A 111,446-nucleotide genomic window follows, 5' to 3' on the forward strand; every position below is an offset into this window, starting at 1 on the left:
TGGGCGTGGGCTTGTCGAGGTCTCGCCGGAGCGCGTCCTTCGAGGCCGACAGCGGCGGGCGCTCCTTGACCGCCAGGGGGGACGCCTGGACGTGCTGCGATCCGTCGTCGGCGGCGCGCACCCCGGCGGACGGGGGCTCCGGGGCGGCACTCGCGGGCGAGGCCGCCAGCGGCTGGAGGACGAGTCCCAGGCCCAGCACGGGTGCGAGCAGTGCGGGCAGGTGTTTTCCGAACGCGCGTAGGGATGGCGTGAATCTCAACTAAACCTCCGGGGGGTATCCCTGATGGAATGCGAGGTTGGTTTGGCGATGAGAGGTCGGTCAGGGGAGGAACGGCGGCATCGCCTGGCCCGACGGGCGGAGCACGAGACTCCGGGGTCCCAGACCCGGAGGGTCGGAGGGGTGCGTTGCCCGAAGTCTCATGGCCGGATGCGGCCAGCCGTCATAACGCGCCACATAATTCTTGGCTATGGACCTCGATATCAGGCATCTCCGTATGATCTGTGCGATAGCGGATACGGGTAGCGTCACGCGGGCCGCGGCCCGGCTGGGCCTGTCACAGCCGGCCATGACCAACCAGCTTCATCGAGTCGAGGACCTCATCGGCGAGGCGATCTTCGTACGGAGCCGTTCCGGGGTGGAGCCGACCCCCCTGGGACGCCAGGTCATCGCCCGCGCCCGCATCGTCCTGGCGGAGGTCGACACGCTCTTCGGCGACCTGCGCGGTCCTTCCGGCCCGGACGGGGTCCTCCGGCTGGGCTGCGTCCACCTGGCCTGCGTCGCGAGCGTCGTCGACCGGGTCGGCGACATGCTGCCCAGCCACGAGATCTCGCTGCGCATCGAGCCCTCCACCGCGCTGCTGGCCGAGGCGCTCACCCACGGCCATCTCGACGCGGCGCTGCTGGGCATCATCGAGGGGTTCGACGTCCCCCTGACCGCGCCGGTCGTCAGCCGTACCCTGATCCCCCGGTATCCGATATTCATCGCCCTGTCGGCGGCTCACCGGCTGTCCGGACAGGAGGAGATCCACCTCGCCGACCTGAAGGACGAGTCCTGGATCAGCCCGCCGGGCGCCGACGACGGCTCACTCGCCGCGCTGCGGGCCTCCTGCCGGGCCGTCGGGTTCGAGCCCAACGTGCGCTACGACGCCCCGAGCGGCGCGGGGCGGCCGCTGGTCGCGGCCGGGCACGGGGTACGCCTGGTCGATCCCTCCTGGCCCGCGCCGCCCGGCACGGTCGTCCGCCCCCTCGCCGGGCAGCCCCAGGTCGCCCGGCTGGTCGTGGCCTGGCGGCGCGACCGGCTGAGCAACGGGCAGGCGGCGGCGGTCTACCGCGGTCTCGCGGCAGCCTACTCCGCCCACGTGGACGACAACCCGATCTTCAGGCGCTGGTGGGACGCGCACCCCGAGGTGCATCCGCTCGCCTGACGGTCCCCCGGCGGGTCTCCGGGCGTCCCCGGCCGGCGGCGTCCTCTCGCTCGCCCGAGGATGTCTCCTCCCGGCGGCGCGGACGCCGGGACGTGGGCTCCGATCAGTCCTGACCGAGCCAGAGGTCGGGGCCGAACACCTCGTAGTGGATGTCCGAGGCGGGCACTCCGCGCCGGAGCAGCTCGGAGCGGACACCGCGCATGAACGGCAGCGGCCCGCAGAGGTAGGCGGACAGCCCGTCGGGCAGCTCGACCTGGGCCAGGTCGACCTGGCCGATGTTGGGCTCCGGTGGGCAGGAGCAGCCGCACGCCTGCTCGTACCACAGGTGCAGGGTGGCGCCGGGCAGGTCCGCGGCCAGCCGCTTGAGTTCCTCCCGGTGGGCGTGGTCGGCGGGGGCGCGGTCGGCGTGGACGACGGTGATCCGGCGGGCGGAGCCGGTGGCCGCGAGATGCTCGACCATCGACAGGATCGGGGTGCCGCCGATCCCGGCCGAGGCCAGGAGCAGTGGGGTGTCGCCCTCGGGCAGGGTCAGGTCGCCGAACGGCGCGGAGATCGTCAGTATGTCCCCGGCCTGGACGTTGGCGTGCAGCCAGTTGGACACCTCGCCGTCCGGTGCGCCGCCGCCGCGCACCCGCTTGACGGTGATCCGCCAGTCGCCGCGCGAGGGGGCGCACGACAGGCTGTACTGCCGGATCTGCCGCGCGCCGTCGGGCAGGGTGACCGCGACGCTGACGTACTGGCCGGGCTTGAAGGACAGGGGGATCGGCGGTCGTAGGGTGAGGGAGATCGCGTCGGCGGTCTCGCGCCGCCGCTCGACCACTGTCGCCCGCAGCCAGCTCTCGCCCGGGGCGCGCCGGAGATCCGCCTCCAGGGCGATCAGCGCGTTGGCCATCAGCCAGTAGACCTCGTCCCACGCCCGCGCCACCTCCGGGGTGGCGGCGTCGCCGAGCACCTCGGCGATGGCGGCGAAGAGGTATTTGTGGACCACGTCGTACTGCTCGGCGCTGACCCCGAGCGAGGCGTGCTTGTTGGCGATCCTGGCGAGCATCGCGTCCGGCCGGTCGTCAGGGCGCTCCACCAGGAGGGCGGCGAAGGCGGCGATCGATCCGGCGAGCGCGCCACGCTGCTCGCCGTTGGCCTGGTTGCCCCGGTTGAACAGGTCGCGCAGCAGCTCGGGGTGGTCGGTGAACATCGACCCGTAGAACCGCCCGGTGATGTCTTCCAGGGCGCCGCCGATCACGGGCAGGGTGGCGCGGACGGTCGCGGCCGACTCGAGGGAGAGCACAACATCCTCCAAATTAGTATTTGATCTTCATATTTAAAGGCGTGCGGCAGGGATCGGCCGCACTCCGCCGATCATCCGAGGGTGAGCAGGACCGGCCCGGTCGGCGAGGCGATCAGGTCGTCCACAGTGAGTGGATCAAGCGACGCGTAGAAGGCCTGCTGGGCGCCGCGCAGCGCGCCGCGCAGGCGACAGGCGGCCCGCAGCGGGCAAGGGGTCTCCCCCTCGCACGTGACGACCTCCTCCTCGCCCTCCAGCTCACGGATCAGCCAGCCCAGCGAAGCCTTACGGCCGGCGCCGGTCAGCTCCAGGCCGCCGCCGCGCCCTCGGCGGGCCTCCACCACCCCGAGGTGCTGGAGACGGGCGATGGCCTTGGCGGTGTGGGTGTAGGGGATCGCCATCGCCTCCGCCACCTGCCTGGTGGTGAGACTCACCCCCTGCTCGGCGACCGCCAGGCGCATGGTGACGCGCAGGGCCAGGTCCGTGAACTTCGTCAGTCGCACGGCACGACTCTACCAAATTGGAGTTTTAGCTACCAATTTAGGGTCAAGACCCTATCCAGGCAGGGCCGGATCGCAGGGGGCGGCGACGGCGGTCACGCAGGGAACCACCCGTGCCCCCCGGAGAGGGCCGGAGCGAAGGGCCGGCGGCGGTCGCACAGGGGGCCACCCGCACTCCCAGACAGGGGCGGACCGACGGCGCGACCCTACGACCCCTTGCGGACCATGAATGCACTTTTGTCGCTTTATGCCCGTTTCATTCACTTTAGGGGACTACTGCCATTAGACAGGCTCCATATACCCCTTTTCCGGCCGACCCGCCCGCTTCATCGAATGCGGCGGTGAATTGCCAGACCAGAAGCCTTTTCTCCGCACCGCCGACTGGATCCGCCCGGCGAGAACGGCCACGGGTTGATAACGCCCTATTGTCAATAATATTTCACATTACTATGTTACGTGTCACTCACCCCCTTCTCTCTCGGTTACCCGGAGTGGCATATGTCGTTAAAGACCACAGTGGGCACCTGCCTGCTCGCGGCAGCTCTTCTGTCCGTTTCCACGGCCTGCGGGGGCGGCAAGGCGCCCGCCTCCCAGGGATCCGGGGAGGCCTCGCAGCCCTCCACCGGTGCGGCCGGCAAGGGCGGGACGCTCACGATCCTGTCCAACCAGGACTTCGCCCACCTCGACCCGACCCGCAACTGGACGATGCCGGAGATGGACTTCGGCCTGCGCTACCTCTACCGCTCCCTGGTCACCTACAAGGCCGAACCGGGCGCGGCGAGCCTGGCGGTCGTCCCGGACCTGGCGACCACCACCGGAGAGATGTCCGACGAGGGCAAGACCTGGACCTTCACCCTCAAGGACGGCCTGAAGTACGAGGACGGCTCGCCCATCGTGGCCGCCGACGTCAAGTACAACGTCGAGCGGTCCTTCGCCCCCGAACTGCCCGGCGGCCCCAACTACGCCCGCCTGGTCCTGAAGGACGCCGAGAAGTACAAGGGCCCCTACAAGGACGGCTCGCTGAAGTCGATCGAGACGCCCGACGACAGGACCATCGTCTTCAGGCTCAAGCGTCCCGTCGCCGAGTTCCCGTACTACACCACCCTGCCGACCTTCGCGCCGGTGCCGCGGGCCAAGGACACCAAGGCCCAGTACGACAGCCGCGTCTTCTCCTCGGGACCGTACAAGATCGACACCTATGACCGGGGCAAGGAGCTCGTGCTCAGCCGGAACGAGCACTGGGACCCGGCCACCGACCAGGTCCGCAAGGCGCTGCCGGACAAGGTCGTCGTCAAGCAGGGCCTGCGGCAGAGCGTGATCGTGGACCGGCTCATCGCCGACCAGGGCGACGACCGGACCGCGGTCACCTACGCCGACGTCAACGGCGAGAGCTTCTCCAAGATCCTCACCAACCCCAAGGTCAAGGCGCGCTTCCACAACGAGATCCGGGGCTGCACCGACACCCTGGCCATGAACAACACCATGGCGCCCTTCGACAACCCGAAGTTCCGCCTGGCCCTGCAGTACGCCATCGACAAGGAGAGCTACCAGACCACCCAGGGCGGGCCGGCCGCAGGTGAGATCGCCACCGCCTTCCTCCCGCCCTCGCTGTCCGGCGGCGTCGCCCAGGACACCCTGAAGATCCCGGCGACCGGCGACGTGGAGAGGGCGAAGGCGCTGATCGCCGAGTCCGGCGTGGCGACCCCGGTGAAGATCAAGATGTACGCCTCCACCGGCGACAAGGTGGCCGCCACCGCGATCCAGGAGTCGCTCAAGCGCGTCGGCGTCGAGACCGAGATCAACACCTTCGACCCGTCGGTCTTCTACGACACGATCGGCGACACCGCCAAGTTCGACGGCATGGCCCTGTACGGCTGGTGCCAGGACTACCCGTCCGGGTCCTCCTTCATCCCGATGATGTTCGACGGCCGGACCATCACCGACAAGGGCAACAGCGGCAACATGTCGCTGTTCAAGGACCAGGAGACCATGGACCGGATCGACGCGATCTACGCCATGACCGACCTGAAGGCGGCCGACCGCGCCTGGGTCGACCTGGACGCCGCGATCATGCAGAAGGCCCCGATGATCCCCCTGGTCTGGGCCCGCAAGCCGCTGCTCGCCGGCTCCAAGGTCGGCGGCGCGTTCGGCCACCTGATCTGGTCCGGCCAGTTCGACTACGCCACGCTCGGGATCAGGAAGTGAGCACCACCGTTCAGGAGGGGGCCGCGGCGGGTGCCGCGGCCCCGCCCGTCCGCGGCCGCTCCCCCGGGCGGATCGCCTGCGAACGGCTCCGCCGCGACCCGGCCGCGCTCTTCGGTCTCGCCATCGTGGTGCTGTTCGTCCTCATGGCGCTGGCCGCCCCGCTGCTGACCAGGCTCAACGGCTGGGAGCCCGAAACCTTCGACAAGACCGCGATCGACCAGGCGCTCGGCGGAGTCCCCAAGGGCGACTTCGGCGGCATCGGCGCCGAGCACTGGCTCGGCGTCGAGCCGGGCAACGGCCGCGACGTCTTCAGCCGCATCGTGTACGGCGCGCGGGTGTCGCTGCTGATCGCGGTGGCCTCCACGGCCGTCACCGTGCTCGCCGGGACCGCGGTCGGCCTGGTCGCCGGGTATTTCGGCGGCAAGGTCGACACCGTGCTCAGCCGGATCATGGACCTGGTGATGTCCTTCCCCAGCCTGATCTTCATGCTGGCGCTGCTGTCCATCGCGCCGGACGCCAACCGCGTCCTGCTGCTCGTGCTGATCATGAGCATGTTCAGCTGGCCGTACGTCGGGCGCATCGTCCGCGGGCAGACGCTGAGCGTCAAGCACCGCGAGTTCGTGGACGCCGCCCGGGTCAACGGGGCGATGGGGCCGCACATCCTGCTGAAGGAGATCCTGCCCAACCTGGCCGCGCCGATCCTCGTCTACACGACGCTGGCGATCCCGGCCAACATCGGCACCGAGGCCGCGCTGTCCTTCCTCGGCGTCGGCGTGCGGCCCCCCACCCCGTCGTGGGGCCAGATGATCGACAACGGGCTGCTCTGGTACCAGGTCGTGCCGACCTACTTCATGATCCCCGGCGTGTGCCTGTTCCTCACCGTGCTGGCCTTCACCCTGCTCGGTGACGCGCTGCGCGACGCCCTCGACCCGAAGGGGCCAGGCCGATGACCCTCTACGCGCTGCGGCGGCTCGCCGCGGTGGCGGGTGTGCTGCTGGTCATCTGCGCGGTGACCTTCGCCATCTTCTACCTGCTCCCCTCGGACCCGGCCGCCCATGCCTGCGGCAAGACCTGCACCCCGGAGCAGGTGACGCTGGTCCGCGAGCAGATGGGCCTGGACCGGCCGGTGCACGAGCAGTTCGGCGGCTACGTGGCCGGCATCTTCGCCGGCCGTACGCTGGGCACCGGCCCGGCGGCGCTGGAGTGCTCCGTCCCCTGCTTCGGCTACTCCTACCAGAACGCCCTGCCCGTCTGGGACCTGCTGACCGACCGGCTGCCGGTGAGCGTCTCCCTGGCCGTCGGCTCGGCCGTGCTCTGGCTCGCCGGCGGCCTGGCCGTCGGGCTGGTCGCCGCCCTGCGCCGGGGCACCGTGCTCGACCGCTCACTCATGGCGGCCACGCTCGCCTCCGCCTCGGTGCCGGTCTACTTCACCGCCATGATGCTGCTGCTGGTCCTGGTCCAGCAGCTCGAATGGCTGCCCTATCCCGACTACCGGCCGATCACCGAGGACCCCGCCGCGTGGGCGGGCAACCTGCTGCTGCCCTGGATGACGCTCGCCAGCCTCTACGCCGCCATGTACGCCAGGCTCACCCGGGCCTCGATGATCGAGACGATGGCGGAGCCGTACATCAGGACGGCCCGGGCCAAGGGCCTGCACGAGCGGACCGTCGTCACCAAGCACGGCCTGCGCTCGGCGCTCACCCCGATCGTCACGATCTTCGGCATGGACCTGGGCGGGCTGCTCGCCGGGGCCGTCATCACCGAGCACGTCTTCGGCCTGCCGGGCGTCGGCCAGCTCACCTATGACGCGATCTTCAAGGCCGACCAGCCGGTCGTCCTCGGGGTCACCCTGCTGGCCGCCTTCTTCATCACCCTGGCGAACCTCGGCGTGGACCTCGTCTACGCGCTGATCGACCCCCGAGTGAGGTACGCGTGATCCTCCAAGTCAGAGACCTGCGGGTGAGCTTCCCCGCCGGGACCGCGGTGGACGGGATCAGCTTCGGCCTGGAGCGGGGCCGCACGCTCGGCGTCGTCGGCGAGTCCGGCTCCGGCAAGTCGGTGTCGTCGCTGGCGATCATGGGCCTGCACCGCGAGGCCGCCGTCTCCGGCTCGATCGTCTTCGACGGCGAGGAGCTGGTGGGGGCGCCCGCCTCCCGGGTCCGCGAGCTGCGCGGCCGCCGGATGGCGATGATCTTCCAGGATCCGCTGTCGTCGCTGCATCCCTTCTACACCGTCGGCGAGCAGATCGCCGAGGCCTACCGGCTCCACCTGCGCACCTCCCGCCGGGTGGCGCGCGAGCGCGCGGTGGAGATGCTCGCCGAGGTGGGCATCCCCGAGCCGAGGCGGCGCGCGGATGAGTACCCCCACCACTTCTCCGGCGGCATGCGGCAGCGCGTGATGATCGCGATGGCTCTGTCCTGCGAACCGGACCTGCTCATCGCCGACGAGCCGACCACCGCCCTGGACGTGACCGTGCAGGCGCAGATCCTGGAGCTGATCCGGAAGATCCAGGAGGACCGCGCCGTCGCGGTCATGATGATCACCCATGATCTGGGCGTCGTGGCGCGGGTCGCCGACGAGGTCCTGGTGATGTACGGCGGCCGCACCGCCGAGCACGCCCCGGCCCGGGAGATCTTCAGGTCCCCTCGCCACCCCTACACACGGGGGTTGCTCGCCTCGGTCCTCCGGCTGACGGCCGGAGAGGAGGAGGACGGGGGCCGGCTGCCGGCGATCCCCGGCAACCCGCCGTCACTGCTCGCGCCGCCGTCCGGCTGCCGGTTCCACCCCCGCTGCGCCCGCTACGCCGCCGCCCCCGACGACGCCTGCGTCACCGAGGCCCCCGAGCCGCGTCCCGCCGGTCCCGGCGGCGCGACTCACCGGACGGCCTGCCATCTCATCGACATCTCCGGAGGCCGGCGATGACCGAACAGCTCCTCACCGGGCCGGACACCGCGAACCGGACCACGCCGCTGCTGGCCGTACGGGATCTGCGGATGACCTTCGGCGGGCGGACCGGGGTGAAGGCCGTGGACGGCGTCACCTTCGACGTGCGGCCGGGCGAGACCCTCGGCCTGGTCGGGGAGTCCGGCTGCGGCAAGACCACCACCGGCCGGATGATCGTCCGCCTGCTGGAACCCACCGGCGGCACCGTCACCTTCGACGGCCGCGACATCACCCACCTCGGCCCGCGCGCCCTGCGCCCGCTCCGCCGCGACATCCAGATGATCTTCCAGGACCCGTCCGCGTCGCTCAACCCCCGCCAGACCGTCGAGCGGATCGTCTCCGGCCCGCTGAGGCTGCTGGACCGGCGCGGCGTGATCGAGCTCCTGGAGAGGGTCGGGCTGGGCGCCGAGCACGCCGACCGCTACCCGCACGAGTTCTCCGGCGGGCAGGCCCAGCGCATCGGCATCGCCCGGGCACTGGCGTCCCGGCCGAAGCTGATCGTCTGCGACGAGCCGGTGTCGGCGCTGGACGTGTCGATCCAGGCCCAGATCGTCAACCTGCTCGTCGACCTCCAGCGTGAGCTGGGGCTGGCGTACCTGTTCATCGCCCACGACCTGTCGGTGGTGCGGCACATGTGCGCCCGGGTCGCGGTGATGTATCTCGGCCGCGTCGTGGAGATCGGCTCGCGCGAGTCGGTCTACACCGCCCCGGCCCACCCCTACACCCGCGCCCTGCTGTCGGCCGTGCCGGTCCCCGACCCGGAGGTGGAGCTCACCCGCGAGCGCATCGTCCTGCTGGGCGATCCGCCGAGCCCGGCCGCCCCTCCCCCGGGCTGCTCCTTCCATCCCCGCTGCGCCCTGGCCCGGGACATCTGCCGGACCGAGGCCCCTCCGCTGGAGATCCACGGCCCCGGGGAGAGGAAGGTGGCCTGCCACTTCCCCGGCTGACGGCCCCCTGCTCGCGGGCCTCTACTCGCGGGCCTCTGCTCGCGGCGCCCCGGCCGACGGCACCTCGGCCGGCGGCGTCACGCCTTTGACCACGGTGCCACCGAACAGCACCCGGAAAGGGCAGGGCAGGCCGTCGATCCTTGACGTGACGGCCGTCCGTTTCACGCCAAGAAATGCCATATATGTCCGTGTTCAGATGATGAAGACATTGGAGGGGTGATGCGCACCAAGCGAATCTTCCACGCGGTCGACTCCCACACCGAGGGCATGCCGACCCGCGTGATCACCGGTGGCGTCGGGGTCATCCCGGGCGCCACCATGGCCGAGCGCCGCGTGCATTTCCGGGAGCACCTCGACCACCTGCGCACCCTGCTGATGTACGAACCGCGCGGGCACGCCTCGATGAGCGGTGCGATCCTGCAGCCGCCGACCCGTCCCGACGCGGACTGGGGGGTGCTGTTCATCGAGGTGTCGGGCTATCTGCCGATGTGCGGGCACGGCACGATCGGCGTCTCGACCGTGCTGGTGGAGACGGGGATGGTGCCGGTCTCCGAGCCCGTCACGACGGTGCGCCTGGACACCCCCGCCGGGCTGGTGGTCGTGGACGTCGCGGTGGAGGACGGGGTGGCCAGGGGGGTGACCCTGCGCAACGTCCCGGCCTACAGCGACCGGCTCGACGCGGTGGCGGAGGTGCCGGGGTTCGGGAGCATCCGCTACGACCTGGCCTACGGCGGCAACTTCTACGCCATCGTCGACCTCGACGACTACGGACTGCCGTTCGACCGCAAGGCCAAGAACGAGATCGTGGCGGCCGGCCTGGCGACGATGGACGCGATCAACACGGCGGACGAGCCCGTACACCCCGAAGACCCCCGGATCCGCGGCGTCGGGCACGTCCACTTCACCGCTCCGGGCTCGGACGCGCGGCATTCGCGGCACGCCATGGCGATCTACCCCGGCTGGTTCGACCGCTCCCCCTGCGGCACGGGGACCAGCGCCCGCATGGCCCAGTTGCACGCGCGCGGCGAGCTGGAGATCGGCGCGGACTTCCTCAACGAGTCCTTCATCGGCTCGATGTTCACCGGGCGGCTGGTCGAGCCGGCGACGGTGGCCGGCCGGCCGGCGGTCGTCCCGGCGGTCACCGGACGGGCCTGGATCACCGGCACGGCCCAGTACTTCCTGTCGCCCGACGACCCCTTCCCCGCCGGGTTCACGCTGTAGCCGGACCACCGGGAATCCGTGTTCGCGAACCTGCGCGCCCCCGCTGAACCCGAACGGCGAGACCGGCGGGAAACGCCTGGCCGGTCTTCTCGCCCAGGCCCCGGCGTCCGGTGACGGCCACCCGCCGCCGCGGCCGGGTGAGCGCGGGGGCGCGCGACCGTGGCCGCGCGCAACCTCGGTCGCGCGCCCCCGCTCATTCAACTGTCCCGTTCAGCTGTCCCGGTCCGGATCAGTAGACGACCGGCACGTCGACGGAGACGGAGTTCGGGCCGGGCAGGGGCGTGCCGCCGCCGCCGGGGCCCGCCGGGCCGGGGGTGATGACCACCTTGGCGCGGACCGTGGTCCCGGAGGCCACGGTCGTGGTGACGCCCTCGACGGTGAAGGAGTTGTTCCAGATGCTCAGCGCCTGGCTCCCCGAGCCGAGCAGGGCGCCGCCGACGATCGTGCCGGAGACCTCCGCGCCGACGCTGCGGGGGTTGACCGGAGGCTCGGAGATGCCGACGGCGCCGACCATCCCGTAGACCCGCACCTGAGCGCCGGTGACGTCCACACACGCCTTGACGGTCAGCCCCTGGATCGGGCCGCCGGTGCTGCAGGTGGTCGTCGTCGTGAGAGTCGCGGCCGAGGCGGGAGCGCTCATGGCGAGCCCGCCCGCGATGGCGGCCCCGGCCATCAGGAGCGCGAGACCGCGGTTGACGATCTGGTTCATCGATTCCTCCGTTGGGGTCGGGTGCCCGGCCCCATTGCCGGACGCCCGTGATTTATAAGCTGTCACATGTCACATTGCACTCCAACGATCTCTGAGCGAATTGCAGGGAAATTGCTTGGAACGCAGTGGAACGCTGCAATCCTGCGGCGCCGTGCAATGAAACGCCTACCCATACCTGTCCCCTGACAGGCGCCGGCCCGCCCCGCCACGGGGGCGGGACGGGCCGGCGGCGGTTCGGACCGCTACGGAGCGGTCTTGTCGGGACGCTCGGAGATGCGGATGGCGTTGACGATGGGATTGCCGACCCGCTCGGCGAAGCGCACGTTGAGCTGGCCGTCGGTGACCTTCACCGTGTACTGCCGGTTGACGGCGGTGTAGGTGCCGGTCTCCAGAGCCAGGTCCAGCGCGGGGATCGCGAGCTGGCCCTCGACGAGGACGTCGAAGACGCGCTTGCCCGCACGCGTGTCCCGGGTGTCGGCGAAGCCCAGCTCGACGGTGTAGGTGCCGTTGGGCACCTGGTCGAACCGGTACTCCAGCATCGACTCCCGAGCGCTCTTGAACAGCGCCTGCTCGGTGGTGCCCTTGATCGTCTTGCTGGTCGTGTTCGTCTTGTTGCTGCCCACGTAACCGTGGCCGCCCACGCTGTACTTGCGGTCGGCGGTCCAGCGGTCGCCGGCGGCGTCGACGACGTCCTTGGTGCCGCCCGCGTCGACGGCGACCTGGTGCCTGGGCACCACGACCGTAACGGTGATCTCGATCTGCGGGTTGCGGCCGCTCGCCGAGCGCACCAGCAGCTTGCCGGTGCGGACGGCGCCCGGCTGGACGCCCGCGCTGGAGGCGGTGACCTTCAACGTCACCGACTTGCCCGAGCCGAGCTCGCCGGCGGCGGGCGTCACGCTCAGCCAGCCCTGGGCGGGGTCGGTCACGACGGTGTAGGTCGTGGCGCCTCCCAGGTTGGCCAGATCGACCGTGCCGGTCCTGGTGGACTCGGCCGGCATCACCAGGGTCAGCTCACCGGCCGAGGCCGTCACCCGGCCGGTGGCCAGGGCGGTGTCGACCCGGGTCAGGGTTCCGGCGGTGACGGTGACCTCCTGGGTGAAGGTCCCGTAGTTGTCCTTGGAGACCTCGACCTGGTAGTCGCCCACCAGGACCTGCCCGAGGAACGTGCCGCTCTCCCCGGTGGTGAAGGTCGCCACGTCGCCCACCTTGACCGTCGCGCCCGCCAGCGGCTTGCCGTCGTTGGCGTCGGTTACGGTGCCGGTCAGCAGCCCGTGCCGGCTCGCGGCGAAGGTCAGGCTCTGGCCGTCGGCGAGCGCGGCGCTGTTGTGGGAGTACTGCAGCGCGTCTGTGCCGCCCGGGCTCTCGATGCCCACCGTGGCACTGGTCCCGGAGGCGCGTTCGCTGGTGATGCCGCGGTAGCGGAACCCGATCGAACCGTCCTCGCCGAGCAGCGTCGAGAAGGAGATGCGCGGGGCGGCGTCGGAGTAGAACCGGGCGTTGCGCCATTCGATGACGAAGGTGCGCTTGGGCGCGGTTCCGATGGTGGCGGTGTAGACCCCCGACTGGTCGTCCAGCACCAGGTCGTCCCAGTAGGGGTAGATCGCCGCGTTGGGCGCGGCGGCGGAGGGCAGGGCGCTGTTGCCGGCCGTGGTGCTGCTGGCGGCGAAGTTCAGGAAGCCGTTGCTGCTGATCCAGCCGCTGGTGTAGCCGCCACCGTAGAACGGGAAGGTGAACGGCAGCGTGACCGGCTGGGCCGCGTCGTCGCCGGTGAGCGCGTGCTTGTCGGTGCCCGCGACGTACGCCTCGGCGGCGGCGGCGCAGGTGTAGCCGAAGGAGTCGGCGCGGCGCGGCAGGTCGACGTCCTTGGTCAGGTCGCCGTTCACCGTGATCGGCACGGTGAGAGCGCCCGCGCACCGGGAGACCGGGGTGATCCTCAGCTCGTGGCCGCCGTTCGGCAGCGTGAGCCGGTACCGTCCCGCGGCGTCGGTGACCCCGCTGACCGGCGTGCCCACCGCGGCCACCGTGGCGCCCGCCTCGGGTGCGCCCGCGGCGGTGACCGTCCCCGACACCGTGCCCGCGGGCTGCTGCGTCAGCGACACGTCCTTGGTGACGCTCTGGTCGGCCACGACGGTGACGGTCGCCGTCGCGTCGTCGTAGCCGAACTTCTTGACGGTGATCTGGTAGTCGCCCGCCAGCAGGCGCGGCAGCGCGTACGTCCCGTCCTGCGCGGTGGTGACCGTACGGCCCAGCGGCCCGGTGACGGCGAGGGTCGCCCCGGCCACCGGCGAGCCGCCGGAGGTGACGGTGCCCTGCAGCGCGCCGAGCGCCCCGACCGGGACGGCCTGGACCGCGGCGAACGTGTCGAGCCTGCCCTCGCCCCAGACGTTGTTGTCGGCGGCGGTGCCGCCGCAGCGGGTGTCGTCGACGTCGATCGCGGTCCGGTCGAGCAGCGCCCGCGTGGCGGCGATGTCGCCCTGCAGGGCCGGCGAGGCGGACCACATGAGCGCCACGGTGGCCGCCACGTGCGGGCTGGCCATCGACGTGCCGGAGAAGGAGTCGTAACCGCCGGGCACCGACGAGCGCACGTTCACGCCGGGCGCCGCGAGGTTGGGCTTGATCTCGCCGTTCTCGCCGGAACCGCGGGTGGAGAAGCTCGCGATGGCGTTGTTGACGTCGAACGCGCCGGCGCTGTAGCTGGAGCCGTACTGGCCGGGCGAGCCGCTGGAGTTGCAGCCCGCGCCGGTGACGTTGCCGTTGGAGAAGGCCGGGAAGATACCCGCCGCCACCCACGCCTCGACGATCTCCTTGTACCAGGCGTCGAAGCCGGCGCCGCCCCAGGAGTTGTTGACGATGTCCGGCGCCAGGTCGGGGCGCGGGTTGTCGCCGTTCAGGTCGGTGGGCGCGAGCACCCACTGTCCGGCGGCGAGCAGCGAGGCGTCGGAGCAGCTGTTGGTCTCGCAGCCCTTCGCCGCGATCCACTTGGCGCCGGGGGCGACGCCGATGGTGTTGGCGCCCTCGCCGCCCACCATGGTGCCCATCGTGTGGGTGCCGTGGTCGTTGTTGTCGCACGGCGCGGCGCTCGGGCACACCCCCGCCGGGTCGAACCAGTTGTAGTCGTGCTCGACGCTGCCGTCGGCCTTCTTGCCGCGATACTGCGCGGCCAGCGCCGGGTGGTCGAACTGGACGCCGGAGTCGATGTTGGCCACGACGACGCCCTCACCGCGGGTGCCGAGCTCGCTCCAGACCCTCGGGGCGTTGACGCGGTCGATGTTCCACTCGACCGCGTCGACCTTCGCCGTCTCCTTGCCCGGCAGCGGCTCGGGCAGCTTGGTGACGCGGCCGGGCTCGATCCGCTCCACCTCGGGCAGCTTCGCGATCTCCTCGGCCAGCTTGGCGTCGCCGGTCACCTGGACGGCGTTGGCGATCCAGAACGGGGTGAAGTCGGCGTGCTCGGCGGTGAGGAGTTTGCGCAGGCCCGCCTGCGATGACGTGGCGACCTCGGTCTTGGCCCGGAAGACCTGCCTGGCCTTCTCGGTCTTGGTCTTCGCACTGCGGGCCGCGCTGAGGTCGGCGTCGTTCTTCAGCCGCACCCAGAAGGTGGCCTTGTCGTCCGCGGCCAACTCCGCCTGGACAGTCTTGTGGATCTTTCCGGGGTCGGGCGCGGCCTGGGCCACGCTCTGGGGGAGCATGAGCGCGAGGGCGGCGACGGACCCGATCAGGACCGCTCGCCAGTGCCGGGGGGTATGGGACACACGATCTCCTTCACGCCGGGCGGGAGTGTCCCGCCGGGGAAAGCGACGTGGGATGCGCATGATCTTTACATCCCACGTGGAGAATCGTGAATCGATCTTGTCGATTTTTCAAGCTTTTGGATGGTTAAAATACGATGTACCCGAGATCACCGGCGGAGGCCGCGGCCCGGCCGCCGCTCCCTGCCGGTCGGCACGGGCGGGCGGGAACGGGGCGATCAGCTTTTGACGGCCCGCAGGATGACGAACTTCGGGTCGCTCGTGACGACCTCGCAGTTACCGAAGATCCTGCGCAGCTTCACGTGGTAGCCGAGGTGCCGGTTGCCGATCACCCACAGTTCGCCGCCACGGCGTAGCGCGGCGCGCGCCCCGGTGAACATGCGCCAGGCCGTCGCGTCGGTCGTCGCCCGATGGGTGTGGAACGGCGGGTTGTTCAGCACCAGGTCCACCGTCCCGGCCGGCACGCCCGACAGGCCGTCGCCCACCACGAACCTCGCCCTGGCGTCCGCGCCGACGTTCGCCCGGAACGTGGCCTCCGCCGAGGCCACCGCCTGGTAGGACTCGTCGATGAACATCACCTCGGCTCCGGGGTTGGCCAGCGCCGCGGCCACTCCGACCACCCCGTTGCCGCAGCCCAGGTCCACGACGCGCTCGGGGCCCCGGCGGCTGGGGAGGTTCCGCAGGAGGAAGCGGGTGCCGATGTCGAGGCGGTCGGCGCAGAAGATGCCCGCGTGGTTGGTGACGGTCAGGCCCGAGGCCGCTCCGATGCCGGTGGGCAGTGCGTAGCTCCGCGGCCACGGGCCGGCGTCCCGGACGGGCTGAGGGGCCGGCGAGCAGAAGATGAGCCGTGCCTTCCTGACCGCCAGTGACGTCCTGGTCGGCCCGAGGATCCGCTCGAACAGCTTCAGGGTCGAGGTATGGATCTCGGTGACCATCCCCGTGCCGACGACGACGGTGCCCGCGTGGACGTGGGGTGCGAGCCGGTGCAGCTGGTCCTCCAGGAGCGCGAGGCTCTTGGGCACACGGATCAGCAGCACGTCGATCCGCTCCGGCGGCGTGTCCCTGGTCGACAGCAGTCGCACCATGTCCGCGTCGATCCCGTTGCGCTTCAGGTTGCCCCGGGTCGCCTCCTGGGTGAGGAAGGAGTCGGTGATCTGCACGGGGCGGTGACCGGCCAGCGCGGTGACCAGGGCACCCCACCGGTCGCCCACCACGACCACGGTGCCCGACAGGTCCGTCGGATCGTCGTCGATTCCGTCCAGGTGCCGCAGCAGGTATTCGTCGGCGGCGTCCCAGGCGCGGAGCATGTCACGGGGATCATCGGGAAAGCGGGTGAGGTCGAACTCACCCCTTGACATCGTCAAACGGTTCATCGTGCCCTCAGGCTAGCCGAATCCCCCGTCACCTCGGAGAACGCCGCGATGCCGACGGCACCGGGTTCTCCGCCCCCTCCTCGGAGGACCCGGCTCCCAGCGTCCGCGATACGGTTCCCTCGTGCCCCGATCGACCGAAACCGGACCGTCCCCCTCCCCTGTGACCGCCGACGACCTCGACCAGGCCGTCCGGCTCGCCGTCGGCACCCTCCGGGAGGCGCCTGCGGAAGCCTGGGAGGAAAGGGCCGGCTCGCTGGAGTGGGGCTGCTGGGAGACCGTCGAGCACCTCAGCGACGACCTCTTCGCGTATGCCGCCCAGCTGGGCCTCAGGACACCGCCCCTGGACCGCGAGGTGCCCTTCGTGTGGGAGAGCCGGAGGCCCGGAGGCCCCCGGAACGCCATCCACGCGGACCGCGCGGCGGGGCCGGCCGGGCTGTTGCAGGTCCTGGAGGCCAGTGGCGCGCTACTGGTCGCCATGGTGCGCACGACGCCGTCGCGGGTCCGCGCTCACCACGACTTCGGGGCGTCGGATCCGGAGGGCTTCGCCGCGATGGGGGTGGTGGAGACCCTGGTGCACACCCACGATCTGGCCGGAGGGCTCGGGCTCGCCTGGACCCCGCCCGCCGATCTGTGCTCGCGGGTGCTCACCCGGCTGTTCCCGGACGCCCCGACGACCACCGACCCCTGGACCACCCTGTTGTGGGCCACCGGACGCGCCGAGCTCGCCGGGCACCCGCGTCTCACCTCATGGCGCTGGTACGGCGCGCCCCGGCCGTAGTTCTCCCGGCGCCATGGCCGGGAGACCCCGCCGGTCCCGTGGCCGGGCCGCGCCGGACCAGGGCCCGTGGCGTCACCCCGTGCGCGCCGCGCGGCTCCGTTCGACGATGAACGGGACGCCGCGCTCGACGAAGTCCTCGAAGTCCTCCGCCGTGTTGTACACGTGCGTGGAGAGCCGCAGGAATCCGTGACCTCTCCATGAGGTGACGGCGGTCTCGATGCCGAGCCGCACGGCGATGTCGTGCCGCAGTCCGTGGGCGGCCTCCTGATCCGCCGCCACTCCACGCGGCAGGCGGACGAGCCGCAGGCCGCCGACGGGCGAGCCGACCGGCGCCGACGCGTCCGTGCCGGTCAGCCCGGACAACGCCTCGGTGACGATGGCCTGCGCGTAGTCCCCGAGCTCTGCGATGTAGCGCCGTGCCGCGTCCCAGCCGTAGTGCTCCTCGACGGTGGCGAACGCGACCGGCGCGGCGAGATACGAGGTCACGTCGATGGTCCCCTGCTGGTCGAAGCGCGCCGGAAACGGTTCCGGAGCGGCCCACGAGTCGACGAGCGGGTGCAGGGACTGCGCGTGCGGCCCCGAAGCGACGAGGGCCGCCGTTCCACGCGGCGCGCACGCGAACTTGTGCAGGTTGCCGACCCAGAAATCGGCGTCGATGCCGGCCAGCGGGTGCGCGACGAGACCGGGCGCGTGCGCGGCGTCGACGAGCACCGGGATGCCGAGACCGCGGCCGTGGGCGGCGACGCGCCCGGCCGGCAACCGGCGGGCGGTCGCGGATGTGACATGGTCGATGACGACGAGGGCGACGTCGTCCGTCATCTCGGCGGCGACCGCCGCGAACGCCTCGTCGTCGGTGGCGTCGAGGGGGATGTGCACGGTGGTCACGGAACCGTCCCACCGGCGAGCAAGCCGCCCGGCCCCCATCAGGACCGCGCCATAGCCGTGGTCGGTCGTCACGATCCGCATCCCCCGCCACGCCGGCACGCTGTCGTACACCACGCTCACGCCGCCGCTGGCGTTGGGGACGAGAGCCGTCGCGTCGGGGCTCGCGCCGAGGTAGGCGGCGATCTCCGCGCGCGCGGCGCCGACGCGGCCCACCACGTCCGTGAACCATGCGCAGGGGTTCGCGTCCATGACCGTCTGGTACTCGCGCTGCGCGCGCTGGGCGGCGAGCGGAACGGCCCCGAACGATCCGTGATTGAGGTGCCGGACGGCCGGATCGAGCGACCAGTCGGAGAGGGCGGGCTCGCCGGACGGCGCGAGCAGCGGATCCGGGCGGGGGACGCTGCCGGAACGCGGCGGACCGTCCGGCTCCGCGAGGGGCGATGCCGGCGACTTCATGCCGTCGATCATGCCAGTTCCCGCAGGAGCGAGCACACCCACGGTGGACGACCGCCTTGCCCTGCATTCCGCATATAACCCCCGTGAACCTGGGACGACTACGTACAGCGTTGGATCTTACATAGCATCTGACCTGCGACGATGTCACACCCATGGAAAACGGGCCCCAGGGGGCCGGCAGGCGCGTTTCCAGTCCGGTGCGCGGCGCCGCGTTTCGGCCTGTGCTGGGCCCGGTGCTGTCGATCCGTTACAGTGTCGCCAAACCCCGGTGAGGCCATATCGTGCCGACGTTCGGTCTGGACCGCGGGGCGAATGACCACTGTCGAGGAATGCCATCGGGTTCGGCTGCTGGTAGGCAGATTGTCATTACCGGGTCGGCCGGAGCTGCCACCCGATGTCTGGATCTCGGTTGCCATCCCAAGCAGAGCACGGTAGGCCGTGACCTTGCATAGCAACACCAAGGTAGGGCGGATCGGTCGATAGTAAACCTGCGGCGACCGGTGCCGCGAGGCCCTCCGCGCCCTCACGGCTGGCACGCCTCCCGAGCCCATGCCAGATAGGCGGACGTCTCATTCGTGATGACGCGGTCCACCCCGTAGCCCGCCAGGCGCCGCCACGCGCTCTCGTCATCGGGCGTCCAGGCGTAGACGGCCATGCCGTGGTCCCGGTATTCGCGGGTCAGCGCCTCGCTCAGGTTGTCGTACCTGACGCCGACGAAGGAGAGCTTCCCGGCGAGCGAGAGCGGCGGTGCGGCCGTGGACAGCAGACCCTTGCGGGCGGGGATGGACCTGACCGCCTCCAGGGCCGAGGGAGAGAACGACATCAGGCTCGCCCACCGGTGGGCGCCGGACCGGTCGTAGTCGTCCTCCAGGGAGCGCAGGTCCTCGGCGTCCGGGACCTCCTTGAGCTCGACCAGCGCCTCCTCGGCTCCGCCCCGGAGGAGCTCCAGGACTTCGGCCAGAGTCGGCGGGCGCTGGCCGTCCGCGGTGCGCAGCTCGCGGAACCGCGCCAGCGTCATGCCGGAGACCCGGCCCGTGCCCGAAGTGGTCCGGTCGACCGTGGCGTCGTGCATCAGCACCGGCTGGTGGTCTTCAGTGAAACGCACGTCGAGCTCGACCCGCCCGGAGCCCGCCGCGAGCGCCTGCTCGAACGCCCGGACGGTGTTCTCCGTGCCCCCGGCCCAGTAGCCCCGATGGGACACCACACCGGGTGTCCAGCATGTCGGCGAAGCCGTCCGGGCGAGACCGGGGGCCTGTCCCACTCCGCCCACGACCAGGGCCGACAGCAGCAAGACCCGTGCCGCCCCCCGCCCGATCCGCGCCCATCGGGGCAGGTCTCCCCCGGCCCTTCCGGACCGGCGCGCCGGAGTCCGGCCGGGACGGCCGGGCCCCGGAGTCCGCGCGTAGCCCACCCGGGGCTGCCCGCCCCCGGCCGGCGGAATCGGCCCCGGGCCGGGGGCGGGCCGCCTCACGGCTACTTCCCGGCCGCTTTCCGCGGGCACGTGACGGAGGCCCCGCCGGGTCCGCCACGGGAGGAGCCGACCGCCACCCGGCCCCTGGCGGACCGGCACGCCCCGGCGGGGCGCCCGCCGGCCGGCGGGACCGCGACTCGCTTTCGGATCATGATCTCTCCCCACGGTCCGCACCCTGTCGGCCGGGCCCGAGGCCGCCGGACGGTCGAGTCCCGGCGCCCGGCCCACATCACATACGCAGAGTAGATAGTTGATTACTCCACGTGCAAACACCTGAACGGCCGCTCAGGCGTCCGACGTCGTGCGAAGGGGCCGGGCCACGAAGTGTGTTGCGCGGCCCGGCCCCTTCGCACGCGGCTACGGCTCGATGAGGCTCTTCGGCCGCATGTCGGTCCAGTTGGCCTCGATGTGCTCCAGGCACTCCTGACGGGCGCCTGGGCCGTGGACGACGACCCAACCCGCCGGGACCTCGGCGAAGTCGGGCCACAGACTGTGCTGTCCCTCATCGTTGACCAAAACGGTGTAGACGCCTTCGGGATCGTCGAACGGGTTGCTCATGCCGGATTCTCCTCTGCTGTGCGTAGGGGGTGGCGGCCGGCGCCCGGGTGCGGACCACCGGGGCTTCCACCACCCGGAACCAGGTCTCGGCGGGGTCCCGGACCGCCTCCTCGGTCAGCGGCCCCGCCGCGCAGGACCGGGAGGCGACGGGTTCCGGTCCGGCGGCGGACGCCTTCCGGCGGGCGCGGGCGCCGCGTCCACGGCCGCGAGGTGAGATAGCCGCCCATGGTCCGGGTTCACGGCTGCGAGGTGAGATAGCCGCCCATGGTCCGGAAGTAGTCAGCGGCCGCGTGCTCCGTGCCGTCCTCGGTGCGCAGCCGCCTGAGGACCAGTCCGGGCCGCCGCCCGCTCCGCGCGTCCGCGCCGGCGACGATGACCACCCCGTCCCCCTCGCGGATGAAGACGCGTCCGGGAGTGCCTCCGTAGCGGGCCCGCGACACCGCCGCCGACACGATGCGGATCCGCTCCCCGCGGTGGTAGGTGAACGCGCTGGGATACGGGTCCGACTGGGCGCGTACCAGCCGCTCCAGATCCTCCGCCGGCCAGTTCCAGTCGATCCGGCTGTCCTCGACCGACCGCTTGTGGAAGAAGCTGGCCTTGCTGCGATCCTGCGCGACCCACCGCGCCCTGCCCGAGGCGATGAGGTCGAGCGCCTCGCGCACGATCGGCTCGATCAGGTCGACCGTCCGGTGGAACAGGTCGGTCGCGGTGTCGTCCGGCCCCACCGGCACGGCCCGCTGCAGCACGATGTCGCCCGCGTCCAGCTCCGCGTTCATGCGGTGCGCGGTGACGCCGACCTCCTTCTCCCCGTTGATCAGGGCCCAGATCAGCGGGGAGAAGCCGGCGTAGGCGGGGAGCAGCGAGTCGTGGACGTTGAGCGTTCCGTGCGGGGGCAGGTCGAAGATCTCCGACGGCAGCCAGGTCCGCCAGTTGTTGGCGACGATGATGTCCGGTGCCGCGTCGCGGAGGGCGGCGAGCAGTTCCTCGTCGTCGGGCCGGTAGCGCAGCAGCACCGGGACACCGTGCTTCTCGGCGAGCTCGGCGACCGAGTCGTCCCAGATCTTCTCGTAGGCGTGGTCACTCTTGGAATGGGTAACGACGAGGACCACCTCGTGGTCGGAGTCCAGCAGAGCCCGCAGCGTGCGGTGGCCCCACGTCTGGTAGCCGAACATGACGACCCGCATGGTGGATCCTCTCCTCGAAACACATCATTGCAAGGCAAGGCTAACCTTATTTAAAATATGACGCGCAGAGGGAGGCGATGCCGCGGTGAACACACTGCGTAGTGGGCCGGACAGCATCTACGACATCCTGGGGATCGGTTTCGGACCGTCGAATCTGGCGCTGGCCATAGCCGTCGAGGAGCACAATGCGACGGCCCCGCCCGGCGAGCGGTTACACTCCGGATTCCTGGAGAGACAGCCGCACTTCGGCTGGCATCGGGGGATGCTCATCGACGACGCGACGATGCAGGTCTCCTTTCTGAAAGACCTCGTCACAATGCGTAATCCAACAAGTGAGTTCAGTTTCCTTTGCTACCTGAAAGAGCGCGGCAGGCTGGCGGACTTCCTCAATCAGAAAACCCTGTTTCCGCTGCGTATCGAGTTCCACGACTATTTCGAGTGGGCCGCCGCCCGGGTGCACCACCTGGTCGGCTACTCCGCCGAGGTCCTGGCCGTCGAACCGGTGGTGACGGAGGACGGGGAGATCCGCTGGCTCGACGTGATCAGCCGTCACCCCGACGACCCGGGCCGCACCGTGGTGCGCCGGGCCCGCAACGTCTGCGTGGCCACCGGTCTGGAACCCCGTCTGCCACCGGACACCGTCCTTTCCGACCGGATCTGGCACAACAGCGAGCTGATCCCACGCGTCGCCGAGCTGGCCGGCACCGGCGCCCCGGTCCGGCGCGCCCTGGTGCTCGGCGCCGGGCAGAGCGCCGCCGAGGCCGTCGACTACCTGCACCGCTCCTTCACCGGGGCGGAGGTCTACGCGGTCTTCGCCAAATACGGCTACACCCCGGCCGACGACAGCCCCTTCGCCAACCGGATCTTCGATCCCGAAGCGGTCGACGTCTACTTCAACGCCCCGCCCGGGGTGAAGCAGTCGCTCTTCGACTACCACCGCAGCACCAACTACTCGGTGGTCGACACGGATCTCATCCAGTCCCTGTACGCGACCGCCTACCGCGAGAAGGTCCAGGACCGGGAGCGCCTGCGCATCCTCAACGTCTCCCGCATCCGGGAAGTACGCGCCCTGAACGACCGCCTGGACGTCACCGTGGAGTTCCTGCCCACCGGCGAGCGGACGGTCCTCACCGCCGACGTCCTCGTCCACGCCACCGGCTACCGCTCCCAGGACATCGGCGCCCTGCTGGGCGAGACGGCCAAGCTGTGCCTGCGCGACGACGAGGACGCCGTCCGCGTCGGCCGCGACCACCGCGTCGAGACCGCTCCTCAGGTCACCGCCGGCATCTACCTCCAGGGCGGCACCGAACACACCCACGGCATCTCCTCCACCCTGCTGTCCACCACCGCGGTCCGCGCCGGCGAGATCCGCGACTCCCTCCTCTCCCACCGCGCGCCCGCCGCGACCGCCCTCGCCTGAACGGCTCCGCGGGCCGGGACGGCACCACCGTCCCGGCGCGCCGGGTCCGGCGGCCCGGTGGCGCGGGTAGCGCCGCTCAGGTCCCATCCCCTCCGATGGTCTTCTAGCATGACCATCCATGACCGAGCCGGACTTTCTCACCGCCACCCGCGCCGCCTACGACACCTCCGCCGCCCTCTACGCCGAGACCATCCCCGAGCGTTTCCACGCCGACCCGCTCAACCACGCGATGATCTCCGCCTTCGCCGAGCTGGTCCGGGCCGCCGGTGACGGCCCGGTGGCGGACGTGGGGTGCGGCCCCGGCCACGTCACCGCGCATCTGCGATCCCTCGGCGTGACCGCCTTCGGCGTCGACCTGTCGCCGGAGATGGTCGCCCTCGCCCGCGGCGCCCATCCGGGGCTCCGCTTCGAGGTGGGGCTGATGGACGCGCTCGAGGTGGAGGACGCCTCTCTGGCCGGGGTCCTCGCCAACTACTCGATCATCCACACCCCGCCCGAGCGGCTGCCCGCGACGCTCGCCGAGTTCCACCGCGTGCTCGTGCCCGGCGGCCACCTGCTGCTCGCCTTCCAGGGATACGACGACCCCACCGAGCTGGCGGAGGCGTTCGACCACAAGGTGTCCCTCGCCTACCGGTACTCCCCCGACCGCGTGGCCGAGCTGCTGCTCACGGCCGGGCTCACCGAGGTGGCCCGGCTGGTCATCGCTCCGGGCGAGGACCCCCTGCGGGGCTTCCCGCAGGCCCACCTCCTCGCCCGCCGTACGGCCTGACCCACCCCGGACGCGCCGGCGTGGCCGGCCGTCTCTCGCGGCATGGGCGGTGGAGGCATCACAACTGCGATCCAATCGATTTCCAAGTGGAGCGGATCAGGCTGAGGGCATGACAAACTCATGGCGCAGAACCGCCGCCGTCGCAGGACTCCTTCTGGTGCTGCCGCTGACGCAGGCGGCACCCGCCGACGCCCACCGCGGCTCCGGCGAACTGCTCGTCCGCATCGCCAGCCTGTACGCCGCCGACATCTCCGAGTCCGGCCACGACGAGCTCTACATGCTCCGCAGCGGCAACGGCCTGGTCTGGCCCAGCCAGTATCCGGGGATCAGCGTCGCGCAGAACGACTGCATCGTCTTCGACTCCACCAGGGCCGCCTGCCCGCCCGGTAGCAACGAGCGGGCGGCGGGAGACCACAACATCAACTGGGCCACCCTCACGGCCGCCCCGAACGAGCAACTCACCCTGGAGCTGCAGGAGGAGGACCTGATCGGCGACGACAAGCTGGGCTCGGTCCGCATCACCGCCGTCGAGGGCAGGAGCTCGACGGTGACCTGGGCCAAGTCCGGTGACTTCGAGTACCGCTTCGCCTACGGGGTCACCACGAACCCCTGGCCGTGACCGGTGTGCGCGCCGATCGCGGGGATGACGATGTCCCAGACCTCGTACGGCGGCATCTGGTGGCCCATCCCGGGTAGCGGGATCAGCGTGGCGCCGGGGATCTCGCGGGCCAGAGTTTCGGCATGGCCGTACGGGAAGAGCGGGTCGGCCGTGCCGTGCAGCACCAGGGCCGGCGCGGTGATCTCGCCGAGGCGGGACCGGACCGGCTCTCCGCCCTCGATCATCCAGTGGTTGGACGCGGCGGCCGGGACCGGACTGCGGTCGAAGGCTCGGCCCGCGGTGCGGCGGACCCGCTCCTCGTCGACAGGGATCGTGCCGGCGAAGACGCGTTCGGCGGCGAGGAAGTAGCCGATCACCGCGTCGCGGTCCGCCCAGTCCGGGCCGGGCGCGGGCTCGGCGAACGTCTTCGCCAGATCCTCGCTCATCGGGGGAAGATCGGGGTTCTCCGGGCCGCCGGGACCACCGGGGCTGGTAGAGATCAGGGTCAGCGTCAGCACCCGCCCGGGATGCCGTACGGCGAGGCGCTGCGCGAGCCCGCCGCCCATGGAGACGCCGACGATGTGTGCCGAGGCGAGGCCGTACCCGTCGAGCACGCCGAGCGCGTCGGCGAGCAGGTCGTCCTGCGTATACGCGGGTGCGCCGACCGGGAACGTGGTGGAGCGGCCGGTGTCGCGGGTGTCGTAACGGATGACGTGCCGGCCGGCTGCGGCGAGCCGGGCGGCGAAGTCGTCGTCCCACCAGTCCATGGTGGCTTCCGCCCCAGATACGAGCAGGATCGGGGGCGCGGCCGGGTCACCGAAGGCCTGTGTGGCCAGGTCGACGCCGTTGGCCCGGACGATCTTCTCGGGGACGGCCCGGAACGGGCTCGACGCCGGCGGGACGGTGCTCACAAGATGCCTCCTGGCTGAGGGGACGTGGCCTGCGCCGACTATACTTCGGAATTCGAAGTTCTTGCTACGATTTTCGAAGTAGCGGTACGACGACAGGCGAGGTGGCGATGGGATCCGAGAAGAACTCCCTCGGCAGGGCCGGGAAGCGGACGTACGGCCAGGCATGCCCCATCGCCCATGCCCTCGACATGATCGGCGAGCGGTGGGCGCTGCTGGTCGTACGCGAACTGCGCCTCGGCCCGCGCCGCTACGCCGATCTGCAGGCCGCCCTGCCCAGCCTCGGCCCCAGCGTGCTCGCGCAGCGGCTGCGCGACCTGGAGGCGGTCGGCGTGCTGCGCCGCCGCGCGCAGCCGCCGCCCGCGGCCACCAGGCTGTACGAACTGACCGAGTGGGGCACCGAGCTGGAGCCGGTCTTCGCGGCCCTGCGAACGTGGGGCATGCGCTCACCCGTCGTGCCGCTGGAGGGCGACATCAGCGCCGACACCGTGTTCCTGGGGCTGCGGGCCTTCTTCGTCCCGCGGCCGGACGATCCGTGGTCGGCGATCTACCTGATCCGGTTGGAGCGGGACGTCTACCGTGTCGAGGTCGCCGAGGGCGAACTGACGGCGGTCGCGCGCGGCGAGACCCCGGACCCGGCGGACGTGCACGTCGCGAGCGACTACCACACGCTGCAGTCCGTCCTGAGCCACGAACGCCCGCTGGAGTCGGCGATCGAGGACGGCACGCTCACCGTGACCGGGGACGTGGACGCGGTCCGGCGGCTGGTCGGTGCGATGCCGCCCCGATGATCCGGCGACCGCCGTCTCAGCGGACGGGCAGTCCCGTGACCGCGCGGCCGATGATCAACCGCTGGATCTCCGACGTCCCCTCGAAGATGGTGAAGATCTTGGCGTCCCGGTGGAAGCGTTCGACCGGGTGTTCGCGGGTGTAGCCGGCTCCGCCGAGGATCTGGATGGCCTGTTCGGTGACCCAGACCGCGGCCTCGCCCGCCACCAGTTTGCACATCGAGCCCTCGGCCTGGCCGAAGGCGCGGTTGTTGCGGGCCATCCAGGCCGCGCGCCAGGTCATCAGGCGGGCGATGTCGACGCGGGTGGCCATGTCGGCCAGCAGGAAGGCGATCGCCTGGTTCTCACCGATCTTGCGGCCGAACTGCTCGCGCTCCCCGGCGTAGTCACGGGCGTACTCGTATCCCGCACGGGCGATGCCCACCGCCATCGCCGCCACCGACGGACGGGTGGTCTCGAAGGTCCGCATCGCGGCCTGCTCGCCGGCGCGCTCGCCGGCGCGGACGCGCGCCAGCCTGGCGTCGAGCTTCTCACTGCCGCCGAGCAGGCACGAGCCGGGCACGCGCACGTTGTCGAGGATCACCTCGGCGGTGTGGGACGCGCGGATGCCGTGCTTGCCGAACTTGCGCCCCATCGCGAGCCCGGGCGTACCGGGAGGGATGACGAAGGAGGCCTGGCCCCGGGTGCCCAGCGAGGGGTCCACCGAGGCGACGACGACGTGGACGTCGGCGATGCCGCCGTTGGTGGCCCAGGTCTTCACGCCGTTGATGATCCAGTCGTCGCCGGAGGGGACGGCGCGGGTGCGGATGGCCCCCACGTCGGAGCCGGCGTCGGGTTCGGAGGCGCAGAACGCGCCGAGCCTGACGTCGTCGGAGGTGCCGAACATCTGCGGCAGCCACTCCCCCATCTGCTCGGGAGTGCCGCCCGCGGACAGGGCCGCGGCGGCGAGGCCGGTGCCGACGATGGACAGGCCGATCCCCGCGTCTCCCCAGAAGAGCTCCTCGAAGGCCACCGTCAGGCCGAGGCCGCTCGGTTCGAACCACTGCTGGGCGAAGAAGTCGAGCGAGTAGAGCCCGATCTTGGCGGCCTCCTGGATGACCGGCCAGGGCGTCTCCTCGCGCTCGTCCCATTCGGCGCCGGCCGGGCGGACGACGGAGCGGGCGAAATCGTGCACCCAGTCGCGCACCTCTCGCACGTCGTCGCTCAACTCCGGGCAGAAGCCGGTCTCGCTCATCGTGCACCCCTCCCAGGAAGCGTTACCACCGGTAACACCCCCTACTTTACCGACGGGCGGGCCCCTCCGCGCAACCCGTGACGGACGCGCGCCCACGGGGTACGGCTCGCCGTACGGCGCGGCCGGCTCGCGCACACCCTCAGCCGCCCGCCGCACGCCGTGAACGGCTCGCCGTACGGCGGCTGCGATCACCGTCCCAGCGCGGCGGGATATCCGGGGATGGTGATCATCGGGGGACGTTCGGCCACGGCCACGTCGCGGACGGTCGCGTGATGGCCGGTCGCGCCCCGGCGGAACTGGGCCAGCCGGAGCGACGGCGTGTGCAGCGAGACCATCATGTTCTGACGTTCGAGACGGGACCAGGAGGTCTGCAGGATCTGGGAGGCCATGCCGCCCAGCGCCTCGGTCGACTGGTGGGAGTGGACGCGGCGGCCCAGGTCGACCTGGGCGAGGGCGTCGAGGCCGGCCAGGTCGAGCAGATCGATCAGCAGGCCCAGCTCCACGCCGTAGCCGGTGACGAACGGAACCCGCTCCAGCACGGACCGGCGTCCGGCGTACTCCCCCGCGAGGGGTTGCACGAACCCGGCCAGCAACGGCCAGTGCAGGTTGAGCAGGGGCCGTGCGACGAGCTCGGTGACCCGGCCGCCGCCGCTCTGCACGTTCTGCAGCGGCCGGTCGTAGCAGCCCTTGACGTAGGCCACGACCGGGTCGGCGAACAGCGGGCCGAGCAGCCCGGTCACGAACGACGTTCGGAACTCGCGCAGGTCGGCGTCGATGAAGACCAGCAGGTCACCGGAGGTCGCGGCGAGGGACTTCCACAACGCCTCCCCCTTGCCGTCCATCGGCTTCAGGTCGGGCAGGATGTCGTCCTGCGCGATCACCCTGGCCCCCGCCCGCGCGGCGCGCACGGCGGTGTCGTCGACGGATCGGGAGTCGATGACCACCAGCTCGTCGACGAGGGGCACCGCCTCCATCAGGTCGCGCCGGATCGCGGTGACGATCTCCCCCACCGTCTCCGCCTCGTCGCGGGCGGGCAGCACGACGCTGACCGTCGTGTCGCCCTTGGCCTCCAGCAGCCACGGCATCGACCAGTCGTCCGATGATGAAGTGTGCCCACGCAGCCATGCCTCCACCTCAGGCAGCACAGCCCACCCTTCCCATCACCTCGGCACTCACGGCTATCACCCTATGTGGCGCCGATTGTCACCGGGTACCCGATCCCGACCTGTCCCCACAGGTGGGAAGATCGGTGCAGGGCGATGCGAGGGGGGCGGCATGGAACCGGTGGCGGTGATGAGGGCGGCCCGTACCGTCCGCGACGAGCTTGACGATTTGCTGGGCGCGGCCTCCGTCGAGCTGCGGGAGCGGCTCGACCCGCTGCTGGCCGAGGAGGGCAGGCAGGATCCGGGGCCGCTGGCCGACGTCATCGTGATGCTCCTCGCCCAGTACGGCCCCGCCTGGGAGCGGTTCGCCCTGCTGCGCCGCCTGAACGAGCAGGCCCTGACCGAGATGCCGGACCTGTCGTCACCGGGCCTCACCGGCCCGCCCCCCGAGCCTGGCCCCACCGGCCCGGCCCTACCCACCGGCCCGCCCCTGCCGACCGGCTTCACCGGCCCGGACCTGCCGCCGGGTTCCCTTGGCCCGGATGGCCCGGACACGCAGCCAGGTTCCGCGCTCCCGCCCGACCGTGGCCACTCCGTGCTCGGCCGGCTGACCGGGGCCTTCCGCAGGCGGCGCAGGCAACCGGCTCCGACCGGGCCGCAGTGGGAGGCGTTCCCGCTGATCGAGGCGCCCGGCGAGGTGGTGGCGGGCTGGGGGATCGAGATCGAGGTCGGCCTCTCCCCCAGCGGCGACTCATCCGGGACCGGCCCGTTCCCCGGCGCCGGGGCCCCCGGCGGCGCCGACGCCCCGCCCGGAGCCGCTCCCGCCTCCGGAGCGGTGCCCGACGGCCGGCAGGCGCCCTTCACCCACGAGCCGGCCGACCTGGACATCCAGATCATCGCCGAGGGGTTCGAGGCGCCCGGCGGGTGGCGGGTGCGGCTCCGCGTCGACGGGGCCTCGCCGTACCCGAGGGCGACGGTCCGCCTGGTCGCCCTCCCGCAGGACCAGCCGGCGCTCGCCCGGCAGATCCAGGTGGTCCACTCGATCGGCGGTCAGGTGACCGGGTTCGGCGTGCGCGCGCTCGCGGTCCTCGACTCCCCCGGCCAGCTCGGCCGGGAGAGCGTCCCGCAGCCGGTCGCGGGCACCCGGGTGCGGGTGGCCGGCGGCGGGGAGCCCGCGGACGTCACGGTGGTCATCGTCCACGGCGACCGGCCGGGGCTGCTGTGGTGGACCTACCAGTCCCCGCACTTCACCACCCCCGACCAGGCGGAGCCGTGCGACCTGGGGATGCGGACCTCCGAGTTCGGGCGGCATGTGGCGGAGCGGGCGCGGACGGTCGAGGAGATGGGCCGGCAGGTCGCCTCGGAGATCCCGCGGGGGTTCTGGGAGCTGCTGAACGCGGTGGCCGGGCGCGTGGCTCCGCGCCGCCCAAGCGTGCTGGTCCTCTCCCAGGAGCCGCACATCCCCTGGGAGCTGGCCACGCTGGAGCATCCGTTCGACCGTTCCGTCCCCGCCTTCCTGAACTGCCAGACGGCGATCGGCCGCTGGCCCCTCGGCGGGCGGCGCCCCGAGCTGCCTCCGCCGGTGCGCGCGCGAGGCGACAGCATGGCGGTCGTGCACGGCGGGGCGGAGGTCCACCCGCTGGTCACCGCCTACGGCGCCGCCCGGGTCACGCCGGTGCTCGGCGACGTGCTGGCGATGCTGGGCGACCCACCGGACATGATCCACTTCACATCCGGCGGCTCGGCGTTCGACTCCCTGAGCCGGGGCATGGGCGAGGGCCCGTTCGTCTTCCTTGAGGAGCCCGGCGACTGCCAGGCGTTCCTGCTCGCGGGCGCGAGCGGGGTCGTCGCCCCGCTCTGGCCCGTCGGCGACGGCCTGGCGCCGGAGTTCTACCGCCGCTGCCTCGGCGGCGAGCCCCCGGCCGAGGTGCTGCGCTCCCTGCGCTGCCAGGTCCCCGCCACGGGGCCCGCCTACCAGTTCTTCGGCCACCCGTCGCTCGTCCTGTCGCGGGGTCACTCGAGCGCGTGACGCTCCAGGAAGGTGTAGACGTCGGCCTCGTCCACGCCGGGGAAGGACCCGGGCGGCAGGGCGGCCAGGACGTGGGAGTTGCCGCGGGCCGAGGGCCAGGCGTAACCCTCCCAGCGCTGGGTGAGCTCGGCGGGCGGACGGCGGCAGCAGTCGCCGGTGGGGCAGCCGGACTTGGTGCGGTGGGTGGTCTCCCTGCCGCGGAACCAGCGTGATTCGCGGTACGGCACGCCGAGGGTGATGGCGAAGTCCCGCTCCCGGGAGGGATCGACGTGGGCGACGCAGAAGTAGGTGCCGGTGGGCGAGTCGGAGTACTGGTAGAAGACGGAGAACCTGTCCGGGGAGCGGAAGACCTGCCGGCCCGACCACTGCAGGCACATCCGCTGGCCCTCGATCGCGCCCTGCTCGTCGGCGGGGAAGACGATGCCGTCGTTCTCGTAGGCCTTGTAGATGATCCCGCCGGCGTCGTTGCGGACGAAGTGGCAGACCAGGTCCAGGAAGTGGGTGGCCAGGTTGGTGAAACGGTGCGCGGCCATCTCGTAGGAGACGGCGAAGACGTCCCGCAGGTCCTCCACGCTCAGCGCGCGGTCCTGTTTGGCCTCCCTCAGGTACGGCACGGCGGTGGCCTCGGGCACCAGCACGGCGGCGGCGAAGTAGTTGGCCTCGGTCCGCTGGCGGAGGAAGTCGGCGAAGTCACGGGGCTTGTGGTGGCCGAGGGCGAGGTGGCCGAGGGTCTGCAGCAGGATCGTGCGCGGGGTGTGCATGCCGAGCTGCTCATGCTTGACGTAGATGCGCCGGTTTCGCAGGTCGGTGATGGAGCGGACCGTGCGCGGCAGGTCCTGGACGGTCCGCACGGTGTAGCCGAAGTGGGTGACCAGGGCCTGGACGGTGCTCTGCGACAGCGCGCCGGTGCGGTAGCCGACCGCGGAGAGCGCCTCGGCCGCGGCCTTCTCGATCTCCTCGAAGTAGTTGCCCCGCTCGCGCTGCATCCGGCGGAGCTCGGCGTTGGCCACCCGCGCCTCCTCGGGGGTGGCGGTGCCCTTGGCCTGGCGGGAACGCAGCTCGCCGTACAGGCCGAGGATGTGTTCGAGCACGTCGTTGGGGACGCGCGCGGAGACCTTCAGCCTGGCCAGGCCGAGTCCGGCGTACAGCGGGTCGCGCTGCGCCTCCTCCAGGGCCATCTCCAGTTGCGCCCGCCTGCTGGGCGCCTGGCGGCGGAGCAGCTCCTCGACCGGCACGTTGAGCGCGGCGGCGAGGGACTTCAGCAGGGACAGCTTCGGCTCGCGCTTGCCGTTCTCCAGCAGGGAGAGCTGGCTCGGCGCGCGGCTGACGCGTTCGCCCAGGTCGGAGAGGGTGAGACCGCGCTGTTTGCGCAGGTGTCTCAGGCGCTGGCCGAACGCGATGAGATCGAGCTCCTGCGTCAAGGACAGCGGTTCTTCACCGACCAACGATGCCATAGCACGATGTTAAACGAAATTTCCGTAGTTATTTCAACGCTCCCCCGGACTCGATGATCCACATCACAGGATTGGTCTAGTCCATAGCGCAAACTCTTAAATTCTTCTCTTCTGAATACCGACAAGTATTCGCCTTACGAGAAAAACAGAGGTTTTTTCATCAAGATCGGCCTTGTTTGCCCGTTTCGCCCGAGCACACACTCAGAGCAAGGCACCCAGGGGACGACAAGGAGTGAAAAAATGAACGATCGCCTCAAGGGAGCCGCAGACGAGCTGCGGCGCGACTGGGAGACCAACCCCCGTTGGAAGGGCACCGAGCGGACCTACACGGCCGAGGACGTGGTCCGGCTCCGGGGGTCCGTCCAGGAGGAGCACACCCTCGCCCGGCTCGGCGCCGAACGGCTGTGGGACCTGCTCACCACCGAGGACTACGTGCACGCGCTCGGCGCGCTGACCGGCAACCAGGCCGTGCAGCAGGTGAAGGCGGGCCTGAAGGCGATCTACCTGTCCGGCTGGCAGGTCGCCGCCGACGCCAACCTCGGCGCGCAGACCTACCCGGACCAGAGCCTCTACCCGGCGAACTCGGTCCCGGCCGTCGTGCGCCGCATCAACAACGCGCTGCTCCGCGCCGACCAGATCACCTGGTCGGAGGGGAACGAGGACGCGCCGCACTGGCTGGCCCCGATCGTGGCCGACGCCGAGGCGGGCTTCGGCGGCGTGCTCAACGCCTTCGAACTGATGAAGGGCATGATCGCCGCGGGTGCGGCGGGCGTGCACTGGGAGGACCAGCTCGCCTCCGAGAAGAAGTGCGGCCACCTGGGCGGCAAGGTCCTGATCCCGACCGGCCAGCACGTCAAGACCCTCAACGCGGCCCGCCTCGCGGCCGACGTTCTCGGTGTCCCGTCTCTGATCATCGCGCGGACCGACGCCCAGGCCGCGACGCTTCTGACCACCGACGTCGACGCCCGCGACCAGGCTTTCACCACCGGCGAGCGCACCGCCGAGGGCTTCTACCGCGTCCGCAACGGCGTCGACTCCTGCATCGCCCGGGGGCTGGCCTACGCGCCCCACTCCGACCTGCTCTGGATGGAGACCTCCCTGCCGGACCTGGACGTGGCCCGCGAGTTCGCCGAGGCGGTCAAGGCCCGCTACCCCGACCAGATGCTGGCCTACAACTGCTCGCCCTCGTTCAACTGGAAGAAGCACCTGGACGACGCGACCATCGCCAAGTTCCAGCGCGAGCTCGGCCACATGGGCTACAAGTTCCAGTTCATCACGCTGGCGGGCTTCCACTCGCTCAACTACTCGATGTTCAACCTGGCCCAGGGCTACGCCGAGGAGGGCATGACCGCCTACGTCGAGCTCCAGGAGGCCGAGTTCGCCGCCGAGTCGCGCGGCTACACCGCCACCCGCCACCAGCGCGAGGTCGGCACCGGATACTTCGACCTGGTCAGCACGGCCATCGCGCCGGAATCCTCCACCACGGCCCTGCGGGGCTCCACGGAGGAGGAGCAGTTCGAGAAGGCTCACTGACCCTTCGGACCCCGAGCTCGCCCGGGCGTTTCCAGGGCATGGGACTCCTTCCCGGGCGAGCTCGGTGACCAGGTCGTAGGACGAGGCCCCGCCGTACGGATATCCCCCGAGTCCGTCCGGCGGGGCCTCTCACTGCCGGGCGTCCGGCCCTGAAGCCGCCGCCCGCTCCCGGACGGTCACCCGGTCCCGGAGCGGTTCAAGCGGTACGGCCCGCTGCGTGGCCGGGCCCCGCCGTACCGGCGGATCAGCCGGCGACGGCCTCGATCAGCTTGCGGCGCTGCTGGGCACCGAGCCCACCGAGACGACGGGCCTCGTCCACGTCGGCCTCCGTCATGAGCTGGGCGGCCTTCACATTGCCGATGCCGGGCAGCGCGCGCAGCGCCTGCGACACCTTGATGCGCTTGGCGATGTCGTCGTCGCGGCCCAGCAGCTGCTCAAGGCTCACAGAACCGGCTTTGACCTCGGCCAGAAGCTTGGCACGGGCCGTGCGGGTCTCGGCGGCCTTGGCAAGGGCGGCCTGACGCTGTTCGGGGGTTAGCTTAGGCAGAGCCATGTTGACTTCTCCTCGATTACTCGGATTATGACGTTCTGTTACCCACAGCAACTCGGCTAATCATCGCCTAACTGTGGGAAAGGTAGTGCGTCCGGTACAGACCATCACGATATGCCCAGACAGTTACCCTGGCCTTACCTGACTCTTCGTAGCCTCGTCCTCATGGGTATCTGGCAAGGACCGGACGGCATCGAAGTCGAGGCGATCATGCTCAACGATCTCCCGTGCCTGCGCGTGACCCAGCGGATCGGTGGACAGCGAATGGTGCTCGCCTACTGCATGGACGTGCGGGAGGTCGGCCGGCTCGTGAACCTGGCCGAGCTCGTCGAGACGTAGGATCCGGCGTCCCGACGATCAAGTATTGGTCACAGCCGAGTCCGATTCGGTATCGGCGTGAACTTCTGGGATTCCTGAGACGTCGGTCTAGACAGGGAGGCCCGTATGGAAGTTCTGGACGGCCTCGTTGACGAAGACCTCCGACTGGAGTTCCTCCTCGTTGAGGCCCTGTACGAGGAGGCGGAACGGCTGGCCGCCCAGTCCGACCGCTGAACCGCGCAGTGCCCGCCGCCTCGCCTGGGGCGGCGGGCACTCCGCACCGCCGGGCCGCCGCAGACCACCGGACCCGGGGCCTGGCAGGGCACGCCCACACCCCCGGAACCTGGCCGTCCTCCAGCGCGGAGGAACGCGAGGGGAGGATGGGGCTCGATGGATCCGGCCCCGATGGCGTTAACTATGCATATGAACAAGCGCGAGCTGATCGAGAAGGCCGCGGCCGAGGCGGGGCTCAGCCGGCGGCAGACCGCCGCCGCTCTGGAGGCGATCCTGGGGACCATCCAGACGGCCGTGGCGGCCGAGGACAAGGTCGCGATCCCCGGCTTCGGGTCCTTCGAGATCGTGCACAAGCCGGCGCGGACCGGACGCAACCCGCAGACCGGCGAGCCTCTGGAGATCGCCGAGACCTGGACGGCCAAGTTCAAGCCGAGCCCTGGATTCATGGGTCTCATCCGGCAGCGTAAGAAGGACTGACCGCTCCCCCGCTCCGGGCCTGGGCACCGGAGGCGGGCCGGGACAGGCGACGGCCCCGGGGAGGTTGTCCATTCCCCAGGAGCCTGGGGAGATCACCCCGTTCTCACCTGCTTTTAGCGACGTACGCCCTCTTTCGACGGCGTACGGCTCAGCGGCGTACGGCGCGGGCGTACCAGCGCCCGTCGAGGTTGTCGATCCGCAGCGGACGGCCGAAGCACTCCGACAGGTTCTCGCCGGTCAGGATCTCCGCCACCGGGCCGGCCGCATGGATGCGGGTGTCACGCATCAGCAGGGCGTGGGTCGTGGTGGCCGGGACCTCCTCCAGATGATGGGTGACCGTGACCGTGGTCAGCGCCGGGCGGGTGGCGGCGAGGTCCTCCACGGCGGTGATCAGATCCTCGCGGGCGGGCAGGTCGAGACCGGCGAACGGCTCGTCCAGCAGCAGCACCACCGGGTCGGCCATCAGCGCCCTGGCCACCCGGACCCGGGCCCGCTCCCCCTGGGAGCAGACGCGGAAGAGCCGGTCGGCGAGGTCCTTGCAGCCCATGTCCGCCAGCAGGCTGTGAGCCCGTTCGTGCTGGGCGGGGCCGTACCGGTCCCACAGGGGGGCGCTGGTCCCGGTGTGACCGGTCAGCACGACGGTGTGCGCGGTGGCGCCCTCCTCCTCCAGCAGGTCCTCGTCGACGAGCCGCTGGCTGGCCGCCACCAGGCCGATGTGACGGCGGAGCTCCCTCAGGTCGACCCGGCCCAGCCGCTGGCCGAGCACCGTGGCGGTGCCCTCGGTGGGATGCCGCACGGCGGCGGCCAGCGACAGCAGCGTGGTCTTGCCCGCCCCGTTGGGCCCGAGCACCACCCAGTGCTGGCCGTACTCCACCCGCCAGTCGATGCCGGCCAGCAGGGCCCGGCCGACCGCCCGCACGCCGACACCGCTCAGCTCAACCACACCGGGCACGGACTGGTCCACTGATCTCCCCCTATGACTCGATACGCGCCGATCACCTTAACCGATGTGCCGCTCCGCCCCGGGCCCGTCTGGGCGACGGCAGCCAGGGAAAGGCGGACGGCGGGATCGGGGGCCGCCTCAGCCGCCGATCTGGACCGAGGGGCTCATGCTGGGCGGCGGCGAGGACGCGGTCGCCGTGACGGACGGGGCCGGCGAGGGCCCCGGGCTCTCCCCGTCACCGGTCTGCGGGATCTGGGTGAAGGAGGGCTTGGGGCTGGCGCCCGGCGTCGCCGGACAGTCCCGGTCCTTGTCGCCCCTGCCCTGGCCCTTGCCCTTTGCCGTCACGTCCGCGCAGGTCTGCGACCCGCCCTCGCCGGAGGGACCGTCGTCATCCTGGGACCGGCCGGGCCGGGGCTCCTCGCGGCCGTCGCTCACGGGAGGCGCCGAGACGGTGTGGGTCGTGGTGACCAGGACCGTGGAGGGCGTCATCACCCGCGTGGGCTGCTGCCTGCCGCCGGGCGGCCGGGCGCCCCGGGAGATGGAGCCCACGGTGCTCTCCTGAGCGGGGATCACCATCGGCGCCAGGTCGGGAGGGTCCGCGCCGTCGCCGGCGCCTGCTCCGCCGCTCCCGGCGGCGACCACCGTGACGGCCGCCATGGAGAGCGTGGCCAGCGCCGCGAAACTCGCCTGCGACAGGTGCGCGGCCCTGTGCGACGCCGCCCTGCGGGAGGTCCCGGCCGGGACCTCGGACCCCTCCCACGACTGCGCGGAGGCGGGCCGTACCGGGCCGGTCCCGGACGGGTGGGGCACCGGTGTCCAGATCTCCGCCAGCACCTCGGCGACCGCCGTGCGAAGGTCCCACGGGGCTCCCACGCCACCCGCCGCGAGCAGCGCGCCGAGCAGGTCGGCGGCCCGGGGCCGGCGCGCGGGCTCCTTGGCCAGACAGGCCTCGACGGCCGGGCGGAGCAGCGCGGGCACCGAGGCGACGCGCGGCGGCTCGACCATGATGCGCCGGGCCAGCGCGTCGGGCTCGCCGCCCCCGAAGGGATGGTGGCCGGTGGCCGCATAGGCGATCAGGCAGCCCCAGGCGAAGACGTCGGAGGCCGGCAGCGCGGGACCGCCGGTGAGGCGCTCGGGGGCCACCCAGCCGGGGCTGCCCATGACCTGCCCGGCCTGGGTATGCGCGGCCAGGGCGTCCACGTCCCTGGCGATGCCGAAGTCGATCACCCGGGGGCCGGTGCGCGACAGCAGCACGTTGCCGGGCTTGAGATCGCGGTGGACCAGCCCCACCTCGTGCACCGCCACCAGCGCGGCGGCCACCCCGAGGGCGACGCCGTAGGCGAGGTCCGGGGTGAGCGGGCCGCGTTCGGACACCACCTGGGACAGCGCCGGCCCGGGGATGTATTCGGAGACCAGGTAGGGCCGGTCCCGGTCGGTGCCGTCCTCGACCACGGCGGCGGTGCAGAAAGGCACCACCCGCCGGGAGAATTCCACTTCCTCCGCGAAACGGGCGCGGAGCGTTGGATCGTTGAGATGCACCGAATGTGGTGTCTTGAGCGCCACCACTCCGCCCTGCGGATGCTCGGCCAGGTAGACCACGCCCATGCCGCCGACGCCGAGACGGCCGAGCAGGAGATAACGGCCGATGATGACCGGGTCCCCGACCGTCAGCGGCCGCACCCCGGGCGGCATGCCGTTCAAGGGACCAGTTCCGCCACGCGCCATCCTGGTTGAGCCTCTCGTGTACGCACTCCGGCAAGCACACTGTGGCGGGATTCGAGCGGCCTTCGCCGCCGACCTGCCATAAGGGGTATGAACAGGTAAGGCGAATGATCCCTCGGGGTAAGCCACCGGTGATGTCCCGGATGCCTGCCGGTACCGGATGTGCCGGCGTGACCAGGGAGAAGATCGCCTCTCAGGCCGCGGCGGAGCCGGGCCGCACGGGGAGTCCGGGACCGGGGAGTCCGGGGCCAGGGCCGGGGAGGTCCCGCGCCGGGAGATTCCGCACGGCCGTGAGGAAGCGGGCGATGTGCCGGAAGACCTGGCGGGCCTCGGGGACGACGTCGGCGAGGATCGCGAAGACGTGGGGCATGCGGCGCCACTCCTCGTAGGTCACCGGCACCCCGCCGGCGCGGGCCCGCTCGGCGACGCGGCGCCCCTCGTCGCGGAGGACCTCGGTGGAGCCGGTGACGATCATCAGCGGCGGCAGGCCGGTGTAGTCGCCGAAGACCGGGGAGACCAGGGGGTCGCGAGGGTCGAGGCCGGCGGTCCAGCGGCGGGCGAGCCAGCCGACCCGGCCCGCCGGGATCATCGGGTCGAGCATGCGGTTGGCCCGGCGGGGCGTGTCGGTCAGGTCGGTCCACGGCGACAGGCACACCGCCGCCGAGGGCAGCGGCAGGCCCCTGTCGCGCAGCGCCAGCAGCGTGGCCAGGGTGAGGTGGCCGCCGGCGGAGTCACCGGCGAACAGGATGCCGGCCGGGTCGTGGCCGCGCTCCAGCAGGCACATGTAGGCCGCTATCGCGTCCTCCAGGGATTCGGCCAGCGTGTGGACCGGCCCCTGACGGTAGTCGACGGCCAGCACCGGGCACCCGGCGGCGGCCGACAGGCGCCAGGTGATCGGCCGGTGCGTCGCCGGAGAGCAGAGGAAGTAGCCGCCGCCGTGGAAGTACAGCACGACCCTGCTCTCGTCACCCGCGTCGAGCGGCCGCCCGGCGCGGACCCACTCGCCGGAACACGTCCCGACCGGTTCCCGCACGACGCTCACGTGGGCGGGCACGGGGAGCGGCATCCTGTCCGCCAGCGCGACGACGCGGGAGACCGCGACGACGCCGATGTCGGCTCTGAGCAGCAGGCCGGAGATCGGTTTGAGGGTGCCGCGCATCACCGTGTTGAGGGCTGCGGCCTGCCAGCTCACGGGGTAGCCGGGGCAAACGTCCACGTCGATCTCATCGTGCATGCGGACCTCCGGTAAGGAGGATTCCCGCAGAATATCCTTCCACTCCGGCGGTGACCCTATCGTGACGGACAGGCCTCGCGTACCTGGCGACACGCTCCTCAACGACAGGCCTGTCCGCCGCGTTCCACTCCGCGCACAAGGCAGCCGACGGCTCGAAAGCGCACAGAGGGTAATCAAACGGGACCTGGTCTTCCCGGTCAGCCGATGAACAGCCGCGACACAGTATGGACGCATAAGCGAAATGTCGGAAAAATGAGGTTTGGCCGGTTCGTGCTTCGCGCGGCTCCAGCACCAGGGCTGTGCGTCCCACCGGGAGGAGACGTCCTTGAACGGCAAACGGTCGTCAGCGCTCGGCGCGGCAATCCTCGCCGCAGTCACTCTCTGGCCGACCGGCGTTTCGGCGGTGGCGGCGATCTCGGGCTCCACCGAGGCGGTGACGGCGGCCTCCGCTCAGCGGGACATCTCCAACCTCGGGCCCTGCCGGCGCAAGGGCCCTCTCATCTGCTGCAGATCCGGGAAGGGCGTCAGATGCCACAGAAGCTTGCGGGAGCGCCACAGAGAGTTGGACGACCTGCACGACGAATGGCGGGACCGTCACAGAAGACAGGACCACAGCCAGGGGTGGGATGACCGCTCCGGAGGCTGGGGGCATCTCCACGACGCCCTGACGGAGTCGCAGAGAAGCGCGGGCCTCGGAAGCGGCCATACGGTCGTCCACTACGAACCGCACCGACTCCCCACCCCGGAGACGACAGCGGCGCAGCCCACACATACGTGACCCCGGCCCTCCGGGAGCGGCTCGACTCCGTTCACCTCCCTGAACGGTACCGCCCGCCTCATGCGGGGGTGGCGCCCCGTCTGCGACTGAGCACCGCGGCGATCGGCAGGGCCACGGCCATACCGCTGACCAGCACCCCGGCAAACGCCGCCAAGATGGCCGGATCGTCGTCGAAGGCGATGCCGATGGCGGCCAGCGCGGGCCCGGCGTTGCGCACCGCCGCGACGCCTCCCATGCCGGCGCGGCGCGCCGGCGGCCCGGTCGCCAGCGCCATACCGGTGGCGAACGCCGCAGCGGCGAGAACGGCCCCCGCCAGCAGGGTGCGTGAGCCGAGCAGCGCGACGACGGCCTGCCAGTTGCCCAGCAGCATGCCCGCCAACACGGCCACGAACGTCACGGTCGACACCTTCGCGGCGGCACCGTGCCACGACTGGGCCGTGAGCGGTGTGCAGTGGCGCAGGGACAGCCCCACCGCGAACGGCACGAGCTGCAAGATCGCCACCGTCCGCACCAGCGCGGCGACGTCGATGGAGATCCCCCCGCCGACCTCGGCCAGCGCGAGGACGCCGTTGGCCGTGAGGCCGAAGGTGAGACTGCCGACGGCGGCGAGCAGCACCTGAATCGCCGTGCCCGCGACCACATCCCCGTCCCTCAGCGCGCTCAGTTTCGCTCCCAGAGGCCCGCCCGGCGAGGACGCGGCCAGCACCAGCGCGATGAACGCCGCCGCGGACAGGCCGAACAGCGCGGCGACGCCCCAGCCCAGCAGCGGGATGACCACCAGGTTGGCCAGCAGCGCCAGCAGCGGCAGCAACGGGGTGGCGAAGACCGCGCGCAGCGCCGGCAGCGTGGTACCCAGACCGGCGGCGAACATGGTGGCCGCGATGAAGACCACAGTGACCGCGTTGACCAGCAGCTGCATCGTGTCCATGAAGCCTCCGCCCCGATGCGCCCCGTGTCCGGGCGGCGCCCGGCTCATGCTTTTTCAGTCTTTGAGATCACCGAGCCAGCGCAGGGCGTTCAGCCCGGGCATGAAGCAGTACTCACCGCCGCGTGTGACGACGAACCGCGGCAGCGCCCGCAGGCGCCGCCGCAGCGGCCGCTGGGGAATGGTGAAGTCACCGGAACCGTCGTTGGAACCGATCACGGGGTCCCTGGCGTCGCCCGCACCGAAGAAGACGCCGTCGTTCATCCACTCGGACTGCACGAACTCGAACTGCCGCCCCGGATGCGCCCCGACGAAGGCGAACATCAGCCCACGCTCGGCCCCGTCGTCCCGCAGCACCCCCTCGGGCAGCGGCGGGCCGTAGGCGGTGCCGCGCCGGATCATCCGGTGCAGCCTCGGCACCCCCGCCACCGCCGCGTCGCGGGGGTTGCCCCGGCGGATGTGGCAGCCGCCGGGAGTGGTGAATCCCATCGGGTCGTCCTGCTCGTACAGGAAGGCGTTGTTGCGGCCGCGGTCGGCGCCGAGGCCGGGGTCGTCGCGCGACGGGCTGAGCGCCAGCGGCGCGCCGCTGCGCCAGCGTCCCATGATCTTCGCGGCCAGCAGTTCCTCGTCCTCGCCGCCGGTGGAGTTGTCCCTGAGATACCGGCGGAAGGCGGCGACGCGCTGGTGGAGTTTACGGAAGACCACATAGGTGCCGTTGCGCCCCAGCACCTCGGGTCGCGGGGCCTGGACACCGCCGAGTTCGTCGCGGTAGCCGAGCACGAACTCCCCGGCCTTGAGCGGCGTCTCCAGGGGGTTGGATCCGGCGAAGCCGCTGCCCTCGACGGCCGGGTGGCTGATGCCGTCGCGGTAGCCGAAGGGTTCGGTCTCGGTGGGCAGCGCGTGGCAGTCCTGCCGCCAGATCGCTGTGATGCCCGGCAGGGCGTGATACGCCGGGCGGGCACGGTCGACGGCGGCTTCCAGCCGGGCGCTGTCCGGTGCGAGCGCCACCAGCACCACGTGGACCTCGGGCGTGCCCAGCGGCGTCTCCCAGTTCTCCGGACCGCTCTCGCCGACATCGCCCAGCGCCGCGGCTCGGGCCGCCATCCCCTGCCGGAACTCCCAGGCGAACGTCTCCAGCGCCTCCCGCGGCACCCCCAGCGCCTTCAGGCCGTGGAAGGTGAGCGCGACGCTCACCCAGGTCTCGCCCAGGGGACTCGTCGTGTCGGCGGCCGAGGTCACCACCGCGCTCACCCGCCGCATCAGCTCCCGGCCGTGCGCGCGATCGTCGATGCGGAACAGGATGTAGGTCGCCGCATACGGGGTCGGCCGAGGGCTGAGAACCCCGCGCTGGATGTCGTCGAGCTCAAGCGCGGCAGGCGTCTGTCCGGTCACGGATACCTCCCTCCCCGGGGCGCTACTTCGCCGAGGCGATGTTTCTCCAGAAGGCGCGCAGACTCTCGTCCCCGCCGAACAGCGAGCTGAAGACCGTGGAGTCCGCCAGCAGCACATCGCCGGCCCGCTGCCCGCCGGGGGGCATCCACAGGAACATGTTGAACTCGGTGTTGCCGGCCTCGGTGAAGGGATGCGGCGGCCGGGACGGGTCGATCGGCTGCCTGCCCAGCACATGGACCACGTCCGGATCGTCGGTCGTCACGGCGTAGTGCGGCAGGTGCATGTGGAAGTTGAAGTTGGTCACCCCCTCCAGCCACCCCCTGGTGTCCAGGTCCCTGGCGACGGACAGCGGCGCGATCTTCTTCGCCTCCCGCACCGCGGGCCGCAGCCCGTAGCGGTTTTCGACGGGCACCCCGAGCTCTCGCATCAAGCCTCGGACATACCGGGCGAAGCGTTGCTGGCGGGGAACCAGGGGGTCGCCGTGGTGGTGGTACTCCATGTCGCGCACGGCCAGATCGTCCGATGCCCCGACATCGTGATGCGGCCCCAGAACCAGGCAGGTGCCTTCCCGGGTGAGGAACTGCCGTACCGCCTCGACTTCCTCGGGCGCGGGATCCTGGCCGGTGATCATGTGGTCCAGCCCGAACAGGAGCAGGGTGTCGGTGTCGGCCAGCACCCGCTCGTCCAGCGGGGTCGGGAAACCGGCCTGATCGATGCGCTGGTACACCGGCACGGGGTGGCCGGTGGTCTCCTCGGCGAACTGCTGGAACGGCGCCCAGCCCCAGAAGAACAACTCCAGCGATCCGGCGACGCCCTGCTGGAACCGGAGCGGATCGGACCACCTCGGTTCCTCGTAGGCGGGCCAGTTCACCCGCCGGACCTCGGTCATCGTGGAGAACCGGTTGTCGAGTTCGGCCGGATTCCTGCCCGCCTCCGCCGGATAGCTCCACGAGACGTAGATGCTCAACCGTCGTCGGCCCGGAGTGTAGGGGCGGGGCACATGGTTCTGGTTGTAGGTGCGCGCGGTCCTGGATCCGCTCATCTCGTCTCCGATCGACAACGGGGCATACGGGCAGAGGTCTGACTCACTGCAACTGGTCGAGCATCTCCGACAGCGCGCTCTTGACCCGCAGCGCCTTTTTGATCTCATCGGCGGTGACGTACGGATACTCTCCGTACTCGATGAAGCTCGGGCAGTGGTGTTCCCGGACGAACCTGACGAAGGCCTCGGGGTTGGTCTTCCAGTCCTCGGGGAACCCCTCGAGGTTCTCGAACGCCGTGTTCACTCCCGCCGCGGTGAACAGCGCGATGGCGTCTTCGGTGTACTTGTCGAAGTCGGTGTCGAAGATCGCCTGGTACATGAACCGGGTGTCGTCGTCGAAGAGCACCCAGCGCAGGTAGTGCAGCTTCAGCGGGGCGAGCAGCCGCGGGTCGGCCTCCAGCGCCTTGGCCAGCGTATGGCCGTAGTTGCGGATCGCCTCGGCCCGGCCGGGCTTGACGTCGGCGATGATGGTGAACCCGTAGCACGCCGGGGTCTTCGGGAAGACGGGACCGTACTTCCCCTGTTCGAGGAGGTCGGTCTCCTTCGGAAGGACGACTGCCTGCGGCGTGATGTCCATGCCTGTCCTCTCTCCCTATCGAGCCAGGGGGGGAGCAGGTCAAAGGCTGTCTGACTAGCGGAAATTATCCCATACCGCGATCCGGATCGACGGAGCGGCCGGACCACTGGACAACCTCACCATCCGACCTTCCCAAACTCGACGGACCTGAATCGGGCCCGAAACACCTGGGCGACCCGCATCCGGACCGGCGGCCGATGCAGGCACTGGTGCTGCCGCTGAACCTGTTCCCCGGCTGGCTCGGCTCCCTGGCCGGCGCGCTGCCCTGGTCGGCGATGGTGATCGGCTCGTTCGCCGTCAACGCGCTGGACGTCCTGGCGATCTGGGTGATCTTCGAGCACACCGGGTCGCTGGCCGGCTTCGGCCTGGCCGAGGTGATGTTCCTCTACGGCAGTGCGGGCCTGTCGTTCGCGGCGCCCGCTAGTAGTAGCCCTCGTCGTTGGAGCGCTCGTAGCCGTCGTCGTCCTCGCGGACCCGGCCGGACCAGCGGGAGGGCATGAGGACGGGGACGAAGAGCGCCACGCCGAGGAGGGCGTAGACGCCGCCGGCGAGCAGCGGGGCCGCGCCCCGGCCGACCGGGGCGAGCGCCGGGTGGAGGGAGACGGCGTCGGCGATCAGTCCGGCGGCGCGCTTGGCGTCGAGGGCGTAGACGACGTTCCAGGAGAGCAGGACCATCGACGGGACGAAGGTCGCCAGCGGCGAGACCCGGCCGGCGACCACCAGGCCGAACAGCAGGCCGATCCCGGCCATGACGCCCAGCACGATCCAGATCCGCGGACCGCTCTCGCCGGAGAGCGCGACGGCGTCCGCACCGGCCTCCTGCACCGCCCAGCCCCCGCCGAACAGCAGGGCAGCCGTCATGACCAACCCCACGAGCAGCCCGGAGAAGTGCCGCATCACCACCGCCTCGGCTGGTTACGCTTGTCACGGTCGCGGCAACCATAGCGACAAATGCCATTAAACGGCAGGCGTTGCGGGGTGCGTGAGAGCATATGTATCACCATGCATGCTCGACTCCCGTTACGCCTCACGCGGGCGGCCGCCTTCTCGGCCGTCTGCGTGATGCTCGCCGCTCTCGGCCACCTGGCCGCGGGCGGTTCGGGACCCGCGCCGTGGGCGATGGCCACCGGGACCGCGACGGTTACGGCCCTGGCGGTCCTGCTCGCCGGACGCGAGCGGTCCACCGCCACGATCAGCGTGGGGCTGTCGGCCATGCAGCTCTTCCTGCACGAGCTGTTCGCCTACGGCGACCCCTCGGGGATCTCACTGACCGCGCACCCCCACGGGCAGGGGCTGGGCGAGGACCTGGGCATGCTGGTCGCGCACCTCACCGCCACGCTGATCACCGGCTGGTGGCTGGCACGCGGCGAGGGCGCCCTGTGGGCGCTGCTCCGCGCGGCGCGAGGACGTCTGGGCGCGACGCTCCGGCTGCTGCCCTGTCCCGTGGCGCCCGCCGCTCCCGCGCGCGCGGCCGTCCCCGCCGTCGTGCCCACTCCCGCGCGGGCCGTCCTCCGTCACACCGTCAGCAGGCGTGGTCCTCCACTTCCCGCCCGCTGACCCTCCTCCCACCCCCTTTCCCGCTTCGCACGCCCCGGCGTGCTCGAAGCCATCCCCCTTTCCCGCTTCGCGCGCCCCGGCGTGCTCGAAGCCCATGCATCGAAGTGGAGAACCCCCGTGTCGCTTTCCTCCGCCTGCCGCCGTGCCGTCGCCGTGACCGCCGGCGTCACCGCCCTCACCCTCGGGCTGGCCCTGCCCGCCCTCGCCCACGTGACCGTCAACCCCGGCAGCGCCGAGCAGGGCGGCTTCAGCAAGGTCGCCTTCCGGGTCCCGAACGAGCGTGACGACGCCTCGACCAACAAGGTCGAGATCGCCTTCCCCACCGACCACCCGCTGCCGTTCGTCTCGGTCAAGCCGCTGCCCGGCTGGGAGGTCAAGGTAACCGAGAGCAAGCTGCCCAAACCCGTCACCACCGAGTACGGCGAGATCACCGAGGCCGTCACGAAGATCACCTGGTCGGGCGGGAAGATCGGGCCCGGCCAGTTCCAGGAGTTCGAGGTGTCCATGGGCGCGCTGCCCAAGGACACCGACCACCTCGTCTTCCCCGCGACCCAGACCTACAGCGGCGGCGAGGTCGTGAAGTGGGACGACGAGCCCAAGGCCGACGGCTCCGAGCCCGAGCGCCCGGCCCCGGTCCTGAAGCTCACGCCCGCCTCCGCCGGAGGCGACGGCCACGGCGCGGCCTCCCCGGCCCCGGCCCCGGTCGCGGCCCCGTCGGCCGCGGCCACCTTCTCCGTGCCGACGATGGTCCCGGTCGCGGCCGCCGGAGCGGACTCCTCCGACGGCACCGCCCGCCTGCTGGGCGGCGCCGGCCTGCTGGCCGGGCTCGCCGGGCTCGTGGTCGGCGTGCTCGGCCTGCGCCGCGGCAACCGCGTCTCCTGAGGCGCCAGGACCAGAGGCGACGGCCCCGCGGAGTCCTCTCCGCGGGGCCGTCGCGGTGAAGTCAGGTCGCCTGCGCCGTCCTCGCCCGGAGCACGTCGAGGCGGGCGGCGGTGTCGGCCTCGCCGGGGGCGTCGCGGATCTCGGCGAAGAGGACGCGCGCACGGTTCAGGGTGTCCAGGCACTCCTGCCGCCGCCCCAGGTGGTGGTCCAGCTCACCCAGGCCGCGCAGCATGACCGCCTCGCCGCGCCTGTTGCCGGTGGCGCGGCAGGCCAGGAGCGCCGAACGGTGGGTGGCCCCGATCTCGGCCCACGGCGTCCGGATGATCGCGGCGTTCAGCGTGGCGGCGGCCAGCTCCCAGGCCAGCTCGTCGTGGCCCAGGCCGGACGCCTGCAGCACCGCGGCGACCAGGCAGGGCCGCTCGCTGTCGAACCAGGCCAGCGGGTCGGCGAGCAGCGGCTCACGGACGTCCGCCGGCGGCGGCCAGCGCGGCGACCGCCCGTAGAGCGGCGCCCGGACGGTGTACGGCAGGCGGCCGTCGGCGTCCTGGGCCAGCGCCAGCAGGATGGCCAGGGCACGGATGACGACCGTCCTGACGGTGGCCTCGCTCTCCTCCCTGAGCGCCAGCTCCCGGGCGTAGCGGCGCACCAGCTCGTGGAAGCGGTAACGGGGCTGGCCGACGGCGTCGACCCCGGCGGTGTCCAGGAAGTAGGCGTCGGCGAGCGCGTCGATGAGGTCCTCGGCCGATTCCGTGGACGCCTCCAGCACCCCCGCGACCAGCCACGGGGCGAAGGTCGGAAGGTCCAGCAGCCCGAGCAGGCGCAGGGCCCGCTGGGCGGGCTCGTCGAGCCTGCGGTAGCCGAGCGCGAGGGTGGCCCGCACGTCCGAGAGCTCGTCGAGGCCATGCCGTTCGTCGGCCATGCGGCCGGCCATCCTGGCGAGCGTCCAGTGGGGGCGGGCGGCGAGCCGGGTGGCGGCGGCCCGGATGGCCAGCGGCAGCCGTCCGCAGAGCCGGACGAGCTCGGTGGCGGCCTCGGGCTCGGGCGCGACCCGCTCCGCGCCGACGATCACCGCGAGCAGGTCGCCGGCGTGGTGAGGCTCCAGCAGGTCGAGGTCGACGGCGTGCGCGCCGGGCCAGCCGGCCATCCGGGACCGGCTCGTCACGATGACGGAGCAGGAGGGCGAGCCGGGCAGCAGCGGCCGTACCTGGGCCTGGTCGGCGGCGTCGTCCAGCACGACGAGGACCCGGCGGCCGGCGAGCTGCGTGCGGTACAGCTCGGCGCGCTCGTCCGCGTCCTCGGGGATCGCCTGGCCGCCGATGCCCAGCGAGCGCAGGAACCGGGTGAGCACCCGGGAGGGGTCGGCGGGCTGCTCCGCGGAGCCCCGGAGGTCGGCGTAGAGCTGGCCGCCGGGGAAGTCGCCGCTCATTCGGTGCGCCAGGTGCACCGCCAGCGTCGTCTTGCCGACGCCCGCCCTGCCGGTGATGGTCGACACCGGGATCGGTCCAGGCCTGCGGTCGGCGATGAGAGCGCCCAGCTGCTCGACCAGCTTCTCCCTGCCGGTGAAGTCGGCGATGTCGGCGGGCAGCAGGGACGGGCAGGGCGGCTCGGCGACGCCGGCGCCCTCGTAGCGCGTCTCCTGGCGCAGCACCTGGAAGTAGGCGTCGCGGAGCTGGGATCCGGGGTCGACGCCCAGCTCCTCGGCCAGCCTGAGGCGGATGAGCCCGTACTCGGCCAGTGCCTCGGCCTGCATCCCGGACGCGGCCAAGGCGAGCACGAGCGAGGTGTGGACGGCCTCGTTGAGTGGCTCGGCGGCGGCGACCGCGCGCAGTTGCGGGATGACGTCGGCCGACCGGCCGAGCCGCTGCGCGGTCTTGGCGGCCTCCAGCAGCGTGTCGATCCGCTCGTGCTCGATGGCGCGGACCCAGGGGTGGCCGCGCAGCACGTGGTCGAGGTCGGCCAGACATGGCCCGTTCCACATCCGCAGCGCGGAGAGCAGCAGTGCCAGGGACTCCTCCGGGGACGCGGCCGAGCGGGCCCCCGCCACCCCCGCGCGGAAGCGGACCAGGTCGACGTCGCACCGGTCGAGCCGGACCACGTAGGCGGTGCCCATCCCCGCCAGCCAGGTCGAGGCCGAATAGGCGCCCTTGCCCGGATCGATCTGGCGCCGCAGCCTCCCCACGTAGGTCTGTACCAGGTTGACCACCGACTCGGGGGTGTCGTCGCCCCAGAGCGTGTCGATGATCTCCTGACGTCTGACCGGCGATCCGGCCCGGAGCAGGAGCAGGGCCAGCACGGCCCGTTGCTTGTCCGAGCCGATCTTGACTTCGGTCTCTCCCCTCCACATCCGGAGTGGACCAAGCAGGCGGAACCGTATGTCCGTCATATCCCCATCCAGGTCAGACCCGCAGCGGATGGCGCAAACCAGAGAATCATACGATTTGACCTAGTCATGTGCGAGGGCCCGACCTGTCAAAGTCCGGCCACTGGAGCCGCGCTGGCACCCCGCTGGATCCCCCCACCTCCGCAGGGGATCTCCCGTCCAGTACGGCGTCGGCGGCGCTCCAGCACCACCGGTCATGGTGATGCGGAACCTTCGACGCAGGGAGGGGGTGCACAGATGAAGAAGATCAAGATTCGTAAGGTCGGCCCGATCCGCCTGACCGCCGCGGCCTGCTCGATCTACAAGGTGCCCAACTAGGCGGGACCCCCGTGCGGGTGCCTGCCGGCACCCGCACGATTCCTTCCGCCCCCATGCACGGAAAGGCCCCGTGGTGACCGCGAGTGCCGGCTACGACCCCGACCGACCGCTCCCGCTGCACCAGCTCGTCTACCTCGCCGACGGCGAGGAGGTGACGGTCGGCAGGCCGGACATCGACTCCTACGGCATCTTCCCCGCCGACGGCGCCGAGATCGTGCGCAGGCTGGAGGCGGGCGCCACCCCGCGCGACACGGCCGCCTGGTACCTGGACGAGTACGGCGAGGGCGTCGACATGGACGACGTGATCGCGGCCCTCGGAGAGCTGGAGTTCGTCAGGCCCGCGGACACGGCGGAGACGGTCGCGGCGGCGGAGACGGCCCCGGCCCCGGTGCGCTGGCAACGGCTGGGCGCGGCGCTCTTCTCGCCCCCGGCCTGGATCGCCTACGCCGCGCTCACCGCGTGGGCGCTGGTCACCATGGTCCGGCGGCCCGACCTGGCGCCGACCTACAACCACGTCTTCTTCACCGACTACTACACCGTCGTCCAGGCCGCGCTGTTCGTCTTCGCCATCCCCCAGCTCCTGCTGCACGAGGCCTTCCACGCCCTGGCCGGACGGCGCCTGGGGCTGCGCTCCACCCTGACGATCGGGCGCAGGCTCTACTTCATCGTGCTGGAGACGTCGCTGCCCGGCCTGGTCGCCGTGCCGCGCCGCAGGAGATACCTGCCGATCCTGGCCGGGATGCTGGCCGACGTGCTCGTCATGGCCGTGCTCACCCTCGTCGCCGACCTCACCCGGGAGCCCTCGGGCGCCTTCTCCCTCGGGGGGAAGGTCTGCCTGGCGATCGCGTTCGCGGTGCTGATCCGGGTGGTCTGGCAGTTCTCCTTCTATCTCCGCACCGACCTGTACGTGCTCATATCCACCGCCCTCGGCTGCGTCGACCTGCACGACACCGCCAAGCAGTACCTGCGCAACCGGGTCAACCGGCTGCTGGGCCGTACCGGGCGCCTGGTCGACGAGTCGGGCTGGCACGAGACCGACCGGCGTACGGCGCGCTGGTACTCCTGGCTGATCGTCGTCGGCTACGCGGTGAGCATCGGCTCCTTCGCCCTGGCGGCCGTCCCGATCGGCTACCGGATGCTCGTGGGGGTGCTCGGGCGCTTCACCGGCGGCGGCGAGGTCGGCTGGGAGGAACTGCTGGACTCGGCCGTCTTCTCCGGCCTGGTCGTCCTGCAGTTCGTGATCATCGCCTGGCTGATGATCCGTGACCGCCGGCATCGGCGCGCGCAGCGGCGGCTCGCCCACGTCATCGCCTGAAGGGACTCATCACATGGGCAACCACTACTGGCTCAGAGGCGCCCGGCGCCGCGACCGCGACCGGTCCAGGGACGGGCTCGACCTGCCGCCGACGCTGGCGGTGATCGACGCGCACCGGCGGCTGCGGGGCCCCTACACCGCCGCCGGCACGCTGATCCGGTCGATCGCCGCGGAGGCCCTGGCCCTCCGTCCCGAGCTGGGCCCCGCCCACAACATCGAGCTGCTGACCAGCACGCCGGAGCTCGCCGGCGTCGTGCCCTCGGCCTGGTCGACCCTGGAGTGGAGCGTCGGGGAGAAGGAGCGCACGCGTTTCTACTCCCGGCTGCACACCCTGAACGTCTCCAACGGCCTGGCCGAGTTCCTCCGCGACTATCTCGCCGCGGCCGGCGGCGGGCCGCGCACCCTGGTCCTGGAGAACATCCACCAGGCCGACCCGACCGACCAGGAGTTCGCCGCGGTGCTGCTGCGCCGCAGCGACCTCGGGCAGCTGACCGTCGTGGTCGGCACCGGCCCCGACCCGGTCGCCGACCCGCCGGGCGAGATCGCCGTCTCGCTGGCGAGCGTCCTGGCGGCCCACGCCGAGCCCGTCGACTGCCCCGCCTCTCCCGCCTCCGCGGTCGGGGAAGCTTGGGACTACGTGGCCGGCGACGGCACCGGTGACGACCCGGAACTCCTCGCCGCCTACGAACGGCTCCCCCGGGAGGAGCGCGCCCGCCTGCACGACGAGCGCGCGGCGCTGCTGGCCGGCCGGGGAGAGTTCTCCCTGCTGCTCGGCGCCGTCCCCTACCACGCCGAGCACGGCAGCGACCCCCGCGGGGCGGGGCTGGACGCCATCCGGAAGGCGCTCCAGCACTGCAAGGACATCGGTCTCTACCAGGCGGCCGTCGAGCTGGGACTGCGCGCCCGCGCGATCGTGGACCGGCCCGCGCAGGAGGAGCTCTGGTGGTACTTCACCAACTCCACCAGCACCTGCATGGCCTCGCTCGGCCGCGCCGACGAGGCGAACGCGATCTACGACGAGGCCCGCGGGGTGACCCAGGACCCGGTCGTGCACATGGACCTCGCCTACGGCACCGCGATGCTCTACGCCCGCCACTATCCCGAGGAGCGCCGGGACTACCAGCAGGCCAGGGCCTGGATGAACCTGTCCGTCGCGATCGCGTCGCTGCTGGGCGACCGGAAGGAGCGCGCCTTCCACTCGGTCTTCGCCAACAACGGGCTGGCCCTGGTCGAGGTGCGGCAGAAGAGCTCCGACGTGGCCCTGCGGCTGCTGGAGGACGGGATGGCCCGGCTGGACCGGGAGCTCGAAGCGGACGAGCACGCCCTGCACCGCGCCGTGCTGCGCTACAACCGCGCCCAGGTGTTCGGCATGACGGGCCGTCTGGAGGAGGCGCTGGCCGACTACGCCATGGTCGTCGAGCTCGACCCGGAGTTCCCCGAGCACCACTTCAACATCGGCAACATCCTGCGCCGCCTGGGCCGTAACGAGGAGGCCGTCGCCGCCTACGAGCGCGCTCTGCGGCTGTCCCCGCCGTTCCCCGAGGCCTACTACAACCTCGCCGACGCCCGGCTCGAACTCGGCGACGTGCCGGGGGCGGTGGCCGACTTCGTCTACACCATCGAACTGGATCCCGGCCATGTGGACGCCCACGTGAACCTGGCCGGGCTGCTGCACGAGCTGGACGACGCCGAGGCCGCCTGGCGTGTCACGACCGCCGGGCTCGCCCTCGCCCCGGACAACGCCCACCTGCTCTGCCTGAAGGGGAAGCTGCTCGCCGAGCGGGGCGACGCCGACGCCGCCCGCGACGCCCTGGCGGCGGCGCTCCGGCGTGACGACGCCCTGGCGGAGGCGTGGGCCGCCCGGGGCGAACTGGCCTTCGAGGCCGGCGACCTGGCCGGCGCCGCCGGAGACCTGGACCGGGCGGTCGAACTGGCCGGCACGCCCGCGATCCGGTTCAACCGGGCCGTGGTCTACCAGGAGGCGGCGCGCTACGCCGAGGCGGCCGAGGACTACGGGGCCGTGCTGGCGGCGATCGACGACGCGGAGGCCCGGGAGCGGCTGGACGTCTGCCTGAAGGCCGTCGCGACCTGACGCCGCCGCCCGGCACGGAGCCGCGCCCGTGAGCGGACCCGTGCCGGGTGAGTGGACCTGCGCCGGGCGAGTGGATCTCACCGCCCGGCCGGCCACGCCGGGCGGGCGGGTCTACGCCGGGCGGGCCAGGACGGGCCGGACTCCGGCCCGGTCCGCCCCGGCGAACTCGCCGTAGCCGCCCGCGTGGAAGACCAGCGGCTCGCCCTCCGAGCGCTGGAAGTAGCCGACCTCGCCGACGAAGATGACGTGGTCGCCCCCGTCGTGGGTGGTCAGCGTACGGCAGGCGAAGTGGGCCAGGGCCCCGACGAGGAGCGGCGGCCCGCCGGGGCCGGGACGGGTCTCCACCCCGGCGAACTTGTCGGGCATCGGCCTGGCGAACCGCTGTGACAGGTGGTCCTGCCCCGCGGCCAGGACGTTGACCGCGAACCGCCCGGCCCGCAGGAAGACCGGCGCGCTGGGAGCGTTCCTGGACAGGCACCACAGGACCAGGGGCGGGTCGAGGGAGACCGAGGTGAAGGAGTTGACGGTGACTCCGGCCCGGTCCCCGTCCGGGGTGACGGTGGTGACCACGGCCACCCCGGTCGCGAACTGGCCGAACGCGTCGCGCAGAGATCTCATGACATCTCCTCAGGCGCCGATCCGCGCCAGGTACTCGCCCGCCCCGGCGGGGTCCATGAACCAGCCGGCGTAGTCCGACGGGTCGTCGAAGCCGTTGACGAAGCGGGAGGCCACCTCGGGCAGCCGGCCGGCCGCGCCCAGGATCTCCAGCACGTGCGGGGGCGGGGGCGCCAGGAGCGCGTTCGTCCAGGCGGTGGTGTGCCGGGCGTCCTCCCAGTGGCGCTCGAAGGCCCCCTCCATCCAGGCCCTGTCGAACGGCCGCTCGCCGCGCTCCAGAATGCTGGCGAGGTAGGAGGCGGCGCACTTGGCGGCGTTGTTGGCGCCCTGCCCGGTGATCGGGTCGTTGAGCACGACGACGTCGGCGACCCCGAGGACCGCGGCGCCCGAGGGGAGCGTCGCCACGGGCCTGCGGACGGCCGGAGCGAAGCGGCCGGACAGGACGCCCCGCTCGTCGGTGAGCTCGACGCCGCCGCAGCGGTCGGCCTCCCACGGCAGGAAGGTCTCCAGGACCCACCGGCTCCTGGCCAGATGCTCGGCGGGGGTGCGCACGTCCGCCCAGCAGTCCATCGGCCCGCCGGGAACGCCCTCGAACACCATGATCTCGCAGGGGCCGGTCATGGTGAGCGCGGGGAAGACGAAGTACTCCCCGACCCCGGGGATCAGGTTGAAGCAGACCGCGGAGTGCTCGGGTCGCGGCGTGAGGCCGGTGACATAGGTGACGGCCAGGGCCCGCTGCGGGGCGTCGTAGGGCGAGCGCGAGGCGTCCCGTTCGAACAGCGAGGCGATCGGCCCCTTGCCCGCGGCGACCAGGACGAGGTCGTACCCGGCGGCGTAGGTCTCCAGGTCGTCCACCGTCGCGTCGTGGATGACGATCTTCCCGCCGAGCCGTTCCACCTCGGCCATCCAGGCGGGCATCTTCAGCCGCTGGTCGACCGAGCGGGCGGGCGTGTCCAGCCGGGCCGCCCAGTCGATCGCCCTGCCGCCGTCGGGGCCCGGGACGGTGAACTGGATCCCGTCGATCGGGGGGCAGTCGTCCGCCCACAGGTCCAGGCCGAGGTCGCGCTCATGGCCGAGGCCCGTGCCGAATATGACCTGGCCCGACATGACGTGGCCGTCGCGGATGTCATCCGGGGTGCGGTTGGAGACCACGGTGACGTCGTAACCGTTCCGCAGCAGGCCGGCGGCGAGGTGGAGGCCCGCCTGACCGGCTCCGACGACGAGGATTCTACGCATGGTGACATGTCCTTTCCGAAGGTCTGAAGGAGGTCCGAGAGGCTCCCGGTGAGGGAGGTGGCCGGCCGCGGCGCCTGGTGAAAAGGTACGGCGGGCGGCGCCGTACGGGCTATCCGCTCAGCGCGGACTCCGTCCGCCTGGCGCGGAGTTCCCGGGCCCGCCGCGGGCCGCGGGCCGTCAGCGGCCGCGCAGCGTGTGCGAGGGCGTCTGCCCGTACCGCGCGCGGTAGGCCGCGGCGAACCGCCCCTGGTGCAGGAAGCCCCATCGCGCGGCCACCCCGGTCACGGTGCACCGGGCCGGGTCGCCGGTCACCAGTTCCTCGTGGACCCGGCCCAGGCGCACGTCCCTGAGGTAGGTCATCGGGGTCAGGCCGAGATGGCGGCGGAACCCCTCCTGCAACGATCGGCCGCTGACCGCCACCGCGCGCGCCACGTCGTCGGTCGTCAGCGGCTGGTGGGCGTGGCCGTCGATGAACTCCATCGCCCGGCGCACCACCTTGGGCACGGCGGGAGGACGGGGGGTGTTCAGCCGCGCCCGGTAGTTGGACGGCTGCATGGTGAGCAGGGAGGTGAGCATCGCGTTCTCCAGATGGGCGATCGCCAGCGGCTGCACGGCGAGCCCGTCGCCGTGCTCGGCCTCCCCGATGATCAGGTCGGCCATCGACCGCCAGGCCCGCGCCCAGCCCGCCGTCATGTCCATGCCCAGGTCGAAGACGATCGGCCGGTCGAGCCGCTCCCCCAGCATCAGCTCCAGCGCGCCCTCGACGGCCGTCCGGTCGAACTTGACGATCAGCTGGGGGCAGCCCGCCTCCCAGCGCATGTCGAGGTGCTCCGACGGCGACGGCAGGGAGGCCAGCCGGGACGTCGAGACGATCTCCTGCCCGCCGCACCGGATCAGGCTCCGCCCGGCCAGCGGGATCTGCACCAGGAAGAAGGACTCCAGCTCCCCCGGTTCGATGCGGACGTCCGTCCCGTAGTCCAGGTAGTTCATCCGCACGGCGCCGAGCTGGGCGGAGTGGAACCGCGCGGCCAGCCGCGACACCTCACCGGTCAGCTCCAGCCGGTGCGGGCAGAACACGCGCGCCACCCGCTCGCGGGCCTCGTCGAGATCCCCGGTGCCGAAGAGCCGCCGGTTGCCGAGCGGGATCCGCTCGCGCGCCTCGTCCATCGACGCTCCCGCCCTCGGGTGCCCATCGCCTGTGTACGGCGGCGCGGAACCCGCACGGCCGGTCCATGGACGATCACATGTCCGGGCGCGCCCGACCACGTAGAAATACGCAGAGAGCGCAGGCGTCCCCGTCCGGGGGACGATCCCGACCGGCGGACCCGGGCACGGCCCGCCGGTCGGGGGTCGGCAGGTTCAGCAGGTGATGTCCTTGCCGGTGAAGCGGGCCCAGGCGATCGAGCCGAAGACCGCGATGTAGGCGGCGAAGACCAGCAGGCCCTGGCCCATCTCGCCGGTGGCCATCGGATCGCGCAGCACCCCGTCGAAGCCGTTCCACCAGTGCGTCAGCAGGTAGGGCTGGAACACGGAGAGCTGCGGGATGACGCCGAGCACCTGGACGACGACGACGAGCCCCACCGTCGAGGCGATGGCGCCGACGGCCACCTCGGTCATCGTCGAGAACGCCAGCGCCACGGCGGCCAGGGCGGCCATGCCCGCCGTGACGTACAGCACGACGACGCCGATCCTGAGCACGCCGTCGAGCAGCGGGATCGTCCCCCCGGACAGCAGCGTGATCGGCCCGGCCGGGAACAGCAGCACCCCGACCAGCAGCGACGACAGTGCCACCGCGGCGACGGCCGCCAGGCAGAAGACGACGGCGTTGGCGTATTTGACGCCCAGCAGCCGGGTCCGGCCGGCCGGGGCGGCCAGCAGGTAGCGCAGCGTGCCGAGGCCCGCCTCCCCGGCGACCGAGTCTCCGGCGACCACCGCGACCGCGACCGGCAGCAGCAGCTGCACCAGAATCGAGAGCGCGGCGAAAGTGAGGAACAGGCCGTTGCCGGTGACCTGCCCGAAGACCGAGGGGCCCCCTTCGGTCTCGCCCGGCCCGCCGAACGTCCGCAGCGCGACGCCGATCAGCACCGGAACCAGGGCGAGCACGGCCAGCATGGCGATGTTCCTCGGCCGCCGGAAGGTCAGCCCCACCTCCGAGCCGAGCAGCCGCAGCCACGCCCGGGGGGCGCCCACCGCCCGCGCCCCGGGGAGCGGCGCGGCGCCCGTCCCGACGGACACGGCCTCTTGCCCGCTAACCGTTGACATCGAAACCCTCTCCGGTCAGGCCCACGAACACGTCCTCAAGGCTCGGCCGCTGCACGGCCAGGCCGCGTACGGCGACACCGCCGGCCACCAGCGCCGCGCAGATCCGCTCCGGAGCGTCCGAGCCCAGCTCGGCGCTGACCTCGCCGTCGCCGGTGCGGACCTGTGCCAGCCCGGAGGCGGCCAGTACGGCCGCCGCCTCGGCGAGGTCCGGCGTCTCCACCCGGATCCGCACCGCCTCCCCGGCCCGGAGCCCGGCGATGGGCCCCTGGGCGACCAGGCGCCCGGTCCGCATGACGGCGACGTGGGAGCACATCTGCTCCACCTCGGCCAGCAGGTGGGAGGAGACGAACACGGTCGTCCCCCCGGCGGCGATCTCCTTGATCAGCCCCCGCACCTCGCGGGTGCCCTGCGGGTCGAGACCGTTGGTCGGCTCGTCGAGGATCAGCAGTTCCCTCGGCCCGAGCAGCGCCGCGGCGATCGCCAGCCGCTGGCGCATGCCCAGCGAGTAGGCCCGGTAGCGTTTGCGGGCCGCGGCGGCCAGCCCGACCCGGTCCAGGGCCAGCCCGATCCTGGCCGAGGCCGTGCGCGGGTCGGCCGCCGGGTCGGCGGCGTCGTAGCGGCGCAGGTTCGCCTCACCCGACAGGTAGGGGTAGAACGCCGGCCCCTCGACCAGCGCCCCCACGCGTGACAGCACGGCGGCCATGCCACCCGGCATCGGCGTACCGAGCAGCTCCCAGGTGCCCCCGGTCGGCGCGGCCAGGCCGAGCAGCATGCGGATGGTCGTGGTCTTCCCCGAGCCGTTCGGGCCGAGGAAGCCGAAGACCGACCCCCTGGGCACGGCCAGGTCGAGGGCGTCCACGGCCACCTGACCGCTCCGGAAACGCTTGGTCAGCCCGCGCGTGACGATCGAGCAGTCCTCGGCGGGGAGCGTGGCGGACGGCGTCCGCTCGCGGACGGTCAGCACCGCTCCCCCGCAGGTCTCCGCGTCCCGCTCATCTCCGCCCGGCCGCCTCGGTCAGCTTCTCGGGAGTGACCGCGCCGACCAGCAGGCGGCCGTCGTCGGTCAGCAGCGCGGAGACCAGCTTGGTCTGGATGACCTTGCCGCTGCCCCACGCCCCGCTGACCTGCCTGGCCGACTTCAGCAGGGCGTCGGCGACCATGGTCGCGTCCTGCCCGCCGGGCCGGCCGTCCTGCCCCTGAGCCGGATCCGTGAGGTCCCGCGTGGAGAACGGGAGCACCGCGACCGTGGTCCAGCCCTCGCCCACGGTCGTGATCTCGCTCTTCAGCGCTTCGGCCCGCTCCTGACCGGCCTCCGGTCTGCGGCCCAGGTCGGCGAGCGACTTCTCCTCCACCTTCGCGCCCGCGGGCGGGGTGAAGGTGAAGTTGTCCGGAGCGGGCGGGGTGAACGTCACCGAGGTGAAGCCGATCTCGAAGGCCGGTTCGGCCGCGCTCTTGGCGTAGACCTGGACCCGCAGCGGGACGAAGGTCTCGCCGTCGAGCGCCAGCTTGACCTCCTTGACCAGGGAGGAGCCGTCCTTGGGGGTCAGGACGAGCTGGTAGGCCGGCCTGCCGGCGACCTTCTCGGTGTTGCTCACGCTGACCGCGGTGCCGGCCTCGGCCCGCTTCAGCGCCTCGTCGGCGACCTGCTGCGGGGTGGTGGCCATGGGCAGGGCCCTGTCATGGTCCGGCCCCGCCTGGCCGGCGCCCTTGATCCGGGTGGCCTTGTTGGTCCCGCTCTCCCACAGCCAGGCCTGGTCGCCGTTGACGATCAGGTCGGTCTCGCTCATCCGCCCGGGGAGGGCGAACCGGAACCGGTCCTCGCCGCCGTACCAGACCTTGAGCTCGTGCGAGCCCGCCAGCAGGGCCGCGGGCGACGTGCCGCCCATCCCCGCCACCTCCGGCAGTCCCGGCAGGCCGAGGGAGGCGGTCTGCATCACGGTGCCCGACATGGGCTTCACACCGGACTCGGTGGCCCGGACGGCGTCGGCCAGCAACTGCGCGGCGGTGCGCTCGGGCAGCACCGGATCCCCCTGGACCGCCGCGATCACCGGACCCGCGCCGATGGCCCCGGCGACCAGCGCGACCGTGGCGATCGGCACTCCCCACCTCACCGCGCGGCCCCGTCTCGTCTGCTCTGACATGTCACTCCTTCACCGTATGCCGTCAATCCCTGACATCTGTAGCTTGCGTGACCGCTCCTGTGCCGGAGCTGAGACAGACTGAGAGGGCTCACAGGGTTCTCAGCCGCCTCTCAGGCGTGCTGGCCGAAGATGGGGCGGACACCGGAGGGGGTGGAGGATGCGGGTTCTCGTCGTGGAGGACGAGCGCCGGATGGCCGCGGCGCTCCAGCGCGGACTGCAGGCCGAGGGGTTCGCGGTCGATCTCGCGCACGACGGCGAGGACGGTCTGCACCTGGCCAGGCAGGGCGACTACGACGTGGTCGTGCTGGACATCATGCTGCCCAGGCTCTCCGGCTACAACGTCTGCAAGCGGTTGCGGGCCGAGGAGAACTGGGTGCCGATCCTGATGCTGTCGGCCAAGGACGGCGAGTACGACATGGCCGACGGGCTCGATCTGGGCGCCGACGACTACCTGACCAAGCCGTTCTCCTACGTCGTGCTGGTGGCCAGGCTGAGGGCGCTGCTGCGGCGCGGCGCCAACCGGCGCCCGTCGGTGCTGCGGGCCGGGGACCTGTCGCTGGACCCCGCGCGCAGGCGGGTCTCCCGGGGCGAGACGCCGGTGGAGCTGACTCCCAGGGAGTTCGCGCTCCTGGAGTATCTGATGCGCCGCCACGACGAGGTGGTCTCCAAGACGGAGATCCTGGAGCACGTCTGGGACACCTTCGACACCGACCCCAACGTGGTCGAGGTCTACGTCGGCTACCTGCGCCGCAAGATCGACGTGCCGTTCTCCAGGACCGCCCTGCAGACGGTGCGGGGGGCCGGATACCGGCTGGCCGGCGATGGCGGCTGATCCGCGTCCCCGCGAGCGCGTCCGCCGGGGACCGCGCACGGCCGGCTGGTGGCGGCGTAAAAGCCTGCGCTTCCGGCTGACCGCGGTGGCCTCGGTCGCGCTCGGCGCGGCGCTGATGCTCTCGGCCTACGTGATGATCAGCGTGCTCGGCAGGTCGCTGATCGCCACCATCGACGACTCGATCTACCAGCGGGCCCGCGACACGGTCTCGCTGGCCGACGCCGACCGGCTGCCGGACGAGATGACCTCGCCGGACGGCACCCTCCTGCAGGTCGTCGACGCCGCCGGGCGGATCACCCATGCCACCACCGGAACCGACCGGCTGGTCCCGCTGCTGAACGCCGGGGGGCGGGCGGCGGCGATCGGGGAGGGGCAGGCGCGGTTCCTGGACGGCGGGCCGTACGGGATCCCGCACCTGTTGCGCGTGCGGGTGCTCAGCGCCGACCGGGGCCTGACGGTGATCGCCGCCCGTCCCTTCAGCGAGGTGCAGACCAGCATCACCACGGCCGGGCACGTCCTGGTCGTCGGCACCCCGCTGCTGCTGGTGCTGCTCGGCGGGGCGAGCTGGATGATCATCGGCAGGACCCTGCGGCCCATCGCCGCGCTGCGCCGGGGCGCGGAGGAGATCACCGACACCGCCCGCTCCCGGCGCCTGCCGGTGCCCGAGGCCCATGACGAGGTGCACAGCCTGGCCGTCACGCTCAACGACATGCTCGCCAGGCTGGAGAAGGCCGACGCCCGGCAGCGGGCCCTGGTCTCCGACGCGGCGCACGAACTGCGCAGCCCGCTGGCCAGCATCCGGCTCCAGCTGGAGGTGGCCCTCGGCCATCCGCACGGGCAGGACTGGCAGGAGACGGCCGAGGGCGTGCTGGAGGACACCATGCGCCTGGCCCGGCTGGCCGAGGACCTGCTCGCACTGGCCCGCCTGGACGAGCGCGGCGGCGCGCCGTCCCGCAGGGAGCCGGTGGAGCTGGACCAGCTCGTCCCCCAGACCGTCGAGCGGTACGGCGAGGCCGTCACCGTGAAGGTCGGTGACGGGGCGATCGTGGTGGCCGGGGCCGCACTGGACCTGGGGCGGGTCCTGATCAACCTGGTGGACAACGCGCTGCGGCACACCGACGCCCCGGTGGCGGTGGAGCTCCGCGCCGAAGGCGCCGACGCGGTGCTCACCGTCACCGACGACGGCCCCGGCATCCCCGAGCCCGATCGGGAACGGGTCTTCGACCGGTTCACCCGGCTGGACAGCGCGCGCAGCCGCGACGAGGGCGGGGCGGGGCTGGGCCTGGCCATCGTCCGCGAGACCGTCCACGCCCACGGCGGCGCGGTCCATCTGGAGGACGCCCGCCCCGGTCTGCGGGCCGTCGTGCGACTTCCGCTATCTTGACCGAGGTTTGCCCGTCCGGTGATTGGCCCGGCCTCGTTTCCGGATCTAGCGTCGTTTTCATGACTTCCGCTGATGGCGGTCAGCGGGAGCTGATCCTGCGGGTCGCGACCCGACTGTTCGCCGCCCTGGGCTACGACGCGACCTCCATCAGCCAGATCGCCGAGGCCGCCGGGATGGACGTCGCCACACTCACCCAGCGGGCCGGAGGCAAGCGCGAGCTGTATCTCGCGGTCATGGAGCGCGCCCACCACGCCGAGCTGGCCGGCCTGGAGAGGTCGGTCGGGGAGATCGCCGCCGCCGCGCCCGGGGAGGCCTCGGCCGCCGTGCACCACCTCATCGACGACTACATCGACTTCTGCGCCCAGAACTCCGAGTTCCCCGCGCTCTGGATGCACCGCTGGCTGTTCGACGCCAGCGACGTCACCGAGCTGGACCGCCAGTACGTCCAGCCGCTGGTCCAGTACGTCACCGAGGCCCTCGAACCGCTGACCCGCGGCTCTCCCGACATGAAGTACGTGATCTGGTCGGTGATCTGGTGCACCCACGCCTTCTCCCGCGGCGGGGTGCTCGACGACGAGGGCAACCGCGTGGGTCCCGAGGACCCGGAGACCCTGCGGCGCTTCCGCGCCTACCTGCACGAGATGGTGCACTGCGTGCTCACCCTGCCCGGGGACCTCCCCGAAGACGCGATCTGACACCGGGAGACCACCCCGTGGACGTGGTCCGGCGCCGGGAGACCACCCCGGAACACGGGCCCCCGTACGACTTCCGCTATCTTGACGGAGGCTTGTCCATCCAGTGATTGGCCGGGGCGTGTTTTCGGATCTAACGTCATTTTCATGACTTCCGCTGATGGCGGCCAGCGGGAGCTGATCCTGCGGGTCGCGACCCGACTGTTCGCCGCCCTGGGCTACGACGCGACCTCCATCAGCCAGATCGCCGAGGCCGCCGGGATGGACGTCGCCACACTCACCCAGCGGGCCGGAGGAAAGCGCGAGCTGTATCTCGCGGTCATGGACTGGGTGCACGAGATCGAGCTGGCCTCCCTGCGGCAGGCGATCGAGGGCGCTCCCGTGACGAGCCCCGAACAGGCGTCCGCCCTGGTGCACCGGATCATCGACCAGTACCTCGACCTGTGCGTGGCCCACCCCGAGATCCCGGCCCTGTGGATGCACCGGTGGCTCTCCGACGCCAGCGACGTCACCGAGCTGGAGCTGCGCTACACCCGGCCGATGGGCGAACTCGCCAAATCCGCGCTCGCCCCCGCGATGGCCGGCGGACACATCGACCCCGACGTCGACATGGAATACCTCCTGTGGTCGATGCTCTGGTGCGTGAACGGCTTCTCCCAGAGCGGGGTGCTCGACGAGCACGGCAATCGCCGGTACATGGACGACCCCGAGGTCCTGCGCAGGTTCCGCGCCCTCCTGCACCGGATGATCCACCGCACCGTCGCCTTCCCCGGAGACCCTCCTTGACCTTGGAGCACTCCCCCTCGCGGCCCCCGCCGCACAGCCCGGCTCGGCCCTGACCGGCCTGCTGCTCGGCTTCACCGCCCTCCCCGCGGCGCTCATGCTGCTCAGCCTCCCTCTCGTCATCGCCTATCACCGGCTCACACGGGCCGTATCCCCCAAGGAGATTCATGAGCCTGCCTGAGAAGGGCCGGGACATCGAGGAACTGCTCGCTGAGATCTCCCGGCTCAAGCAGGACGACCTGCCGGTGCGCGGGGGCAAGGTGACCGCGTACGTCTACGACACCGGGCGACCGGAGGTGCACGAGGCCGCGGCCCGCGCCTACTTCGAGATGCTGGAGGTCAACACCCTCGACCCGACCGCCTTCCCCAGCGTGGTGGAGATGGAGAAGCAGGTCGTCGGCGCGGTCGCCGAGCTGCTGGGCGGCGGGTCCGGCATCTTCACCAGCGGCGGCACCGAGTCGATCATGCTGGCTGTGAAGGCGGCGCGGGACGCGCGGCCGGTCGGGGGCCGTCCCCGGATGGCCGTCCCGGTCACCGCGCATCCGGCCTTCCACAAGGCCGCGCACTACCTGGGGGTGGCGGTGGACGCCGTACCGGTCGATCCGGTGACGTTCCGGGCCTCCGTCGCGGCCGTCGAGGAGGCGATCACCGAGGACACGGTGCTGGTGGTCGCCTCGGCGCCGTCCTACCCGCAGGGCGTGGTGGACCCGGTCGCCGAGATCGCCGCGGCCGCCTCCGCGCGCGGCGTGCTGTGCCATGTGGACGCCTGCGTGGGCGGATGGCTGCTGCCGTGGCTGCGCGAGGCCGGGGCGCGGGTCCCGCCGTTCGACCTGTCGGTGCCCGGCGTCACCTCGCTCTCCTGTGACCTGCACAAGTTCGGCTACTCCCCCAAGGGCGCCTCGGTGGTGCTGTTCGCCGATCCGGCGCTGCGTCGCAAGGCCTACTTCGCCTCGGCGTCGTGGCCCGGCTACACGGTCATCAACGCCACCGTGCAGAGCTCGAAGTCCGCCGGCCCGCTGGGCGGCGCCTGGGCCACCTTCCAGGCCCTCGGCCGGGAAGGCTACCTCGAACTCGGCCGCGCCACCCTCGCGGCGGCCCGGCGGCTCCGCGAGGGCGTCGCCGGGATCCCGGGCCTGAGGGTGCTCGGCGACCCGGAGTCGGCCCTGGTCGCCTTCGGCTCGGACGAGGTGGACGTGTTCGTGCTGTCCGACGAGGCCAGGAAGCGCGGCTGGTTCCTGCAGCCGCAGCTCTCCTACGCGGGGATCCCCGCCAACATCCACATCACCGTGACCGGGGTGACCCTCCGGGGGGTGGAGGCGATGCTGGAGGTGATCGCGGAGTCCGCCGAGGCGGCGCGGGAGCGTGGTCCGGCGGCGCTGCCCGAGGGGCTGGTGGACCTCGTCGCGGGCCTGGACCTGGACGCCCTGGACGACGCCGCCTTCGGCGAGCTCGCGGCGGCCGTCGGGGTGGACCTCGGCGGCTCGGGGCAGCCGGAGATGGCCGTGGTGAACGCCGTCCTGGACGCGCTGCCGGCCGACCGGCGCGAGGCGGTCCTGATCCGGTTCCTGTCGGTCATCTACGCCTGACCGTGACCGCGCGCGGCAGGTGACGGAACGATCCGCCGCGACCAGGGCGACGGTCCCGCCCGCGGCGGGACCGTCGCCGCGGCTCGGCGACGACCGCCGGCGCGGTACGGGCTACCGGCGCGGCTCGACGACGGCCGGCGCGGTACGGGCTACCGGCGCAGCTCGGCGACGACGGCCAGCGCGGTACGGGCGGAGGCCGCGTCGTGGACCCGGAAGACCCTGGCGCCCTGCCAGGCGGAGACCGCCAGGGTCGCCATGGTGCCGGCGTGGCGCTCGTCGACCGGGAGGCCGCCGAGGGTCTCGCCGACGAAGTCCTTGTTGGAGACGGCGACGAGCACCGGCCAGCCGGTGGCCACCATCTCGTGCAGCCGGCGGCTGACCTCCAGGGAGTGCCAGGTGTTCTTGCCGAAGTCGTGCGCCGGGTCGATCAGGATCGACTCCCTGCGGACCCCGGCGGCGACCGCCCGCTCGGCCAGGTCGACGGTGTAGGCGACGACGTCGGCGACCACGTCGTCGTAGGCGATGCGGTGCGGGCGGGTGCGGGGGACGACGCGGCCGGCGTGCGCGCAGACCAGCCCGATGCCGTGCTTGGCGGCGACCTCCGCCAGGGCGGGGTCGACCCCGCCCCAGGTGTCGTTGAGCAGGTCGGCGCCCGCCTCCGCGACGACCTCGCCGACCTCGGCACGCCAGGTGTCGACGCTGATGATCAGTTGGGGATGGCGCTCCCGGACCGCCGCGACCAGGTCGGCCACCCGGCGGATCTCCTCGGCGGGGTCCACCTCGTCTCCGGGGCCCGCCTTGACGCCGCCGATGTCCACGATGTCCGCGCCGCCGTCGACGGCGGCGTCCACCGCCTCCAGGGCCGCCGCGAAGCCGTACGTCCTCCCCCTGTCGAAGAAGGAGTCCGGGGTACGGTTGACCACCGCCATGATCGCGAACTCGCCGGGCCGGAACTCACGGCCACGCAGGCGCAAGATAGTCATCGAGACCGAGCCTACCGCCCGGTGTCGGAGAGGCAGGCGCTCCCACCTGCGCCGCCTCTGGGGGGTTCGGGAAGAACAGACGCTAGGTCCTAGGCGGCCGACCCACCTTCGGCCACCGACAGGAACTCCTGGGCGATGGCGGGCAGCCGCCGTCGCGCGTGGACGATGGCGATCACCCGGCGGACCGAGGGATCGAGGGGGCGGACCACCAGCCCGGCCCGGGTGGCCTGCTCGGCCATCCCCCGGTACCAGAGCAGGGAGGCCGCGCCCGAGCGGACCGTGTTCAGCCAGTTGCCGCGCTCGTCCAGTTGCACGGTCGGCACCGGGGTGACGCTGTACTTGGCGAACAGCGCGTCGAACTCCCTGCGCCGGGCGCTGCCGGGGATCGGCAGGACCAGCCGCATGCCGTTGAGCCTGCTCATCGGCACCGGGTTGGGCAGGTCCATGCCGGGCGGGGAGATCAGCACGATCTCCTGACGCTCCAGCGGGTGGCTGACCAGGTCGGCGGGGACGGGCAGGTCCGTCAGGCCGAGATCGGCCCGCTGATCCCTGATGGCGTTCACCACGCCGTCCCGCCCGTCACAGCGGACGATGTGCACGCGCACTCCGGGGTGCTCGGCGCTGTAGGCGGGAAGGAGGCGTCCGGCCAGCCCCGGCTCAAGGCTGGGGGTGGAGGCGATACGCAGTTCCGCCTCGGAATGGCCATGGCTGGACAGTGCCTCGATCTCGCGGACCGCGTCGAGCGCCTCCTTGGCGAGCTTGACCACCCGGCGCCCCTGCGCCGTGACGACCACGCCCCGCCCGGAACGGGCGAACAACGTCATCCCCAGCTCTCGTTCGAGGTCTCTGATCGCACGGGAAAGCGCAGGTTGTGCGATGTACAGCGACCTGGCCGCATCGGTCATGGTGCGGTGCTCCGCTGTCGCGACCACATAGCGGAGCTGCTGCAGATTCATGGCTTTGAAGCTAAATCACCGGGCTGGGATCGGTCCTGCACATCGCGGAGATCACCTCGGATGATTTCGGAATGTAATCGAACGCAGCGACATCCGTGACGGGTGAGAAATCAGTATGCTTACGCCCCAAATTCGGCAAAGGTCCGGGCTTTCGCGCCATATCGGACGCTCGGGTTAACGGGAGACAGCGTGACAGGCAACGGGCACTACCCTCCTCTCCCACCTCCACCTCCGCCTCAGGGCAACCCGTACCCTGTCCAGCCGCCGCCCGCCTGGGCTCCCGCGCCGCCCCAGGCGCCGCCGCAGGGCTATCCTCCCCAGGGCCCGCCGCAGGGCTATCCGCAGGCTCCGCCTCCGGGCCAGGGCTATCCCCCGCCGCCGGTCCAGGGGCCGCCGCCCGGCTACGGCTATCCGCCGCCCGCTCCGGCGCAGCCGCCGAACCAGGGGCCGCCCCCCGGTTACGGCTATCCGCCGCACCCGCCCGCACCCCAGGGACCGCCGCAGGGGCCGCCTCGGGGCCACCCCGCGCCCGGCTATCCGCCCCCGCCCGGCCAGGGGTATCCGCCGCGGGGGCCCATGCCGTACGACCGGCAGCCGCCCCCGCCGCCGGACCCCCGGCACCGGCCGCCGGCGTATCCGCCGCCCCAGTGGCAGCCGCAGCGCCCCCGCTCCGGCGGTGGCGCCGGCGCGATCATCGGCGGGATCTTCGGCGTGGTCGCGCTGGTGTTCGTCGGGCTCGTGGTGGTCGGGGCGCTGATCAAGGGCAGCCGCACCGCGGACCCGGTCTCGCCGGTCGCGATCCCCACCTTCACCCCGTTCGAGCGGCCCACGAGCAGCACCGCCTCCCCGCGGGCCACCGACTCGCGCCCCACCGAGTCCACGGTCACTCCCCCGGCCAGGCGGCAGATCCTGAACACCACCCTGAAGAACAACACGCTCTACCGGGCCGGGGGCCTGCCCAGGGTGAACTGCCCGGTGGGCTCGCCCAGCATCTACAGCCACAGCCAGCTCAAGGCGCTGATCCTGAAGACCTCCAAGTGCCTGGACAGGGGCTGGTCGCAGATCATGCGCGCTCGGGGCATGACCTGGCATCCCCCGGGCTACGCCGTCACCTCCAGCCGGGGGCGCGGCGCCTGCGGGGACTTCCCCTCGGCCGGCAGCATCGTGCCGTACTACTGCCCGCGCAACACCACCATCTACGCCTCGACCACGGCCATGACGAAGGGGTCCGGCAACTCCGGCGGGTACGGCCAGATCACCGACTGGCACGGCGGGGTCATCAGCATGATGGCCCACGAGTACGGGCATCACGTCCAGCAGCTGTCGGGCCTGTCCGACGACTGGTGGCGGCAGACCACGCGCTCCACCAGCCGCAGCGGCAAGCTCGCGCTGAGCCGCCGGTTCGAGCTCCAGGCCACCTGCTTCGGCGCGATGTTCATGCGCTCGGTCTCGGCCAGCTACCCGGTCACCCCGGCGCGGCGCAACACGCTCTACTACTTCTACTCGCGGGTCGGCGACTGGCCGGGCTACCCCCGCGACCACGGCTCGCCCGCGAACAACAATCGCTGGTTCCGCCAGGGCTACGAGAAGAACAAGACCTTCCAGTGCAACACCTGGCTGGCCCCGTCCTCGTCGACGTCGTAGCTTAGATGACCGTTAACCGAGAATTGGCCATCTGTCTGTCATGTCCAGGTATGGGGACTAGAATCCTGGCAATTCTGTGTAATCGGGGCCCCTCGGCTGTTTTGCCAGGTGGACTGGGATAAGACGTAGGAAGCGGTGTGACGATGCACCTTGGGCAGGACTCGGGGGATTCCGCCGATAACGGCGGGAAACGGCGCACCCGGCGGCGCGGCGCGGGCGGCGAGGCACAGCCCGGCGCCGACGGCGCGCAGGGCGCCCCTGAAACACCGGCCTCAGGGCTGCCGGAGACCGGCCGGGGGCGAGAGCCCGAGGCGGCCGACAACACCGTGCGGGTGGAGAAGCCCGAGCAGGCGCGGGACGCGGGACAGGACCGCGAGCCCGCGCAGGCGGCCGACAACACCGTGCGGGTGAGCAGGCCGACGCCGGCGCCGGCGGCCGAGCCCCCGCTGTCCGCCCCGCCCTCGAAGAACCGGCCGCAGTTCGCCAAGCCGCTGACGACCGCCTCGCTCATCGGCTGGACCCTGCTGTCGGCGATCCTGCCCGGCGCGGCGCACCTGCGCGCCGGGCGCCGCCGTACCGGCTACATCCTGCTCGGCGTCTTCGGCGTGCTGCTGGTGGCCGCGCTGGTCGGCGGTCTCGCCCTGGCCGGATCGGGCAACTTCGGCTTCGCCACCCGGGACGGCGCGCTCCTGACCGGGGTGATCGTCGCCGTGCTCGGCGCGCTCGGCTGGTTCCTGCTGGTGCTGTCGTCCTACATCTCCCTGAAGCCCAACCGGCTGACCGGCAGGGGGCAGATCGTCTCGGGCATCGTGGTGGGCGTGCTGTGCGTGTCGGTGATGGCGCCGTTCGCGCTGACCGCCAGCACCGTGCTGACCGCCAAGGAGACGGTCAACGCCATCTTCCCGAGCGTCAAGGACGACACGGCGGTGGCCCCGATCAAGCACGAGGACCCGTGGGGCGGGCGCAAGCAGGTGAACTTCCTGCTCATCGGCGGTGACGGGGCCGGCAACCGGGAGGGCGTGCGGACCGACAGCATGAACGTGGCCAGCGTGAACGTCGAAACCGGCAACACGGTCATGTTCAGCCTGCCCCGCAACCTGCAGCACGTCCGCTTCAGGCCCGGCACCCCGCTCGCCAAGCATTTCCCCAACGGCTTCATGCGCGAGCTGCCCAACGGCGGCCTGCTCAACGAGGTCTGGCAGTACGGCGAGGACCATCCGGAGATCGTGCCGGGCAAGAACGACCAGCGCGGCCCCCGGGCGCTCATGAACGCCATCGGCCAGACGCTCAACCTGCAGATCGACTACTACGCCCTCGTGAACATGTTCGGCTTCGCCCACCTGGTGGACGCCATCGGCGGGCTGAAGATCCGGGTGGAGAACGACGTCCCGTGGGGCGGGCTCTACGGCACCGCGGGCACGATCAAGGCCGGTTACCAGACGCTGTCCGGCGAGGAGGCGCTCTGGTACGGGCGTTCCCGCGTCGGCAGCGACGACTTCTCCCGGATGGCCCGCCAGCGGTGCGTCATCGGCGCCTTCGCCCAGCAGGCCACCCCGTCGGTCGTGCTCACCAACTTCGTCAAGGTCGCGAATGTGGCCAAGCGGATGGCCAAGACCAACATCCCCCGCGAGCTGCTGGAGCACGTGACCGACCTCGCTCTCAAGGTCAAGGACGCCAGGATCACCAGCCTGCAGTTCGTGCCGCCGGAGTTCTACACCGGCTCCCCCGACTGGCAGAAGATCCGTACCGCGACCGCGAGGGCGCTGCGCCAGTCCGCCCAGCCCTCCCGCCGCGCCCTCGCCGCCGGTGTGACGGCCTCCCCCGGCGCGACCGCCTCCCCTGGCGCGAGCGGCGCCAGCCCCACTCCGGACCCGACCCCCACCAGGTCCGTGACGGTCCGGCCGAGCCAGACCCCCACCCAGAACGGCAAGGCGGCCCAGTCCCTCAGTGAGCTCTGCGGGTTCTGACCTCCCGCGCACGCCGCTGTGGCCCGGCTCCCCCTGGGGAGCCGGGCCACAGTCCTCTCACCGTCCCCGCCGCGCTCAGGCGGCCCTGGCGCTCCGGGGAAGCAGGGCGAAGGCCCCGAGATAGAGCAGGCCCGCCACGACCAGCAGGGCCTGGTAGCCGATGACCAGCGCCAGATACTCCAGGCAGCCGCCGACCATCGCGCCCAGCAGGTTCGCGCCGAAGGCCGTCGTGCCGTCGCTGGAGTCGGCGAAGCGCTTGGCGAACACCACATTGGCCGCGAAGATCGGCAGGAACGCCACGACCACGGCGACCACCGCCCGCAGCGGCAGCGGCAGGCCCAGCAGCCAGGAGTTGGGCACCAGCCAGGCCAGCACCAGCCCGCCGAGGAGCACGCCGTACATGACGGGCACCGGCGGGGTCCTGAAGCGGCGCGTCACCTCCACCGCGGCGAGCACGGCGACCAGCACCCCGGCGAACACGATCGCGTTCACCACCCAGGTCGTGCCGAACAGCAGCGCGAACCCGGTCACGCTCCTGGTCTCCAGCAGTAGGAAGGCCACGCCCAGCAGGAACAGGTCGGCGTAGGGACGCATCCGGGTGTACGGCCCGGCGACCGCCCGGACGGCGAACACGCTCACGAGCAGGATCAGCCCGAGGGTGATGAGGTAGATCTGGGGGATCGTCCGGTCCTTCAGGTAGAGGAAGGGCCGGTCGTCGCCGGTCGGCGGCGGGGTGAGGGCGGTCGCGCCGGCCCACTCGGCGCCGCAGCTCTGGGTCCGCGCGCTGAGGCCCGCGGTGATCACGGCCTGCTGGCCGGTCTCGCTGACGATGTCCACGCACGGCTTGTGCCCGAAGGCGGCCTGCATGGTGGCGGCGAGCCGGTCCACCAGCCAGCTCTCCCGGTAGTAGTTGTACATCGAGAAGGTGCCGCCGGGCTTGAGGCGGTCCCTGGCCGCCTCCATGGCCTGCTGGGTGAACAGATAGCTCTCCAGCCGCAGCGAGCTGGCCCCGGAGACCAGGGTGAGCGAGTCGGGCAGCGCGAACAGGATCAGGTCGTACTTCCCGGAGGTGCGCTCCAGGAAGGCGCGGCCGTCGGTGACGACGGTGGTGACGCGGGGGTCGGCGTAGGGCCTGTCGGGGTGGTAGGTCCCGCCCAGCTCGCGGAGTTTGGGGTCGATCTCCACCGCGTCCACGCGCTTGGCGCCCTTGGCCAGCGCGATGGCCACGTCGGTGCCGCTGCCCGCGCCGACGATCAGGACGTCGTCCAGCTTCTGCGCCGCCGCCCGCTCGTACGGCAGCGCGTACTGCCGCTCCCACTCCAGCCGGTTCCGCGCCGGGACGGCCTGCTGGTGCGGGATGCCGTTGACCTGGATGTCCATCACCGGGACGCCGGCATAGTCGAGCCGCTTGTAGGTCACCTTGTAGTAGGGCGACCACAGCGCCCCCGCCGTCAGCGTCTCCACCGCGAGGGCGCCGACCACGACCAGCGCCGGGACGGCCAGCGCGAGCCGCCCCCAGGCCGTGCGCGGCCACAGCAGCACGAGGTAGGCGGACGCGGCGATCGTGCCCCACACGACCGGCGGTGCGCTCAGGAACGACAGCGCGGTGAACAGCGCGATGCCGGTGAGGCTGCCGACCAGGTCGTAGCGGTAGGCCTCCAGCCGGTCCAGCTCGGGGAAGCACCGCCCGACCAGCTCGGCCGGGCCCATCAGCACGATCGCCGCCGCCACGAAGATCACCGGCAGGATCAGCCAGGGCGGCGGCCCGCTGGTGCCCAGGCTGGTCCAGTACAGGACGCCCTCGGTCTGCCGGTCCACGGTGACCGGGAAGAAGAGGATGACCAGCACGAGGACGGCCAGGGTGATCGGCGAGTAGTACGGCTGCCTCGTCGTGCGTCCCACACGGAGGAAGCCGAGCCCGATGCCGAGGAACGAGCCGAGCAGGACGAAGTTCGTGAAATAGCTCAGATGAACGATGTTCGATCCGGTCCATCGGATCAGCGCCAGCTCCAGGAAGAGCATGAAGGCGCTGGCCACGATCAACCTCGGCCGGGTGCTCAGCCAGTGGGTGGACGGGGCGTCGGGATAAGGGGGTGGCGTCGTCTCCGCCGCTGCGGTCATGCCGTCCAACGCTAGTGACCGCCCTGCCCCCATGGAAGGAAATAAGTGTCAGCGGTTTGCGGGGTTTAGGTGGGCGGATACCGATGCAGGATGCTTTGAATGGGTGGACGCGATCGAGGCGGATGAAGGAACGTGGAGGGGTCCGTTCCCCCCGAACCCTGGTGGTGCACCATGCGGGTCCTGATCCAGCTCCGCCCCTCCCCGGACGTCGTCGCGGCGGTGGCCGATCCCGATGTGACCGCGACCACGGCCGACGTCGCCGACGGCCTGCCCGGGGTCGTCCTGGACCCCTCGTTCACGCCGGTCGCCGTGCCGCGGCCGGTGCCCGCCGCCGGTGGCGACCCCCTGTCCCTGAACCAGTCGCTGACCTTCTCCCTCTCCGCCGACGACGCCTCGGTCATGGTCCGCGGGGAGATCTCCGACGACGAGCTGTCCACCCGGGTCACCTTGCTGCCCACCCTCCGCAACGACGTCGTGGGGGTGTTCGCCGACCCGGTGATCGAGTCGAACCTCACCTGCGGCGGCGACGCCCCGGTGGGCGACTGGCACGACGTGGAGCGGCTGCTGCACGTCGCCGAGCTGCACGCCGAGGGCCTGGACGGCTCAGGCGTGGCGCTGGCGGTGCTGGACACCGGCATCAACGCCGCGCACGTGGCCCGCCATCTCGGCCGGGACCTGCTGCTGGACAAGGAGCGGAGCTGGAACCCCGACGGGGTGACCGGCAGGCCGGGCGAGTTCGAGGTCAACCACGGCACGATGTGCGCGTTCGACACCCTCATCGCCGCCCCGCGGGCCACACTGATCGACATCCCCGTGCTGCTCTCCCAGCGCCCCGGCGGCTCGGCCCTCGACGGCCTGCTGTCGGACGCGGTGGCGGCCTTCGCCCACCTGCGCACCGTCCTGGAGGCCCAGCCCGCGGAGACACGGTCCCTGGTGATCAGCAACAGCTGGGGCTCCTTCTCCCCCCGCTGGGACTTCCCCGTCGGTCATCCCGGCAACTACTCCGACAACCCGGCCCACCCGTTCAACCTGATCGTCGCCAGCCTGGAGCAGGCGGGCGCCGACGTGCTGTTCGCCGCCGGCAACTGCGGGCGTGACTGCAGGGACGGCCGGTGCGCCTATCCGGACCGGCCGATCGCGGGCGCCAACTCCCACCCGGGCGTGCTGTCCATCGGCGGTGTGGACACCGGCGGGCAGCGGGTCGGATACTCCTCCCAGGGGCCCGGCCGCCTCGCCCTCCGCAAGCCCGACATCTGCTCCTACACCCACTTCTCCGGCTCCAAGGCCTTCGGCGCCGGCGAGCCCGACTCGGGCACCTCGGCCGCCTGCCCGGTGGCCGCCGGCCTGGTCGCGGCCATCCGCACCCGGTGGCCCGTCTCCGCCCTCTCCCCCGCCCAGCTGCGCACCCTGCTGCGCCGCACCGCCGACGACCGCAGCGACATCGGGTTCGACTACGACTACGGCTACGGCGTCACCGACACACCGGGGGTGCTCGCGTCATTGCGGCGCAGAGCGATGCGCGTAGCGTAAGGGCATGAGACTCGTCACCGTACGGCTCCACTCCCAGGCGACGCTCGCACAGGCAATGCGCCGCCTGGGACTGACGGAGGAGGAGGTCGATTCCGGCTACGGCCTGGTGCTCATCGACCCCGGCCAGGGCCTGTACGGCCTGCGCGTGGCCGAGGAGGCCGCCCGCCGGATCGACCCGGCGGCGGGCGGCGGCCCCTACTCCGACCCGAGGATCGAGCCCTTCGGGCCGCCGGACTGAGGCGGGGCCGCGCCCGGACCGGCGGGGGTCTAGGCGTTCTCGCGGTTGAAGACGCGGGTCCCGGCCGCCACGCAGATCACCGACAGCACCAGGGTCACCCCGACGCCCGCGGCCACGGTCCAGGTCGAGTAGTGCCCGGCGAACAGCTCGCGCAGGGCTTCGAGCACGTAGCGGAAGGGGGTGAGCCGGGACAGCGCGTCCAGCCAGCCGGGCGCCATCGACATCGGCAGGAACGCGCCGGACAGCAGCACCAGCGGGACGGTCACGGTGCTCATGACGGGCGCGAAGAGGTCGGGGTTCATGGTGAGCGCGATCGCGTTGGACAGTGCGGCCAGGCTCACCCCCAGCAGCGCCATGAGGACGAGCCCGGCCAGCACCCCGGGGACGGCCGCGCGCATGCCGAAGGCGTACCCCACCAGGATCAGCATGACCGACTGGATCAGCAGGGTGACCGAGCTGCCCAGGACCCGGCCGAGCAGCAGGGCCACCCGGTGGGCCGGGGTGACCCGCAGCCGCTCCAGCACGCCCGACCTGGCGTCGAAGACGACTCCGAAGCCTGCCATGCCGGCGCTGAGCAGCCCCACCTGGACCAGCAGGCCGGGGATCAGCGTCTCCCAGGTTCCGATCGTGGCGAACAGCGGCCCGAACAGCACCAGGTACAGCAGGGGCTGCAGGACGCCGAAGACGATTCCGGCCTTCTGCCGCAGGGAGATCCGGACGTTGTGCCGGAAGATCAGCCAGGTGTCGCGGAGGATGCTCATCGGGCCGGCTCCTCTCTCAGGGATCGGCCGGTGATGGACAGGAAGACGTCGTCGAGGGTGCCGGAGCCGCCCTTGAGCTCGGCGGGGGTGCCCTCGGCGACGATCACGCCGTGGTCGATGACGAACAGCCGGTCGGCGAGCGCGTCCGCCTCGTCGAGGTAGTGGGTGGTCAGGAAGACCGTGAGGCCCCGCTCCTCCCGCAGGCGCCTGACGTGGTCCCAGAGGTTGGCCCGGCTCTGCGGGTCGAGGCCGGTGGTGGGCTCGTCGAGGAAGAGCAGCGACGGGCCGTGGACCAGGCCGAACCCGAGGTCGAACCGGCGGCGCTGGCCGCCGGAGAGCGCGCCGCCCGGCCGGGTCTCCAGCCCGGTGAGGTCGAGGTCGTCGAGCACCTCACGGACCCGCTCGCGCGCCTCGGCGGGGCGCATGCCGTACAGCATGGCGTGGAGTTCGAGCTCTTCTCCCACCGGGTTGGCCGGGCTGAGCCCGCCGTTCTGGGACACGTAGCCGATGCGCCGGCGCACGCCCTCGGGATCGGCGAGCAGGTCGTGCCCGGCGACCGTGGCGGTGCCGCCGGTGGGGCGGAGCAGCGTGGTCAGCATGCGCATGGTGGTCGTCTTCCCCGCGCCGTTGGGGCCGAGGAAGCCCACGATCTCCCCGGCCTCGACGGCCAGGTCCACACCCCGGACGGCCTCGACGCCGCCCGGGAAGGTCTTGCTCAGATCCGATGTCTTGATCATTTGATCGCCTCCATTTTTAAAGTAGCACCAATTTTGGTGTGACTGCAAAATTCATCCGGCACCATAGAATGGGCTCATGAGCGAAGGACTGCGGGAGCGCAAGAAGCGAGAGACCCGGCTGCGCATCTCCGACGTCGCGACGGGGCTGTTCATGGCCCGGGGGTTCGACAACGTGACCGTCGCCGAAGTCGCCAGGGCCGCCGACGTCTCGGTCAACACGGTCTTCAACTACTTCCCGGCCAAGGAGGACCTGCTCTTCGACCGGCGGGACGAGGTGGTGGACCTGCTCGGCAGGGTCATGCGGGAGCGGAGGCCCGGGGAGGGCGCGGCGGAGGCGCTGCGGCGCGACTTCCTGGACGCCCTCGACACCGGTCACTGGCGGTACGGCGTCCACGAGGGGGGCGACGCCTTCCACCGCATGGTCAGCGCCAGCCCGGCCCTCGTCGCCCGGCTGCGCGAGATGGACGACCTCCGGACGGACTCCCTGGCCCGGACCCTGGCCGACGAGGCCGGCGCCGACCCCGACGACCTCACCCCCGCGCTCGTCGCCGGCCAGATCTGCGCGACGCTCCGCGCACTGACGGCTTATGCCGTCCGGCGCATGCTCGCCGGCGAGAGCGTGGCCGCCATCACCCCGGACCTGCGCGAACAGGCCGACCACGCCTTCCACCTGCTGGAGTCGGGGATCGGCGGCTACCGCGTCCGGCGAGAGGAGGCCTCGCGGGGCGGCGGGGCCATGGATTTGACCTAACGCTTGCTAGGCTCTACGGTGAGGCGGAAATCGGATCGGGGCGGCGCGGGATTGTGAGATCACTGTGGGCCGACGCCTCATCGGGCTGCTCAGACCGTTCTTCCAGTGGCTGGCGGGGACCGACGCGTTCGCGAGGTTCGGACCGAAGATCGTGCCGCGGCTGGACCGGGCCGTGCACCGCCTGAGCCGGGGCAGGGCCGTGATGAGCGACCAGATGATCCCCACGCTCGTCCTCACCACGGTCGGCGCCAAGTCCGGCGAGCTCCGCGCGGCCCCGCTCGCCTGCCTGCCCGAGGACGGCGGCGGCTTCCTGGTGGTCGGCTCCAACTTCGGCCGCGCGCACCACCCGGGCTGGAGCGGCAACCTGCTCAGGACGCCGGAGGCCACGGTGAGCTTCCGCGGCCGGGAGATCCCCGTCACCGGCCGCCTGCTGAGCGGCCCGGAGCGGGCCGAGGCCTGGCCCCGGCTGCTGCGGATCTGGCCCGTCTACGACCGCTACAGCGAGAAGTCGGGCCGCGAGCTGCGGGTCTTCCGGCTCTCCCCCCGGTCGCGGCCGTGATCTGAGCCGGCGGGGGCGGGGCCGCCGCCGTAACGGATAGGAAGATCTTTCAAGCGATATGATCTACGCGCAGTTCACTCGGCCCTAGACCTTCGGGGAGTCGTCCGTGCCGATGCGCGAGCGTGTCCGCGCGGCCCTGGAGGCCCCGCGTTTCCATCAGGTCATCATCGCGATCATCGTGATCAACGCCGCCACGCTGGGGCTGGAGACCTCCGTCACGGCCGTCGAGCGGTACGGCACGGCGCTCGCCGTCGTCGACCATCTGGCGCTCTACATCTTCGTGCTCGAACTGGTCGCGAAGATGTACGTCTACCGCCGGGGGTTCTTCCGGGATCCGTGGAACCTGTTCGACATCATGATCGTCACGGTCTCCCTGCTCCCCACGGCCGGGGGCCTGTCGGTGCTGCGGGCGCTGCGGATCCTGCGGGCGCTGCGGCTGATCTCCGTGGTGCCGAGCCTGCGCAGGGTCGTGACGGCCCTGCTCACCGCGGTGCCGGGGATGACCTCGATCGTGGTGCTGCTCGGCCTGGTGCTCTACGTCACGGCCGTGATGGGCACCAAGCTCTATCACGCCACCGCGCCGGAGTATTTCGGGGACCTGCCCACCTCGCTGTTCACCCTGTTCCAGATGATGACCGGGGACGCGTGGTCCGACATCACCCGGGAGGTGATGGACGAGCATCCGTCGGCCTGGGTGTTCTTCGTGCTGTTCATGTTGGTGTGCACCTTCGTGGTGCTGAACCTGTTCATCGCGGTGGTGGTCAGCGCCATGGAGGACGAGCACGCCGAGGAGTCCGTCCAGGCCACCCAGGATCTCGGCGTGGCCGTGCTCACAGAGCTGGCCGCGCTCAGGGCGGAGGTGCGGGAGCTGCGGGAGCGGATCCCGGTGACGGTGACGGCGGCAGCGGCGGGGGCGGGGGCGGGGGCCGGCGACAGGAGCCCGGCCGCCCCGGCGCCCCGGCGGCGCGGATCGGCACGCGGACGGACCGGCGGCCGATGACCGGCGGCAGACGACCTGGCCGACGGCGGAGGGCCGGACCGATGACCGGCGACCGGCGGCGGACGGCAGGCGGCCCGGGATCCGGCGGCCGGTGACCGGGTGACCCGGCCACTCGGCGGCATGGGTCAGCGGGAGTAGAACTCCACCACGAGCTGCTCGTCCACGGGGACCACGATCTGCTCGCGCGCCGGGCGGCCGACCACGGTGAAGCGGAGGTCGGCGTGGTCGACGTTCAGGTACGGGGCGATCCGGTCGTCGGCGTAGGTGCCCTCGGCGGCGGCGACGAACGGCTGCATCGCCCGGGACCTCTGCCGCACCGCGACCACCTGACCCGGCTTGACCAGGTAGCTGGGGATGTCCACCTTGCGGCCGTCCACAGTGATGTGGCCGTGGGTGACGTACTGGCGGGCCGCGTAGATGGACGGGGCCAGGCCGGCACGGAGGACGAGCGAGGCGAGACGGCTCTCCAGCAGCACCACCAGCTCCGCACCGGAACGGCCGGTGCCGCGCAGCGCCATGTCCCAGTAACGGCGCATCTGCCGCTCGGAGACGTCGTAGTACCAGCGCAGCTTCTGCTTCTCCATCAGCCGCAACCCGTAGTCGCCGGTCTGCCGCCGGTTGGTCTTGCGTCCGTGCTCACCCGGCGGGTACGGGCGCTCCTCGAAGTAGCGGACCGCCTTGCGGGTCAGCGGGACGCCGGCCCGACGGGACAGGCGCACCTTGGGTCCGGTGTAGCGCACGATCACTCCTTTGTGGTTAGGTTTGCCTTATTGAGGTAAGCCTAACCTTAGTTGAAAGAGTCCCCCGATCTCAAGGAGAGCCGGTCCATGCAGCAGCCCGTCACCGCTCCGCCGGTCCCTGAGCGCGTCCGCACACTGGCCGCCACCGCCGCCCCCACCCACGTGTCCCTCGCCGGCACGGCCCTACCCGCCATGCCCGCCAGGGGCGGCGTGGACGGCGCGGGGCGTCCGGTGCTGCTGGTGCTGCCGGGAGACCCGCTCTATGAGGTGCGTGAGGAGCCGGTGGTGACCGTCGACCTGACCGCGACCCGCTCCCTGGGCGGGCTCGAGCTCTCGCGCGGCCTGCTCAAGGTGCAGGGCTGGGTGCAGGCCGTACCGGCCGCCGAGGCGCGGGAGAGCGCGGTGGCGATCGCCGAGCGCTGCCCGGACGAGGCCCTGTTCGACGCGCTGGAGCGCGCCGACGGCCCCCGGCTGCTCCGCGTCGACGTCGGTCAGGTGATCTATCTCACCGGCCCCGAATCAGGGGTCCTGGACGCCGAGGAGTATCTCGACGCGGGCCCCGACCCGCTGATGAGCGAGGCCGAGCGCATGCTCCACCACGTCAACGCCACCCACCGAGGGCAGTTGGAGACCGCGCTGCGCTCGATGCTCGCCGACCCGGTCTCCGAGGCGTGGCTCTGGGAGCTCGACCGCTTCGGCGCGACCATCCGCTCCGGCATCGACGACCCCACCCTGGTCCGCCTGCCCTGGCCCGCCCCCATCACCGACGCCGGCTCCCTGGAGCGGGCTCTACGCTGCCTGCTCTGCCACCACTGACCGCGGCCCCCGCGCACGAGAAAGGGGACGGCCGAAGGACAGGACCGGCCGAGACGACGGGGGCGGCCGAGGTGGCAGGACCGGCCGAGGTGACGGGGGCGGGCGAGGTGACGGATCGCTTCCGGAGGAGACGGGGACACATGAGGTGACGGGCCGCTTCCGGAGGAGACGGCCCGCCAAGCCCTTGCCGGGGCCCGCCACCGGCCGTACGGCGAGCCCGCCCACCGCCGTCAGGAAAAACTCAATGCCATTCCAGGACACGCCTGAATTGAGCGAGAAGATTTCCTTGACAGCAAATGACTAATTTGCCGAAGGGACCTCACTGGTCTTCCGGATAACCTCGTCGACCAGTCCGTAGTCCTTGGCCTCGGTGGCGGTGAACCAGCGGTCCCGGTCCCAGTCCTCCTCGATCTGCTCCAGCGGCTGGCCGGTGTGGAAGGCGATCCGCTCGCTCATCATCTGCTTGGTGTAGAGCATCTGCTCGGCCTGGATGACGATGTCGCTGGCCGTGCCGCCGACGCCGCCGGACGGCTGGTGCATCATGATCCTGGCGTGCGGCAGCGCGTACCGCTTGCCCGGCGCGCCCGCGCAGAGCAGGAACTGCCCCATCGAGCCCGCCAGGCCCATACCGACGGTGGCGACGTCATTCGGGATGTACTGCATCACATCGTAGATCGCCATTCCGGCCGACACCGAGCCACCGGGCGAGTTGATATAGAGCCAGATGTCACTCCTGTCGTCCCCGGCGGACAACAGCAGCAACTCCCCGCAGATCCGGTTGGCCACCTCGTCGTTCACCTCGGTGCCGAGCACGACGATCCTCTTACGCAGCAACCGCTGGTACAGCGGGTCCTCGAACACGGGCTGTGGACCGGTCATCACTTTCACCTACCCCGAATCCAGAATTCACGAATGGAGAATCCCTGCGACCATAACGCGGTGCCACGCCACGGTTTCAGTCCGTTCGCTTTCAGCGCTTTCCGCTGACAGCGCAAAGCACGTGCATTCATTCACGGGTCCGCGACACGACCGGTTCAGGGGTGGGATCTGGGGTGGGGGGCGACCGGGCCGTGTGTGATGATGGCCGCACCATGCCCGCGACCGTGCCCTTCCGCCTGGCCCGCACCTCGGCCTTCGCCGTGGTGTCCCTCGGGCTGGGCATGATCGCGCACGTGCTCGGTGGGGGCGTGATGCCTGCGTGGAGCGCGGCGGGCGGGCTCGCGCTGGCGTTCGCGGCGGCACTCCCGCTGACCGGGCGTGAACGCGGCACGGGGGTGATCCTGCCCCTCCTCGGGAGCACGCAGGTGGCACTGCATCTGCTGTTCTCCACGACGGCCCCGGCGGTCTCCCACGAGGCCCTCACCCACCCGCATTCAGGTCTGCTGCCGGGCCTCGCCATGCTGGTCATGCACGGCTGGGCGGTGGGACTGACCTCACTGTGGCTCGCCCGCGGCGAAGCCCTGCTCTGGGCGCTGCTGCGACGGCTCGGCGCCCGGCTCGGCCCGGTCCTCACCGGCGCCCCCTCCCCCGTGCCGGCGCCGCCCTCGGCGGTCGCGCACCCGGACGGGCCCGCCACGCTCCGTCCCTCCCCGCTCCGGCACGTGGTGAGCCGGCGAGGCCCGCCGGCGCCTCGCCCCGTCACGCCCTTCTGACCGGCCCGTTCCCGCGACGGCACCGTCCGCGTCCCGGAAGACCTCCGATGGGCTCGCCCGTTCCGCCGGCGACCCGTCCCCCGGCGACTTCCCAGCGGTCCTCTGACGACTTCCGGCGAGCTCGCCCTCCGACGGCCTGACGGGCCACCCGATCCGACGATCCCGGACCGCACGTGCGGTGCCGGGTGTCTCACCTGACCTCTCGGCGCCTTCCGGCGGCATGTCGAGCCCGGCTCCGGCCGCCGCGCCGTACACCTTGAAAGGCTTTTTCATGATCGTTCGTCGTGTTCTCTCCGCCGGCCTGCTGGCCGCCCTCGCCACCGCGTCGGTGAGCGCCTGCGGTGCGCAGTCCAGCGAGCAGCCCGTCGGGAAGGCGGCCGCACCGGCGGCCGCGAGCGCCCCCGCCACCGCCCCCGCCGCGGCCGACGCCGCTCCGCCCGTCGCGATCACCGATCCGTGGGTGAAGACCACCAAGAAGGGGATGAGCGCCGCCTTCGGCACCCTGGTCAACAACACCGACAGCGACATCACCGTCGTCTCCGGGGCCTCGCCGCTGTCGCCGAAGATCGAGCTGCACGAGGTGGTCGACGCCAAGGGGAAGATGGTCATGCGGCCCAAGGAAGGCGGCTTCGTGATCCCCGCGCGGGGCACGCACCAGCTCCAGCCGGGCGGTGACCACATCATGCTGATGGGCGTCACCGAAGAGGTGAAGCCCGGCGCGCAGATCCCCTTCACCCTCACCCTCAAGGGCGGCGAGACCCTGGAGTTCACCGCGGTCGGCAAGGACTTCGCCGGCGGCAAGGAGGACTACCAGCCCGGCAAGGACATGAACAAGAGCCACGGCTGACCGAGGACACATCCCATGCCAGACCCCCGACTGACACGCAGGGGACTCCTCGCGGGAGGCGCCGCCGCAGCGGCCGGCGCCCTCGCGGGGTGCGCCCCCGGACAGGTCGCCCTCTCCGGCCCGGCCGTCCCCCCCACCGCGCCGGAAACGGCTCCCCCGAGCTCCGGCGCCTCGGCAACCGAGCCCTTCCACGGCCCCCACCAGGCCGGGATCGCCACCGTCCCCCAGACCCACGCCGTGTTCGTCGGCCTGGACCTGCTGCCCGGCACCGGCCGCGAAGCCGTCGTGCGGATGATGCGCCTGCTCACCGACGACGCCCGCCGCCTGACCCAGGGCCGCCCCGCCCTGGCCGACACCGAACCGGAACTGGCCGCGCCTCCCGCCCGGCTGACCGTCACCTTCGGCTTCGGCCCCGGCCTGTTCACCGCCGCCGGCGTCCAGGACCGGCGGCCGGCGTCGGTGACGCCCCTGCCGCCATTCGTGATCGACAAGCTGGACAAGCGGTGGGGCGGCGCGGACCTGCTGCTGCAGATCTGCGCCGACGACCCCGTCACCCTCGCCCACGCCCTGCGCATGACGGTCAAGGACGCCCGCTCCTTCGCCCGGGTGCGCTGGACCCAGCGGGGATTCCGCCGCAGCCCGCAGGCCGCGGCCCCCGGCACGACCCAGCGCAACCTCATGGGCCAGCTGGACGGGACCGTCAACCCCCAGCCCGGCACGCCCGACTTCGACCGGGCCGTATGGGTCGGCGACGGCCCGCGGTGGCTGCACGGCGGCACCACCCTGGTGCTGCGGCGCATCCACCTCGAACTGGAGACCTGGGACGCCGCCGACCGGGTGGCCAAGGAGTTCACCATCGGCCGCCGCCTGGACACCGGCGCCCCGCTGACCGGGCACAGGGAGCGCGACGAGCCCGACTTCGACAGACTCAACGCGGTCGGCTTCCCCGTCATCTCCGAATACGCCCACATCCGCCGGGCCCACGTCACCGACCCGGGCATGCGGATCCTGCGCCGGGTCTACAACTACGACGAGGGCCTCACCCCCGAGGGACACGCCGACTCCGGACTGCTGTTCGCCTCCTACCAGGCCGACATCGACCGGCAGTTCGTCCCCGTCCAGAAGAGACTGGCCGAGGCCGACCTGCTCAACGAGTGGACGACCCCCGTCGGATCAGCGGTCTTCGCCATCCCTCCCGGATGCGCACCCGGCGGATGGATAGGAGAGACCCTCCTGTCCTGACCCGCCCCTGTCCGGACCCGTCACCGTCCAGCCCCGTCGAGCAGGGCGGGCTGGGCGGTGACATCTGCCTGGGGTCGTGCTCCGCTCTGACGATCTGTCGGCCGCCTCGACATGAAATCCTGCCGCCACTGCTCGGCGGCCTGGACCAGGTTCTGGCTGACGTGCTCGAAGAACTGGCTCATGTCCTGCAGGCGGGCGCCGGCAGGAGTGGTGGAGTCGAGGATTTCCGCTCCGTCACGGGCGAGATCGGCCATGGCGGCGTTCTGCCGGGCGCTGACCAGCCAGGCTCGGTACCAGACGTCGGGGTCGATGACGTACCGGTCGCGCCGCCGGCGGGGGTCGCGTTCGCGCCGGATCAGTTCGTGCCGTTCGAGTTCGCCGATGGCCTTGGAGATGGACGCCGGGCTGACCTGGAGACGCTGGACGAGTTCGGCGGCGGTGAGGCTGCCGCTGTCGGTGGTGTACAGGCAGGTGAGCACCCGGGCGATCATTCTCGGCAGCCCTGTCGCGATCATCACTGCGGTGAATCGTTCCTCCAGGGCGTGAACCGCTTGGGGGTCTCGCCCGGGCGCGCCGGTGGCAGCCGGTGGCGCTGGGGCCGTGGCGGGGGCCTGCTTGCGCCGGCGGGCCCGGCCTTCGGTCGCCTGATGTGCCCGGTCGGCCTGGTAGCTGTCGGTTCCACCGTTGCGGGTCACCTCGCGGGTGATGGTGGAGATCGGCCGTTGCAGGCGCTTGGCGATCTCGGTGTAGGTGAGTCCTTCGGTCAGCCCCGCGGCAATGTGCCGGCGGTCCTGGTAAGTCAGCCTGCCTCCCGGCATCGGGCCTTCGCCTCCTGTCGCTGTGCCAGCCCGTCGATGTGTCCGCGGGCAGATGGACAGTATTGCGTTCATCGACACCTCATTGCAAGCACGCTCATGCGTCTTGCATTCATTCACAGGCTCATTGCAAGCCCCAGAGGCTCTACCTGGCAAAACAGGAGGCTTTTGAGGTTGTTGTTGCAGATTTTGTAAATGCAAGCTAGCTTTTGGTCTGCGCTAAACAAGTACTATCGCGAGCGAGGCGATCGGTGTTGCGCTGATGTCCCTCGCCTGAAAGGAATCGACATGGCCAGATCCCTCCCCTCGACGGCGGGGCTGCTCATCACCGCCGTGACGTTGGCGGGGGCCGCGACGGCGGCCCCCGCGGCAGCTGACTCCAGGGCGGACGCCCCCGGCCACGCCCAGGTCCAGAAGGCGCTCGACCAGGCCGTGACCGACGGCGGTGCGCCCGGCATGGTCGCCGAGGTTCGCGACCGTCGTGGGCGGTGGTTCGGCTCGGCGGGGGTGGCCGACACCCGGACCGGCCGCGAGCGTCAGCCGCAGGATCGGTTCCGGATCGGCAGCGCCGCCAAGCCGTTCACGGCCACCGTTGTCCTGCAGCTGGCGGCCGAAGGGAAGCTGAGCCTCGACGACACCGTGGACAAGTGGCTGCCCGGCCTGGTCGAGGGCAACGACAACGACGGCGGCACGATCACCGTCAGGCACCTGCTCAACCACACCAGCGGGATCTTCAACTACGGCAACGACAAGGAGGAGTTCGCCAAGTTCTCCGGCCCCGCGTGGCTGGAGCACCGCTACGACGCCTACCCGCCCGAGCAGCTCGTGAAGATCGGCCTGCGCAATCCGCGCTCCTTCGAGGCGCCGGGTGACGGCTTCGTGTACTCCAACACCGGCTACATCCTTGCCGGGATGATCGTCGAGAAGGTCACCGGCAAGACGCTCGCCGGCGAGATCGAGCGGCGAATCGTCCGCCCCCTGGGCCTGACCGGGACGTACCTGCCGGGCAAGGAAACGAAGATACGCGGCCCCCACCCCCGGCACTACTCGACGTTGTTCGCCACCGAAACCGACGCCAAGGTCTACGACGTGACCGACCAGAGCGCCACCACCGGCTGGGCGGCCGGCGGCATGGTCTCCACGGTCGGTGATCTCCACCGGTTCGTCAGCGCGCTGCTGCGCGGCAAGCTTCTCCCGCCCACCCAGCAGCGGGAGATGTTCACCATGGTCAAGACCGGGATCAAGATGCCGGACGGCACCTGGAAGGACACATGGATCCCCGACACCACGTACGGTACCGGCGTCTTTTCGTGGGAGCTGTCATGCGGCGTGAAGGTCTGGGGCATCGGCGGCGCCATCACCGGCGGGTTCTCCTTCGCGATGGGCACCCGGGACGCCGAGCACATGATCGCCACCAACGTGACCATCGACCAGTACGGCCGGCACAACTCGCTCGACATGTCCAAGACCGTGTTGGAGGCCGAGTTCTGCCCATCCGGTTCCCAGGCGCGAAGCAAGATGCTCCCGCGCTCAGGGATGTGAGGCCATCAGCACGGGCCCCTGCCCGCCTCCCGCGCCGCCCCGCAACTCTCGCCGTAACGTGCGGGCCTGGTGCAGGTAGTGCTGGGCGAGAGTGGCGCGGCCCGCCGACTGGTGCAGCTCGCCGAGCGTCTGGAACGCGGCGGCCTCCCCGCTCCGGTCGCCGAGCTGCTGGAAGATCGCCAGTGAGCGCTGCAGCTGGTCGGAGCCACGGGACCGATCGCCCTTCTTCACCTGCAACCCACCGAGGCTCCGCATGGCGTAGGCACCGCAGTGACGATCGCCGAGCGTCTCGAAGATGTCGAGCGCGCGCCCCTGGACGCGCATCGCCTCGTCGGATTGGGCCACCAGGTCGTACAGCCGCCCGAGCTGCATGGACACGCCCCCTTCACGGTGGGCGTCACCGAGCTCCTCGGCCAGCCACAACGCCTCCCCGAGCCATTGCGCGGCCCGGTGGAAATCTCGCAGCGCCAGGTACACCCGCCCGATCGCCTGCCGGGCGTAGGCCTCACCGCTTCTGTCGTCCATGACGAGGAACATGGCCAGGGCCTGCCGGAAGTATCCGAGTGCCTTGATGTGTTCGCCGGAGAACTGGTCTGCCGCTCCCAGCCCGCAGATCGAGATCGCCTCTCCGCGCCTGTCGCCCAGCTCGTGGAAGATCACCCGAGATCGCCGGAACATCTCTCTCGCCTCGGCGTATCGATCCTGGTAGAGGCAGACCTGGGCCAGGCCGCGGAGCATGGCGGCCTCGCCGTTGAGATCCTCGGCCATGCGCGCGGAGTCCAGCGCGACCTGATGCGTGTGCCGCCACTCGTCGAACCGGCAGTTGAGGTCGAAGTAGGGGACGAGCGCCGCGGCGAGACCCCACGAGGCGTGCGACAGTCCCGCGTCGGCGGCCAGCCGTACCGCCGCCACCAGTGACTCCCGCTCGGCGTCGAACCACGGCAGCGGGTCGGCGGTCAGGCGTCTGAGGGTCTCTCCCGCCCGGTCCCACCGGGGCGCCGCCGCGGACGTCAGGCTGAAGAGCGTGGTCGGCAGTCGCGACGAGGCCTGTTCCGTGGCGGTCATCCATGCTCCGAGCACCCTGGCGAGGGTATGGCGCTCGCCGTCGCCGCCGGCCTTCTCCCTGGCGTTGCAGCGGGCCAGGTCGTGCAGCCGGTAACGGCGCTGGCCGATCGCGTCCGTCCCCGCCAGTTGCACGAGGTTCACGTCCACGAGAGCGTCCATCACCGTCTCGGCCCGGTGGCGGTCCAGGACGGCGTCGACCACCCAGCCGGGCATGGACTGCGGGCCGAGAAGTCCCAGCGTCCTGTAGGTCCTGGCCACGTCGTCGGGGAGCTGCCGGTAGCTGCGGTCGAAGGAGTCCCGTACTTCCAGGTCGCCCGCTCTCAGCTCGTCGAGCCGGTTCGACTCGTCGTCCAGCCGCTGCCGCAGCACGCTCAGCGGCCAGCCGGGCCGGCCGGCGAGCCTGGCTCCCGCGATCCTGACGGCGAGCGGCAGGTACCCGCAGGAGTGGAGGATCGCCGAGGCGGCCTCCCGCTCCCCGGCCAGCCGCTCGACGCCCACGATCCTCCCCAGGAACTCCTCGGCCTCAGGGGGCGACAGGACGCCCAGTTCCAGCTGCAGCGAGCTGGGCAGCTCCGTGATCCGCCGCCGGCTCGTCACGAGCACCGCGCAACCGTTGCCGGGAAGCAGGGCCCGCACCTGTGCCGCGTCGGCGGCGTCGTCGAGGAGGACGAGCATGGGACGTTCCGCCAGCAGGGAGCGGTACAGGGCGGAGCGTTCGTGCGCCGTGGGCGGCAGATCCGCCGCACCGGCCCCCAGCGCCCGCAACGCCTCGGCCAGGAGCTCGCCGAGGTCGGTGGGGGCGGCGGCCGTACCGCCGAGGCCGAGGTAGAGCTGGCCTGCGGGGTAGTCGGCCCGTACGGCGTTCGCGCAGTGCACGGCGAGCGCCGACTTGCCCACGCCCGGTGGCCCCATGACCACCGCGATCGACGGCGGCTCGTCCGACGGCCGCTCCTTGGGCGACAGGGCTCGCGTCAGGGCGGCGACGGCGTCTGTCCTACCGGTGAAGTCCGGAATGTCCGGCGGAAGCTGCTGGGGCGCGATCACGCTTCGCACGGAGGGCGCCGGAGGCCGCTGGAGAGCGGGGGCGGCCGGCACGGCTGGCGGGAGCTCTCCAGCGAGGACGGCCGCGTGCACCGTGCGCAGGTCCGGACCCGGTTCGACGCCGAGCTCGTCGACCAGCTGCTGCCTGACGGTGGTGTAGGCCTGCAGCGCTTCGGCCTGCCGTCCGCTCCCGTGCAGGGCGAGCATCAACTGCCGCCAGAGATCTTCCCTGAAGGGATGGATCTTGACCAGTTCCCGCAGGTCACCGATCGCGGCCGGGTACTCCCCTCGCGCCATTCTCATGGCGGCCAGGTCCTCGACGGCGCCGAATCGCGCCTCCGTGAGCGAGCGCAGCCGCCCGTCCCACTGCGGGCTGGCCGGCAGATCGCTCAACGGCGTGCCGTGCCAGAGCGCGAGCGCCCGGCGTAAGTACTCGGCGGCCTCCTCGTTACGGTCCGCCGCCCGTGCCTGGGCGACCAGGTCCTCGAACAGCAGCGCGTCGAGCTGGTCGATCCGCAGCTCGACCGCGTAGCCGGACGGCCTGGCCAGGATCCGCGCGTCGGCCGTGCCGAGGGCGCCGCGCAGGAAGCTGACGTAGGTACGGAGGTTCGCCAGGGCGGACTGCGGGCGGCGCTGGGGCCACAGCGTCTCCACGAGCAGGTCCGAACTGACTACCTGGTTCGCGCTGAGCAACAGCGAGGCCAGCAGGACCCGCGGCTTCGTCCCCGCGATGGGGAGCGTCCCTTCCGGCATCCGGACCCGCAGAGAACCGAGAATGTTGAATACGGGCTTATCAACCACCATGACACAGGTACTCCTCAACGGAGGCTGGCAACCGGTTGTTGTTGCGCTGGAAGCCCTTTATACCGATTTCGGATGTTCTTTGTATGGATTCCTCGCACTCTTGATCCCCAGCAAGAGCCTTTCGACGGGTCCGGCGGACAGCGCACAGCGCGGGCCGGACCTTCACCCCCCGCACCGCAGAAGGGATCCATATGAGACTCGACGGAGTGCTCACGGCGGGATTAGTCCTGCTGCTCGGCCTGGGATCGGGTGCGGCGACGTCCGCCGCCGCCGCCGCGACCCTGCCGGCCGTCCCCACACCGAGCCCGACGGCCACGCAGTCGAGCCCGACGCCCACGCCGACCGCCGCGACCGGGGAGAACAACGACCCGCCGAACGAGGCCGCGGTGGCCGAGCAGTCGGTGACGGTCCTGGCGTCCACCAACTTCCAGCTCCCCTTCCCCTGCGGCCAGTCCTGGGCCGGCAACAGCAGCGCGAGCAGCGCCCACAGGGCCTACGAGATCGACTTCAACCGAGGTGGCTCCGCGGACGCCGACCTGGGAGACACCGTCGTCGCCGCGGCGGCGGGCACGGTGGTCATCTCCTCCCACCAGGGATCGACCAACGGATACGGGAACCTGGTCAAGATCGACCACGGCGGGGGCTGGACGACCTTCTACGCCCATCTGAACTCGCGATCGGTGAGCGCGGGGGCCAAGGTCTCCCAGGGCCAGAAGATCGGCGCGGTCGGCAAGACCAGCAAGCCGGGCAACAACATCTCGGCCCACCTGCACTACGAGGTGCGTCAGGGCGAGGGCTACCCCGGCAACATCCGCAAGGCCGTCTTCAACGGGTCCACGTTCGGCTACCCGACCCAGACCCTCACCTCGAAGAACAAGTGCGGCGGCGGAGGCGGCACGAACCCGCACACCGCGCAGTCGGTCTGCGGCAGCGGCTACACCGTCATCGACTCCGCCGCCCTGGGCACGGCCGGCACCGCCCACCTGCTCTACAACAGCGCCAACGGCAACAACTGCGTCGCCACCATCAAGAAGTCCTCCCTGGGCACGGCGACCGCCACCACCGCCTACCTGGAAGTGCAGGGAAAGACCCGCGTCACCGACAGCGGGAGCTTCACCTACTACGCCGGCCCGGTACGCGCCGCGGCCGCCGGCAAATGCGTCAAATGGGGCGGCAAGGCAGGCTCATCCGCCTACAACAGCCCCTTCGAACACTGCGGATGACCCGTCCGGTCATCCCGCGTCCGGGACGGCGCCGCGGCCCCCGTCAGGGGCACGGGCGCCGTCCCGGCATTCGTCCCGCGGTTCGAACCTCCGGACAGGCGCGGGCGGCCCACGAGGTCAGCGCTCAAGGAGATTTGATGATGGTCTGCCGTCAAACCGGCTTATTCCCTCGCTGCCGGCGTCATGGAGATGTTCCAGAAATCGGCGTAGCGGCCGCCGTGGCGTAGCAGCTCGTCGTGGCTGCCCTCCTCCACGATCCGGCCGCCGTCCAGGAAGACGATGCGATCGGCGCGTCGGACGGTCCGCATCCGATGCGCGACCATCACCACCGTCCGGCCCGCCATCAGCCGCTCGATCCCCTCGTGGACGGCCGCCTCGTTCACCGGGTCCAGCGCGGAGGTCACCTCGGTGCTGATCGCGCGCACGTCCACGCCCCCCACCCGCACCGCGCCCGCGTCCACGTCGTGGAAACGCGCCGGCAACTGCAGCAGCGTGCTCTTGCCCGCACCCGACGCTCCGACAACGGCGACGCGCTGCCCCTGGGGCACGGACAACGACACCTCCTCGAGCACGGTGCGGTCGCCGTGCCGGAAGGTGACGGACTCGAACTCCAGGCCATGGCCTGCCGGCTGGATCGGTTCGGGGGCTTCCGGCAGCGGCTCGGTGCGCAACACCGTGTCGAGCCTGGCCAGCTCGGCACGTGCGCCGCGTACTTTGCCGCCGATGTCCGCCAGCGACAGCAGCGGATCGGCGCTGCGGGCGGCCAGCACCAGGATCGTCAGAATCTCCGCCGCGCCGACAGTCCCGCCGAGTGCGAGGGAGGTGCCCAACACCAGCAGCACGGCGAAGATCGCCTGCACCGTGAGCGTCAGGCCCACCGTGCCGGGCAGCGTCGCCAGCACGGTACGGCGGGACGCGCGCCGCACCTCCCGCAGCGAGTCGTCGAGCGACGTGAAGCGTTCGCCGCTCCGGCCGCCGGCGCGCAGCACCGGCTGGGCCTGGAGGTATTCGATGACCCGCCCGGTGGCCTCGGTGTCGCGTTCGTGGCGCTGCGCGTCGGTGGCGGCCGTCGAGCGTGCCGTCCAGATCTGGATCGCCGCCACGATCGGTGCGGCGACCAGCGCGGCCAGCCCCAGCTGCCAGTTGAAGGCGAGCATCACGGCGACGATCGTCAAAGGAGTCACGCAGGCGGAGATGAACGGTGCCAGCAGATGCGCGATCACGCTCATCGCCCGCAGGACGCCCTCGCCGGCCAGGACCGACACCTCCCCGACGCGGCCGGCGCTGTGCCAGCCGAGCGGCAATCGGGCCAGATGCTCGCCGAGCCGGTGATACATGCCACGCACCATCGTGGCCCCGACGCGGAACCCGGACAGATCGCTGGTGTAGCGCAGCGCGGCGTAGAGCGCGACCGCGGCCCAGGTAGACCAGCGACACCAGCGGCACCACGAACGCGGCGACGAGCTCGCCGGGAGTGTGGGCGATGAACGGGTGCACGGCACTGACGTCCTGGCCCACCACCTTCGCCAGCTCGCCGGTCCGGCGCCGGGAGAACCAGCCGATCGGCACGCGTCCCAGCCGCGCGGCCAGTTGCCGGCGGAACGACAGCTGCACCCGGCCGTCGAGAAGGTGCCCGATTCCGGATGACGCGGCCGTGAACAGCAGCCGGACGAACAGGCCGGCCGCACCCACGACCACGACGGACCAGACATGGCCGTGATCGATCGGGCCGGGCGCCAACAGCGCACGGCCCAACTCCACGACCGCCAGCAGCGGCGCCAGACCCGCGACAGCACCGATCACCTGCAGGATCACCACGGCGGCGAAACTCCGCAGATGCGGGCGCAGCAGCAGCCCTGCCAGGCTCTGTCCGGCCGCGGAGCCGGCCTCCGGTGGTGGTGTGGGCCGCTCCCTCGCCTCGGCGAGGTCGGTGGCGTTCATCGCTCTCCCGTTTTCGTCAATCTCGTCGTGACCAGACCCGTGGCCGAGCCGATGGTGGTTGAGGGCAGGGGTGGAGGGGACCGGCCTAGGCTTCGGTCCGCTTCTCCAGCCGGCTGCCACGCGGCAGGGTGACGGCCATGATGTTGCTGGGGATGTCCAGCTCGATGCGGTGCCATCGCCCGCGCGGGACGATGGCGGCGGTGCCGGCCGTCAGCCTGATCTCTTCCTCCTGTTGCCCGGGCCGCTCCGGACGGAGGTAGAGGCGTATCTTCCCGATGAGGCAGGACACGACCTCCTCGGCCTCGGGGTGGACCTCCCAGTGGTCGGCGTGGACGTCGGCGCCGGTCTTCGCGTGAAAGGCCGTCAGCTGCCAGCCGTCCTGGCCGGAGTCCGTTGATCTTTTCCCGGCGTGGATCTCGCCGCCTTGGTGAAGGCGGATGGAGGACGCGAAGAGATCGATCGGGGTAACGGTTTGGATCGGGTGCATGCCGGCCATCGTGGTGTCCAGGCCGGTCAGCGGTCATCATGCCCAGGGAGACTCCTCTGCCTGGCACCTGGGAAGCAGAGTCGGCCCCACTACATCCCTGGGAGTAGTGATTTATTACGACATACGACGGAGGGCCCCCGGCGGAAAAGCCCTTAATCTACGCAAATGAGGTTTACGGACCGGTGGCGGCCGCTCGCCCAGGACGGCCTGCTGGCCGGGGTGATGGCCGTCCTGCTGTCGGTCGTCGTGCTCAACACGCCGCGCGCGGGCGCGCTGGATCTCTCGGCCGCCCTCGCCGGCTCGCTCGCGCTCGTCGCCTGGCGGCGGGCGCCCCTGGTGTCGTTGCTCGTCAGTACGGCCTGCATGCTCGTGGTCGCGGCGCACATCCAGCCGGGCCCGCCGACCGCCTTTCCCGTGCTGGTGTCGGTGTTCGGCGCGGTCAGGGCCGGCCATCGGCTGGCCCCGGCGCTGGCGGGCGTGCTTTTCCTGGGTGTCGACCTGGTGGCGCACCTGCCCGACGCCGACGGGTCCGGGCAGAATCTCCACAGCGCCGCACTGCTGATCGGCTGGTTCGTGGCGGCCGGCGTGGCGGCGGCGATGATCCGGCACCGGCAGGCGTACCTGGAGGAGGCCGAGCAGCGGGCCGCCGAGGCCGAGCGCACCCGCGAGGAGGCGGCCCTGCGCCGCGCGGGCGAGGAGCGGCTGCGCATCGCCAGGGAACTGCACGACTCGCTCACCCACAGCATCTCGGTCATCAAGGTCCAGGCCGGAGTGGCCGTCCACCTGGCACGCAAGCGCGGCGAGGACGTGCCCCCCGCGCTGCTGGCCATCCAGGAAGCCAGCGGCGACGCCATGCGCGAGCTGCGCGCCACCCTGGAGGTGCTGCGCGACTCCGACCGCTCCGACGGCGAGGTCCCGGCCAGCGGCCTCGACCGGCTCGACGACCTGGTGGAGCGGGCCCGCTCGACCGGGCTGCCGGCCACGGTGACGACCTCCGGCACGCGGCGGGAGCTGCCGGCCGAGGTGAACCGGGCCGCGTACCGGATCGTCCAGGAAGCGCTCACCAACGTCTCCAGGCACGCCGGTGGGGCGGCCGCGGCGGTGCGCATCGACTACACGGACGAGGAGCTGGTCGTGCAGGTCGACGACGACGGCAAGGCCGACCCGGACGCGCCACCCGTGCCCGGCACGGGCCTGCTCGGCATGCGCGAGCGCGTCGCGTCGCTCGGCGGCCGGCTGCGGGCCGAACCCCGCCCTGGGGGCGGCTTCACCGTACGCGCCGAGCTTCCCCTTGGAGGATCATCGTGATCCGCGTGCTGCTCGTGGACGACCAGGCGCTCATCCGCGGCGGCTTCCGGGCCCTGCTGGAGATCGAGGACGACCTCGAGGTGGTGGCCGAGGCCGCGAACGGCGAGCAAGCCGTCGCGCTCGCCCTCGAACACCGGCCCGACGTCGCCCTCGTCGACATCCAGATGCCGGTGATGGACGGCATCGAGGCGACCCGGCTGATCGCCGCCGACGAGCGGCTGAGCGCCGTCCACGTCGTGATCCTGACCAACTACGGCCTCGACGAGTACGTCTTCAACGCGCTCCGCGCCGGCGCCTGCGGCTTCATGGTCAAGGACACCGAGCCCGTCGACCTGCTGCAGGGTGTCAGGGTCGCGGCCCGCGGCGACGCGCTGCTGTCCCCCGCGATCACCCGCCGCCTGATCGGCGAGTACGTCGCCCGCCGCCCCGAGCCCGCGCCCGTGGGGCTCGACGTGCTGACCAACCGCGAGCGCGAGGTCACCGCGCTGGTGGCTCGCGGCCTGTCCAACGACGAGATCGCCGCACACATGGTGATCAGCCCGACCACCGCGAAGACGCACGTCAGCAGGGCGATGACCAAGCTGCGGGCCAGGGATCGCGCCCAGCTCGCGGTCTTCGCCTACGAATCCGGCCTCGTCACCCCGCGGCGTGGCTGATCGCGTGCCGCTCGATCGCTGGGAGTCCGCCCCCGGCACCGGCGGCCCGGCAGTCGGACATCAGGCCCGGCAGTCGGACATCAGGAAGGTGCGGATCTCCTCGGCCTCCGGCACACCGAGCTCCTCGTAGAGGCCGAGGGCCAGCCGTCCGTGCTCGCCCGCCTGCTCCGAGTGCCCGAGGCCGAGGTGGGCGCGCGCCAGCCCGTCGTGAGCACGCGCCTGTTCCGGCCGGTTGCGTGTCGCGAGCGCGAGTGCGAGCGCGAGTGCGTGCTCCTCGACCGCCCGGGCCGGATCGCCCGCCGCCTCGGCCAGCCCGTTGAGCGCGGCCGCCTCGTCGGCGGTGTTGCCGAGCTCGCGGTACAGGGCCGCGGCCCGCTCGTGGCGGGTGCGTGCCTGAGCGAGCTCGCCTTGATGCCGGAGGACGACGCCGAGGTGGTTGAGGATCACCGCCTCGCCGGCCGGGTTGCCGACCTTGCGGTGCAGCGCCAGCGCCACGTCGAGATGGCGCCGGGCATCCCGCGGGCGGCCGGCCCGGTCCAGGACGAGGGCGAGGATACCGAGCACGTGGGCCTCGCCCCAGGTGTCGGCGCCGATCCGGGTGAGGTCGAGCGCCTGCGTGAGATACTGCTCGGCTTCCTTGTCCTGCCGCCGGCGCAGGGCCACGTTCCCCAGCGTGAGCAGTGCCCTGGCCCGCTCGTACGGCTCCTCACACGCCTCCAGGGCCAGGTGGGCGTGCTCCTCCGCGCGCTCGTACTCGCCGAGCCGCCAGTAGGTCCACGCCAGGTCGCTGAGCGCCTGCACCTCGAAGTCGCGGTGGGCGTGGCCGAGCTTGCGTGCGCGCTGGAGCGCCAGGGTCTGCAGCGTGAGCGCGTCGTCGTGGTGTGCCTGCCGGTCGAGGTAGGGGCGCAGCGCCAGGGCCAGCATGCCCACGCAGATCTCGGGTCCGTGCACGGCGGTCGCGATGATGTTGCCGCGTTCGGCGTCCAGCCAGGTGATCGCCTGTTCGGCGTCGCCGATGGGCGGGATCGGGGTGGTCGGCCGCGGGATGCCTTCGCGGTGGCTGAGGCTGTCGGGGAAGAGCCGGTCCACGGCGGCGCGGGAGCGGTGCAGGTAGTAGGTGAGCAGCTGCAGGACCGGGACGGCGCCGTCGTCCTCGGCCATCGAGCGCGCGTGCTCACGGAGCAGGTCGTGGAAGGTGTAGCGGCCCGGTTCGAGCTGCAGCAGCATGTGGGCGTCCAGGAGTCCTTCGAGGAGTTCTTCGGCCTCCTCCTCGGCGATCCCGGCCAGCGCGGCCGCGCCGTACGGATCGATGTCGCGCCCGGGCACCAGCCCGAACAGGCGGAACATGCGCTGCTCGGCCTCGTCGAGTTGCTCGTAGGACAGGGCGAAGGCCGCCGACACCCCGTCCAGGAGCCGGCGATGGTCACGGAGCCGGCCGGCCAGGTAGGAGACGGTCCAGCGCGGGCGGTGCTGGAGGCGGGCGGCCGAGATCCGGATGGCGAGCGGGAGATGCCCGCACAGCCGCAACACCTCACCGACCGCCTCCGGCTCGTCGCGGGCGCGTTCGCCCACGATCCGCTCGAACAGCCCGGCGGCGTCCTGTTCGCCCAGCACGTCGACCGACAGCGCCTGCGCGCCGTCCAAAGTGACCAGGCGCCGCCTGCTGGTGACCAGGACGAGGGTGTCGGAGTGCCCCGGCAGCAGGGGGCGCACATGGTCTGCGTCCAAGGCATTGTCCAGTACGGCCAGCACACGGCGATCGGCCAGCTCGGCGCGCCACAGGGCGCTCCGCTCGCCCAGGGTGACCGGGATGCGGTCGGCGGGCACCCCCAGCTGGCGCAGCAGGGCCTCCAGCGCGGCCGCGGCGTCGACCGGCTCCCGGCCCGCGGTGTGCGCCCGCAGGTCGATGAAGAGCCGGCCGTCCGGATAGCGGGCGGCCAGCCGGTGGGCCACGTGGACGGCGAGGGTGGTCTTGCCGATCCCGGCCATGCCGTCGATCGTGACCACCCCGTGGTGCTCGCCCACGAGCCGTTCCAGCTCGGCGGTCCGTCCGGAGAAATCGGGAATGTCGTAGGGCAGGAAGGAGCGCCGTGCCATCGCGGGCTGCGCAGGCTCAGCCGGCTGTGCGGTGTCGGCCAGGCGGAGCGCCGGATCGTCGGCCAGGACCGCCCGCTCCAGCTCGGTGAACGCGTGCCCGGGATCCAGGCCCTGTTCGTCGGCGAGAGCCGTACGGTGAGAACGCGCCGCGGCCAGGGCGTCGGCCTGCCGTCCCGCCCGGTGCAGGGCCAGGACGAGATGGCCGGCGAGCTTCTCGCGCAGCGGGGCGGCGGCCACCTGGGCGGCCAGCTCGTCGAGCAGGTCGCCGTGCCGCCCGGCGGCGAGTTCGGCCTCCACCAGGCGCTCGTAGGCCGACAGCCGCCGGTCGTGCCAGAGCGCCCGGACGCCGCCGACGTACTGCGCGTGCACGTCCTCCACCGCCTCGCCGCTCCACAGATCCAGCGCCTCGCGCAGCTCGCCGGCGGCGACCAGCTCGGTGAACTCCTGCGCGTCGACCTGCCCGGGCTCGGGCTGCGCGACGTAGCCACCGGACCGCGTCTGGAGGAGCTGTACGGCTCCCGCACCGCGCAGCACCTTGCGGAGCGCGGTGATCGAGGCGTGGATCTGCGATCGGGCGGTGTCAGGCTGGTCGTGGCCCCACATCGCGTCGATCAGCCGCTCGATGCTGATCACGCGGCCGGAGTTGAGCAGGAGGTAGGCCAGCACCGCGCGGTGGCGTGGGGCGATGCCCGTGAGTGGCTCGCCGTCGACGATCAGCTGGACTGGGCCGAGCAGGGTGAAGCGCAGCATCGTTCCTCTATGGCATCGCATCGTGAGTGCACAGCGAATGTATCAATCCGGGCAGCCAGTCTGATTTCACACAGACCGAGACCGGAGGAGAACACGATGGAAGCCCGGATGAAGAACCCCGCCACGATCATCCCCGCCGCGCAGAAGCCGATCTTCGAGCTGATGCAGGCCGCCCAGTCGCAGGGACTGCCCCAGGAGCTGATGGAGATGATCCACCTGCGGGTCAGCCAGATCAACGGCTGCAGCTTCTGCGTCGACGCCGGCTACAAGAACCTGCGCAAGCTCGGCGAGAGCGACGAGCGCGTCGGCCTGGTGGTCGCCTGGCGCGAGGCTCCCTACTACACCGACGCCGAGCGGGCCGCCCTCGAACTGGCCGAGGCCGCCACCCGGCTGGCCGACCGCACCGACGCGGTCCCCGACGAGGTGTGGAACAACGCCGCCGACCACTTCGACGAGAAGCAGCTGGCCTCCATCCTGATGATGACCGCCGTCACCAACCTCTTCAACCGCCTCAACGCCCCGATCCGGCAGGTCGCCGGCACCTGGTAAGCCACTCACCGAAGGGAGAACCGACATGTCTGTCGTCCGCACCCACCGCTACTCCGTCGCCGGCGCCGACCTCGAGGAGTTCCTGGCCCGCCGCAGTTCGCTGATCGCGACCGTCCGGGAGGGCCACCCCGGGCTCACCCACGCCACCCTCGTCCAGCTCGAGGACGGCACCTATACCGACACCTGGCACTGGGAGAGCGCCGAGCAGCTGGGTACCGCGCTCGCCGCCCTGCCCACCTTCTCCGAAGCGCCGCTGACCATGGCCCTCACCAAGGACAACACCGCCCAGAACGGCCAGGTCATCGACGAGCACTGAGACGCTCGGCCGGTGCCGGAGGGCGCTCGCCCTACCTGGAGGGCGCTCTCCGCGGCCGGGCACGTCCGTCGTCCCGCGACCGCCTCGCGGCCTACGTCGGCGGCTGAGACAGGCCGGGCCAGCCACCAGATCAGAGAGTCCCTCGCCTGCCTGACCCGCTCCACCGGCACACCGATCCGTGTCACACACCGCCGCGCCCCCGCCCTGCCCCAGCGGCGAGCCGGGCGCGGAGCGTGCGCAGCGCGTCGTCGACCAGATCAGGCTCGCCGATCTCCAGGCCGTACACGACGTCCCGCGCCGGTTCGGCCAGAGCCCAGAAGTCCAGCTTCCGGGCGAGTCCTCCGGTGAACGGCAGGCCGCGACAGGCCTGCACCCGCCGTACGAAATCCTCCCCCGCCTCGGCCCACAGGTAGGCCAGGTCGTAGTCGGGGTCGCCGACCTCGGCGTCGCCGAAGTCGATGAGCCCGGTGATCTCCTCCCCGGTGACGAGCAGGTGGTCCAGACTCAGGTCGCCGTGCGTCAGTGTGGGAGGGTAGGCGAAGTTGCCGTCGTCCTCGAGATAGCCCTCCCATGCCGCGAGCAGCACCCGCCTCTTCCCCGCCTCCAGCCGGGGGAGCACCTCCTCCCGGACGGCGGCCAGATCCTCGGCGAAGTCCTCCCGCAGGTCCCACGCCGGCGCGCCGAGCTTCTCCGCCTTGTCCGCGGGGAAGTCGTGGATGGCGTCGAGCGCCGCGGCGACCTGCCTCACCGGCCCCGGTCGGCTGACCAGCCCCCGGGCGTGCCACTGCTCCGGGGACAGCACCTCACCGGGGACCAGGGGGTAACCGCAGAAGGAGCCGGGCCCGAGCGGGTTGGGCGCGGTGAACAGGAACCGGGGAATGGCCAGGTCGAGGACGAGCTCGGGGAGCAGCCGGGCCTCTCGCTCGACGCTCTCGGCCCCGTCGGCGTTCTTCGGCAACCGCAGGACGATTTGCTCGTTCAACAGCAGCGTCACATTGTCCAGCCCGGCTCCCAGAGGCCGGAGCGGGGCGGCCCGCAGCTCGGGCAGCACACCGTCGAGGGCGTGCCGGACCCTTGGCTCCCAGCCATCCGGCAACGAGACATCTCTGATCATGGATGCACGCTATCCCGACAAGCCGGCGATCGGAGCCGTGCCGGGAAAGGCCCACACCGCCTCTTCGACGGGCTGCCCGTCCCGGCCCGCAACATCGCGGGCGACCACCGGCAGTCCCGCGGGTCGCCCGCCGCGCCATGGGACCACCGGCAGTCCCGCGGGTCACCTGCCGCACCCCGCCGGGCGTCGGCGAAGTAGCGGCCCCAGTCCGGACGTGAGCCGTCGGCGTCGGTGAAGCCGTACTCCCTGGCCAGCTCCCAGCCGGCCAGGGACCTGCCGTTCCAGCGGTGGTCGGCGGTGTCCGCCAGGTGGCCGCTCGCCATGGTGCCCTCCGGACCTCGCGAGACCGTCCCGGGCTCCTCAGGGGGCGGTCGCCGCCGGGAGGGACGCGCCGCCGAGGGCCGTGACGACCCGCCGGAACACGTCATTCCAGGGGCGCGCGGCCACCACCGGGACACCCGCCTCGGCGGCCTGCGCGGCGAGGCGTTCACCGTGCAGGGCGCTCACCCGGGCGCGATGGAGCTGCTCGCCGCCGCCGGGTTCGCGGCGGCGGTAGTTCTCCAGGAGCTGGGCCTCGTCCGGCTCGCGGAGGACCACGGCGGCGACCTGCCCGCCCGCCGGGACGCCGGCGAAGCTGTCGCGCACGGCGAACGCGGGCAGCAGGTAGTCCCCTTCGATGATCACAGGGGTGTCGGTCTCCAGGTGGTTGCCCACGACCGCGTCCACGGCGGGGACGAGCGCCTCGGCGATGGCGATCTGCAGCTCGACGACGTCGGCCGGGGGCAGCAGCGCGGCTCCGGGGTGGGTGCGCCAGTGGTGCAGGAGCGGCTGCTGCTGTGGTGTGGTCATGGCCTGCAGCGCCTCGACGAGATCGTCCACCTCGACGATCGGCGTCCCGTAGTGCCGTGCCAGCGGATAGCTGACCCGGCTCTTGCCCGCCCCGGAAGCGCCGCAGAGGAGCAGGACGCGCCAGGGAGGCCGCTCCCCCGGCACGAGAATGTCGCCCATCGTCGCCACGGGAACCGCGTGGCCCATGTTTACCCCTCTCATCTGCGGACACTAAGTATCACTGCACGAAGAGAACTTCGCGTAAAGGGAGGAATCACACCATGGGTGCTGACGACAAGATCTCCAACAAGGCCGAAGAGCTCGGAGGCAAGGTCAAGGAAGGCGCCGGTCGCGTCACTGGCAACGAGAGCCTTGAGGCCGAGGGCAAGGCCGACCAGTCCGACAGCAACCTCAAGCAGGCGGGGGAGAAGGCGAAGGAAGGCATGAAGAAGGTCAAGGACGCCTTCAAGAGCTGACCGCCATCCGGACCGACCGGATGAGTCCACGGCGGAGGCCCCGACCCTCGGGGCCTCCTTCGCGTCGCGCCGCCCCGCTCAAAACGTCGGTCCACCGCTCAGGACGTCGGTCCCACCTTGGGTTGGGGAACACCCTCACCCGATTCCTCGTCGGCCCCCGCGGGGTTGCGCGCGTCGTCGGGGTCGGCCAGGAGCGGACGATCGGGGAAAGAGGTATCGGCCCCCGACCTCTCCGCCACGACCCGGCTCTCCCCATCGGCGCCCCGTGGAGCCGCGGGCACCGGGCCCTCCCCACCCTGCGGAGCCTCGGGCGCCGCCCCCTCCCCGTCCTGCGGAGCCGCGGGAGCCGGTTCCTCCTCGTCGGCGCCCCGTGGAGCCGCGGACGCCGGGTCCTCCTGCGAGGGGTCGTGTCCGCCGGCCTGCTCACGCACTTCACGGTCATCGGTCATGCCACCCCCTCTCCCCGACAAAGGACTAAATATGCCGCCCACCAGACATGGAGTGGGACAGCCGGGTACGGACCTCCTGGAGGAAAGGAACACCACCGTGACAGTGACGCGATTTCAGGATCTCCCCCTCGCCGACCGGGACCGGCACTGGGACTCGGACGAGGCGGACAAGCGCGTCCGCGCGTGGGCGGGGGCCGAGGAGAAGCCCACCGCGAAGTACCGTGAGGCGCACATCTGGTACGACGGCGACAACCCCGACGAATTCGGGAGCTACAAGTTGCCGATCGCCGATGTGGTCGACGGCGGGCTCAAGGCGGTGCCGCGCGCCGTCATGGCCGCCGGCGCGGTCGTACAGGGCGCGCGGGGCGGGGTCGACGTGCCCAAGGAGGACATCGAGCGGATCAAGTCCCACCTGGCCAAGTACTACGCCAAGATGGACGAGGCCCCTCCCTGGGACCGCTGACCGATGCCACGTTTCGACTTCGCGATCGAGCCGTCATGGAGGATCCCCCTCCGGCTGTTCGGGGTGACTCCCGGGCGGGCCTTCGCCCTCGTCGAGGACGGCGCGCTCACGGTCCGCTTCGGTCACTGGCTGCTGCGCACCCCCCTGTCCAATGTCGCCGGCACCACCCTGACCGGCCCCTACTCGACGTTGAAGGTCATCGGAGTGCACCTTTCACTGGCCGACCGGGGAGTCACCTTCGGCACCAATCCCAGGCGCGGCGTCTGCGTCCGCTTCCGCACCCCGGTGCCCGCGCTCCTGCCCGGCGGGCTGCTGCCCCATCCCGGTGCAACCCTCACCCTCGCCGATCCCGAAGGACTGGTGAGGGCACTTGAGGAGAGACCACACGCATGACATGACAGGCGGACATCCGGGTACGGGGTGCGTCTGATCGAAGGAGGGGACAATGACTTTCGAAGGACAGCCTGAGGAGACGTCCGAGACCGGTAAGCCCATGGTCCGCGCGACACCGCGAGATGTGGTCCACATCCGCCTGGGCTCGTTCGCCCTGATAGCGATCATCGCCATCGGCGTGCTCGGTCTCGTGGCCGGCCTCAAATGGCTGATGATCGCCATGGCCGTGCTGGCCGTGATCGCGATCGTGGACATCGCCCTCGCGCTCCACCGCCAGTCGCGGACTCCCGGCGACACCACCACGGAAGCGGGTTGAGGCTACGGGCGGACCGGCGGGGCGGCCCGGTGACGCTTTCGCGGCGGCGCGGTCGCGCTTCGCCCGGCGTCCCGGTCAGGCGAGGGAGTCGACGGCCTCGGGTGAGAGGATGTGGTCGAGGACCATGTGGGCGCAGCCGACGATGCCCGCGCCGGGACCGAGGCGGCTGCGTTCGATCCGCAGGTTGCGGGTGGACAGGGCGGTCGAGCGGCGGTGGACGACCTCGCGCACGCCTGACACCATCGGCTGGAAGGTCTCGGCCACGTCGCCGCCGAGGACGACCACGGCGGGGTTGAGCAGGTTGACCGCGCTTGCGACGACCTCTCCCAGCATCCGGGCCGCGTTGCGGACCACCGTCATGGTCTCGGCGTCGCCCGCCCGCACCAGACTCACCACGTCGGCCAGGGTCTTCACCTCGTGGCCGCGGGCGCGCAGGTCGCGCAGTATCGCGGTGCCGCTGGCCACCGAGTCGACGCAGTCGATGTTGCCGCAGCGGCACAGCACTCCCCCGCCGTCGCGGACCGGGATGTGCCCGATCTCCCCGGCCGCGCCGAGCGCGCCGCGCAGGATCTCGCCGCCCGCGATGACGCCGGAGCCGATCCGGGTGGAGACCTTGATGAACAGCAGGTCGTCGGCCTCGCCCGCGTAGACCGCGCGGTGCTCGCCGATCGCGATGACGTTCACGTCGTTGTCGAGGAAGACGGGGACGGGGAAGCGTTCGGCGATGATCGGCGGGACCGCGACGCCGGTCCAGCTCGCCATGATGCGGGCGCTCTCGGTACGGCCTGCCGCGAACTCGACCGTGGCGGGGACGCCCAGGCCGACCCCGCGCACCTGGGAGAGCGGACGGCCGGCGAGCAGCCCGCTCCAGGTGTCCATGACCAGGGGGAGGACGACGTCCGGGCCCTCCTCCACGTCGACGGCCAGGCTCTCCCTGGCCAGCTCGCGTCCGGCGAGATCGCAGACGGCGATCTGCGCGCGGCTCGCGCCCAGCGAGGCGACCAGCACGATGCCGCCGGAGGCGTTGAAGGCCAGCCGGTGGGGGGGCCGGCCGCCGGTGGAGGGACCTTCGCTGTCCTCCACGACGAGGCCCCGGTCCAGCAGCTCGGTGACACGCAGGGAGACGGCCGGCCGGGACAGGCCGGTCACCCGCCCTATGTCCGCGCGCGTGACAGCCTCACCAGCGCGGATGAGGCGGAGAACCTCACCGCTGGTGGCGAGCGCGGCAGCGGGACGTCGAGACATCGGCCCAGTGAATCACACCCACTTAGGAAATGAAAACTTCCATCTTTCTCATCTCGGATTACAAAACTCCGCTTGTGTAGAGCGCAAGATGTGACTACTGTCCGATCTATCCCCAATTTCGGTAGATCACTACGGAGCACTCCCCATGTCCGAGAACCCGCAATCCGCCGACCTGATCGTCTTCGGCGGTACAGGTGACCTCTCCATGCGGAAACTTCTCCCGGCCCTCTATCACTGCGACCGCGACGGGCGCCTGTCCCCCGAGACCTGCATCATCGCGATGTCGCGCGGCGGGCTCGACGACGCCGACTTCCGCGGCAAGGTGGACGCCGAGGTACGGGGCTCCGTGCCGGTGGACGACCTGGACACCTGGCAGCGCTTCCTCGGCCGCCTGCACCACGTCTCCGTCGACATCGGCGGCGAGGACACGACCGGCTGGGCGAAGATCACCGGCATGCTCGCCGGGCACGAGCAGCGGGACCGGGTGTTTTACCTGGCCAGCCCGCCCATGACGTTCGGCCCGTTCTGCCGGGAACTGCACCGCGCCGGTCTGGTGACCCCCGCCTCGCGGGTGGTGCTGGAGAAGCCGCTCGGCCGCGACCTGGCCAGCGCGCAGCGCATCAACGACGAGGTCGGCGCCATCTTCGACGAGCGGCAGATCTACCGCATCGACCACTACCTGGGCAAGGAGACCGTCCAGAACCTGCTCGTCCTCCGGTTCGCCAACGCCTTCCTGGAGCCGATCTGGAACTCCCTCTGGATCGACCACGTCCAGATCACCGCCTCCGAGACCGTGGGCACGCCGGGCCGCCGCGGCTACTACGACCACGCGGGCGCGCTGCGCGACATGGTGCAGAACCACCTGCTACAGCTGCTCTGCCTGGTCGCGATGGAGCCGCCGTCGCGCAACGACCGCGAATCCATCCGTGACGAGAAGGTCAAGGTCCTGGAGTCGCTGCGGCCGATCACCGGCGGCGAGGTCGACCGTTTCACCGTCCGCGGCCAGTACACCGCGGGCGAGTCCGGCGGCGTGCCGGTCCCCGGCTACCTCGACGAGCCCGACAACACCGCGCCGACCGAGGCCTCGCGCCAGGTGGAGACCTTCGCCGCGATCCGCGCCGAGGTGAAGAACTGGCGCTGGGCGGGCGTCCCGTTCTACCTGCGCACCGGCAAGCGCATGCCGTACCGGTGCTCGGAGATCGTGGTGCAGTTCAAGGACGTGCCCCACTCGATCTTCGCGGGCAGCGCACCCAACCGCCTGGTGCTGCGGCTGCAGCCCAGCGAGGGCATCGAGCTGCACATCATGGCCAAGGAGCCGGGCGCGGGCGAGGTGGCTCTCAAACCGGTCCCGCTCAGCCTGAGCTTCGCCGAGACCTTCACCACCCGGGTGCCCGAGGCCTACGAGCGGCTTCTCATGGACGTCCTCACCGGCAACCCGACCCTGTTCATGCGGCGCGACGAGGTGGAGGCCGCCTGGCGCTTCATCGACCCGATCCTCCGCGAGTGGGACTCGTGGGGCACGCCACCCGAGCCGTACCCGGCGGGCTCCCCGGGACCGGCCGGAGCCCACGAACTCGTCCTGCGCAGCGGCCGCTTCTGGCACGAGGAGGACCTCGCATGAACGACCGCGCGGAACGAGCACGACACGCAGACCGAACCGACGAAGACAGAGGAGGCCGGATGAACCCCGTCATCCAGGAGATCACCGACCGCCTGGTCGAGCGCAGCCGCGCCAGCCGTACCGCCTATCTCGCACGGCTCGACGCCGAGGCCGAGGCGGCCCGCCTGCGCGGACCGGCCCGGGCGAGCCTGGGCTGCGCCAACCTGGCCCACGGCTTCGCCGCCGCGGGCCGCTCCGACAAGCTGGACCTGCGGGCCAACGTCAAGCCCGGCGTGGCGATCGTGTCGAGCTACAACGACATGCTGTCCGCGCACCAGCCGTACGAGACCTACCCGGCGGTACTCAAGGCGGCCGTCCGCAAGGCGGGCGGCGTCGCGCAGTTCGCCGGCGGCGTGCCGGCCATGTGCGACGGCATCACCCAGGGCCGCGCGGGCATGGAGCTGTCGCTCTACAGCCGCGAGGTCATCGCGATGGCCACCGCGATCGCGCTCTCACACGACATGTTCGACGCCTCGCTCATGCTCGGCGTCTGCGACAAGATCGTGCCGGGCCTGCTGATCGGCGCGCTGCACTTCGGCCACCTGCCGGCGGTGTTCGTGCCGGCCGGGCCGATGACCTCCGGCCTGCCCAACAAGGTCAAGGCCCGCACCCGTCAGCTGTTCGCCGAGGGCAAGGTCGGCAAGGACGAGCTGCTCGACGCCGAGTCGAAGTCCTACCACTCCGCCGGCACCTGCACCTTCTACGGCACCGCCAACTCCAACCAGGTCATGATCGAGGTCATGGGCCTGCACCTGCCGGGCTCCACCTTCGTCAACCCGCGCACCGAGCTGCGCGAGGCCCTGACGGAGGCGGCGGGCAGGCGCGCGGTCGAGCTAACCGCGCACGGCGAGGAGTACACCCCCGTGGGCCGGGTCGTCGACGAGAAGGCGATCGTCAACGCCTGCGTGGCGCTGCTGGCCACCGGCGGCTCGACCAACCACACCATGCACATCGTCGCCATCGCCGCGGCGGCCGGCATCGACCTGCTCTGGGACGACCTGGCCGCGCTGTCGAAGGTGGTGCCGCTGCTCACCCGCATGTACCCCAACGGGCAGGCGGACGTGAACCACTTCCAGGCCGCGGGCGGCATGCAGGTGCTCATCGGCGACCTGCTGGACGCCGGGCTGCTCCATCGCGACGTGCTGACGATCGCCGGGCGCGGGCTGGACCACTACCGCTCGTCCGTCGAGCTCAAGGACGGCGAGCTGGTCTGGCAGGAGCGCACCGGCGGCAGCACCGACCCCGACGTGCTGCGTCCCGTCTCGGACGCCTTCTCCCCCGACGGCGGCATCCACATGCTCGACGGCAACCTGGGCCGCGCGGTCAGCAAGGTCTCCGCGGTCAAGGACGAGCACCTGGTCGTCGAGGCCCCGGCGAAGGTCTTCGACGACCAACTGGAGCTGCTGCGCGCCTTCGAGGCGGGCGAGCTGGACGGGCAGGACTTCGTGGCGGTCATCCGCTACCAGGGGCCGAGCGCCAACGGCATGCCCGAGCTGCACAAGCTCACCCCGCCGCTGTCGGTGCTGCTGGACCGGGGGCAGCGGGTGGCGATCGTCACCGACGGCCGCATGTCCGGCGCGTCGGGCAAGGTCCCGGCCGCCATCCACCTGTCGCCCGAGGCCGCCCACGGCGGTCCGATCGCGCTGGTCTGCGACGGCGACCCGATCCGCCTCGACTCCACCGCCGGCACCCTGGAGCTGCTGGTCCCGGCGGAGGAACTGGCCGCCCGCACGCCGCAGGGCGCGCCGCTCACCGACGCCCAGTGGGTGGGCACCGGCCGCGAGCTGTTCGCCGCCTTCCGCCGTACGGCGGGCCCCGCCGAGCGCGGCGCGGGGATCTTCGCCCTGAACGGCCACGCCGAGGGCGTCGCCGCCGCCGCGAACCGGGTCCGGCCGTGAACGGGCAGAACGTCCCCCGTACGAGCCCGGTGAGGGAGGCCTGGTGAGCCTTCCCTGGCTCGTCGCCGACATCGGCGGCACCAACGCCCGGTTCGGACTGGTCACGGAGCCGGGCGGGCAGCCGCAGGCGGTGGCCGTACTGGCCGGAGCGGATCACGACGGGCTCCCCGAAGCCGTAGCCGCCTATCTCGCAGACCATGCGGGCGGAGTTCAGCCGGGAGCGGCCTGCATCGCGATCGCGGGTCCGGTCGAGGGCGACCGTTACCGGCTCACCAACGCCGGCTGGGCGGGCTCGGTACGCGACCTGGGCATCCCGAACGCCGAGCTGCTCAACGACTTCGAGGCGCTGGCTGCCTCCCTGCCGCACCTGGCGGGTGACGACCTGGTCTCCCTGGGCGGCCCCGAGCCGTCGCGCGGGGTCAAGGCCGTGCTGGGCCCGGGAACGGGGCTGGGCGTGGGAGGCCTGGTGCCCGCGGTCGAGGGATGGGTGCCGATCCCCGGCGAGGGCGGGCACGTCACCGTGCCGGTCCTGGACGAGCGCGACCACGCGATCGTCCAGGCGCTGCGCGCCGAGGGCCTGGAGCACGTGGTGGCCGAGCACCTGCTGTCGGGGCCGGGACTGACCCGGCTGCACCACGGTCTCGCGCTGGTGCACGGCGTGGACGCGCCGCGGCTGTCCGCCTCGGACATCGTGGCCCGGCTGGACGACTCGCTGTGCGCGGAGACCGTCGAGGTCTTCTGCGGCATGCTCGGCACCTTCGCCGGGAACGTCGCGCTGACCCTGGGCGCCCGTGGCGGGATCTACCTGGGCGGCGGCGTGCTGCCCCGTATCGTGGACCGGGTCCGTTCCAGCGACTTCCGCCGCCGGTTCGAGGCTACCCCGACCTTGAACGACTACCTGTCCGCCATCGCCACGACGCTGATCGTGGCCCCGCAGCCCGCGCTGGTCGGCGCGGCGGCCTGGCTGAACCAGCGCCTGTCGAACATGGAGTATGTATGAGTCTGCTGGACATCGCCCCGGTCGTGCCGGTCGTCGTGATCGACGACCTGGAGACCGCGGTGCCCCTGGCGCGCGCCCTGGTGGCGGGCGGCCTGCCGGTCATCGAGGTGACCCTCCGCACGGCCGACGCCCTGAGGGCCATCGAGCGGATCGCCGCCGAGGTGCCCGAAGCGGTGATCGGCGCCGGGACCATCCGCACCCCGGCCGACGTGGCGGCCTCCGTGGCGGCCGGCTCCCGGTTCCTGGTCAGCCCGGGCAGCACGCCGAAGCTGGTGGACGCCATGGAGGCGAGCGGCGTGCCGTTCCTGCCCGGCGTGGCGACCGCGTCGGAGGTCATGGCGCTGGCCGAGCGCGGGCTGACGGAGATGAAGTTCTTCCCGGCCGAGGCGGCCGGCGGCCTGCCGTACCTGAAGGCGCTCGGCGGGCCGCTGCCGGACGTGCGGTTCTGCCCGACGGGCGGGATCAGGCTCGCGACGGCTCCCGACTACCTCGCGCTGCCGAACGTCGGCTGCGTGGGAGGGACCTGGCTCACCCCCGCCGACGCGCTGGCCGCCGGCGACTACGCGCGGATCGAGAAGCTGGCCGCCGAGGCGGCCGCCCTCCGCTAGGGCGCACCCGCCCCCGAACCTCGCAGGCGGACCGCCTCCTCCCTTGGTCCGCCTGCGGCCATGAGTCGCCGTGACCCGGTGTGGACGCTCATGGAACCCGGCCCATGGCCGCCTTACCCGGCGGCCATGGGCTTTCCTCGTCCACGGACGGGGAGGGCTCGTCGGAGGCGGGTCAGTGTTCGCTGCTCACGCTCACTCCGGTGAAGGCGGTCGTGCCGTACAGGGTGATGTAGTGGTATCCGGCCCGCGGTGAGGTGATGGTCAGGGTCTCGGCGTTGCCCGCGGTGGCCGAGCGCTTGCTGTAGTTGTTCGCGGTGGCCCAGGAGCCGGGGCTGTAGTAGAGGTCGGCGTTGCCGGTGCCGCCGGAGGTCGTGATCTTGAGTTGGGCGGTTCCGGCGGGGACGTTGATGTAGAGGTAGGAGTGGCTGCCGGTGTTCGCGGCGACGTCGGTCCGGACGCAGTTCCTGCCGAGCATGCGGACGTCGGAGCCGGCGCACTGCGGCAGTGGCGCGGTCACGGTGACGGTCTTGGTGATCGTGCCGGTCTTGCCCCCGTTGTCGGTGACGGTCAGCCGGACGGTGTAGGTGCCCGAAGCGGCGTACGTCCTGGACGGGTTGGCCGCGGTCGAGGTGCCGCCGTCGCCGAAGTCCCAGGCGCGTGAGGCGATGGTGCCGTCGGCGTCGGTCGAGCCGTCGGTGAAGGCGACGGTGGCGCCGTTGACGGCGGTGGTGAAGGCCGCGACGGGCGCCGTGTTGGCCGGGGTGCCGTCACCGCCGCAGGCGCCGCTCGCGCAGGCGGTCAGCCAGGTGTTCCAGTCGGCGGTGTAGTTCAGGCCGGTCAGGAAGGAGCGGGCCCCGCTCCAGTCGCCGGCGCGGTAGCGGCCGAGGACGGTGGCGACGTCGGCCGGGTGCTTGTCCAGCATGTAGCGGGCGGCGAGGTAGCCCCAGCGGTAGGTGCGGGTGGTGTCCTCGTGCTCGTAGGTGGTGTCGAACACCTCGCGCAGGGTGAAGGTCTTCTTGGCGGCCTCGGTGATGGCGGCGTCGTAGACGACGTCGCGGTAGGAGTAGGAGACGTACTCGGCGAAGCCCTCGGTCCACCAGGTGGTCGGGGTGGACTGGCTGGCGTTGAAGTCGCCGTACATGTCGAAGCGGCCGTCGAGATAGTGCGTGTACTCGTGGTTCAGGTTCCAGATGGCGAAGGCGGGCAGGACCCGGGTGTCCTCGTAGGCGATGAACCTCGGCTGGTTGCCCGCGACGCCGGGACTACCCTCCAGGTACATGCCGCCGTTGTTGGTGGCGATGTCGTACAGCGCGCCCGCGTAGGTCTGGTAGTCCACGCTGGAGTTGAAGACGACCACCTCCAGGGAGGTGTTCCGGTCATCGGCGACCGGACCGTTGTCCTTCACGAGGCTGTGGAAGTAGGCGTCCTGGCCGGCCAGGCTGGCGCAGCTCGCGTCGAGCTGGGCGGTGGTGATGTCCTGGGCCCGGATGCGCAGGGTGGGGCCGCAGTCATGGCTGATCGGCAGCACGGTGGCCGTGATCTGCGCCCGGTAGTCGCAGACGCCGTAGTAGGAGCAGTTCGCGTTGTCGTAGTAGTCGACCATGTCGGCCAGGGCCACCCACATCTTGGCCGTCGGGCCGGTGATGGCGCTCCGGCCGATCAGGGCCTTCACCATGGGACGGACCTTGGCCTGCAGCGAGGCGTACTGGACGAACCGGCTCAGCTCACGGCCGGCGTTGTAGGGCAGGTAGTAGTAGTCCCCGCCGAGCAGGCCGGAGTGGTCGACGGCGAAGCCGTTGACGACGTCCAGGAGGCTGGGGTCATTGGTGACGGCGGTGACGAACGCGGGGTCGTAATGGCCGCGGAACAGCACGGTGAAGACGCTGTTCACCGAGCTGCGCATGTACTTGTAGGCGTTGTAGGAGCTGTTGTAGGCGGTCAGCAGCCGCTTGACCACGTAGATGTAGCGGGTGTTCTCCTGCGCGCTGTCGATGAGGATGACGGCCTCGTTCAGCGTGTCGCCGTTGACGTCGTTGACGTCGCCGGAGCGGCCGTTGGCGAAGAACGCGTCCAGCGCGGAGCGGACCGGGCTCCGCAGCGCCGTGCCGTACGCGCCGATGCCGTTGTCGGCCTTGCTCTGCACGTAGTAGCCGGCCCGCAGGAACAGCACGAGTTGCAGCGTGCCGGTGCTGTTGTCACCCGCGTAGGCGACGGCGTTGTCCCGCAGCGCGGTGGCCGCGGTGACCATCTTCGTCTCGGCGAACGTGGCGCGGGCTTCGGCGCCGGTCAGCCTGAACAGCGTGTTCACGCAGGTGGGGTCGGCGTTCTTGATGGCGGTGACCAGGGCGGCGCCGCTCTGGCCGGTGAAGTTCGCCACGTCGCACACCGCTGCCGCCGCGGCGCGCTGCTTCCCGGTGTCCGGTGGCGCGTCGTAGTCGTCGCGCTGCTGCTCGACGAAGGCGGACAGCGGCGGAAGCTCGTCGGGGGTGAGGGGCTTGTGCTGGACGTGCGGCGTCCTCTCGTCGCGGGCGCCGGAGACGTCCCGGTCGGCCACGGGCCCGCCGGTCCGTACGACCGCCGTGCTCGGTGGGGCGGAGACGATCTGTGTGCCGATGCCTAAGCCGAGAACGGAGCCGACGAGCACCATCCGGGTGATCGTTCGGCGCAACTCGCTGCGCATGTCACTCCTGGGGGGGAAGGGAGCGATCCCGTCTGGTCAACGACCGGACGGCTAATCGTATGTAAAATTTCACACGTCACATGGTTAAGACAAGTCTCAATTTTTCCGGCAGCAAGCAAGCCGACTTATGGGAATTTGAGAACTTTCCAGATCCGCAAAACCCGCGTCGGCCTTGACCGGATCCCCGCGACCGCTCTCTCCGGCGTCGGCGGGTCCTCCGCTCCGGCCCGCGTTTCCGGCCGGTGTCCTCTGCGGCACGGGATGACCGTGGCCAATTGATGACATATGCATCGCGAGACAGACATATCGGCGGAGCGGATCAGGCAGACAGGTGGAGTGACCGGCCGGAGTCCCCTAACCTGGGAGGACGAGGGGAGTACTTCCCAAGAACCGCCCCGGTCAGTACGGACGCCCTACGGCATCCCCGGACGGTCGCCCGCGACATGCGGGTGAAGGAGACCTCGAATGGCCAAGCGCATTCGAGGAGTCCCCATGCTCGCTGACAGACCGCTTCCGACGGCCGCCGGTCCGCCCCGGCCGCGGGAGACCTCCCCCGCCGAGGCTCCGTCCCCGGCCGTCGCCGGCCTCGCCACCGGGCGCGCCCCCTCCCGCCCGGTGCGCCCGGCGCCCGCCGTCACGGCCCCCCGCCCGCGCACCGGCCGCCGTGCGTCCGGACCGGCGGACACGCGCCATCGATAACCCCGCCCGACCTTCACCCGGTCCGTCCTGTCCCTGCGGCACCGGACCGCAGGCGAACCCGTTTCCGCCCACCTGGAAGGCCGCGAGACGCATGACGAGACAAGTCCCCCACCCCTGTGAGGTGCACGCGATGGCCACGACCACCCCGGCCGGCCGAGCGTCCGCCGAGGAGCTGAACTATCCCCCCGGATCACTGGTGCTGCTGGCGGGGCTTCCCGGCGCGGGCAAGAGCACCCTGCTGGACCGGCTGTACGGGCTGCGCGGCGACGAGAGGGGGCCGGTCCGTGCCGGTGAGGCGTGGGTGATCGACTCGCGGCAGTCCCGTAACTGGTGGGCGCGCTACCTCGGGCCGATCCCCCCGCGGATCCGCACCCCGATCGTGCACGCCACACACGTGTCGCGGATCGCGCGGGCGGTGGTGCGCGGGCACGGCGTCGTCGCGCACACCCGGGGCACCTGGCCGCACATCCTGTACGGCTTCGCCTGGCTGGCCCGCGGGGTCGGCAGCGAGGTCCACCTGATCATGCTCGACGTGGAGCCGGAGATCGCACGCGCGGGGCAGCTCTCCCGTGGAAGGGTCGTCACCGCCTCCGGCTTCGCCCGGCACTGCCGGCGCTGGCGGGTGCTCATCGAGCGTGCCCGCGGCGGCGCCCTCCCGCCCGCGGCAGGCGTCACCGTGCTCGACCGGCCC

The 111,446-nt window shown here is 71.5% G+C and carries 99 protein-coding genes and 1 pseudogene (2 of these 100 cut by a window edge); 52 read left to right on the top strand and 48 right to left on the bottom strand.

The window, feature by feature from the left end; genetic code table 11:
* On the bottom strand, positions 1-259 hold the 5' end (the start) of the coding sequence (locus BM085_RS07720) for a collagenase (protein WP_093886311.1). The gene continues 2,294 nt to the left of window position 1, outside the view; 259 of the gene's 2,553 nt are visible here — the first part of the coding sequence; the start codon lies at positions 257-259; the stop codon falls past the left edge of the window.
* 208 nt (positions 260-467) lie between these two features.
* Between BM085_RS07720 and BM085_RS07725 the strand changes: the two genes are divergently transcribed.
* Positions 468-1,424 (top strand): LysR family transcriptional regulator, encoded by a 957-nt coding sequence (locus BM085_RS07725; protein ID WP_093886312.1) that lies wholly within the window; start codon positions 468-470, stop codon positions 1,422-1,424.
* A 103-nt stretch (positions 1,425-1,527) separates the two neighbouring features.
* On the opposite strand, the gene BM085_RS07730 is transcribed toward BM085_RS07725, so the two are convergent.
* Together BM085_RS07730 and BM085_RS07735 are read right to left on the bottom strand one after the other, a co-directional pair.
* The gene (locus BM085_RS07730) at positions 1,528-2,709 is read right to left on the bottom strand and encodes a globin domain-containing protein (protein WP_093886313.1); all 1,182 of its coding nucleotides are present in this window, start codon (positions 2,707-2,709) and stop codon (positions 1,528-1,530) included.
* 71 nt (positions 2,710-2,780) lie between these two features.
* Positions 2,781-3,209, bottom strand: coding sequence for an RrF2 family transcriptional regulator (locus BM085_RS07735; RefSeq protein ID WP_093886314.1), 429 nt, complete (start codon positions 3,207-3,209; stop codon positions 2,781-2,783).
* Between the two features lie 495 nt (positions 3,210-3,704).
* Between BM085_RS07735 and BM085_RS07740 the strand changes: the two genes are divergently transcribed.
* From BM085_RS07740 to BM085_RS07765, 6 genes are all read left to right on the top strand, one after another.
* A complete protein-coding gene (locus tag BM085_RS07740) occupies positions 3,705-5,411 on the top strand; it encodes an ABC transporter substrate-binding protein (protein WP_093886315.1) in 1,707 nt (568 codons plus the stop codon).
* The gene (locus BM085_RS07745) at positions 5,408-6,361 is read left to right on the top strand and encodes an ABC transporter permease (RefSeq protein ID WP_093886316.1); all 954 of its coding nucleotides are present in this window, start codon (positions 5,408-5,410) and stop codon (positions 6,359-6,361) included. Before BM085_RS07740 ends, BM085_RS07745 begins: the two co-directional genes overlap by 4 nt.
* Positions 6,358-7,347: an ABC transporter permease gene (locus BM085_RS07750; protein WP_093886317.1), complete on the top strand. Its 990-nt coding sequence runs from the start codon at positions 6,358-6,360 to the stop codon at positions 7,345-7,347. The genes BM085_RS07745 and BM085_RS07750 overlap by 4 nt, the downstream gene beginning before the upstream one ends.
* Positions 7,344-8,333 (top strand): ABC transporter ATP-binding protein, encoded by a 990-nt coding sequence (locus BM085_RS07755; RefSeq protein WP_093886318.1) that lies wholly within the window; start codon positions 7,344-7,346, stop codon positions 8,331-8,333. The genes BM085_RS07750 and BM085_RS07755 overlap by 4 nt, the downstream gene beginning before the upstream one ends.
* Positions 8,330-9,301, top strand: a complete 972-nt coding sequence (locus BM085_RS07760) for an ABC transporter ATP-binding protein (protein WP_093886319.1) — start codon at positions 8,330-8,332, stop codon at positions 9,299-9,301. Before BM085_RS07755 ends, BM085_RS07760 begins: the two co-directional genes overlap by 4 nt.
* Positions 9,302-9,520: 219 nt before the next feature.
* Positions 9,521-10,522, top strand: a complete 1,002-nt coding sequence (locus BM085_RS07765) for a proline racemase family protein (RefSeq protein ID WP_093886320.1) — start codon at positions 9,521-9,523, stop codon at positions 10,520-10,522.
* A gap of 229 nt (positions 10,523-10,751) precedes the next feature.
* On the opposite strand, the gene BM085_RS07770 is transcribed toward BM085_RS07765, so the two are convergent.
* From BM085_RS07770 to BM085_RS07780, 3 genes are all read right to left on the bottom strand, one after another.
* Positions 10,752-11,231 (bottom strand): hypothetical protein, encoded by a 480-nt coding sequence (locus tag BM085_RS07770; protein ID WP_093886321.1) that lies wholly within the window; start codon positions 11,229-11,231, stop codon positions 10,752-10,754.
* 242 nt (positions 11,232-11,473) lie between these two features.
* Positions 11,474-14,983: a S8 family serine peptidase gene (locus BM085_RS07775; protein WP_093886322.1), complete on the bottom strand. Its 3,510-nt coding sequence runs from the start codon at positions 14,981-14,983 to the stop codon at positions 11,474-11,476.
* A 215-nt stretch (positions 14,984-15,198) separates the two neighbouring features.
* Entirely contained in the window at positions 15,199-16,353 is a 1,155-nt protein-coding gene (locus tag BM085_RS07780; RefSeq protein WP_093886323.1) for a methyltransferase, read from the bottom strand.
* Positions 16,354-16,474: 121 nt separating this feature from the next.
* Here BM085_RS07780 and BM085_RS07785 point away from each other — a divergent pair, with 121 nt between their 5' ends.
* Complete coding sequence (locus BM085_RS07785; protein ID WP_093886324.1) at positions 16,475-17,131, top strand: hypothetical protein; 657 nt, start codon at positions 16,475-16,477, stop codon at positions 17,129-17,131.
* A gap of 72 nt (positions 17,132-17,203) precedes the next feature.
* Here the strand turns inward: BM085_RS07785 and BM085_RS07790 are convergent, their stop codons facing one another.
* From BM085_RS07790 to BM085_RS07805, 4 genes are all read right to left on the bottom strand, one after another.
* Positions 17,204-18,472, bottom strand: coding sequence for an aminotransferase class V-fold PLP-dependent enzyme (locus BM085_RS07790; protein WP_245789190.1), 1,269 nt, complete (start codon positions 18,470-18,472; stop codon positions 17,204-17,206).
* A gap of 523 nt (positions 18,473-18,995) precedes the next feature.
* Complete coding sequence (locus BM085_RS07795) at positions 18,996-19,676, bottom strand: glycerophosphodiester phosphodiesterase (RefSeq protein WP_177244998.1); 681 nt, start codon at positions 19,674-19,676, stop codon at positions 18,996-18,998.
* Positions 19,677-20,300: 624 nt separating this feature from the next.
* A complete protein-coding gene (locus tag BM085_RS07800; RefSeq protein ID WP_093886327.1) occupies positions 20,301-20,501 on the bottom strand; it encodes an MbtH family protein in 201 nt (66 codons plus the stop codon).
* 236 nt (positions 20,502-20,737) lie between these two features.
* Positions 20,738-21,685, bottom strand: a complete 948-nt coding sequence (locus BM085_RS07805) for a methionyl-tRNA formyltransferase (RefSeq protein WP_093886328.1) — start codon at positions 21,683-21,685, stop codon at positions 20,738-20,740.
* A gap of 85 nt (positions 21,686-21,770) precedes the next feature.
* On the opposite strand from BM085_RS07805, the gene BM085_RS07810 reads away from it, so the two are divergent.
* From BM085_RS07810 to BM085_RS07820, 3 genes are all read left to right on the top strand, one after another.
* Entirely contained in the window at positions 21,771-23,105 is a 1,335-nt protein-coding gene (locus BM085_RS07810) for a lysine N(6)-hydroxylase/L-ornithine N(5)-oxygenase family protein (RefSeq protein ID WP_093886329.1), read from the top strand.
* 118 nt (positions 23,106-23,223) lie between these two features.
* The gene (locus BM085_RS07815; RefSeq protein ID WP_093886330.1) at positions 23,224-23,874 is read left to right on the top strand and encodes a class I SAM-dependent DNA methyltransferase; all 651 of its coding nucleotides are present in this window, start codon (positions 23,224-23,226) and stop codon (positions 23,872-23,874) included.
* 109 nt (positions 23,875-23,983) lie between these two features.
* Positions 23,984-24,493 carry a hypothetical protein gene (locus tag BM085_RS07820; RefSeq protein WP_143120836.1) on the top strand — a complete coding sequence of 170 codons (510 nt, stop codon included), beginning with the start codon at positions 23,984-23,986 and terminating at the stop codon, positions 24,491-24,493.
* Here BM085_RS07820 and BM085_RS07825 read toward each other — a convergent pair.
* The gene (locus BM085_RS07825; RefSeq protein WP_093886332.1) at positions 24,463-25,383 is read right to left on the bottom strand and encodes an alpha/beta fold hydrolase; all 921 of its coding nucleotides are present in this window, start codon (positions 25,381-25,383) and stop codon (positions 24,463-24,465) included. The genes BM085_RS07820 and BM085_RS07825 overlap by 31 nt on opposite strands.
* A gap of 107 nt (positions 25,384-25,490) precedes the next feature.
* Between BM085_RS07825 and BM085_RS07830 the strand changes: the two genes are divergently transcribed.
* A complete protein-coding gene (locus tag BM085_RS07830; RefSeq protein WP_093886333.1) occupies positions 25,491-26,171 on the top strand; it encodes a winged helix-turn-helix transcriptional regulator in 681 nt (226 codons plus the stop codon).
* 16 nt (positions 26,172-26,187) lie between these two features.
* On the opposite strand, the gene BM085_RS07835 is transcribed toward BM085_RS07830, so the two are convergent.
* Positions 26,188-27,402: an acyl-CoA dehydrogenase family protein gene (locus tag BM085_RS07835; protein WP_093886334.1), complete on the bottom strand. Its 1,215-nt coding sequence runs from the start codon at positions 27,400-27,402 to the stop codon at positions 26,188-26,190.
* A 188-nt stretch (positions 27,403-27,590) separates the two neighbouring features.
* Positions 27,591-28,547, bottom strand: a complete 957-nt coding sequence (locus BM085_RS07840; protein ID WP_093886335.1) for a glucosyl-3-phosphoglycerate synthase — start codon at positions 28,545-28,547, stop codon at positions 27,591-27,593.
* 130 nt (positions 28,548-28,677) lie between these two features.
* On the opposite strand from BM085_RS07840, the gene BM085_RS07845 reads away from it, so the two are divergent.
* Positions 28,678-30,534 carry a hypothetical protein gene (locus tag BM085_RS07845; RefSeq protein ID WP_093886336.1) on the top strand — a complete coding sequence of 619 codons (1,857 nt, stop codon included), beginning with the start codon at positions 28,678-28,680 and terminating at the stop codon, positions 30,532-30,534.
* Here BM085_RS07845 and BM085_RS07850 read toward each other — a convergent pair.
* Positions 30,519-31,988, bottom strand: coding sequence for a helix-turn-helix transcriptional regulator (locus BM085_RS07850; RefSeq protein WP_386439902.1), 1,470 nt, complete (start codon positions 31,986-31,988; stop codon positions 30,519-30,521). The two genes, BM085_RS07845 and BM085_RS07850, sit on opposite strands and share 16 nt — an antisense overlap.
* 240 nt (positions 31,989-32,228) lie before the next feature.
* On the opposite strand from BM085_RS07850, the gene aceA reads away from it, so the two are divergent.
* Positions 32,229-33,521, top strand: a complete 1,293-nt coding sequence (gene aceA, locus BM085_RS07855) for an isocitrate lyase (protein ID WP_093886337.1) — start codon at positions 32,229-32,231, stop codon at positions 33,519-33,521.
* A gap of 244 nt (positions 33,522-33,765) precedes the next feature.
* Here aceA and mihF read toward each other — a convergent pair whose 3' ends face one another.
* Positions 33,766-34,074, bottom strand: a complete 309-nt coding sequence (mihF, locus tag BM085_RS07860) for an integration host factor, actinobacterial type (RefSeq protein ID WP_093886338.1) — start codon at positions 34,072-34,074, stop codon at positions 33,766-33,768.
* A gap of 162 nt (positions 34,075-34,236) precedes the next feature.
* Here mihF and BM085_RS44245 point away from each other — a divergent pair, with 162 nt between their 5' ends.
* Both BM085_RS44245 and BM085_RS07865 read left to right on the top strand, forming a co-directional pair.
* A complete protein-coding gene (locus BM085_RS44245; protein WP_156056174.1) occupies positions 34,237-34,410 on the top strand; it encodes a hypothetical protein in 174 nt (57 codons plus the stop codon).
* 402 nt (positions 34,411-34,812) lie between these two features.
* Positions 34,813-35,100 (top strand): HU family DNA-binding protein, encoded by a 288-nt coding sequence (locus BM085_RS07865; RefSeq protein WP_031163487.1) that lies wholly within the window; start codon positions 34,813-34,815, stop codon positions 35,098-35,100.
* 148 nt (positions 35,101-35,248) lie between these two features.
* Here BM085_RS07865 and BM085_RS07870 read toward each other — a convergent pair whose 3' ends face one another.
* From BM085_RS07870 to BM085_RS07905, 7 genes are all read right to left on the bottom strand, one after another.
* The gene (locus BM085_RS07870; protein ID WP_218158644.1) at positions 35,249-36,052 is read right to left on the bottom strand and encodes an ABC transporter ATP-binding protein; all 804 of its coding nucleotides are present in this window, start codon (positions 36,050-36,052) and stop codon (positions 35,249-35,251) included.
* A gap of 129 nt (positions 36,053-36,181) precedes the next feature.
* Positions 36,182-37,735, bottom strand: a complete 1,554-nt coding sequence (locus BM085_RS07875; protein WP_177244999.1) for a protein kinase domain-containing protein — start codon at positions 37,733-37,735, stop codon at positions 36,182-36,184.
* 223 nt (positions 37,736-37,958) lie between these two features.
* Complete coding sequence (locus BM085_RS07880; protein WP_093886341.1) at positions 37,959-38,999, bottom strand: alpha/beta hydrolase; 1,041 nt, start codon at positions 38,997-38,999, stop codon at positions 37,959-37,961.
* A gap of 836 nt (positions 39,000-39,835) precedes the next feature.
* Complete coding sequence (locus BM085_RS07890) at positions 39,836-40,705, bottom strand: bile acid:sodium symporter (protein WP_093886343.1); 870 nt, start codon at positions 40,703-40,705, stop codon at positions 39,836-39,838.
* 54 nt (positions 40,706-40,759) lie between these two features.
* On the bottom strand, positions 40,760-42,094 hold the full coding sequence (locus tag BM085_RS07895; RefSeq protein WP_093886344.1) for a Dyp-type peroxidase: 1,335 nt from the start codon (positions 42,092-42,094) through the stop codon (positions 40,760-40,762).
* Positions 42,095-42,116: 22 nt separating this feature from the next.
* Positions 42,117-43,136, bottom strand: coding sequence for a hypothetical protein (locus tag BM085_RS07900; RefSeq protein ID WP_093886486.1), 1,020 nt, complete (start codon positions 43,134-43,136; stop codon positions 42,117-42,119).
* 43 nt (positions 43,137-43,179) lie between these two features.
* Positions 43,180-43,713 carry a hypothetical protein gene (locus tag BM085_RS07905; RefSeq protein ID WP_093886345.1) on the bottom strand — a complete coding sequence of 178 codons (534 nt, stop codon included), beginning with the start codon at positions 43,711-43,713 and terminating at the stop codon, positions 43,180-43,182.
* A 197-nt stretch (positions 43,714-43,910) separates the two neighbouring features.
* Between BM085_RS07905 and BM085_RS44250 the strand changes: the two genes are divergently transcribed.
* Complete coding sequence (locus BM085_RS44250; protein WP_093886346.1) at positions 43,911-44,213, top strand: hypothetical protein; 303 nt, start codon at positions 43,911-43,913, stop codon at positions 44,211-44,213.
* Here the strand turns inward: BM085_RS44250 and BM085_RS07915 are convergent.
* A complete protein-coding gene (locus BM085_RS07915) occupies positions 44,134-44,610 on the bottom strand; it encodes a hypothetical protein (protein ID WP_093886487.1) in 477 nt (158 codons plus the stop codon). The genes BM085_RS44250 and BM085_RS07915 overlap by 80 nt on opposite strands.
* A 105-nt stretch (positions 44,611-44,715) precedes the next feature.
* Here BM085_RS07915 and BM085_RS07920 point away from each other — a divergent pair, with 105 nt between their 5' ends.
* On the top strand, positions 44,716-45,270 hold the full coding sequence (locus BM085_RS07920) for an MFS transporter (RefSeq protein ID WP_245789191.1): 555 nt from the start codon (positions 44,716-44,718) through the stop codon (positions 45,268-45,270).
* Between the two features lie 117 nt (positions 45,271-45,387).
* A complete protein-coding gene (locus tag BM085_RS07925) occupies positions 45,388-46,152 on the top strand; it encodes a YcnI family copper-binding membrane protein (RefSeq protein ID WP_093886348.1) in 765 nt (254 codons plus the stop codon).
* A gap of 61 nt (positions 46,153-46,213) precedes the next feature.
* On the opposite strand, the gene BM085_RS07930 is transcribed toward BM085_RS07925, so the two are convergent.
* Positions 46,214-48,496: an AfsR/SARP family transcriptional regulator gene (locus BM085_RS07930; RefSeq protein WP_177245000.1), complete on the bottom strand. Its 2,283-nt coding sequence runs from the start codon at positions 48,494-48,496 to the stop codon at positions 46,214-46,216.
* Between the two features lie 424 nt (positions 48,497-48,920).
* Between BM085_RS07930 and BM085_RS07935 the strand changes: the two genes are divergently transcribed.
* Both BM085_RS07935 and BM085_RS07940 read left to right on the top strand, forming a co-directional pair.
* Positions 48,921-50,165 carry a hypothetical protein gene (locus BM085_RS07935; RefSeq protein WP_093886350.1) on the top strand — a complete coding sequence of 415 codons (1,245 nt, stop codon included), beginning with the start codon at positions 48,921-48,923 and terminating at the stop codon, positions 50,163-50,165.
* Between the two features lie 13 nt (positions 50,166-50,178).
* Positions 50,179-52,257, top strand: coding sequence for a tetratricopeptide repeat protein (locus BM085_RS07940; RefSeq protein ID WP_093886488.1), 2,079 nt, complete (start codon positions 50,179-50,181; stop codon positions 52,255-52,257).
* A 111-nt stretch (positions 52,258-52,368) separates the two neighbouring features.
* On the opposite strand, the gene BM085_RS07945 is transcribed toward BM085_RS07940, so the two are convergent.
* From BM085_RS07945 to BM085_RS07970, 6 genes are all read right to left on the bottom strand, one after another.
* A complete protein-coding gene (locus BM085_RS07945; protein WP_093886351.1) occupies positions 52,369-52,875 on the bottom strand; it encodes a flavin reductase family protein in 507 nt (168 codons plus the stop codon).
* 9 nt (positions 52,876-52,884) lie between these two features.
* Positions 52,885-54,108, bottom strand: coding sequence for a styrene monooxygenase/indole monooxygenase family protein (locus BM085_RS07950; protein ID WP_093886352.1), 1,224 nt, complete (start codon positions 54,106-54,108; stop codon positions 52,885-52,887).
* 177 nt (positions 54,109-54,285) lie between these two features.
* Positions 54,286-55,275 (bottom strand): AraC family transcriptional regulator, encoded by a 990-nt coding sequence (locus tag BM085_RS07955; RefSeq protein ID WP_093886353.1) that lies wholly within the window; start codon positions 55,273-55,275, stop codon positions 54,286-54,288.
* A 192-nt stretch (positions 55,276-55,467) separates the two neighbouring features.
* Positions 55,468-56,343: an ABC transporter permease gene (locus tag BM085_RS07960; protein WP_245789192.1), complete on the bottom strand. Its 876-nt coding sequence runs from the start codon at positions 56,341-56,343 to the stop codon at positions 55,468-55,470.
* A 13-nt stretch (positions 56,344-56,356) separates the two neighbouring features.
* On the bottom strand, positions 56,357-57,334 hold the full coding sequence (locus tag BM085_RS07965; RefSeq protein WP_218158645.1) for an ABC transporter ATP-binding protein: 978 nt from the start codon (positions 57,332-57,334) through the stop codon (positions 56,357-56,359).
* 28 nt (positions 57,335-57,362) lie between these two features.
* Positions 57,363-58,511: a LolA family protein gene (locus BM085_RS07970; RefSeq protein ID WP_093886355.1), complete on the bottom strand. Its 1,149-nt coding sequence runs from the start codon at positions 58,509-58,511 to the stop codon at positions 57,363-57,365.
* Positions 58,512-58,668: 157 nt separating this feature from the next.
* Between BM085_RS07970 and BM085_RS07975 the strand changes: the two genes are divergently transcribed.
* From BM085_RS07975 to BM085_RS07995, 5 genes are all read left to right on the top strand, one after another.
* Positions 58,669-59,343, top strand: a complete 675-nt coding sequence (locus BM085_RS07975; RefSeq protein ID WP_093886356.1) for a response regulator transcription factor — start codon at positions 58,669-58,671, stop codon at positions 59,341-59,343.
* The gene (locus BM085_RS07980; protein ID WP_093886357.1) at positions 59,333-60,727 is read left to right on the top strand and encodes a sensor histidine kinase; all 1,395 of its coding nucleotides are present in this window, start codon (positions 59,333-59,335) and stop codon (positions 60,725-60,727) included. Before BM085_RS07975 ends, BM085_RS07980 begins: the two co-directional genes overlap by 11 nt.
* A 59-nt stretch (positions 60,728-60,786) precedes the next feature.
* Positions 60,787-61,422 carry a TetR/AcrR family transcriptional regulator gene (locus BM085_RS07985; RefSeq protein WP_093886358.1) on the top strand — a complete coding sequence of 212 codons (636 nt, stop codon included), beginning with the start codon at positions 60,787-60,789 and terminating at the stop codon, positions 61,420-61,422.
* A 144-nt stretch (positions 61,423-61,566) separates the two neighbouring features.
* Complete coding sequence (locus BM085_RS07990; protein ID WP_093886359.1) at positions 61,567-62,205, top strand: TetR/AcrR family transcriptional regulator; 639 nt, start codon at positions 61,567-61,569, stop codon at positions 62,203-62,205.
* Between the two features lie 164 nt (positions 62,206-62,369).
* Positions 62,370-63,788, top strand: a complete 1,419-nt coding sequence (locus tag BM085_RS07995; protein WP_093886360.1) for a pyridoxal phosphate-dependent decarboxylase family protein — start codon at positions 62,370-62,372, stop codon at positions 63,786-63,788.
* 149 nt (positions 63,789-63,937) lie between these two features.
* Here BM085_RS07995 and folP read toward each other — a convergent pair whose 3' ends face one another.
* The gene (folP, locus tag BM085_RS08000; RefSeq protein ID WP_093886361.1) at positions 63,938-64,771 is read right to left on the bottom strand and encodes a dihydropteroate synthase; all 834 of its coding nucleotides are present in this window, start codon (positions 64,769-64,771) and stop codon (positions 63,938-63,940) included.
* Positions 64,772-64,860: 89 nt separating this feature from the next.
* Positions 64,861-65,727 carry a LysR family transcriptional regulator gene (locus tag BM085_RS08005; RefSeq protein WP_093886362.1) on the bottom strand — a complete coding sequence of 289 codons (867 nt, stop codon included), beginning with the start codon at positions 65,725-65,727 and terminating at the stop codon, positions 64,861-64,863.
* A gap of 576 nt (positions 65,728-66,303) precedes the next feature.
* Here BM085_RS08005 and BM085_RS08010 point away from each other — a divergent pair.
* Both BM085_RS08010 and BM085_RS08015 read left to right on the top strand, forming a co-directional pair.
* Complete coding sequence (locus BM085_RS08010) at positions 66,304-67,371, top strand: neutral zinc metallopeptidase (RefSeq protein WP_093886363.1); 1,068 nt, start codon at positions 66,304-66,306, stop codon at positions 67,369-67,371.
* 143 nt (positions 67,372-67,514) lie between these two features.
* Positions 67,515-69,338: an LCP family glycopolymer transferase gene (locus tag BM085_RS08015; RefSeq protein WP_245789211.1), complete on the top strand. Its 1,824-nt coding sequence runs from the start codon at positions 67,515-67,517 to the stop codon at positions 69,336-69,338.
* Between the two features lie 75 nt (positions 69,339-69,413).
* On the opposite strand, the gene BM085_RS08020 is transcribed toward BM085_RS08015, so the two are convergent.
* Entirely contained in the window at positions 69,414-71,459 is a 2,046-nt protein-coding gene (locus BM085_RS08020) for a spermine/spermidine synthase domain-containing protein (protein ID WP_093886365.1), read from the bottom strand.
* A 171-nt stretch (positions 71,460-71,630) separates the two neighbouring features.
* Between BM085_RS08020 and BM085_RS08025 the strand changes: the two genes are divergently transcribed.
* Both BM085_RS08025 and BM085_RS08030 read left to right on the top strand, forming a co-directional pair.
* The gene (locus BM085_RS08025) at positions 71,631-72,989 is read left to right on the top strand and encodes a S8 family serine peptidase (protein ID WP_093886366.1); all 1,359 of its coding nucleotides are present in this window, start codon (positions 71,631-71,633) and stop codon (positions 72,987-72,989) included.
* A gap of 4 nt (positions 72,990-72,993) precedes the next feature.
* Positions 72,994-73,227 (top strand): hypothetical protein, encoded by a 234-nt coding sequence (locus BM085_RS08030; protein ID WP_093886367.1) that lies wholly within the window; start codon positions 72,994-72,996, stop codon positions 73,225-73,227.
* A gap of 29 nt (positions 73,228-73,256) precedes the next feature.
* Here the strand turns inward: BM085_RS08030 and BM085_RS08035 are convergent, their stop codons facing one another.
* Together BM085_RS08035 and BM085_RS08040 are read right to left on the bottom strand one after the other, a co-directional pair.
* Positions 73,257-73,988, bottom strand: a complete 732-nt coding sequence (locus tag BM085_RS08035; RefSeq protein WP_093886368.1) for an ABC transporter permease — start codon at positions 73,986-73,988, stop codon at positions 73,257-73,259.
* Positions 73,985-74,725: an ABC transporter ATP-binding protein gene (locus tag BM085_RS08040; RefSeq protein WP_093886369.1), complete on the bottom strand. Its 741-nt coding sequence runs from the start codon at positions 74,723-74,725 to the stop codon at positions 73,985-73,987. Before BM085_RS08040 ends, BM085_RS08035 begins: the two co-directional genes overlap by 4 nt.
* A 76-nt stretch (positions 74,726-74,801) precedes the next feature.
* Between BM085_RS08040 and BM085_RS08045 the strand changes: the two genes are divergently transcribed.
* The 3 genes from BM085_RS08045 (at position 74,802) to BM085_RS08055 (ending at position 77,035) form a co-directional block, all read left to right on the top strand.
* Positions 74,802-75,476, top strand: a complete 675-nt coding sequence (locus BM085_RS08045; RefSeq protein ID WP_093886370.1) for a TetR family transcriptional regulator — start codon at positions 74,802-74,804, stop codon at positions 75,474-75,476.
* Positions 75,477-75,540: 64 nt separating this feature from the next.
* A complete protein-coding gene (locus tag BM085_RS08050; protein WP_093886371.1) occupies positions 75,541-76,035 on the top strand; it encodes a nitroreductase family deazaflavin-dependent oxidoreductase in 495 nt (164 codons plus the stop codon).
* 112 nt (positions 76,036-76,147) lie between these two features.
* Positions 76,148-77,035, top strand: a complete 888-nt coding sequence (locus BM085_RS08055) for an ion transporter (RefSeq protein WP_093886372.1) — start codon at positions 76,148-76,150, stop codon at positions 77,033-77,035.
* A 125-nt stretch (positions 77,036-77,160) separates the two neighbouring features.
* Here BM085_RS08055 and rpsD read toward each other — a convergent pair whose 3' ends face one another.
* Positions 77,161-77,775, bottom strand: a complete 615-nt coding sequence (rpsD, locus tag BM085_RS08060) for a 30S ribosomal protein S4 (protein WP_031163409.1) — start codon at positions 77,773-77,775, stop codon at positions 77,161-77,163.
* Between the two features lie 87 nt (positions 77,776-77,862).
* On the opposite strand from rpsD, the gene BM085_RS08065 reads away from it, so the two are divergent.
* Positions 77,863-78,591 carry a DUF2470 domain-containing protein gene (locus BM085_RS08065; protein ID WP_093886373.1) on the top strand — a complete coding sequence of 243 codons (729 nt, stop codon included), beginning with the start codon at positions 77,863-77,865 and terminating at the stop codon, positions 78,589-78,591.
* Between the two features lie 300 nt (positions 78,592-78,891).
* Here the strand turns inward: BM085_RS08065 and BM085_RS08070 are convergent, their stop codons facing one another.
* Positions 78,892-79,470 carry a ClpP family protease gene (locus BM085_RS08070; RefSeq protein WP_093886374.1) on the bottom strand — a complete coding sequence of 193 codons (579 nt, stop codon included), beginning with the start codon at positions 79,468-79,470 and terminating at the stop codon, positions 78,892-78,894.
* Between the two features lie 212 nt (positions 79,471-79,682).
* On the opposite strand from BM085_RS08070, the gene BM085_RS08075 reads away from it, so the two are divergent.
* The 3 genes from BM085_RS08075 (at position 79,683) to BM085_RS08085 (ending at position 82,332) form a co-directional block, all read left to right on the top strand.
* Positions 79,683-80,243, top strand: a complete 561-nt coding sequence (locus tag BM085_RS08075; RefSeq protein ID WP_093886375.1) for a hypothetical protein — start codon at positions 79,683-79,685, stop codon at positions 80,241-80,243.
* A 271-nt stretch (positions 80,244-80,514) separates the two neighbouring features.
* Positions 80,515-81,090, top strand: a complete 576-nt coding sequence (locus BM085_RS08080) for a copper chaperone PCu(A)C (RefSeq protein ID WP_093886376.1) — start codon at positions 80,515-80,517, stop codon at positions 81,088-81,090.
* 15 nt (positions 81,091-81,105) lie between these two features.
* On the top strand, positions 81,106-82,332 hold the full coding sequence (locus BM085_RS08085; protein WP_093886377.1) for a Dyp-type peroxidase: 1,227 nt from the start codon (positions 81,106-81,108) through the stop codon (positions 82,330-82,332).
* 20 nt (positions 82,333-82,352) lie between these two features.
* On the opposite strand, the gene BM085_RS08090 is transcribed toward BM085_RS08085, so the two are convergent.
* Complete coding sequence (locus tag BM085_RS08090) at positions 82,353-83,150, bottom strand: GbsR/MarR family transcriptional regulator (protein WP_093886378.1); 798 nt, start codon at positions 83,148-83,150, stop codon at positions 82,353-82,355.
* 285 nt (positions 83,151-83,435) lie between these two features.
* On the opposite strand from BM085_RS08090, the gene BM085_RS08095 reads away from it, so the two are divergent.
* A complete protein-coding gene (locus BM085_RS08095) occupies positions 83,436-84,689 on the top strand; it encodes a serine hydrolase domain-containing protein (protein WP_093886379.1) in 1,254 nt (417 codons plus the stop codon).
* On the opposite strand, the gene BM085_RS08100 is transcribed toward BM085_RS08095, so the two are convergent.
* Positions 84,678-87,599, bottom strand: a complete 2,922-nt coding sequence (locus BM085_RS08100; RefSeq protein ID WP_093886380.1) for an AfsR/SARP family transcriptional regulator — start codon at positions 87,597-87,599, stop codon at positions 84,678-84,680. The genes BM085_RS08095 and BM085_RS08100 overlap by 12 nt on opposite strands.
* A gap of 191 nt (positions 87,600-87,790) precedes the next feature.
* Here BM085_RS08100 and BM085_RS08105 point away from each other — a divergent pair, with 191 nt between their 5' ends.
* Positions 87,791-88,822 carry a M23 family metallopeptidase gene (locus BM085_RS08105; protein WP_093886381.1) on the top strand — a complete coding sequence of 344 codons (1,032 nt, stop codon included), beginning with the start codon at positions 87,791-87,793 and terminating at the stop codon, positions 88,820-88,822.
* Positions 88,823-88,983: 161 nt separating this feature from the next.
* On the opposite strand, the gene BM085_RS08110 is transcribed toward BM085_RS08105, so the two are convergent.
* The 3 genes and pseudogenes from BM085_RS08110 to BM085_RS08120 all read right to left on the bottom strand — a co-directional run bounded on the left by BM085_RS08110 (position 88,984) and on the right by BM085_RS08120 (position 91,250).
* The gene (locus tag BM085_RS08110; RefSeq protein WP_245789193.1) at positions 88,984-90,159 is read right to left on the bottom strand and encodes an ABC transporter ATP-binding protein; all 1,176 of its coding nucleotides are present in this window, start codon (positions 90,157-90,159) and stop codon (positions 88,984-88,986) included.
* 97 nt (positions 90,160-90,256) lie between these two features.
* A pseudogene (locus BM085_RS08115) lies at positions 90,257-90,763 on the bottom strand (ABC transporter transmembrane domain-containing protein); the annotation flags it as partial.
* 85 nt (positions 90,764-90,848) lie between these two features.
* Positions 90,849-91,250, bottom strand: coding sequence for a cupin domain-containing protein (locus BM085_RS08120; RefSeq protein WP_093886490.1), 402 nt, complete (start codon positions 91,248-91,250; stop codon positions 90,849-90,851).
* Positions 91,251-91,415: 165 nt separating this feature from the next.
* Between BM085_RS08120 and BM085_RS08125 the strand changes: the two genes are divergently transcribed.
* Both BM085_RS08125 and BM085_RS08130 read left to right on the top strand, forming a co-directional pair.
* Positions 91,416-92,558, top strand: coding sequence for a sensor histidine kinase (locus BM085_RS08125; protein WP_093886383.1), 1,143 nt, complete (start codon positions 91,416-91,418; stop codon positions 92,556-92,558).
* Entirely contained in the window at positions 92,555-93,214 is a 660-nt protein-coding gene (locus tag BM085_RS08130) for a response regulator (protein ID WP_093886384.1), read from the top strand. Before BM085_RS08125 ends, BM085_RS08130 begins: the two co-directional genes overlap by 4 nt.
* Positions 93,215-93,274: 60 nt before the next feature.
* Here the strand turns inward: BM085_RS08130 and BM085_RS08135 are convergent, their stop codons facing one another.
* On the bottom strand, positions 93,275-96,061 hold the full coding sequence (locus tag BM085_RS08135; protein ID WP_218158646.1) for an AfsR/SARP family transcriptional regulator: 2,787 nt from the start codon (positions 96,059-96,061) through the stop codon (positions 93,275-93,277).
* A 96-nt stretch (positions 96,062-96,157) separates the two neighbouring features.
* Between BM085_RS08135 and BM085_RS08140 the strand changes: the two genes are divergently transcribed.
* A complete protein-coding gene (locus tag BM085_RS08140) occupies positions 96,158-96,610 on the top strand; it encodes a carboxymuconolactone decarboxylase family protein (protein WP_093886385.1) in 453 nt (150 codons plus the stop codon).
* 25 nt (positions 96,611-96,635) lie between these two features.
* On the top strand, positions 96,636-96,926 hold the full coding sequence (locus BM085_RS08145; protein ID WP_093886386.1) for a hypothetical protein: 291 nt from the start codon (positions 96,636-96,638) through the stop codon (positions 96,924-96,926).
* Between the two features lie 181 nt (positions 96,927-97,107).
* Here the strand turns inward: BM085_RS08145 and BM085_RS08150 are convergent, their stop codons facing one another.
* Together BM085_RS08150 and BM085_RS08160 are read right to left on the bottom strand one after the other, a co-directional pair.
* Positions 97,108-98,040, bottom strand: a complete 933-nt coding sequence (locus BM085_RS08150; RefSeq protein ID WP_093886387.1) for a phosphotransferase — start codon at positions 98,038-98,040, stop codon at positions 97,108-97,110.
* A gap of 360 nt (positions 98,041-98,400) precedes the next feature.
* A complete protein-coding gene (locus tag BM085_RS08160; protein WP_245789194.1) occupies positions 98,401-99,090 on the bottom strand; it encodes an AAA family ATPase in 690 nt (229 codons plus the stop codon).
* A gap of 59 nt (positions 99,091-99,149) precedes the next feature.
* On the opposite strand from BM085_RS08160, the gene BM085_RS08165 reads away from it, so the two are divergent.
* Positions 99,150-99,344: a CsbD family protein gene (locus tag BM085_RS08165; RefSeq protein WP_093886390.1), complete on the top strand. Its 195-nt coding sequence runs from the start codon at positions 99,150-99,152 to the stop codon at positions 99,342-99,344.
* Between the two features lie 98 nt (positions 99,345-99,442).
* Here the strand turns inward: BM085_RS08165 and BM085_RS08170 are convergent, their stop codons facing one another.
* Entirely contained in the window at positions 99,443-99,793 is a 351-nt protein-coding gene (locus BM085_RS08170; protein ID WP_093886391.1) for a hypothetical protein, read from the bottom strand.
* 97 nt (positions 99,794-99,890) lie between these two features.
* Between BM085_RS08170 and BM085_RS08175 the strand changes: the two genes are divergently transcribed.
* The 3 genes from BM085_RS08175 to BM085_RS08185 are packed head-to-tail and all read left to right on the top strand — an operon-like array spanning position 99,891 to position 100,965.
* Complete coding sequence (locus BM085_RS08175; protein WP_093886492.1) at positions 99,891-100,256, top strand: hypothetical protein; 366 nt, start codon at positions 99,891-99,893, stop codon at positions 100,254-100,256.
* A 3-nt stretch (positions 100,257-100,259) separates the two neighbouring features.
* Complete coding sequence (locus tag BM085_RS08180; protein WP_093886392.1) at positions 100,260-100,649, top strand: hypothetical protein; 390 nt, start codon at positions 100,260-100,262, stop codon at positions 100,647-100,649.
* A gap of 52 nt (positions 100,650-100,701) precedes the next feature.
* Positions 100,702-100,965, top strand: coding sequence for a hypothetical protein (locus BM085_RS08185; RefSeq protein WP_093886393.1), 264 nt, complete (start codon positions 100,702-100,704; stop codon positions 100,963-100,965).
* Between the two features lie 75 nt (positions 100,966-101,040).
* On the opposite strand, the gene BM085_RS08190 is transcribed toward BM085_RS08185, so the two are convergent.
* Entirely contained in the window at positions 101,041-102,210 is a 1,170-nt protein-coding gene (locus tag BM085_RS08190) for an ROK family transcriptional regulator (protein WP_093886394.1), read from the bottom strand.
* Positions 102,211-102,355: 145 nt separating this feature from the next.
* Between BM085_RS08190 and zwf the strand changes: the two genes are divergently transcribed.
* Genes zwf through eda form a run of 4 tightly spaced genes read left to right on the top strand, consistent with a single transcriptional unit; the run spans position 102,356 to position 107,376 of the window.
* Positions 102,356-103,831, top strand: a complete 1,476-nt coding sequence (gene zwf, locus BM085_RS08195) for a glucose-6-phosphate dehydrogenase (RefSeq protein WP_093886395.1) — start codon at positions 102,356-102,358, stop codon at positions 103,829-103,831.
* Between the two features lie 59 nt (positions 103,832-103,890).
* The gene (gene edd / locus BM085_RS08200) at positions 103,891-105,768 is read left to right on the top strand and encodes a phosphogluconate dehydratase (protein WP_093886396.1); all 1,878 of its coding nucleotides are present in this window, start codon (positions 103,891-103,893) and stop codon (positions 105,766-105,768) included.
* Between the two features lie 43 nt (positions 105,769-105,811).
* Positions 105,812-106,768, top strand: coding sequence for a glucokinase (glk, locus tag BM085_RS08205; protein ID WP_093886397.1), 957 nt, complete (start codon positions 105,812-105,814; stop codon positions 106,766-106,768).
* Positions 106,765-107,376, top strand: coding sequence for a bifunctional 4-hydroxy-2-oxoglutarate aldolase/2-dehydro-3-deoxy-phosphogluconate aldolase (gene eda / locus BM085_RS08210; RefSeq protein WP_093886398.1), 612 nt, complete (start codon positions 106,765-106,767; stop codon positions 107,374-107,376). Before glk ends, eda begins: the two co-directional genes overlap by 4 nt.
* A 172-nt stretch (positions 107,377-107,548) precedes the next feature.
* Here the strand turns inward: eda and BM085_RS08215 are convergent, their stop codons facing one another.
* Positions 107,549-110,056: a collagenase gene (locus tag BM085_RS08215; RefSeq protein ID WP_218158647.1), complete on the bottom strand. Its 2,508-nt coding sequence runs from the start codon at positions 110,054-110,056 to the stop codon at positions 107,549-107,551.
* Positions 110,057-110,885: 829 nt separating this feature from the next.
* Between BM085_RS08215 and BM085_RS08220 the strand changes: the two genes are divergently transcribed.
* Positions 110,886-111,446: the 5' portion of an ATP-binding protein gene (locus BM085_RS08220; RefSeq protein WP_093886399.1), read on the top strand. It continues 90 nt past the right edge of the window; the window shows 561 of its 651 coding nt (coding positions 1-561); it begins with the start codon at positions 110,886-110,888; its stop codon lies off the right edge, out of view.

It is taken from the genome of Streptosporangium canum, assembly GCF_900113865.1.
Taxonomy (GTDB): domain Bacteria; phylum Actinomycetota; class Actinomycetes; order Streptosporangiales; family Streptosporangiaceae; genus Streptosporangium; species Streptosporangium canum.

What these genes read in the sequence shown, in the direction of transcription:
- BM085_RS07725 (WP_093886312.1), top strand. Translation starts at nt 468, where the DNA reads ATGGACCTCGATATCAGGCATCTCCGTATGATCTGTGCGATAGCGGAT.
- BM085_RS07740 (WP_093886315.1), top strand. Translation starts at nt 3,705, where the DNA reads ATGTCGTTAAAGACCACAGTGGGCACCTGCCTGCTCGCGGCAGCTCTT.
- BM085_RS07750 (WP_093886317.1), top strand. Translation starts at nt 6,358, where the DNA reads ATGACCCTCTACGCGCTGCGGCGGCTCGCCGCGGTGGCGGGTGTGCTG.
- BM085_RS07760 (WP_093886319.1), top strand. Translation starts at nt 8,330, where the DNA reads ATGACCGAACAGCTCCTCACCGGGCCGGACACCGCGAACCGGACCACG.
- BM085_RS07765 (WP_093886320.1), top strand. Translation starts at nt 9,521, where the DNA reads ATGCGCACCAAGCGAATCTTCCACGCGGTCGACTCCCACACCGAGGGC.
- BM085_RS07770 (WP_093886321.1), bottom strand. Translation starts at nt 11,231, where the DNA reads ATGAACCAGATCGTCAACCGCGGTCTCGCGCTCCTGATGGCCGGGGCC.
- BM085_RS07780 (WP_093886323.1), bottom strand. Translation starts at nt 16,353, where the DNA reads ATGAACCGTTTGACGATGTCAAGGGGTGAGTTCGACCTCACCCGCTTT.
- BM085_RS07790 (WP_245789190.1), bottom strand. Translation starts at nt 18,472, where the DNA reads ATGAAGTCGCCGGCATCGCCCCTCGCGGAGCCGGACGGTCCGCCGCGT.
- BM085_RS07800 (WP_093886327.1), bottom strand. Translation starts at nt 20,501, where the DNA reads ATGAGCAACCCGTTCGACGATCCCGAAGGCGTCTACACCGTTTTGGTC.
- BM085_RS07805 (WP_093886328.1), bottom strand. Translation starts at nt 21,685, where the DNA reads ATGCGGGTCGTCATGTTCGGCTACCAGACGTGGGGCCACCGCACGCTG.
- BM085_RS07815 (WP_093886330.1), top strand. Translation starts at nt 23,224, where the DNA reads ATGACCGAGCCGGACTTTCTCACCGCCACCCGCGCCGCCTACGACACC.
- BM085_RS07820 (WP_143120836.1), top strand. Translation starts at nt 23,984, where the DNA reads ATGACAAACTCATGGCGCAGAACCGCCGCCGTCGCAGGACTCCTTCTG.
- BM085_RS07830 (WP_093886333.1), top strand. Translation starts at nt 25,491, where the DNA reads ATGGGATCCGAGAAGAACTCCCTCGGCAGGGCCGGGAAGCGGACGTAC.
- BM085_RS07835 (WP_093886334.1), bottom strand. Translation starts at nt 27,402, where the DNA reads ATGAGCGAGACCGGCTTCTGCCCGGAGTTGAGCGACGACGTGCGAGAG.
- BM085_RS07845 (WP_093886336.1), top strand. Translation starts at nt 28,678, where the DNA reads ATGGAACCGGTGGCGGTGATGAGGGCGGCCCGTACCGTCCGCGACGAG.
- BM085_RS07850 (WP_386439902.1), bottom strand. Translation starts at nt 31,988, where the DNA reads ATGGCATCGTTGGTCGGTGAAGAACCGCTGTCCTTGACGCAGGAGCTC.
- aceA (WP_093886337.1), top strand. Translation starts at nt 32,229, where the DNA reads ATGAACGATCGCCTCAAGGGAGCCGCAGACGAGCTGCGGCGCGACTGG.
- mihF (WP_093886338.1), bottom strand. Translation starts at nt 34,074, where the DNA reads ATGGCTCTGCCTAAGCTAACCCCCGAACAGCGTCAGGCCGCCCTTGCC.
- BM085_RS44245 (WP_156056174.1), top strand. Translation starts at nt 34,237, where the DNA reads ATGGGTATCTGGCAAGGACCGGACGGCATCGAAGTCGAGGCGATCATG.
- BM085_RS07865 (WP_031163487.1), top strand. Translation starts at nt 34,813, where the DNA reads ATGAACAAGCGCGAGCTGATCGAGAAGGCCGCGGCCGAGGCGGGGCTC.
- BM085_RS07875 (WP_177244999.1), bottom strand. Translation starts at nt 37,735, where the DNA reads ATGCCGCCCGGGGTGCGGCCGCTGACGGTCGGGGACCCGGTCATCATC.
- BM085_RS07880 (WP_093886341.1), bottom strand. Translation starts at nt 38,999, where the DNA reads ATGCACGATGAGATCGACGTGGACGTTTGCCCCGGCTACCCCGTGAGC.
- BM085_RS07890 (WP_093886343.1), bottom strand. Translation starts at nt 40,705, where the DNA reads ATGGACACGATGCAGCTGCTGGTCAACGCGGTCACTGTGGTCTTCATC.
- BM085_RS07900 (WP_093886486.1), bottom strand. Translation starts at nt 43,136, where the DNA reads ATGAGCGGATCCAGGACCGCGCGCACCTACAACCAGAACCATGTGCCC.
- BM085_RS07905 (WP_093886345.1), bottom strand. Translation starts at nt 43,713, where the DNA reads ATGGACATCACGCCGCAGGCAGTCGTCCTTCCGAAGGAGACCGACCTC.
- BM085_RS44250 (WP_093886346.1), top strand. Translation starts at nt 43,911, where the DNA reads ATGCAGGCACTGGTGCTGCCGCTGAACCTGTTCCCCGGCTGGCTCGGC.
- BM085_RS07915 (WP_093886487.1), bottom strand. Translation starts at nt 44,610, where the DNA reads ATGCGGCACTTCTCCGGGCTGCTCGTGGGGTTGGTCATGACGGCTGCC.
- BM085_RS07920 (WP_245789191.1), top strand. Translation starts at nt 44,716, where the DNA reads ATGCATGCTCGACTCCCGTTACGCCTCACGCGGGCGGCCGCCTTCTCG.
- BM085_RS07930 (WP_177245000.1), bottom strand. Translation starts at nt 48,496, where the DNA reads ATGTGGAGGGGAGAGACCGAAGTCAAGATCGGCTCGGACAAGCAACGG.
- BM085_RS07940 (WP_093886488.1), top strand. Translation starts at nt 50,179, where the DNA reads ATGGGCAACCACTACTGGCTCAGAGGCGCCCGGCGCCGCGACCGCGAC.
- BM085_RS07945 (WP_093886351.1), bottom strand. Translation starts at nt 52,875, where the DNA reads ATGAGATCTCTGCGCGACGCGTTCGGCCAGTTCGCGACCGGGGTGGCC.
- BM085_RS07950 (WP_093886352.1), bottom strand. Translation starts at nt 54,108, where the DNA reads ATGCGTAGAATCCTCGTCGTCGGAGCCGGTCAGGCGGGCCTCCACCTC.
- BM085_RS07955 (WP_093886353.1), bottom strand. Translation starts at nt 55,275, where the DNA reads ATGGACGAGGCGCGCGAGCGGATCCCGCTCGGCAACCGGCGGCTCTTC.
- BM085_RS07970 (WP_093886355.1), bottom strand. Translation starts at nt 58,511, where the DNA reads ATGTCAGAGCAGACGAGACGGGGCCGCGCGGTGAGGTGGGGAGTGCCG.
- BM085_RS07975 (WP_093886356.1), top strand. Translation starts at nt 58,669, where the DNA reads ATGCGGGTTCTCGTCGTGGAGGACGAGCGCCGGATGGCCGCGGCGCTC.
- BM085_RS07980 (WP_093886357.1), top strand. Translation starts at nt 59,333, where the DNA reads ATGGCGGCTGATCCGCGTCCCCGCGAGCGCGTCCGCCGGGGACCGCGC.
- BM085_RS07985 (WP_093886358.1), top strand. Translation starts at nt 60,787, where the DNA reads ATGACTTCCGCTGATGGCGGTCAGCGGGAGCTGATCCTGCGGGTCGCG.
- BM085_RS07990 (WP_093886359.1), top strand. Translation starts at nt 61,567, where the DNA reads ATGACTTCCGCTGATGGCGGCCAGCGGGAGCTGATCCTGCGGGTCGCG.
- BM085_RS07995 (WP_093886360.1), top strand. Translation starts at nt 62,370, where the DNA reads ATGAGCCTGCCTGAGAAGGGCCGGGACATCGAGGAACTGCTCGCTGAG.
- folP (WP_093886361.1), bottom strand. Translation starts at nt 64,771, where the DNA reads ATGACTATCTTGCGCCTGCGTGGCCGTGAGTTCCGGCCCGGCGAGTTC.
- BM085_RS08005 (WP_093886362.1), bottom strand. Translation starts at nt 65,727, where the DNA reads ATGAATCTGCAGCAGCTCCGCTATGTGGTCGCGACAGCGGAGCACCGC.
- BM085_RS08010 (WP_093886363.1), top strand. Translation starts at nt 66,304, where the DNA reads ATGCCGTACGACCGGCAGCCGCCCCCGCCGCCGGACCCCCGGCACCGG.
- BM085_RS08015 (WP_245789211.1), top strand. Translation starts at nt 67,515, where the DNA reads ATGCACCTTGGGCAGGACTCGGGGGATTCCGCCGATAACGGCGGGAAA.
- BM085_RS08020 (WP_093886365.1), bottom strand. Translation starts at nt 71,459, where the DNA reads ATGACCGCAGCGGCGGAGACGACGCCACCCCCTTATCCCGACGCCCCG.
- BM085_RS08025 (WP_093886366.1), top strand. Translation starts at nt 71,631, where the DNA reads ATGCGGGTCCTGATCCAGCTCCGCCCCTCCCCGGACGTCGTCGCGGCG.
- BM085_RS08030 (WP_093886367.1), top strand. Translation starts at nt 72,994, where the DNA reads ATGAGACTCGTCACCGTACGGCTCCACTCCCAGGCGACGCTCGCACAG.
- BM085_RS08035 (WP_093886368.1), bottom strand. Translation starts at nt 73,988, where the DNA reads ATGAGCATCCTCCGCGACACCTGGCTGATCTTCCGGCACAACGTCCGG.
- BM085_RS08040 (WP_093886369.1), bottom strand. Translation starts at nt 74,725, where the DNA reads ATGATCAAGACATCGGATCTGAGCAAGACCTTCCCGGGCGGCGTCGAG.
- BM085_RS08045 (WP_093886370.1), top strand. Translation starts at nt 74,802, where the DNA reads ATGAGCGAAGGACTGCGGGAGCGCAAGAAGCGAGAGACCCGGCTGCGC.
- BM085_RS08055 (WP_093886372.1), top strand. Translation starts at nt 76,148, where the DNA reads ATGCGCGAGCGTGTCCGCGCGGCCCTGGAGGCCCCGCGTTTCCATCAG.
- BM085_RS08065 (WP_093886373.1), top strand. Translation starts at nt 77,863, where the DNA reads ATGCAGCAGCCCGTCACCGCTCCGCCGGTCCCTGAGCGCGTCCGCACA.
- BM085_RS08070 (WP_093886374.1), bottom strand. Translation starts at nt 79,470, where the DNA reads ATGACCGGTCCACAGCCCGTGTTCGAGGACCCGCTGTACCAGCGGTTG.
- BM085_RS08075 (WP_093886375.1), top strand. Translation starts at nt 79,683, where the DNA reads ATGCCCGCGACCGTGCCCTTCCGCCTGGCCCGCACCTCGGCCTTCGCC.
- BM085_RS08080 (WP_093886376.1), top strand. Translation starts at nt 80,515, where the DNA reads ATGATCGTTCGTCGTGTTCTCTCCGCCGGCCTGCTGGCCGCCCTCGCC.
- BM085_RS08085 (WP_093886377.1), top strand. Translation starts at nt 81,106, where the DNA reads ATGCCAGACCCCCGACTGACACGCAGGGGACTCCTCGCGGGAGGCGCC.
- BM085_RS08090 (WP_093886378.1), bottom strand. Translation starts at nt 83,150, where the DNA reads ATGCCGGGAGGCAGGCTGACTTACCAGGACCGCCGGCACATTGCCGCG.
- BM085_RS08095 (WP_093886379.1), top strand. Translation starts at nt 83,436, where the DNA reads ATGGCCAGATCCCTCCCCTCGACGGCGGGGCTGCTCATCACCGCCGTG.
- BM085_RS08100 (WP_093886380.1), bottom strand. Translation starts at nt 87,599, where the DNA reads ATGGTGGTTGATAAGCCCGTATTCAACATTCTCGGTTCTCTGCGGGTC.
- BM085_RS08105 (WP_093886381.1), top strand. Translation starts at nt 87,791, where the DNA reads ATGAGACTCGACGGAGTGCTCACGGCGGGATTAGTCCTGCTGCTCGGC.
- BM085_RS08110 (WP_245789193.1), bottom strand. Translation starts at nt 90,159, where the DNA reads ATGTATCACCGGCTCGGCGAGCATCTGGCCCGATTGCCGCTCGGCTGG.
- BM085_RS08120 (WP_093886490.1), bottom strand. Translation starts at nt 91,250, where the DNA reads ATGCACCCGATCCAAACCGTTACCCCGATCGATCTCTTCGCGTCCTCC.
- BM085_RS08125 (WP_093886383.1), top strand. Translation starts at nt 91,416, where the DNA reads ATGAGGTTTACGGACCGGTGGCGGCCGCTCGCCCAGGACGGCCTGCTG.
- BM085_RS08135 (WP_218158646.1), bottom strand. Translation starts at nt 96,061, where the DNA reads ATGCTGCGCTTCACCCTGCTCGGCCCAGTCCAGCTGATCGTCGACGGC.
- BM085_RS08140 (WP_093886385.1), top strand. Translation starts at nt 96,158, where the DNA reads ATGGAAGCCCGGATGAAGAACCCCGCCACGATCATCCCCGCCGCGCAG.
- BM085_RS08145 (WP_093886386.1), top strand. Translation starts at nt 96,636, where the DNA reads ATGTCTGTCGTCCGCACCCACCGCTACTCCGTCGCCGGCGCCGACCTC.
- BM085_RS08150 (WP_093886387.1), bottom strand. Translation starts at nt 98,040, where the DNA reads ATGATCAGAGATGTCTCGTTGCCGGATGGCTGGGAGCCAAGGGTCCGG.
- BM085_RS08160 (WP_245789194.1), bottom strand. Translation starts at nt 99,090, where the DNA reads ATGAGAGGGGTAAACATGGGCCACGCGGTTCCCGTGGCGACGATGGGC.
- BM085_RS08165 (WP_093886390.1), top strand. Translation starts at nt 99,150, where the DNA reads ATGGGTGCTGACGACAAGATCTCCAACAAGGCCGAAGAGCTCGGAGGC.
- BM085_RS08170 (WP_093886391.1), bottom strand. Translation starts at nt 99,793, where the DNA reads ATGACCGATGACCGTGAAGTGCGTGAGCAGGCCGGCGGACACGACCCC.
- BM085_RS08180 (WP_093886392.1), top strand. Translation starts at nt 100,260, where the DNA reads ATGCCACGTTTCGACTTCGCGATCGAGCCGTCATGGAGGATCCCCCTC.
- BM085_RS08185 (WP_093886393.1), top strand. Translation starts at nt 100,702, where the DNA reads ATGACTTTCGAAGGACAGCCTGAGGAGACGTCCGAGACCGGTAAGCCC.
- BM085_RS08190 (WP_093886394.1), bottom strand. Translation starts at nt 102,210, where the DNA reads ATGTCTCGACGTCCCGCTGCCGCGCTCGCCACCAGCGGTGAGGTTCTC.
- zwf (WP_093886395.1), top strand. Translation starts at nt 102,356, where the DNA reads ATGTCCGAGAACCCGCAATCCGCCGACCTGATCGTCTTCGGCGGTACA.
- edd (WP_093886396.1), top strand. Translation starts at nt 103,891, where the DNA reads ATGAACCCCGTCATCCAGGAGATCACCGACCGCCTGGTCGAGCGCAGC.
- eda (WP_093886398.1), top strand. Translation starts at nt 106,765, where the DNA reads ATGAGTCTGCTGGACATCGCCCCGGTCGTGCCGGTCGTCGTGATCGAC.
- BM085_RS08215 (WP_218158647.1), bottom strand. Translation starts at nt 110,056, where the DNA reads ATGCGCAGCGAGTTGCGCCGAACGATCACCCGGATGGTGCTCGTCGGC.